Annotated in this window: 93 protein-coding genes, 4 pseudogenes, 3 CRISPR repeat arrays and 1 riboswitch (1 of these 101 running past the window's edge); of the genes and pseudogenes, 17 read left to right on the top strand and 80 right to left on the bottom strand. The window is 50.0% G+C overall.

Annotated features, from left to right (window positions below; translation table 11 throughout):
- From M3650_RS24090 to M3650_RS24080, 3 genes are all read left to right on the top strand, one after another.
- On the top strand, nucleotides 1-563 hold the final stretch of the coding sequence (locus tag M3650_RS24090; RefSeq protein ID WP_251578500.1) for a hypothetical protein. 631 nt of this gene lie to the left of the window's left edge; only the last 563 of its 1,194 coding nucleotides appear in the window; its start codon lies beyond the left edge, outside the window; the stop codon is at nucleotides 561-563.
- Nucleotides 564-819: 256 nt separating this feature from the next.
- Nucleotides 820-2,880 carry a methyl-accepting chemotaxis protein gene (locus M3650_RS24085; protein ID WP_251578498.1) on the top strand — a complete coding sequence of 687 codons (2,061 nt, stop codon included), beginning with the start codon at nucleotides 820-822 and terminating at the stop codon, nucleotides 2,878-2,880.
- A 1,260-nt stretch (nucleotides 2,881-4,140) separates the two neighbouring features.
- Nucleotides 4,141-4,824, top strand: coding sequence for a hypothetical protein (locus M3650_RS24080; protein WP_251578496.1), 684 nt, complete (start codon nucleotides 4,141-4,143; stop codon nucleotides 4,822-4,824).
- A 423-nt stretch (nucleotides 4,825-5,247) separates the two neighbouring features.
- Here M3650_RS24080 and M3650_RS24075 read toward each other — a convergent pair whose 3' ends face one another.
- From M3650_RS24075 to M3650_RS24045, 7 genes are all read right to left on the bottom strand, one after another.
- The gene (locus tag M3650_RS24075) at nucleotides 5,248-5,643 is read right to left on the bottom strand and encodes a DUF3221 domain-containing protein (RefSeq protein ID WP_251578494.1); all 396 of its coding nucleotides are present in this window, start codon (nucleotides 5,641-5,643) and stop codon (nucleotides 5,248-5,250) included.
- 201 nt (nucleotides 5,644-5,844) lie between these two features.
- Nucleotides 5,845-6,408: a TetR/AcrR family transcriptional regulator gene (locus tag M3650_RS24070; protein ID WP_251578532.1), complete on the bottom strand. Its 564-nt coding sequence runs from the start codon at nucleotides 6,406-6,408 to the stop codon at nucleotides 5,845-5,847.
- Between the two features lie 125 nt (nucleotides 6,409-6,533).
- Nucleotides 6,534-8,219 carry a long-chain fatty acid--CoA ligase gene (locus M3650_RS24065; protein WP_251578530.1) on the bottom strand — a complete coding sequence of 562 codons (1,686 nt, stop codon included), beginning with the start codon at nucleotides 8,217-8,219 and terminating at the stop codon, nucleotides 6,534-6,536.
- Nucleotides 8,220-8,288: 69 nt separating this feature from the next.
- The gene (locus M3650_RS24060) at nucleotides 8,289-9,068 is read right to left on the bottom strand and encodes an enoyl-CoA hydratase/isomerase family protein (protein WP_251578491.1); all 780 of its coding nucleotides are present in this window, start codon (nucleotides 9,066-9,068) and stop codon (nucleotides 8,289-8,291) included.
- Between the two features lie 123 nt (nucleotides 9,069-9,191).
- Nucleotides 9,192-10,277 (bottom strand): phosphotransferase family protein, encoded by a 1,086-nt coding sequence (locus M3650_RS24055; RefSeq protein ID WP_251578489.1) that lies wholly within the window; start codon nucleotides 10,275-10,277, stop codon nucleotides 9,192-9,194.
- 77 nt (nucleotides 10,278-10,354) lie between these two features.
- Nucleotides 10,355-11,131, bottom strand: a complete 777-nt coding sequence (locus tag M3650_RS24050; protein WP_251578487.1) for an SDR family oxidoreductase — start codon at nucleotides 11,129-11,131, stop codon at nucleotides 10,355-10,357.
- A gap of 43 nt (nucleotides 11,132-11,174) precedes the next feature.
- Nucleotides 11,175-12,401 carry an acyl-CoA dehydrogenase family protein gene (locus M3650_RS24045; protein ID WP_251578485.1) on the bottom strand — a complete coding sequence of 409 codons (1,227 nt, stop codon included), beginning with the start codon at nucleotides 12,399-12,401 and terminating at the stop codon, nucleotides 11,175-11,177.
- Between the two features lie 515 nt (nucleotides 12,402-12,916).
- On the opposite strand from M3650_RS24045, the gene M3650_RS24040 reads away from it, so the two are divergent.
- Nucleotides 12,917-13,999: a hypothetical protein gene (locus tag M3650_RS24040; protein ID WP_251578483.1), complete on the top strand. Its 1,083-nt coding sequence runs from the start codon at nucleotides 12,917-12,919 to the stop codon at nucleotides 13,997-13,999.
- Nucleotides 14,000-14,390: 391 nt separating this feature from the next.
- Nucleotides 14,391-15,290: a CRISPR direct-repeat array (repeat unit 30 nt; unit sequence GTTTCAATTCCTCATAGGTACGTTACAAAC).
- A gap of 192 nt (nucleotides 15,291-15,482) precedes the next feature.
- On the opposite strand, the pseudogene cas2 (M3650_RS24035) reads toward M3650_RS24040, so the two are convergent.
- The 20 genes and pseudogenes from cas2 (M3650_RS24035) to M3650_RS23940 all read right to left on the bottom strand — a co-directional run.
- Nucleotides 15,483-15,692, bottom strand: a pseudogene (cas2, locus tag M3650_RS24035) (CRISPR-associated endonuclease Cas2); the annotation flags it as partial.
- A 142-nt stretch (nucleotides 15,693-15,834) separates the two neighbouring features.
- A complete protein-coding gene (cas6, locus tag M3650_RS24030; RefSeq protein ID WP_251578481.1) occupies nucleotides 15,835-16,584 on the bottom strand; it encodes a CRISPR-associated endoribonuclease Cas6 in 750 nt (249 codons plus the stop codon).
- Complete coding sequence (locus M3650_RS24025; RefSeq protein ID WP_251578479.1) at nucleotides 16,569-17,609, bottom strand: IS630 family transposase; 1,041 nt, start codon at nucleotides 17,607-17,609, stop codon at nucleotides 16,569-16,571. The genes cas6 (M3650_RS24030) and M3650_RS24025 overlap by 16 nt, the downstream gene beginning before the upstream one ends.
- Before the next feature lie 570 nt (nucleotides 17,610-18,179).
- The gene (locus M3650_RS24020; protein WP_251578476.1) at nucleotides 18,180-20,510 is read right to left on the bottom strand and encodes a hypothetical protein; all 2,331 of its coding nucleotides are present in this window, start codon (nucleotides 20,508-20,510) and stop codon (nucleotides 18,180-18,182) included.
- Nucleotides 20,511-20,515: 5 nt separating this feature from the next.
- Nucleotides 20,516-20,953, bottom strand: a complete 438-nt coding sequence (locus M3650_RS24015) for a hypothetical protein (RefSeq protein WP_251578474.1) — start codon at nucleotides 20,951-20,953, stop codon at nucleotides 20,516-20,518.
- Nucleotides 20,934-22,361 carry an RAMP superfamily CRISPR-associated protein gene (locus M3650_RS24010; protein WP_251578472.1) on the bottom strand — a complete coding sequence of 476 codons (1,428 nt, stop codon included), beginning with the start codon at nucleotides 22,359-22,361 and terminating at the stop codon, nucleotides 20,934-20,936. Before M3650_RS24010 ends, M3650_RS24015 begins: the two co-directional genes overlap by 20 nt.
- Nucleotides 22,358-24,004 carry a hypothetical protein gene (locus M3650_RS24005; protein ID WP_251578470.1) on the bottom strand — a complete coding sequence of 549 codons (1,647 nt, stop codon included), beginning with the start codon at nucleotides 24,002-24,004 and terminating at the stop codon, nucleotides 22,358-22,360. The genes M3650_RS24010 and M3650_RS24005 overlap by 4 nt, the downstream gene beginning before the upstream one ends.
- A complete protein-coding gene (locus tag M3650_RS24000; protein WP_251578468.1) occupies nucleotides 23,991-24,794 on the bottom strand; it encodes an RAMP superfamily CRISPR-associated protein in 804 nt (267 codons plus the stop codon). Before M3650_RS24000 ends, M3650_RS24005 begins: the two co-directional genes overlap by 14 nt.
- A complete protein-coding gene (locus tag M3650_RS23995) occupies nucleotides 24,778-26,340 on the bottom strand; it encodes a Cas10/Cmr2 second palm domain-containing protein (protein WP_251578466.1) in 1,563 nt (520 codons plus the stop codon). The genes M3650_RS24000 and M3650_RS23995 overlap by 17 nt, the downstream gene beginning before the upstream one ends.
- 33 nt (nucleotides 26,341-26,373) lie before the next feature.
- Nucleotides 26,374-27,357 carry a DUF6602 domain-containing protein gene (locus tag M3650_RS23990; RefSeq protein WP_251578464.1) on the bottom strand — a complete coding sequence of 328 codons (984 nt, stop codon included), beginning with the start codon at nucleotides 27,355-27,357 and terminating at the stop codon, nucleotides 26,374-26,376.
- Between the two features lie 298 nt (nucleotides 27,358-27,655).
- Nucleotides 27,656-29,417: a CRISPR direct-repeat array (repeat unit 30 nt; unit sequence GTTTCAATTCCTCATAGGTACGTTACAAAC).
- A 167-nt stretch (nucleotides 29,418-29,584) separates the two neighbouring features.
- On the bottom strand, nucleotides 29,585-29,839 hold the full coding sequence (gene cas2 / locus M3650_RS23985; protein WP_251578528.1) for a CRISPR-associated endonuclease Cas2: 255 nt from the start codon (nucleotides 29,837-29,839) through the stop codon (nucleotides 29,585-29,587).
- 31 nt (nucleotides 29,840-29,870) lie between these two features.
- Nucleotides 29,871-30,863, bottom strand: a complete 993-nt coding sequence (cas1b, locus tag M3650_RS23980; protein ID WP_251578462.1) for a type I-B CRISPR-associated endonuclease Cas1b — start codon at nucleotides 30,861-30,863, stop codon at nucleotides 29,871-29,873.
- Between the two features lie 39 nt (nucleotides 30,864-30,902).
- Nucleotides 30,903-31,424, bottom strand: coding sequence for a CRISPR-associated protein Cas4 (cas4, locus tag M3650_RS23975; RefSeq protein WP_251578459.1), 522 nt, complete (start codon nucleotides 31,422-31,424; stop codon nucleotides 30,903-30,905).
- Between the two features lie 24 nt (nucleotides 31,425-31,448).
- Nucleotides 31,449-33,935: a CRISPR-associated helicase Cas3' gene (cas3, locus tag M3650_RS23970; RefSeq protein WP_251578457.1), complete on the bottom strand. Its 2,487-nt coding sequence runs from the start codon at nucleotides 33,933-33,935 to the stop codon at nucleotides 31,449-31,451.
- 19 nt (nucleotides 33,936-33,954) lie between these two features.
- Entirely contained in the window at nucleotides 33,955-34,716 is a 762-nt protein-coding gene (gene cas5, locus M3650_RS23965) for a CRISPR-associated protein Cas5 (protein ID WP_251578455.1), read from the bottom strand.
- A 3-nt stretch (nucleotides 34,717-34,719) separates the two neighbouring features.
- On the bottom strand, nucleotides 34,720-35,796 hold the full coding sequence (locus tag M3650_RS23960) for a CRISPR-associated protein (RefSeq protein WP_251578453.1): 1,077 nt from the start codon (nucleotides 35,794-35,796) through the stop codon (nucleotides 34,720-34,722).
- Nucleotides 35,797-35,830: 34 nt separating this feature from the next.
- On the bottom strand, nucleotides 35,831-37,918 hold the full coding sequence (locus M3650_RS23955) for a TM1802 family CRISPR-associated protein (RefSeq protein ID WP_251578451.1): 2,088 nt from the start codon (nucleotides 37,916-37,918) through the stop codon (nucleotides 35,831-35,833).
- Nucleotides 37,915-38,679 (bottom strand): CRISPR-associated endoribonuclease Cas6, encoded by a 765-nt coding sequence (cas6, locus tag M3650_RS23950; RefSeq protein ID WP_251578449.1) that lies wholly within the window; start codon nucleotides 38,677-38,679, stop codon nucleotides 37,915-37,917. Before cas6 (M3650_RS23950) ends, M3650_RS23955 begins: the two co-directional genes overlap by 4 nt.
- 113 nt (nucleotides 38,680-38,792) lie before the next feature.
- Nucleotides 38,793-39,688: direct repeats of the CRISPR family, unit length 30 nt; unit sequence GTTTCAATTCCTCATAGGTACGTTACAAAC.
- A gap of 248 nt (nucleotides 39,689-39,936) precedes the next feature.
- Complete coding sequence (locus tag M3650_RS23945; protein ID WP_251578447.1) at nucleotides 39,937-40,851, bottom strand: aminoglycoside phosphotransferase family protein; 915 nt, start codon at nucleotides 40,849-40,851, stop codon at nucleotides 39,937-39,939.
- 526 nt (nucleotides 40,852-41,377) lie between these two features.
- Nucleotides 41,378-42,337: a hypothetical protein gene (locus tag M3650_RS23940; RefSeq protein WP_251578445.1), complete on the bottom strand. Its 960-nt coding sequence runs from the start codon at nucleotides 42,335-42,337 to the stop codon at nucleotides 41,378-41,380.
- A 692-nt stretch (nucleotides 42,338-43,029) separates the two neighbouring features.
- Here M3650_RS23940 and M3650_RS23935 point away from each other — a divergent pair.
- A pseudogene (locus tag M3650_RS23935) lies at nucleotides 43,030-43,274 on the top strand (GntR family transcriptional regulator); the annotation flags it as partial.
- A pseudogene (locus M3650_RS23930) lies at nucleotides 43,271-43,873 on the top strand (ATP-binding cassette domain-containing protein); the annotation flags it as partial. The pseudogenes M3650_RS23935 and M3650_RS23930, both read left to right, overlap by 4 nt.
- Here M3650_RS23930 and M3650_RS23925 read toward each other — a convergent pair.
- The 10 genes from M3650_RS23925 to M3650_RS23880 all read right to left on the bottom strand — a co-directional run bounded on the left by M3650_RS23925 (nucleotide 43,863) and on the right by M3650_RS23880 (nucleotide 53,737).
- A complete protein-coding gene (locus M3650_RS23925; RefSeq protein WP_251578443.1) occupies nucleotides 43,863-44,051 on the bottom strand; it encodes a hypothetical protein in 189 nt (62 codons plus the stop codon). The pseudogene M3650_RS23930 and the gene M3650_RS23925 overlap by 11 nt on opposite strands.
- Before the next feature lie 202 nt (nucleotides 44,052-44,253).
- Complete coding sequence (locus tag M3650_RS23920) at nucleotides 44,254-44,772, bottom strand: DUF3231 family protein (protein WP_251578441.1); 519 nt, start codon at nucleotides 44,770-44,772, stop codon at nucleotides 44,254-44,256.
- A 1,253-nt stretch (nucleotides 44,773-46,025) separates the two neighbouring features.
- Nucleotides 46,026-47,483: a PH domain-containing protein gene (locus M3650_RS23915; protein ID WP_251578440.1), complete on the bottom strand. Its 1,458-nt coding sequence runs from the start codon at nucleotides 47,481-47,483 to the stop codon at nucleotides 46,026-46,028.
- Nucleotides 47,476-47,955 carry a PH domain-containing protein gene (locus tag M3650_RS23910; protein ID WP_251578438.1) on the bottom strand — a complete coding sequence of 160 codons (480 nt, stop codon included), beginning with the start codon at nucleotides 47,953-47,955 and terminating at the stop codon, nucleotides 47,476-47,478. Before M3650_RS23910 ends, M3650_RS23915 begins: the two co-directional genes overlap by 8 nt.
- A 27-nt stretch (nucleotides 47,956-47,982) precedes the next feature.
- A complete protein-coding gene (locus tag M3650_RS23905) occupies nucleotides 47,983-49,053 on the bottom strand; it encodes a LolA family protein (protein WP_251578436.1) in 1,071 nt (356 codons plus the stop codon).
- On the bottom strand, nucleotides 49,050-49,853 hold the full coding sequence (locus M3650_RS23900; RefSeq protein WP_251578434.1) for a sensor histidine kinase: 804 nt from the start codon (nucleotides 49,851-49,853) through the stop codon (nucleotides 49,050-49,052). The genes M3650_RS23905 and M3650_RS23900 overlap by 4 nt, the downstream gene beginning before the upstream one ends.
- Nucleotides 49,854-50,528: a HAMP domain-containing protein gene (locus M3650_RS23895; RefSeq protein WP_251578432.1), complete on the bottom strand. Its 675-nt coding sequence runs from the start codon at nucleotides 50,526-50,528 to the stop codon at nucleotides 49,854-49,856. It lies immediately after the preceding gene.
- A complete protein-coding gene (locus tag M3650_RS23890) occupies nucleotides 50,525-51,229 on the bottom strand; it encodes a response regulator transcription factor (RefSeq protein ID WP_251578430.1) in 705 nt (234 codons plus the stop codon). The genes M3650_RS23895 and M3650_RS23890 overlap by 4 nt, the downstream gene beginning before the upstream one ends.
- 257 nt (nucleotides 51,230-51,486) lie before the next feature.
- Nucleotides 51,487-52,602 carry a D-alanine--D-alanine ligase gene (locus M3650_RS23885; protein WP_251578429.1) on the bottom strand — a complete coding sequence of 372 codons (1,116 nt, stop codon included), beginning with the start codon at nucleotides 52,600-52,602 and terminating at the stop codon, nucleotides 51,487-51,489.
- Nucleotides 52,603-52,741: 139 nt separating this feature from the next.
- The gene (locus tag M3650_RS23880; RefSeq protein ID WP_251578427.1) at nucleotides 52,742-53,737 is read right to left on the bottom strand and encodes an amidase domain-containing protein; all 996 of its coding nucleotides are present in this window, start codon (nucleotides 53,735-53,737) and stop codon (nucleotides 52,742-52,744) included.
- Between the two features lie 347 nt (nucleotides 53,738-54,084).
- Here M3650_RS23880 and acnA point away from each other — a divergent pair, with 347 nt between their 5' ends.
- Both acnA and M3650_RS23870 read left to right on the top strand, forming a co-directional pair.
- The gene (gene acnA / locus M3650_RS23875) at nucleotides 54,085-56,811 is read left to right on the top strand and encodes an aconitate hydratase AcnA (RefSeq protein ID WP_251578425.1); all 2,727 of its coding nucleotides are present in this window, start codon (nucleotides 54,085-54,087) and stop codon (nucleotides 56,809-56,811) included.
- Between the two features lie 251 nt (nucleotides 56,812-57,062).
- Nucleotides 57,063-58,472 (top strand): hypothetical protein, encoded by a 1,410-nt coding sequence (locus tag M3650_RS23870; protein ID WP_251578423.1) that lies wholly within the window; start codon nucleotides 57,063-57,065, stop codon nucleotides 58,470-58,472.
- Nucleotides 58,473-59,202: 730 nt separating this feature from the next.
- On the opposite strand, the gene M3650_RS23865 is transcribed toward M3650_RS23870, so the two are convergent.
- The 3 genes from M3650_RS23865 to M3650_RS23850 are packed head-to-tail and all read right to left on the bottom strand — an operon-like array spanning nucleotide 59,203 to nucleotide 63,200.
- Nucleotides 59,203-60,252, bottom strand: a complete 1,050-nt coding sequence (locus M3650_RS23865; protein ID WP_251578421.1) for a Gfo/Idh/MocA family protein — start codon at nucleotides 60,250-60,252, stop codon at nucleotides 59,203-59,205.
- Nucleotides 60,252-61,958: a TIM barrel protein gene (locus M3650_RS32345; RefSeq protein WP_311295125.1), complete on the bottom strand. Its 1,707-nt coding sequence runs from the start codon at nucleotides 61,956-61,958 to the stop codon at nucleotides 60,252-60,254. Before M3650_RS32345 ends, M3650_RS23865 begins: the two co-directional genes overlap by 1 nt.
- A 6-nt stretch (nucleotides 61,959-61,964) precedes the next feature.
- Nucleotides 61,965-63,200 carry an N-acetylglucosamine-6-phosphate deacetylase gene (locus tag M3650_RS23850; protein ID WP_251578418.1) on the bottom strand — a complete coding sequence of 412 codons (1,236 nt, stop codon included), beginning with the start codon at nucleotides 63,198-63,200 and terminating at the stop codon, nucleotides 61,965-61,967.
- 202 nt (nucleotides 63,201-63,402) lie between these two features.
- Here M3650_RS23850 and M3650_RS23845 point away from each other — a divergent pair, with 202 nt between their 5' ends.
- Both M3650_RS23845 and M3650_RS23840 read left to right on the top strand, forming a co-directional pair.
- Nucleotides 63,403-64,422 carry a Gfo/Idh/MocA family protein gene (locus M3650_RS23845; protein ID WP_251578416.1) on the top strand — a complete coding sequence of 340 codons (1,020 nt, stop codon included), beginning with the start codon at nucleotides 63,403-63,405 and terminating at the stop codon, nucleotides 64,420-64,422.
- Between the two features lie 80 nt (nucleotides 64,423-64,502).
- On the top strand, nucleotides 64,503-65,342 hold the full coding sequence (locus M3650_RS23840) for an AraC family transcriptional regulator (protein ID WP_251578414.1): 840 nt from the start codon (nucleotides 64,503-64,505) through the stop codon (nucleotides 65,340-65,342).
- A gap of 207 nt (nucleotides 65,343-65,549) precedes the next feature.
- On the opposite strand, the gene M3650_RS23835 is transcribed toward M3650_RS23840, so the two are convergent.
- The gene (locus tag M3650_RS23835; RefSeq protein ID WP_251578412.1) at nucleotides 65,550-66,248 is read right to left on the bottom strand and encodes an ArsR/SmtB family transcription factor; all 699 of its coding nucleotides are present in this window, start codon (nucleotides 66,246-66,248) and stop codon (nucleotides 65,550-65,552) included.
- A 112-nt stretch (nucleotides 66,249-66,360) separates the two neighbouring features.
- Here M3650_RS23835 and M3650_RS23830 point away from each other — a divergent pair, with 112 nt between their 5' ends.
- Nucleotides 66,361-66,993, top strand: coding sequence for a flavin reductase family protein (locus M3650_RS23830; protein ID WP_251578410.1), 633 nt, complete (start codon nucleotides 66,361-66,363; stop codon nucleotides 66,991-66,993).
- A gap of 243 nt (nucleotides 66,994-67,236) precedes the next feature.
- On the opposite strand, the gene thiC is transcribed toward M3650_RS23830, so the two are convergent.
- From thiC to M3650_RS23685, 29 genes are all read right to left on the bottom strand, one after another.
- Entirely contained in the window at nucleotides 67,237-69,036 is a 1,800-nt protein-coding gene (thiC, locus tag M3650_RS23825; protein WP_251578408.1) for a phosphomethylpyrimidine synthase ThiC, read from the bottom strand.
- A gap of 381 nt (nucleotides 69,037-69,417) precedes the next feature.
- Nucleotides 69,418-69,531: riboswitch (TPP riboswitch) on the bottom strand.
- 287 nt (nucleotides 69,532-69,818) lie between these two features.
- Nucleotides 69,819-70,655: a phenylacetic acid degradation operon negative regulatory protein PaaX gene (paaX, locus tag M3650_RS23820; protein ID WP_019421038.1), complete on the bottom strand. Its 837-nt coding sequence runs from the start codon at nucleotides 70,653-70,655 to the stop codon at nucleotides 69,819-69,821.
- A 160-nt stretch (nucleotides 70,656-70,815) separates the two neighbouring features.
- Nucleotides 70,816-71,247: a thioesterase family protein gene (locus M3650_RS23815; protein WP_251578406.1), complete on the bottom strand. Its 432-nt coding sequence runs from the start codon at nucleotides 71,245-71,247 to the stop codon at nucleotides 70,816-70,818.
- Nucleotides 71,248-71,314: 67 nt separating this feature from the next.
- Nucleotides 71,315-72,514, bottom strand: coding sequence for a thiolase family protein (locus tag M3650_RS23810; protein ID WP_251578403.1), 1,200 nt, complete (start codon nucleotides 72,512-72,514; stop codon nucleotides 71,315-71,317).
- Entirely contained in the window at nucleotides 72,492-73,262 is a 771-nt protein-coding gene (locus tag M3650_RS23805; RefSeq protein WP_251578401.1) for a 3-hydroxyacyl-CoA dehydrogenase family protein, read from the bottom strand. The genes M3650_RS23810 and M3650_RS23805 overlap by 23 nt, the downstream gene beginning before the upstream one ends.
- On the bottom strand, nucleotides 73,252-74,112 hold the full coding sequence (locus M3650_RS23800; RefSeq protein WP_251578399.1) for a 3-hydroxyacyl-CoA dehydrogenase NAD-binding domain-containing protein: 861 nt from the start codon (nucleotides 74,110-74,112) through the stop codon (nucleotides 73,252-73,254). The genes M3650_RS23805 and M3650_RS23800 overlap by 11 nt, the downstream gene beginning before the upstream one ends.
- A 3-nt stretch (nucleotides 74,113-74,115) precedes the next feature.
- Nucleotides 74,116-74,907 carry an enoyl-CoA hydratase-related protein gene (locus M3650_RS23795; RefSeq protein WP_019421033.1) on the bottom strand — a complete coding sequence of 264 codons (792 nt, stop codon included), beginning with the start codon at nucleotides 74,905-74,907 and terminating at the stop codon, nucleotides 74,116-74,118.
- A 12-nt stretch (nucleotides 74,908-74,919) separates the two neighbouring features.
- Entirely contained in the window at nucleotides 74,920-75,693 is a 774-nt protein-coding gene (locus M3650_RS23790; RefSeq protein ID WP_251578397.1) for an enoyl-CoA hydratase-related protein, read from the bottom strand.
- Entirely contained in the window at nucleotides 75,690-77,045 is a 1,356-nt protein-coding gene (locus tag M3650_RS23785; RefSeq protein WP_251578395.1) for a phenylacetate--CoA ligase family protein, read from the bottom strand. Before M3650_RS23785 ends, M3650_RS23790 begins: the two co-directional genes overlap by 4 nt.
- A 12-nt stretch (nucleotides 77,046-77,057) precedes the next feature.
- Entirely contained in the window at nucleotides 77,058-77,843 is a 786-nt protein-coding gene (locus M3650_RS23780) for an enoyl-CoA hydratase-related protein (RefSeq protein ID WP_251578524.1), read from the bottom strand.
- Between the two features lie 54 nt (nucleotides 77,844-77,897).
- The gene (locus M3650_RS23775) at nucleotides 77,898-78,296 is read right to left on the bottom strand and encodes a PaaI family thioesterase (RefSeq protein WP_251578393.1); all 399 of its coding nucleotides are present in this window, start codon (nucleotides 78,294-78,296) and stop codon (nucleotides 77,898-77,900) included.
- Complete coding sequence (locus tag M3650_RS23770) at nucleotides 78,293-78,595, bottom strand: EthD family reductase (RefSeq protein WP_019421028.1); 303 nt, start codon at nucleotides 78,593-78,595, stop codon at nucleotides 78,293-78,295. The genes M3650_RS23775 and M3650_RS23770 overlap by 4 nt, the downstream gene beginning before the upstream one ends.
- A 31-nt stretch (nucleotides 78,596-78,626) precedes the next feature.
- The gene (locus tag M3650_RS23765) at nucleotides 78,627-80,087 is read right to left on the bottom strand and encodes an NAD-dependent succinate-semialdehyde dehydrogenase (RefSeq protein ID WP_251578391.1); all 1,461 of its coding nucleotides are present in this window, start codon (nucleotides 80,085-80,087) and stop codon (nucleotides 78,627-78,629) included.
- Between the two features lie 41 nt (nucleotides 80,088-80,128).
- A complete protein-coding gene (gene paaD / locus M3650_RS23760; protein ID WP_233695895.1) occupies nucleotides 80,129-80,620 on the bottom strand; it encodes a 1,2-phenylacetyl-CoA epoxidase subunit PaaD in 492 nt (163 codons plus the stop codon).
- A gap of 15 nt (nucleotides 80,621-80,635) precedes the next feature.
- Nucleotides 80,636-81,469 (bottom strand): 1,2-phenylacetyl-CoA epoxidase subunit PaaC, encoded by an 834-nt coding sequence (paaC, locus tag M3650_RS23755; protein WP_251578389.1) that lies wholly within the window; start codon nucleotides 81,467-81,469, stop codon nucleotides 80,636-80,638.
- A gap of 1 nt (nucleotide 81,470) precedes the next feature.
- Nucleotides 81,471-81,812: a 1,2-phenylacetyl-CoA epoxidase subunit PaaB gene (gene paaB, locus M3650_RS23750; protein WP_019421024.1), complete on the bottom strand. Its 342-nt coding sequence runs from the start codon at nucleotides 81,810-81,812 to the stop codon at nucleotides 81,471-81,473.
- Complete coding sequence (paaA, locus tag M3650_RS23745; protein ID WP_019421023.1) at nucleotides 81,809-82,795, bottom strand: 1,2-phenylacetyl-CoA epoxidase subunit PaaA; 987 nt, start codon at nucleotides 82,793-82,795, stop codon at nucleotides 81,809-81,811. Before paaA ends, paaB begins: the two co-directional genes overlap by 4 nt.
- Nucleotides 82,788-84,230: a dihydrolipoyl dehydrogenase gene (gene lpdA / locus M3650_RS23740; RefSeq protein WP_251578388.1), complete on the bottom strand. Its 1,443-nt coding sequence runs from the start codon at nucleotides 84,228-84,230 to the stop codon at nucleotides 82,788-82,790. The genes paaA and lpdA overlap by 8 nt, the downstream gene beginning before the upstream one ends.
- Nucleotides 84,231-85,562 carry a dihydrolipoamide acetyltransferase family protein gene (locus tag M3650_RS23735; RefSeq protein ID WP_251578386.1) on the bottom strand — a complete coding sequence of 444 codons (1,332 nt, stop codon included), beginning with the start codon at nucleotides 85,560-85,562 and terminating at the stop codon, nucleotides 84,231-84,233.
- 25 nt (nucleotides 85,563-85,587) lie between these two features.
- The gene (locus M3650_RS23730) at nucleotides 85,588-86,571 is read right to left on the bottom strand and encodes an alpha-ketoacid dehydrogenase subunit beta (protein WP_251578384.1); all 984 of its coding nucleotides are present in this window, start codon (nucleotides 86,569-86,571) and stop codon (nucleotides 85,588-85,590) included.
- A complete protein-coding gene (pdhA, locus tag M3650_RS23725) occupies nucleotides 86,568-87,671 on the bottom strand; it encodes a pyruvate dehydrogenase (acetyl-transferring) E1 component subunit alpha (RefSeq protein ID WP_483311785.1) in 1,104 nt (367 codons plus the stop codon). The genes M3650_RS23730 and pdhA overlap by 4 nt, the downstream gene beginning before the upstream one ends.
- A gap of 75 nt (nucleotides 87,672-87,746) precedes the next feature.
- Nucleotides 87,747-88,535 carry an ABC transporter ATP-binding protein gene (locus M3650_RS23720; RefSeq protein WP_026011019.1) on the bottom strand — a complete coding sequence of 263 codons (789 nt, stop codon included), beginning with the start codon at nucleotides 88,533-88,535 and terminating at the stop codon, nucleotides 87,747-87,749.
- The gene (locus M3650_RS23715) at nucleotides 88,522-89,469 is read right to left on the bottom strand and encodes an ABC transporter permease (RefSeq protein ID WP_251578382.1); all 948 of its coding nucleotides are present in this window, start codon (nucleotides 89,467-89,469) and stop codon (nucleotides 88,522-88,524) included. The genes M3650_RS23720 and M3650_RS23715 overlap by 14 nt, the downstream gene beginning before the upstream one ends.
- A 41-nt stretch (nucleotides 89,470-89,510) precedes the next feature.
- Nucleotides 89,511-90,521: an ABC transporter substrate-binding protein gene (locus tag M3650_RS23710; RefSeq protein ID WP_251578379.1), complete on the bottom strand. Its 1,011-nt coding sequence runs from the start codon at nucleotides 90,519-90,521 to the stop codon at nucleotides 89,511-89,513.
- Between the two features lie 1,206 nt (nucleotides 90,522-91,727).
- The gene (locus M3650_RS23705) at nucleotides 91,728-92,777 is read right to left on the bottom strand and encodes a PTS sugar transporter subunit IIC (protein WP_251578377.1); all 1,050 of its coding nucleotides are present in this window, start codon (nucleotides 92,775-92,777) and stop codon (nucleotides 91,728-91,730) included.
- A gap of 191 nt (nucleotides 92,778-92,968) precedes the next feature.
- Nucleotides 92,969-94,246, bottom strand: a complete 1,278-nt coding sequence (locus M3650_RS23700) for a Gfo/Idh/MocA family protein (protein ID WP_251578375.1) — start codon at nucleotides 94,244-94,246, stop codon at nucleotides 92,969-92,971.
- A 36-nt stretch (nucleotides 94,247-94,282) separates the two neighbouring features.
- Nucleotides 94,283-95,782, bottom strand: a complete 1,500-nt coding sequence (locus tag M3650_RS23695; protein WP_251578373.1) for an extracellular solute-binding protein — start codon at nucleotides 95,780-95,782, stop codon at nucleotides 94,283-94,285.
- A gap of 99 nt (nucleotides 95,783-95,881) precedes the next feature.
- Nucleotides 95,882-96,763 (bottom strand): carbohydrate ABC transporter permease, encoded by an 882-nt coding sequence (locus tag M3650_RS23690; protein ID WP_251578371.1) that lies wholly within the window; start codon nucleotides 96,761-96,763, stop codon nucleotides 95,882-95,884.
- 24 nt (nucleotides 96,764-96,787) lie between these two features.
- Nucleotides 96,788-97,732, bottom strand: a complete 945-nt coding sequence (locus M3650_RS23685; protein ID WP_251578521.1) for an ABC transporter permease — start codon at nucleotides 97,730-97,732, stop codon at nucleotides 96,788-96,790.
- Nucleotides 97,733-98,230: 498 nt separating this feature from the next.
- On the opposite strand from M3650_RS23685, the gene M3650_RS23680 reads away from it, so the two are divergent.
- Nucleotides 98,231-100,552 carry a helix-turn-helix domain-containing protein gene (locus M3650_RS23680; protein WP_251578369.1) on the top strand — a complete coding sequence of 774 codons (2,322 nt, stop codon included), beginning with the start codon at nucleotides 98,231-98,233 and terminating at the stop codon, nucleotides 100,550-100,552.
- A gap of 92 nt (nucleotides 100,553-100,644) precedes the next feature.
- Here the strand turns inward: M3650_RS23680 and M3650_RS23675 are convergent, their stop codons facing one another.
- Entirely contained in the window at nucleotides 100,645-101,394 is a 750-nt protein-coding gene (locus M3650_RS23675; RefSeq protein WP_251578367.1) for an IclR family transcriptional regulator, read from the bottom strand.
- A gap of 345 nt (nucleotides 101,395-101,739) precedes the next feature.
- On the opposite strand from M3650_RS23675, the gene M3650_RS23670 reads away from it, so the two are divergent.
- The 4 genes from M3650_RS23670 (at nucleotide 101,740) to M3650_RS23655 (ending at nucleotide 106,832) form a co-directional block, all read left to right on the top strand.
- Nucleotides 101,740-102,762, top strand: a complete 1,023-nt coding sequence (locus tag M3650_RS23670) for an alpha/beta hydrolase (protein WP_251578365.1) — start codon at nucleotides 101,740-101,742, stop codon at nucleotides 102,760-102,762.
- Between the two features lie 256 nt (nucleotides 102,763-103,018).
- Nucleotides 103,019-104,482: a Fe-Mn family superoxide dismutase gene (locus M3650_RS23665; RefSeq protein WP_251578363.1), complete on the top strand. Its 1,464-nt coding sequence runs from the start codon at nucleotides 103,019-103,021 to the stop codon at nucleotides 104,480-104,482.
- Nucleotides 104,483-104,668: 186 nt separating this feature from the next.
- Nucleotides 104,669-105,505 carry a DNA adenine methylase gene (locus M3650_RS23660; protein ID WP_251578361.1) on the top strand — a complete coding sequence of 279 codons (837 nt, stop codon included), beginning with the start codon at nucleotides 104,669-104,671 and terminating at the stop codon, nucleotides 105,503-105,505.
- Between the two features lie 16 nt (nucleotides 105,506-105,521).
- Nucleotides 105,522-106,832: a type II restriction enzyme gene (locus M3650_RS23655; RefSeq protein ID WP_251578359.1), complete on the top strand. Its 1,311-nt coding sequence runs from the start codon at nucleotides 105,522-105,524 to the stop codon at nucleotides 106,830-106,832.
- Here M3650_RS23655 and M3650_RS23650 read toward each other — a convergent pair.
- The 8 genes and pseudogenes from M3650_RS23650 to M3650_RS23610 form a co-directional block, all read right to left on the bottom strand.
- On the bottom strand, nucleotides 106,829-107,653 hold the full coding sequence (locus M3650_RS23650; protein ID WP_251578357.1) for a PhzF family phenazine biosynthesis protein: 825 nt from the start codon (nucleotides 107,651-107,653) through the stop codon (nucleotides 106,829-106,831). The two genes, M3650_RS23655 and M3650_RS23650, sit on opposite strands and share 4 nt — an antisense overlap.
- Before the next feature lie 130 nt (nucleotides 107,654-107,783).
- Complete coding sequence (locus M3650_RS23645) at nucleotides 107,784-108,848, bottom strand: DUF7309 domain-containing protein (RefSeq protein WP_251578355.1); 1,065 nt, start codon at nucleotides 108,846-108,848, stop codon at nucleotides 107,784-107,786.
- A 93-nt stretch (nucleotides 108,849-108,941) separates the two neighbouring features.
- Nucleotides 108,942-109,532: a GTP cyclohydrolase I FolE gene (gene folE / locus M3650_RS23640; protein ID WP_251578353.1), complete on the bottom strand. Its 591-nt coding sequence runs from the start codon at nucleotides 109,530-109,532 to the stop codon at nucleotides 108,942-108,944.
- Nucleotides 109,533-109,583: 51 nt separating this feature from the next.
- Entirely contained in the window at nucleotides 109,584-109,796 is a 213-nt protein-coding gene (locus M3650_RS23635) for a YneF family protein (RefSeq protein WP_019421001.1), read from the bottom strand.
- A 151-nt stretch (nucleotides 109,797-109,947) separates the two neighbouring features.
- Nucleotides 109,948-111,672: a tRNA epoxyqueuosine(34) reductase QueG gene (gene queG / locus M3650_RS32090; protein ID WP_285848634.1), complete on the bottom strand. Its 1,725-nt coding sequence runs from the start codon at nucleotides 111,670-111,672 to the stop codon at nucleotides 109,948-109,950.
- A gap of 75 nt (nucleotides 111,673-111,747) precedes the next feature.
- Nucleotides 111,748-111,838 (bottom strand): annotated as a pseudogene (locus tag M3650_RS23620) (ribonuclease HI); the annotation flags it as partial.
- A gap of 81 nt (nucleotides 111,839-111,919) precedes the next feature.
- Nucleotides 111,920-112,489, bottom strand: coding sequence for a DUF402 domain-containing protein (locus tag M3650_RS23615; protein WP_251578351.1), 570 nt, complete (start codon nucleotides 112,487-112,489; stop codon nucleotides 111,920-111,922).
- A 136-nt stretch (nucleotides 112,490-112,625) separates the two neighbouring features.
- Nucleotides 112,626-113,063 (bottom strand): GNAT family N-acetyltransferase, encoded by a 438-nt coding sequence (locus M3650_RS23610; RefSeq protein ID WP_019420998.1) that lies wholly within the window; start codon nucleotides 113,061-113,063, stop codon nucleotides 112,626-112,628.
- 442 nt (nucleotides 113,064-113,505) lie between these two features.
- Here M3650_RS23610 and M3650_RS23605 point away from each other — a divergent pair, with 442 nt between their 5' ends.
- Entirely contained in the window at nucleotides 113,506-114,123 is a 618-nt protein-coding gene (locus M3650_RS23605) for a superoxide dismutase (protein WP_019420997.1), read from the top strand.
- Between the two features lie 190 nt (nucleotides 114,124-114,313).
- Here M3650_RS23605 and M3650_RS23600 read toward each other — a convergent pair whose 3' ends face one another.
- Nucleotides 114,314-114,946: a TVP38/TMEM64 family protein gene (locus M3650_RS23600; protein ID WP_251578349.1), complete on the bottom strand. Its 633-nt coding sequence runs from the start codon at nucleotides 114,944-114,946 to the stop codon at nucleotides 114,314-114,316.
- Nucleotides 114,947-115,343: the final 397 nt, after the last annotated feature.

Genomic DNA, 115,343 nt, shown 5'->3' with positions numbered 1-115,343 from the left:
GGCGGCTGATTCAATCCAAGTATCCCATGCGGGACATGTACACCGGATCGCTGATTGTGCAGACCGACATGATTTCTTACCAAGATAAGCTGTACGTCGTCTTCTGCACCCGGGGTGATGACGACCGCAGCGAGCTTCAAGTCATGGAAATCGACAAGCGCACCCGCGACACCCAAACGTATCCGCTTCATATGTACGGCAAAGAGCCGGATAATGCTTTCTTCTCGCTCAGCGCGAATAGCATCGGCATCCTGCAGGATACGTTGTATTATGTGGACGGGTACGGGACGATTTTCCCCTTCTCGCTTGAAACCAACACCGTGGGAACTGCCTATTCCCTATCCCGCTTCGAGCGGAAAGCCTACTTGAACGATGAGATGGGCTATGTGCGGGGACCGTTTTTCTATCTGTACCGTTTCGACGAAGACAAACGTACGCACAAAGTGGAAAAATATCAGCTAGCGAACGGTACGCTGGTCTCGGAGTTACTCATTCCTAACTTGAGAGACGTCATCTCGCCTGAAGTTTACCTGTATGATTTTCAAATGTTGGGTGATCTGTAAGTGGAAAGGCTGCCTCGGGGTCATAGACCTTGGGGCAGCTTTTTTGTGGAGCCGCAGCTTCATTATATCGGTTTAATTTACCAATAGATCAACAGACACTAATTTTTGTTTAATAGACATACGCCCCCGTAATTGTGCCATCGTCAACCCTTCACCTGCAATACCCAACCGAGAAAATAAAGGAGGAGATCACCCGCAACATATCGCTAATGGGTACACCAAAGATGCATACTAATCACAGCAGGAGTTGACAAACATGCCAACACGAAAAGGATGGAACATTCGCTTTGCCAACATGTCGCTGCAAATCAAGCTGCCACTGCTCATCAGCGCTTTAGCCGTAGTTATGTTAGTTGGAACCAGCTCTCTATTATATTGGTTCAGTTCCGACTTGCTCTTGAAGGAAAGCAAGAACAGCATGCAGCTCAATGCCGATCGTATTGGAGAAGGCTTATGGTCAGCAGTGCAGCTCGAAGAGCAATCGATTTATCTGGGCTCGATTCATCGAACGTTTGTCGATTTGCTGCAACTGCGTGCGAAGAATGAGTTGCCTGAGGCTGATTTTTTCTCGAATAACAATCCTCTCTTTGTAAAAGCCAATGAACTGTTGGCAAAAAGCAGCCAGGGCAGCAATGGAGTCGAAGCGTTTCAAATTATCGATGCCAACGGCCTCGTCATTGCAAGCTCGAATCAAGACGCCATTCAGCAAAGCCGTACAGACCGCGAATATTTCAAAGCGGCCATGGGCGGGAAAGCATTCATAAGCGATGCGATTATTTCTAAGACCACGGGCAATCAGGTCGTTGTATTCGCTCAACCCATTCAAGCGGAGGATGACGGTGTGAAGGGCGTCTATATTGCAACCGTCAACACCTCATTTTTTGTGAACCAGTTGCAAGATGCAGGCAGAGCTGACCAAGGAAGGATCTTTATTACGAGCCGGAACGGGACTGTCATTTACCATTCTGCAGATAAGAACATGGAGGGACAAAAAGCAGAAGCGGCCAGATTTGTCGGAGTGCTGAGCAGCGCCCCGACAGGGGACATATTGCGCGGCGACATCGATGATCCAGACAACTATATTCGTTACACGAAGATTCCCGGTGCCGATTGGGTTGTAGTCGTGCATGACAGCTACGAAAACATCAAGCGTCCGCTCAATCAATTGCTGCTGAGCATTAGCATCATTACCGTGGTGGCATTGCTGCTTTCCTTGGGAGCAGGTCTGTTGATCTCCCGCTCGATTACCAATCCGATTATAAGATTGACCGGGCTGTTCAAGAGATTGGCTGCAGGTGACCTGACGGTTGTGGCCGCTGGAAAATATGAGAGTGAATTCAAAGACCTGGCGGACAGCTTTACGATGATGGTCGATCAGAACAAACGCCTTATTGCCAACATGAACAACTCGATACGGCATTTGAATACCAGCACGAACGAACTGGATTCCGCTTCCAAGCAAACCACGCAATCCATTCACGAGACGTCCCTCACAACGATGGAAATTGCAAAAGCGATGGAATCGCAAGCCCAAGATACGGAGCATATCGTCAACAAGTTCAACGGGCTTGGCGAGAAGATCGTCTACATAAACGGGACGGCCATGTCTGTAAAGGAAAGATCCGAGCAGATTATCGAAGTGTTCCATACCGGGAATCAAGTGGTGGAGAACCTTATCCAGATCAACGACAAAAATGAAGCAGAGGTGGGCAAAATCTCTGCCATGACGCAGAAGCTCGAAGCAAGCTCCAAACAGATCGGCATGATTACGGAAGCTATCGCGAAGATTGCGAGCCAAACGAATTTGCTGGCGTTGAACGCTTCGATCGAAGCTGCGCGCGCCGGAGAGCACGGCAAAGGATTCGCCGTGGTCGCTGCAGAAATTCGCAAGCTGGCGGAATTGAGCGCTAAGCAATCCAACGACATTAATGCCATCATCGAGCAGAACTTGCATCTGGTCGATGAAACCAACCATAGTGTGCAGGAGCTGCAAGAAGTATCTGCCAAGCAGGACGATTATGTCGGCCAGACGCAGCAATCCTTCCAAGTTATTTTGGAGAACGTCATGGATATATCGGAGCAAATCAACGGCATGGCGCAAGAAATGGCCGATATGGAGCAGGATAAGGACGATGTCATGGAGTTGGCCCAGAACTTATCGGCTTCGGGCGAAGAAGTGTCGGCTTCCGTGCAGGAAGTGACAGCGACCATTCAGGTGCAATCGGCCATGGTTCAGCAACTTTCTGACATGATCGAGAAAATTGACAATCTGACCAAAGAGCTGAGAGAAGCAGCTTCGAAATTCAAAACCGAATGATAACGGGATACTCCTTGATAGGATTCGTGAATTATAAAGCATCCGCTATACCAAGGTATAATTTTTAGTTTCCAATCAGTCTCCCCTTCGGTCAGTAACCGCGATGCCAGCATTGTCCAGATGCGCTCTATGGTATGGTCGAACGGTTGATGAATATACGAAGGGGAGCGTCTTCAACTGCAAATATACATTTGAAAATTCCCTTTTTGCGCCTTTCGTCACGCTGGACTGCAAAAGCGCAGTTCATTTTCGCGTAATCGCACCAATACGGGTAGCCGGCTCGTTTTGAACTGAACATTTGCAGTTCGTATGCTCCATTCCACCCTTGTCCAAGTCGAAAAGCACAGTTTCGAATTAGTTGCACGTTCTTAAGGTCGACTAAATTGAACGAGTTGAGGGAGGAATGCCCCTTCTGAACGAGAGGGAGAGTAGAAGAAGTACTTCTAATTCTACAAAAGTGCACAAGGGACCGCGCTGCTGGCAAGGCTCCGCATAATAGCCGCGAAAAAAACGGTCGACTGCAAAGTCGATCCGAGATAGACCGCTCCCTTACTGGATAGGCGGTCTATTTCCATTTATTTTCGGAATTAAGCACAACTCTAACTCATTTTTCTTATTCACAAAGAAATATTCCAATAGAGGCATTATCACCCTAGTTCTCCTGACGCAGAATTTCAGGAAACCTGTATCTCTCAGCCTTTTGCTCGTTAAGGGATGTCACTTTTTCTTTCTCTTGATTGAACAAACAATCTCACAAATGCACAAAACGATTCCTAATAAAAAAAAGAAGGGAACAAAAAAATTGTCGAAGAAAGTTGGGTATGAAACAGTTAAGTCCCTCCCCCCCTCATATCCAATCCACATCATATAAGTTGAAAAAAACGCCGAAACCCTCTCCCAAGTGTAGAAAAAACCGCTAAAAGCAAATGAAATAATACCTAGTCTAAGAATCACCTAAATCACCTCCCAACTTCCGGCAAGCATACCGCAAGCAGTTCTTCGATGGGATCTAATACAACATGGGTTAATTCTAAAAAGGGGCTTCCAGTGATTTTAATACTAACGATTCGTTCACTAGAAATACCCTTTTTCTTTCTTCAATATGGTTATTATATTAAGTACTTCCTATACTGGCAATCCTATCATTATCTTAATCGCATTTTCATATAAAATCAATTAAAGGGATATTTTTCTTGTAAAATCAACCGTTGTTTGATATATTGACAGGGAAATACAATATTATTAATAGGAGGTATAATCATGAAGAAAAGAAGAATAATAACATCTCTATGCTTCGCCATCTTACTTACTGTTTCATCCGCTTCTTTGGCACTAGCTCAATCTACTATATCTCAATCTAACGTTTTAAATGCTTATGGGAAAAAATTTACAATATCCCATAAAGCAGACGGGAAACTCACTCAAAAAGAACTTCAAGCAATTGCGGAGCAAGCTACATCTGAGGAAATTAGAATTGAAAATGTTTACCATGCTCCTACTGAAAACAGAGAAACTTTCACCCCATCTGCTTGGTATGATGTTTCAGTCGACTGGAATGTTGTAAAAAATGTCACCCAAAGAGACACTCCTTTACAAGCTAGACAAATCACCTCCGTTGCAGCAGGTTCAACTAAAAAAGTCACTGATACTTTCAAACTCAGCTCAAACTTTAAAGTTTCCGGTTCTGCATCTGCAAAAGGCCTCTCTGCTGCCGTAGAAAGCTCTTTAACAAGTGATATTACTCGAACTATTGATACAGTTTATGAAGGTCCAAAAATAGGCTCTGGTTATGTTTCAATAATTTATTGGATTACACCGTTTGTTAATAGAGGTACATGGAAGGCAGAAGGAACAGGATGGCCTTCTGGTGACAGTTATGGACCATACGATGGAAGCTTTGAAGATGCCAATAAGTTTGTTGAATGGTCCCAACCAATAAAATAATTAAAAGAACAAAACGGCCTCCTTCACGATCGTAGCAGGGGGCCGTTCACGTTTTGCCTTTGAACCTAATTATCCCTTGCCAATGATGAAAGGGAGCGGAACAAAACAATGGTACTGCGTAGGAAATGGCCGATATGGAGCAGGATAGTCCTGAGCTTGATTAGCGTTAATGTCCTGCCGTGAGTAAGATACCATGCAGAACCATATGGGTTTGGAAGTGAACTGCTTTCCATTTTCAATCCCATCGTATATTTTTCAAGCAAGAAGGAATACATCCCCATCCATAAGTTTTCACTGGGAGTGTTTAAACAAAGCTCTTGACAGACCACCAAAAAAGACCACATTGGCGGCTTGCGCCTCTGTGGTCTCTTCATCTTCTTTTCATTGAAATAACTTAACTAAAACCCAGCATTTCTACATAGATTACTCTACAATTTTTTCAATAGTAGGCAAAATCGCAATTGGTGGAAGTGACTTAGTCATTGCTTTGAAATAGACATTCAATCTATCTCCTACTACATATGTTCCATCTTCTGGAATAGGGACAACTAATATTTTGCCTTGATCGACTAGCTCTCTCCAATCTCCTTGCACTGCTTCTTCTTTTGTGGGAGTATCTGCAACAGTCATATACTTGTCGCCAACGGACATGATATATCCAGTAAAGGGTGATTGTTCTTGTGTCTCGACAGAGGATATAGAAGTGCTCTTCGGTGAAGAATCAACTGAATGCGCATAAGCCGGTGTGAATCCTACTGTGAATCCTAAACCTAAAGTAAGAATGGTTGCTACAGCTACTACTTTCTTTTTTGTGATCATAGTCATGAACCTCCTTGTAATTTTTGGTTTCATTTCCTTATTTCTATTCTACAAGCAATAACTCCTTTAATTTTCCATATACTTCATAAACTTGTCACAAAATAATAAAAAGAGCACTTAGGAATAAGCTCCTATGTGCTCTTAAACAGATGGGTGTCAACGCCGAAAAGGATTATCCCTTCCCAATGGGAAAGGGACTGACTACTTATTCATCCCGTTGAGAAACATCTCGGTATAGATGGACGCAATCTCGGTATCGCTCACAGGGCCATCCGGTTTGAACCATGTATAACACCAGTTGCAAGCGCCGAGAACGCCGAACGTCATCATATCTGCCGGCAAATCATTGCGGAATTCTCCGCTCTCCATTCCCTGCTCGATAATCAATTGAAAGTTGAACCGGAACTGGTCCCGCTTCCCCTTAATTTCGCTCAGGTCATCGCCTGTAATATGGAGCAGTTCACGGAAAAAGATTCTTGCGCTTCCTCCCCGGACTCCAATTTGTTGAATCAACATGCAGATGACATCAGACAGCTTCTCTTTCCATGATTTGTCCGGCTGCTCGATAATGCGGCGCTGCTGCTCAAGGATATGGTCAATGTACTGCAGATGAATTTGCGTAAGCAGTTGTTCTTTGCTGGTAAAGTAATAGTAGAAGGTTCCTTTTGTCACGCCCAGCGTATCGACAATGTCCTGAATCGACGTTTCGCTGAATCCTTTCTTTTCAAAAAGCGCGATGCTGTGCTTGATGATTCTATCTTTCATGGACGGCTCCAAGCGGGATTCTCCTCCTCATGTCGAATGAACTGTTTCTATGTTATCTTGAAAAATGGAGACATGTAAAGGAAACAAATGGGACTAAGAAGCCAAACTTGCAAGCAACGTCCTCTTTACATGGAATTAGCGCCTTCTTTTTTCGCTTTATCCCACGCTTCCTCCTGCAATTTGCGCCATAAAATTTTACCGCTGCCGGTTATCGGAAGTGAAGCAACGAACTCAACAATGCGGGGATACTTGTAAGCTGCCATATGCTGCTGCGCCCAGCTTATAATATCGCCTGCTTCCACCGTACCGCGCTTGTCTTCATACAGGACGACGAAGGCTTTGATTTCCTCGCCCTTTCTCTCATCCGGCACACCGATGACACAAGCTTCTTGAATAGCCGGGTGCTTGTAAAGAATCGATTCCACCTCCGTTGGCCATACCTTGAAGCCAGAAGCGTTAATCATGCGCTTCACACGATCGACGATGAAGAAGTATCCTTCTTCGTCATATCGCCCGATATCCCCGGTACGGATAAACGGTTTACCGTCCACTTCTATGAAAGCTTTCTTTGTGTCCTCCGGATTATTCCAATACCCTTGAAATAATTGCGGTCCGTTGATAATAATTTCCCCTACTTCTTGAGGTCCTTTCTCTTCAAGCGTCACAGGGTCAATGATGCGGGAGTCCACGTCGAACGCCGGGATGCCGAGACATTGCAGCTTCGGCCGATCGATCGGATTGCAGTGCGTTTGCGCCATCGTTTCCGACAGACCGTATCCTTCTACAAACCGAATACCGGTTGCTTGGTGCAGCTTCTCGCCGACGGCTTCCGGCAGCCCCGCTCCACCTCCGTTAATGACCGTAAGCGAGCTGATGTCGTACTGATGCAAGCGTGGATTGGCCAAAAAATCAATGATCATCGTGCTGATCCCGGTCCAATGCGTACACCCGTAGCGTTCAATCAGCAGTGCTGCCGTATTTCGCTCCCACCGCGTCATAATTACCATGGTGGAACCGATATAGATAGGCACATGCATGCTGTGAATCATTCCGCTCACATGGAATAACGGAAGCGTCGCCAATCCCTTCGATTCAGGCGTCAGCGCGCCCCAGAATGCGGTTGATATCACATTGGCCTGCACCGACTTGTGGGTATGCATGCAGCCTTTCGGTTTGCCTGTCGTACCGGAAGTGTAAGGCAGAACCGCCAGATCACGCGCCTCCGTCTTCGGGAAAGGCCGCGGTTCGATTGCGGCCGCCATAGCTTCTGTCCATGGAATGACTTGCGAGGATGCCGCTTCGAGCCGCGGGGCCTTGCAGATGTCCGGCACTTCTGCGCCTGCGATCTTGCAGTAGTCAGAATAAGTAGCGAGAATAATGCGTTCCAGACAGCTGGACGCAAGCAGCGGTTCGATACGCGGATACAGCTCCTGACTGACCAGGCCGACTCTCACGCTGCCGTCTTCGATAAAAAAAGACAGCTCTTCCGTCAGATTCATCGGATTAATCGGCACGACGATGCCGCCAGACCGCAAAATCGCGTAATAGGAGATAATGAATTGAGGGCTATTCTGCATGTACAACAGCACACGATCGCCTTTCTGAACACCCAGATGGAGCAAATAAGCGGCCATGCGGTTTACTTCTTCCAGTAAAGTTCGATAGGAGAAAAAATTATCATAATAAATGATGGCTGTCTTATCTGGGTAGCGGCGGGCGGTAACTTCCAAATTGTCGCTCAGCGTCGTGTCCGGAACCGAAAGTGTAGCAGGCATTCGCGCAGGCCAATATGCAAAATAGGAACGTATCACCAAAAATTCGCCTCCTCATTCATACCAATCTCGAAATCTCTGGAACTGCCAACAGATAGAGCCGTTCTGCTAGCGGCCTTTAAATGACGGTTGCCGCTTTTCTGTAAACGCCTGCACCCCTTCCCGGTGGTCTTCGGTCGTAACCATCATCGCCTGTGCAGTCCGCTCCCGCTCAAGAATATGATCCAAGCTGGACGCTAATGACTGATCTGCGATTTTTTTGATCATGCCATATGCCTTGCTAGGCCCGTTCGCCAAGCGGGAGGCGTACTGCATGGCACCCGCTTCCAGTTCTTCAAGCGGATACAGCCGGTTGACGATGCCAATGCGGTGCGCATATTCCGCCTCAATCGGCTCTGCGCTGAATAACAGCTCTTTGGCCCGGTGTATTCCGATCAAATGCGGCAAGAAGAAGAGTCCTCCTCCATCGGAAATCAGCCCCACTTGAGCAAAGCTCATCGTAAATTTGCTGCCATTCGCCGCCAGAATCAAATCGCACGCCAGTGCCAAGTTAAAGCCCGCACCAGCCGCAAATCCATGCACAATCGCAATGACAGGCTTCTCTATTTCCTTGATGAATTGGATTAACTTATTGAGCTTCCCGATATGATCGTATACGTTCTCTGGGGTTGCATCGCCCATCGTCTTCACGTCGCCGCCCGCACTGAAGGAACGTCCCGCACCCGAAATGCAGATAACCCGAATGTCCGCGTCCGCTCTCGCCTCTTCTAACGCCTCGATTAATCCCAGAATCATCGGCGCACTGAACGCATTCAGCGCCTCCGGACGGTTTAATTTCAGTGACAGGACATGCCCATCCTTATGTGCCAGCAAATGTTCGTTACCCATATTCGTTCAAACCTCCCTCGTTTCATTTCTTTCGCAAGCAAACCTCGTATCTCTTAAAAGCGCCGTTTGGAATATGCATTCATCGCTTGCATCCTGCCCATCTATGTTGGACAACGCGTTTGCCTACCGCTCCCCGCGTTCCGCTTGCCGCAACGCGTGCGCAACCAACGCTTGCACGGTTTCATTGAAGCGGGCAAACCGTTCATCCTTCGTCTGTCCCTTTTTCCAACGGTAATAAATTTGCTGACAGATGACGGCAAGCTTGAAATAAGCAAACGTCACATAGTAATGAATGTCCGACACATCACGTCTGCTTCGTGCCGCATAAGCTTCCAGAAATTCATCCCGCGTCATAAATCCCGATCGAATCGTCAACGGAGCATGCCCCAAGCCGCGCAACAGCTCCGGCGGGTCATCCTCCTCGAACCAATAACTGAGCGCAGCACCGACATCGGCCATCGGATCTCCAATCGTCGCCATCTCCCAGTCGAACACGCCAGACATTTCACTTATATTGCTGCCGGAGAACATCACATTGTTCAGCTTATAATCATAGTGAATGACAGTCGGATCTTGTGAAGCCGGCAGTGAGTCGACAAGCCACTTTTTAAGCTGCTCCGCTTCCTGAATCTCCTCTGTCTTCGCCCGCTCATACCGTTCCACCCAGCCATGGACTTGCCGCCGCATAAAGCCGTCCGGTTGGCTGATCGCTGTCAGGTTCGTCTCTTGGTAAGGCACCTCATGCAGCTGCACGAGTGTTGTCACCATCGTCTCGGAAATTTTTCTCCCCAACTCGGGCGTGTATTCCACATGTGGCGGAAAGCTTCGATCCAAAATGACTCCGTGCCGCCTCTCCATAACGAAGAACGGACTGCCGATAACCGAGATGTCCTCGCAGTATAAATACGGACGGGGAGCGAGCGAAAAAAATGGATGCAGCCGGTCGAGGATTGTGTATTCGCGCTCCATGTCATGCGCTTTGGGCGCAACTGGACCGAAAGGAGGACGACGCACAACCGCCTGCCACTCTCCCATGCGAATTTGATAGGTTAAGTTGGAATGACCCGTCCCGAACTGTTCGACTTCCATCGAACCGCCAGACGGAATGTCCAGATGATCCCGCAAATACGTCTCAAGCGCAGAGAAATTCAGTTCTTCGCCCTTCCGAACGGGAATCGTGTCCTTCGGTAATGCATCTTGCTTGGACATCGTTTATGCAAGCCCCCTTATCGTATGATTACTTTCAAACCGTGGTCGAAGAAATGCCGCCGTTTTCCAATACGAAGCTACATTGCTGACATGCCTCCATCAACCGTCAGCACTGCGCCAGTCATGTAGTTGGAAGCGTCTGATGCCAGAAATACGGTGCTGCCCTTGAGATCGCTATCAGAGCCGAGTCGCCCCAGCGGAGTGAGGCCGAGAATTTGTTCGCTTCCATGATGAAGTATCTCCCGAGTCATCTTGGTCGGGAAAAAACCGGGCGCAATCGCATTAATGTTAATATTATGCTTGCCCCACTTGACCGCCAAATCTCTCGTAAACGCGATGACCGCTCCCTTGCTCGCGCTGTAGCCGACAGCGTCCAGCCACTTCGGATCGGTTCCGCTCAGACCAGCTATGGAAGCAATGTTGATAATCTTGCCGCCGTTCTGTTCGATCATGACCCGGCCAACCGCCTGCGACATTAAGAACGTTCCGGTCACGTTAATGTCCATTACTTTATTCCAGGCTTCCAGCGGCATATCGACCGCGGGCGCACCCCATGAGGCGCCGCTATTATTAACGAGAATGTCGATGCGCCCGAACGTTGCTGCCGTTTGTTCCACAACGCGCCGCACATCTTCAGGATTTCTTACGTCGCAAGCCATAGCCGCGCATGACACGCCCGTGTCCTGTTGAATCCGCGTTACGGTCTCCTCGCAAGTCTCCACATTCCGCGAGCACAGGACAAGATTGGCCCCTGCTTCGGCCAGCCCTTGGGCAATCTGTGCCCCGAGCCCGCGGCCGCCGCCAGTAACAATCGCGGTTCTGCCCGTCAAATCAAATAATTGTTTGGCGTTCATCCTCCGTACCCCCTTCATCTACCACGCCGATATACAGATCCATTTAGACCGTAACCGCTTTCATGTTTTCGTGTTTTCTCAGCTCAAGCTTGGCAATCGCAGCTTTGTGCACTTCATCCGGACCGTCCGCCAGACGCAGCGTTCTCGCATTGGCCCAATGCGCAGCAAGCGGGAAGTCTTCGCTGACACCGGCGGCGCCCAGCGCCTGAATGGCCCGATCCAGCACCTGCAATGCCATATTGGGCGCTACCACTTTAATCATGGCAATCTCCGCCTTAGCCGCCTTGTTCCCGACCGTATCCATCATATAAGCCGCTTTCAGCGTCAGCAGGCGCGCTTGTTCGATCTCGATGCGCGAAGCGGCAATCCAATCTTGAATTACGCCCTGCCGCGCAAGCTCCTTCCCGAATGCGGTACGCTGCAGAACGCGCTTGCACAGTTGCTCGAGTGCACGCTCCGCCGCACCGATCAGGCGCATGCAATGATGGATGCGCCCGGGTCCCAACCGTCCTTGCGCAATGGCAAATCCCTTGCCTGATTCCCATAGGATCGAATCGGCAGGCACATGCACTTCGTCATACTCAATCTCCGCATGACCGTGCGGCGCGTGATCATATCCGAACACTTGAAGCATGCGGTCAACCCGGACACCGGGTGTATCCATGGGCACCAAAATCATCGACTGCTGCTCGTAGAGCGGCGCGGCCGGGTCGGTCTTCCCCATCACGATCGCCACCTTGCAGCGCGGGTCGCCCGCACCCGAAGACCACCACTTGCGTCCGTTCACGACGTACTCATTCCCTTTACGCTCAATTGTCGCTTCGATATTCGTCGCATCCGATGACGCGACATCCGGTTCCGTCATCGAGAAGCACGAACGGATGTCCCCTTCAAGCAAAGGAATGAGCCATTTGTCCTTCTGCTCCTGAGTACCGTACCGAACGAGGACCTCCATGTTACCCGTATCTGGAGCTGCGCAGTTGAATACTTCGGGCGCAATGAGCGAACGGCCCATGATTTCGCACAACGGCGCGTATTCTAAATTGGTAAGACCCGCACCATATTCGCTGTCCGGCAAGAACAAATTCCAGAGTCCAGCTTGCTTGGCCTGCTGCTTCATCTGCTCCATAATTGGCGGAACCGTCCACCTGCTGCCGGCCTGATGCAACTGCTCTTCGTACGTCTTTTCATTCGGATATACCACTTCATTCATGAATTCCAGCAACGATGTCTGCAAGGACTGCACCTTCTTGGAGTAATCAAAATTCATACGAATTTCCTCCCTTCGTTCAACATACTGACCGGATAGTATGTTGACGTTATAATCACTATAGATTAGTTTTCCAAAATATTCAAGAGATTCCTTTCTCTAAATTGCGCTCCATTTCTCTGCACGTGACGCCCTTCTCGTCTGGACTGGTACCATGGGTGAACTGCTGGGAATAGGCGATGCGTGCGTATACGGAGGGGATTTATTTCGATAAACTGAACAGATTTAACGAGTCATGTAATTTTTTACTATTTTATGTATTCTCCATTTAATAACTGTATAAATGGTATATATTCCTGTAGCATTCGCAGTGTTGTTAACAAAATTATTCAAAAGTAGGAAGATACGAAACTATCTCCACCACACTGCAACACATGACGGTGTTCTCTTTGAAAGAAAACCCTAGCAAGTGTTCAGTATAGTGGAGGACCTTATTAATAAATCTCTAATCCGATTAATAAATATCACGGAAGGCATACTGCCATCCATATTAAATTTACATCATGGGGCATATTATGAAATTATCTAGAAAAGATCGAAAAATAAAAATAGCCTGCCTAGGCTTGATATTAATACTCTCTTTATCGATATATTTTATATATCAGAGTAAAGATACTTCATTAAACACGAAACAATTCAATGGGAAAATTGTATCTGAATCAGAAAAAAGAGTTTTAAAGGACCAACACCCGCTATTATCTAAATCAGAAAAGGTGGTTAGTAACTCAACAATGTATTCATATGCCCACAAATTCCAAATAGATAAAGAGTTAGAAAGGAAAATCAAATTACCTGGCGATGATTCTTATTCGTATTACAACAATTCTAATCAAAGCAATATAATTAAGGGCGAGTTTATTGTTGATACGAAATTGAATGGTGGAACTATAAAGTTAATATTCCTTCAAGGAAATAAAACTGCTTTAATTAAGTCACCTGAAGATAGTCAATGGTATTCTACAGTAACCATTCATTACAAAGAAAAATCTACAACCATAATACCATTAGAAATAATGTGGGATATTCAAAGCAATGAAGAACTAACAGTAATTCCTATTCATTCTGAAAAACATTATGACGGATCTTATTTAGCTGTCTCAAGATACGCAATCCTAAATTCCAACGAATTGGATAAAATAAATGCTGCTGCTGTCCATGATAATTTAGATATAAATCAGGAACTTCTTAATGATCCTAATATATCAGTTTTTCCTTTTCCAAAACTGTACGATAATAAAATGAACGAACTGACAATAAGAAACAAAAGTACTAACTTTATTGCAACGAATCCCCCTCAAAGAATGATACTTGATGCCATTTCATTTAACACAAAAATCGATATCATATTTATCGATCAAGATGGAAAAATAGAAAGGGTTATAGAAAATATAGACGTAATTAAAGGGTACAAAACGGAAATTGATTTTGAAGAATCTCTCTTGGAGGAAATAAATGCGCCTGAGAAAGAGTTTTACGTTTTAATTACGAATAACAGAAATCGAGAGATGATAGCTGATATGAATAGAATTAATGAACTGAATCAACCTTATCCAACTACATTTAGTTTAATTATTAAATTCTACAAATCAGTCAAATAGTATAAATATAGATTCCAAATATCACCTTTCATATATTTAAGGCCTTCACTTAAAAGTGAAGGCCTCAGCTTGTCGAGAAAGTTCTCGACAGCTATTTTCACCTAATATCTTGACTTTCCTCCTTAGAATATTCTTGCTGACTTCTTCGGTTAGGCTACTGTTTATCTTGGCAGATGCACCTGATGATACGGAAACACCACCCCTCATAGGTCCGTTCAATACTTTCGATAAACTGAACAGATTTAACGATGCAGAGTAGCATGTGGCAGATCTAAAAACGAGCGCCTCCCATTGAGAGAAGCGCTCGCCGTTTAAACGTATTCATTTCTTGCTGTTACCTTTCCTCTCGTGGGGAAGTTTCTCACGTATCCTACTACAGGAGGCCGGTAAGCTTGCCTGTCCTCATAGGTACGTTACAAACACCCAGAGGTACATGGACTTACCTGGGACTATTATAGGTTTCAATTCCTCATAGGTACGTTACAAACCTAACAACACGTTTCCCGAACTGGCCGCCGGAATCAAGTTTCAATTCCTCATAGGTACGTTACAAACTTTCAATGTACCGTCCTTGGAGAATGGTGTTTCGTAGTTTCAATTCCTCATAGGTACGTTACAAACTTCTGTCTTTCGTTCTCGGATCATCAGTACGACCAAGGTTTCAATTCCTCATAGGTACGTTACAAACTATCTCGAACAGCCACTTAAGCAGAACGCGGAGCGGTAGTTTCAATTCCTCATAGGTACGTTACAAACGCATACAGGCGCAGATGGATTCGTTGGTTGCGGGCAGTTTCAATTCCTCATAGGTATGTTACAAACCACCTAAATTCTTTTCAACCTCGATGGCTCTACTGATGTTTCAATTCCTCATAGGTACGTTACAAACTTGCGAATGCCATCGACATGCGAAGACATAATGACGGGTTTCAATTCCTCATAGGTACGTTACAAACTCCACAAACGCGACAATTTGCCCCGTGGCTACCGATTGATGTTTCAATTCCTCATAGGTACGTTACAAACTGCGATAGGAGGGGATTGGAATGAAGGTAGCTATCAAGTTTCAATTCCTCATAGGTACGTTACAAACGGGGTTGATGCAGTTTCTTTTTGGGATATGACATAGTTTCAATTCCTCATAGGTACGTTACAAACTCTAATTCAAGGGAGGTAGTATTAATGGCATACGCGCGTTTCAATTCCTCATAGGTACGTTACAAACACATAACCGTGCTATAAGGAAGAAGGACAAATATAGGTTTCAATTCCTCATAGGTACGTTACAAACCCGTAAAAAAGCTTTAATAACGGCGTTTTGAAAAAGTAACAATTAGAAACTTATGCCTATCCTAAACCTACTGTAACATATTTATCCTTGATACTACAGGCTATACAGCCAAAACGGTTGTCGTCGATCCCCCGGGGTTTTTGCACTATTGGGGGTCGACGACACATTTACAGAATAAAACTGATTTCGTTTTTTTTCAATGCCCATGATTTCACGATTAGTATATCGTTGAGTCCTCCACGTATAAATAATGATGGAGTCCTCCTCCTCATCCATAATTCTCTTTAATTCAGCCTTCAATTTTTTCAGGTTAGCCTCGGATATTTCTCCTTCAAAGACGGAATTTTGTACCCAATTTAAATACTTTCGGAATGTCTTTTCTAACTTTTCCCCACTTATCAAGCGTGAAGTAAATCTTCAGCGAATCGAGTTTATATTTTTTCCGGCTCATAGACAGGTTCAGTTGAAACTGAAACATATTTGTGTTGGCCTTCCGCTCTATAGTTCCTAGCTAGGCAGTAAATTGTAGCAAATTCACTTCCCCCTATAAATGACGAACAATTTCATATAGGCCGTGTCCGTTTGAATTTTTGCCTCCTAATCCAACATTATAAGTTAATTGAATTAGTTCTATGTCGCCTTCCAGCATAAAATCTCCCATCCACCCCCGTATCACCGTTGACTTGAAGTGCGTCGTTTTGGAACGCAACTGCTCTTTATGTAAAGGGGTTATGACTAACCTTTTCTTTTCAGATGCTTTGCCATATATCGCTTCATATTTTTTGAGAGCGTTCGCTTGAATAAGCGGACTAAACTCCTCTTCACGGGGGGAGTAGTAATATGTCTTCCTCTTATTATTGAGCATAAAAGTACTGTACATCGTTACGGGCGTAAGAAAACGGATGTGCATTTTTTCGCTGAGCGTTTCATGAATTTGTTCAATAGACTCTACTTGCACCCTATGTTTTCCTAATTGAAGGTTATCCTTGAGCATTAAAGTTGATACTAATTCTTGAACTAATTTTTTGTCATACGCTGAAAAGACCAACGAAACATGCGGCGTCAAAAACTCAAGAGTTTGAGAGGTTTTATCCATTCTGTATGGCCCATAAAGCTTGGTATAGGTGAACATACGAAATTGCCGTTTTCCTTTTTGGAAACCGGTGTTATGCAAAAAATCCCGGTAATCATTATCCTGGATACTATGATAGATAAGGCCATGAAGCCATTCTTGATGGTTAACAGGAACTGCTATATAAGATGAACTAATGATGCCAACTACATCCTGACGCAAAGACGATCAATGATATTCATAGGGTTTTTCATGATGTGTTCCATGAAGGTACAAACGTTCTGGCGAATCTCTGCCACGGTATGGTAGAAGACATTATTAATGACATCGGATTTCAGCCACTTCCAAAGCCCTTCGACGATATTGAGCTGTGGGCTGTAGGGCGGTAGAAAGACCAGTCGGAGTCTGCCATTCATTTCGGCCAGAAACTGTTCCAACAGTTTGGCGTGATGGATGCGCCCGTTGTCCAATATCAATACGATTTTCCCTGGAGGATAGGCATCGACGACTTTCTGAAGGAAGGCGAGGAAGGTTTCAGCCGTGTACTGCTCATCTTCCTGCCATACGATACGACCTGTCGCATAATCGAGCGTTGCGAGCAACTTCACGCCTCTATGCTTGCCCGTGGTCTTAATGATTCGTTGTTTTCCTTTTGCAAACCATGTGTATTGAAGGGCTTGATAATCTCGAATCATGCTTTCATCTTCAAACAAAATATGATCAATTTCGCCGTATTCATATTTTTTTAACCCTGGAAACGTGGTTTCGACAAACTCTTTTTGCTTCTCTTCGTCAGCCGCTGCCAGGGTATAGGTCGGCTTGGTGTAACTTAATCCCAGCCGATGCATCATCTTGGATACGCCTCGAATGGAGTAATCTCGTCCGAATTCACGGTGGATGTACAATCTGATGATCTCTAGTGTCCAGTTAAACTTAGCGGTGAACCCGACTTCGTGAGGCAATGAGTTGATAATCACTTGCTTCAATTGGGTCTGTTGTTCCTTCGTTAACCGCTCTGGCGCTCCGGTCGAGAATTTCATGTTCAAACCATCGAGTCCGTGCTTTCGATAAGTTCGAATATATTCCTTGACCGTATATTCCGATCTTCCGATCGAGGTTGCAATTTGGTTGTAGGGGTAACCAAGTAAGTAGAGTCGAACGGCTTGATACCGCTCAAACATCCGACGACCTTTTTCCTGCTTTAGGCATAGTTCCACTTCTTGTAATGCTTCCACGTTGGATTCCATAACACTTCACCCGCCGATTCGTTATTCTTTCTTATTCGACGTCGAGGGGATTAAAATCCTTTCCAGAAGAGATGGGAGTCTTTAGTTCAAATTATATAGTAGTCAAAATCTAAAAATACCGAAGATCCGTTAAATTTCATTTCCTCGTTCAAAATCCTGTGATAGCGCTACAAGCTACTTACTTCCATGCCCTGAATTTAATCCTCATAGGTACGTTACAAACAAGCTATCGGATTTCGGGCAGAGCAGTATTTACAGAGGAATTTAATCCTCATAGGTACGTTACAAACCGGAGGCCTATCGTTCCTTCTGTCTGAAGGTTCAAGAGAATTTAATCCTCATAGGTACGTTACAAACTCGTGAAAACCCTGCTGTTTATATCGTTTTTCTGAAATTAATATAAATCTTAATTGAAAAGTAACAACATCAATGTACCACACTTTTCCTTGATGTCATAGGTTTTGCGATAAAGTTCAATTGTCGTCGATCCCCCAGGATTTTTACGCTATTGGGGGTCGACGACAACTTAGACCCAAATCATATACACCCTTACTGCGGAACCTGTACCACTTACTTCTGGGACGTTTTTAAGCGCCACGACTTCGGATATCCTCCGCCTTTTCCGTTATTGCTATCCTTGGCTATCTCATCTGCTGCATTATCCCAATTGACATGTTTCGGGTTTTGCTTCGTGCCGGCCCCTCCGGTAATCATGCTCTCTTCCACTTTGCTAAGCACATAATTTTCGAAATGAACCTTATCAAAATAAGATATACTGCATGCTTCTTTCGTTCTGTTCATTACGTCAATAAACTGTTCAATATACGCCGATCGATTCTCTGATGTCTCAGTCGGATTCATGATCAACGCATCGAAGTTGGCATCTTTGCGTTCTAATCGAACTTGCTTGATATGAATTTGTACCTTGCCGAATCCATACGGCTTCGCTCCGCCAATAAGTTCATATGCCTTATCAGCGAGATCGCGATACTCTTCTGTGTATTGGCTGTATTTGCTTGCAGCAAGTACTTCTTTCCAGTCCAGGCTTAGCAGCAGCAATCCCAGTTCTGCTTCGGACAAGTTTCGGAAATCAATTTCCCCTGTGAGACGAACGTCATCACAAGATATGACTTGTCTAGTACTTACCATATTTTTGAGCTTTTCATTTTCACTTCGTGGCTCTATCGGTTCAGGCAACACGTGATAGTGTTTATATCCGTTTAATTTAATATTTTTATCTTCATAAGTAAGCTTCTCTTCTGACGTCTGCCGCAGATACATTCCGCTTGCCGTTGCAGAAGGAGTCATAAGCAATAAATACTCGACCTTTCGAAATTGAGCTTGACCTTGAATATCAAGCGGACTGAACCGAATTCTGGACTTATAGGCGATCGGGTAGTCATTATTCTGATCCTGTCCGTCTGGAATGAACCCAAATAAAGCATTGGCATAATCTATTTTTCTTTTATCCTGAACACCAATCAATTCGCCCAATGTTCTAAGATATGGAATTTTAAAATATGGAGTACGTCCAATGCTTTTCACTTCCCCCTTTTCACACTGGTAGAAAACGATTAACCCATCCTTAATATCCCCTTCTTTATTCTGTGACTTGGCGAATATTTCAGCTAACTTTTCATATTCATCAAAAATATTATAGAATGCCTTAACCGTGTCTTGTTTTCGTGTATCAGTTATGCGGAATTTATCTAAATTTTGATTATATGCATTGATAACGGATGGCGGCACTAGAATGGACTCAACATTCTCAACAGGACCTAGTACAAAATAATGGCTTCGCTTCGAGCTTGCATTCGATGAATTGAATAGATATCCTTTTTGTGTTAGTTCTTTCGAGTGGTTACAAGCCAACTTATCAATGCCGCCATTAGCGGATGCTTTAAAGTAAACCCTTCTTTGATAAGGAATAAAATTCGCATTTCTATGGTATTTAAAGCTCTCCCAATACATTAAATTTATTTCTACCTTTAATCCCCATCTGTCCACATATAACTGATAGAGATTTTCCAGTTTTTCATTTTCAGATTCATTCGTATTTTCAGGTCGAATCTTGATTAATTCAGATAATAACTTCTCTTTGACTTTAGAAAGACTACTACTTTGAACTTCACTCATTCTTCTATTTAAAGCAAAATCCCGAATGAAAGTATTGTCTATTTTTCGCTGAAGAGGTTTTAATGTTTCTTTTAATAGCTCCCGAAGCTTTTTTATCTCTCTTGTTTTCTGTTCGATTTCATCTTGCTTTTTATTAAAATTCTTAACTCTGTTATTCTTCCAGTTATATATGGTAGAGAATTGCTCCCCATGTACATTCATTTGCATTAAGCGATGTTCTTTAATGGAAAGAAAAAACTTATCTCCCAACTTGCTTGCAGGAGTCACATAAAATTTATTGTTTTTTTTCTTCAAAAATCCAACTTGAATCGTACGTTCAATTCCAATTTTACCATCCGGTGTCCCTAATAATCGTGTGTGATAATGATCCTTAAGCTTGTCTGTAAAATCACGGTACACCATCTCTGTACGATCAATAAATTCAGGATAACCGGCACTCAATATTTCAGCATTTGCCCGTATTTTGCCCCTGATCGTGCTGCCGCTTATAAAGAAATCGTCGCTGCTCCATTTTCCCCTTACTTCTATTGCCAGATCGGAATGGGGGCGTATCTCATATTCGATGCATCCGCTCAAGCCGGAGAGATCATTATGCTTGGGAAGATCGCCCCCTGACTCTGTACATTCATATGGGAATTCGCGATGCTCCGGTTCGGCAAAAGGAATAAAATCATATGGCAGCTTCACATAAGTCGTTTCTTGCTTCTTCTTTCCATATTGATTCCCGTTTCCCGTTCTATTCGGTTTTCCTCTATCCTTCCACACGCCGTTCACTCCTCCGTTAAACGGTACAACACCGTCTTGTCTACATATGCCAAATGACTATCCGTATCATGTTTCATATATTCGATCACTTCGACGGCCTTATAAACCTTTACTTCTTCCGCATTATCCCGTTTCTGATTCACGATCGATTGATCGAGTTTATACGAGCGAATAATTTTCCATTCATCTGATACGGCATGGTCATGCTCCAGCGGTTCGTACATCGCCAATTGTCGTTCTAGTTGGCTGATAAAGATTTCTTTGTCTTTATTAAAAAAATGCGCTTCAAGCAAGGCGTTCTCATCCATTGCTTCTTGTAACGCCTTCCTATGATCATGCTCTCTTCCAATCAGCACTTGACTCAGCAGATGGGCAATGACAAAATATTCTCCACCGTCAAGCTGGTTCGCCCATTCTTCCCGGTTAAACAACGTATGCGGCATCTTCGTTGCACCACCCTTTAAATGATTCATAGCATGCTTCGAGCCAGTTCCTGTTACGATCCGATAATTCGTTGGTCTCGATGCTCCATCGTTCCCCTCCGGCATCAACCTCTACCATGTTTGCCGCAAACTGTCCTAGTCCGATTACGGTTCTTCCTCCAATCGGCACGTCACCTGCTCCGATTCTACGTAACACGTAAATGAGAGGGAATATATAGGGACTAAGCTCGCCATCTGCTATGTCGTCAAGAGCGAGACTCAAGCGAATATTTGTTTCGCCCTGGATTTCTTGTTGGTGCTTCAAAGCCGAGCTATATGCGCCTCCGGTCAGTCGATCAATTTTGATGTAGACAGGACACGTTTCTGCTTTCGTTCCGTCTTTTTTGCTTGCTGTGTTGCGGTCGATTTCGACTAACCGTGTTTTTTCAAGAATGGCATCTGAAAATACAAGTCTGCCTCTCTGATCGATACTGCCAAACAATTCAGCACATTTATGTTCAACGAACTCGTCCAATTCCTGAGCATTCATCGCTTCTGCAGTTTTCATTCGTTTGAGTAAGAGACGGATCTCATTTTTGATTAATCCTTTCAAGCTCGTAGAAGGAATGTAGTATTTCCCCTGCTTGTACAGCAATCCCGTCATGTCCTTGCATGAAGGATCGTTAAGTTTGAAATTCTGGTAGACGCCATACGGAAAACATCCATTCATCGAGAAGGTTACGCTGGCAGAAGACTTTGGCTGAAATCGGTTCAAAGTCTTCCAGTCGACGGAGATTCCTTTTCCTTTATCCCTGTCATCAAATATGTATCGTTCCAGTTCCTCAATGCTATCTAGTCGAAACTCGCGTTTGCGGAGTTCTTTTATCTCAAAAGCCCCGAATCCGTTGCTTTTCTGTCCGCCAAGCCGGAGCTGTCGTGTATCCAATCCCTCGGCCCATGTCCCGATGATTTGCTCCAATTCGCTTGCAAGAAGTCCATCATTTTGCTTGCTCGAATCATCTAGATCGATAAGCTCTATAAGTTCATCACTTTCAATACGGAACGTAATTTCCGATCCTTCCGGAAAATGATACAGCGTATATTTATGTTTATCCTTAGCGGAACCGTATTGCGGATCGATCGCAGTTCCTTCTTTGACCACCTCATCTGAACAAACAACGATCCCATCACTTATATATAAGTTGCTTTCTTTAAAAGCCGATACTTGGTCGCCGCCCATACTCTTCAAAATAAGCTCTTCCGGAATCGCATTACGATTTAAATAATCCCGAAGGGCTCCCCCAATCGCATTTCCCAGTACAAGCGGTTGACCATGCGCATTTCTTACTAGTTCCCCCTGCTTGCTATCACCGAAATACGCCGGCGTTACTGCGCGAATCGTGAATTGATACGTTACTGCCCGATTCATTTGTCCTTCCTCCTTTGCTCAACATGCAGTCCCGTGTAGAGAAGTTCGGCTATGAATTGCTGCTCCGGGTAGCGGGCTTGAGAGAACAACAACGATCCCTTCTTGCCGTTCAACTTATTTTGGGCAAATCGGCTTAAGCTTCCTGAAGAAGTAGCGGCTGAGCAAATGAATGTGATTAACTCTTTAAAATGATGACCGGCGATCGAACATAAACGGTTATCTTTTTTATAGAAGCGATCCGTATTATCAGGAGGCAGAGAAGGTAACCCCCCATTTTTAAGCTGCTTGATTAACGGTTGCAGCGTCTCCTTCATCTGCTGCAGTTGGCTGCTGTTCAATTGATCAGAAACGACGGAACGTTCACCGCTCTGAGCGTCTTGCTCCTGTAATTTGCACGTCAGCAATTCCAGCCAACGCTGTTTCGCGGGCTCAAGCCCCGACAAAAGAATCGACATCACTTCTTCTTCCTGCGGATTTACTCTGCACTCTGACTCGGTATATTTGGCGCTATCTTCCCGATATTCCGCTATTGGCTGTATAGAGCGAACCGCCATTTGTTCCGGGTAGGAGAGATTCACAGCAAGCCATCCGTAACCATCCTGAACGCGATAGCCCACTGGCTTGCATTCTAGAGCTTGCTTCACTTGTTTCAACTCTTCTGATCCAAGTTCTGTATTCAGCTGATAGACCAGAACTGACCCTGCTTTCAAAGTCGTTTCTTTCGGGTATCTGGCTTTCCATGTCATGTTGTAACCTTCGGTCATGCCCACTTGAACATACTGCTTGATTAGCTTCACAGAAACGCCCGTTATACGGTGAATCTCACTTTCCGGCAAATAGTTGACAGGCTGTCCGAATTCATTCCGAAATACGCAATCCGAGAGACAGGTGATCGTGAGTTCGGATGATGATGTTGCGCTGTTTAACAACGCGTGTAATCCCAACTGTTCTGTTGCTTCTCTGTACCCAGTCACATGAATTCCGAGCGGTTGCATGCGGCATAATCCGTAACCTGAGCCCTTTGCGCCGCCCAAATACAAATTCATCGGCTGCTGCAATATAGGCTCGAGTACGCTTGACATTGATTCGTCATATCGAATGATCGTCCGGAATGTATGTCCAGGGGCGAGGGCCTGATAACGGAACAGATTTTCTCGTTCCTTCTCTCCCTTATTGCGGCTTGTATTATGATGAAGGCGATACTCTTTAACGGGATTCAGCCCTGTCAGTTCGCCATTTTGGACGGATATGAACCGAAATGCCAAAGCATCATGATTAGAGAGTTCACTGCCATCATGCAAGTTCGTCAGCGCAATCGTTCCGGCATTCCCGGAATGATCATACCGGCTTTCCGCTTTCGCTCGGCGATATTCGTGCTTGTTAATACGCAAGTGCTGCGGTGCCGGGATATACAAATTGCCGTCAACGCAAGGATAAGCGTTATAGCACTCCATTTGGGTCAGAATAGCGTTCTTGCAATCATCGAAGAGCCTTCTGCGAATGAGCTGCCCGATAATCGCTCCCCGGATGGTGGAGCCTGGAATATAATCTTTTGACGGCTCAATTTGATTTGCTTTATTTCCACCCGCTCCGATCTTTAGCGGCTCCAGATTTGTAATTTCTATCACGCTATACAATTGCATGCTGTTCACCCTCTTTACAACTGACCTTGCAGAAATCCGCATCCTTCCCATCAACGAGCAGCCTTGCCGTCACTTCGCCCCGCCCCCGGTGAATGCCGGCTCCTATCCGGCGAAATGAAGAGACAATCCGCTGTAAATCTGCCAAGAGATTTGATAAATCCTGTTGGTTGATTCGCTTCAGATAGTCCGCATCATAAGCATATGGTTCCATCGTGATGGATGAATAAAAGACTAGTCCTTGCTTGACCGTATGATACGTAGTAAGCATTCCCTCTTTTGCCGACCCGTTCTCTAGTTGAATTCCTGTCCGAATATGGGTTTGCGACTCGATGAGATCATGCGGTGTAATCCGATAATACCCTTCGTCCTCATCTTCGGCTTGCAGCGCGATGAATCGGCTGCGAATGCGTTCATCCAGTTCCAAATGGCCGAAACGCAATATGCCTGGCTGCTGACGACAATATACTTTCAAGAAATCAGGGTCACCTTGAGCGCACAATCCTTTTGCAAAAAGATCGATTTCTTCCTTGTTGATCCCAAACAAGACCACGATAGACTTAAAAAAGGACTTGGCACGCTCTCCCTTCTTATCGATTTGCTGATACTGCTTTAATAGCCAGAACGCTTGGCGTTTTAGCTGCCCTTTAAGAGACTTGGCATGGAAATAGACGAAGCCGTATCTATCCGTCAAAACTTTGGATTGTACGAGGTTACGCTCTTTCTCTCCACTGCTGAATATCGTTTCACTGCGCAGCCTCGCTTCGATTTTACAATCATGATTCGCGTACATGAATGGCCACCTCCCGATTCATATTGATGTAAGGCAAAGCATCGATTACATCATTGAGTAAGTAAGTGGATGATACGGTCTGGCCCTGCTGTTCACTCATTACGGCAAAGATATCGCACGGAAAATGTTTCTGCATAATTTCGACCAGATTCCGGTTGGCATCAGTCTTGTTCATATCTATAAATAACCGGTATGATTCCAATCCGGAGTAAACAACCTTCTTAACGCCTTCGAGCAATGAACTGCTTATTTTTGCATTTGCCTGAGCCGATTGGATATCCGCTACTGCATTGACGAATGCCTCATAGCTGAACACTCCATCTGCAACAGGCTGCTGTTGATCGATTCGAAGCGGCTTCATGTGGAAGCGCTCGACATCCCGACCATGCTTGACGTAATTTTCGTAAGTGTAAGAAGCAAGCACTTGTCCTTGAACGGTATCCCAATGGATGAATGACGCCCCGGACGAATTCCCCTTTACCCGATAGATCGCTTCCTTGGCTTGTTTACAGAGCAGCTCCGCGGTCTTCACCAGTTCAAAAAACGGATAATTATACTTGGCTATCGCCACACCTGCACAGGCACTCAGCTCAGCCTGTCCGTCATCCAAGACAATACGAAGGCGCGAGTCGTAATGCTCTTCACGCGACAGCGTACGAATATTATTCACGATAGCTGCCGCGATCTGGATCGCATGCTCTGCGTGAACGATCAGGCAAATATCATCGCCAGACAGTACGATCGGCGTGTATATGATGTCCTTCTCCACTAGCTTAAGCTCATTCAGTGCGCGAACAACTGCCGATTCATAGATTTCTTCGATTAATTCACTGAAATTTCCAAGTTCTTCAAAGGATGAAATTCGGCGTACCATATCCCCCATCTTGTTGCCGTCCAAGGCAATGACGCCAATATAACTTTTTCCTTCTTCATCTTTCTTGTACTCCTTCAGCTCTTCCGTGACCGGAATACCCGTCTTGGTTTCCAGCCTGCCGTACAGGAACTGTTTAGCTAATTGATATTCTCGCTTTAAGACTCCGTTATGTAATACGGGCAATCCCGTCGCATCAATTTCTTCTACGCCATAGCTCCAACGCTTGAATTTCATCTTGCGCTTATCCTTCCATTCGTTCGCTTTATCGCGCAGCTTCTGGCGTATCTCTTTTTCTTTCTTCTCTTGCGCTTCCCCTTGCTCCTCCAGTTCACTTTCGTCTACGATGCTCATATATAATTCCATATTAGGATAAGCGCGATATACCTCAGCCGAATATGTCTGTACAAATTGCTTTGCGTGTTCCTCGGTCGAAAATTTAATAATGCTGTTGCCTCCACCGGAATATACGAACTTGTACTGATTCGTATGATATTTCTCTAAGAATTTCGTTAGCGAAAAGATCGATGGAGAAGCAATCTCCTCGGACTTATCCTTGATATCTTCCGTAACTGCCTTTATCGCGAACGAATGATACAGATTTTCTTTCAGCTCATTGCGTTTAAAAATAAACTCCTGCTTCTGCGATACATCTATGTACACATATGCAGCCAATATATCCCCCTCGCTTCCTCAACTATGTCACAGTTATTTGCAATCAACCTCTTGTCTTTCTTTCTCGCGTACTTTCTCCTGTTCGCGCTCAATGATTTCATTGAATCTCTTCGCATAGGCAAAATGCGGGAACAGCATCGGATTATTAATGAGCATAAGCAGTTGGTTCAATTGCAGGTTAAGTGAAAGGAACGGGTTATCTTTGATATGTAAGTCCTGCAAGGTATTCGTTAAGTACAGGCGTTCATTTAACTTTAACTCTGGATATTCCTTCGAGAATCCATCCATTTTTTGTTTATCTAATAAATCTGACTCTCTTAAAGAAAGGTGTTCTATTTTGAGATTCTCATCTCCATCCTTTACCCCATTTAGCTTTCTTGCCCACCAAGCTAATGATTTATTTCCATTTTTTACAAATAATTTAAATATTGTCTCCTCATCTTGTTGCTTGTGGATAATAAAATCAAAATGTTCCCCTAGGCCATATTCCAAGTTATCGGAACCTGACTCTGACATATAGACTTTATTACTGGCCAAGATTTTAATTGGCCGTGTACCTTTCTGTGTTTGGTTCGTTAATCCAGAAACATAACCTGTAACCATGCGCGCGATACCTGAGCTTTTTGTTGTTAAATCATTTATACTTTTGCTCCAAGCTGTTAAACTTTTTGTTGGCAAATCCGAGCTTTTGCACTCTATCACGAGTGCTACCGCTTCAATAGGTATAAATTTCAACGTATTATATTGAAATACATAAGGCGTATACTGTTCGTCAAACACAGCAATATCCACTTCATTTGATACGTTACCGTCTGAGTCAATAATCATGACTCCTTGCGCCATCGAGTATTTTTGAGGAATGATGCTTCGAAATAACTTCATCCACATTTCCTCGCGAAAATTCCCGGTTATGCCACTGTGTTCAGAAGCAATATCCATTTCTTCAACCATCATTTTGTTCAGATAATTGTAGTTGTTGTGAATGCTCCAAAATACATTCTTTTTATTATTTGTCATTGCTGTATTTCTACCTCCCCGATTTCTAGCCAACATAAAAACACCTTGCCAGATAGTCGCAGTATTATGGTTCGCAAAGACTATCTCTTACATTTCAACTAGTGCTATTATATCATTTTAATCTCATATATTCCCAACACACGATTGAATTTGTCATATCCCGCCATTTTGTTTGATCAAAATAGAATAAGCTTATGCAAGATAAGGTCTTCTTATCGGCATAAGCTTATTTGGAGTCACTATTGATTTAGAATGGTTGATGTTCTTTTAAGGATTATTTCGTATAGTCATGAATATTTTTGAAATTTCTCATAGGTACATTACAAACTCTGAACCAGGGTACATAGGTACCCTGGTTTTTTGCAGTTTCAACTCCTCATAGGTACGTTACAAACAACTATAAAATAAGTGGAATCATTTGTGATGGAATGTTGTTTCAATTCCTCATAGGTACGTTACAAACGAGTCAAATGCAAAGAAACCTTACGCGGATGACAAGCCAGGTTTCAATTCCTGATAGGTACGTTACAAACGTCAAAGACTGGCGCTACAAGCGTGTTTCAATTCCTCATAGGTACGTTACAAACCGTGTCCGCAATCACCGACACGGCATCCCTTGACACGTTTCAATTCCTCATAGGTACGTTACAAACTTGGCGAAAAAGTACGGGGCGGCGGAAGAGGAGCGCTTCAATTCCTCATAGGTACGTTACAAACAGAACAGAATCGCTAAGAGACCGCTTGGGCGTCTTGTGGTTTCAATTCCTCATAGGTACGTTACAAACCTAAGGGGAGAGTGTAGAACAATGAACATGGAGTTGTTTCAATTCCTCATAGGTACGTTACAAACCGAAATCCCAAGGAAGAATACAGAGCCTGTGAAGAGAGTTTCAATTCCTCATAGGTACGTTACAAACATATTTCATCGCTAAATAACGAAATACCTCTAAATGTTTCAATTCCTCATAGGTACGTTACAAACTCAAAAACTTTGAGCAAGGTATGGCTAACGTTAGGGCTAGTTTCAATTCCTCATAGGTACGTTACAAACGGATGTATAGTTTCGGCTTACTGGCTCGGTCGTAGAAGGTTTCAATTCCTCATAGGTACGTTACAAACTGATTGCAAATATTCGGCGGTGTTCACGCTTCTTCGCAGTTTCAATTCCTCATAGGTACGTTACAAACTTGTCCATATTGTATGGGACTTCCCAACCCAAAGGGGAGTTTCAATTCCTCATAGGTACGTTACAAACGCAGATTGTGTCATTTCTGGCTGCACACGCATACCGAGTTTCAATTCCTCATAGGTACGTTACAAACTCGGCTTGAGTTGTTTTCGCTTCCTTGATCCTGACCTTGTTTCAATTCCTCATAGGTACGTTACAAACACGGGGAGATCATCGAGCAGGATATCGAAGACCCCGTTTCAATTCCTCATAGGTACGTTACAAACATCGAGTTGACTTTTCCGAGGACCCTCAAATTACGGAGTTTCAATTCCTCATAGGTACGTTACAAACGGCTGCGGAGACCCTGCCGAATGCGTGGTATACGAGGAGTTTCAATTCCTCATAGGTACGTTACAAACTACGGTAGCCTTATATCGATTGTTTGTGGTCGTGCCAAGTTTCAATTCCTCATAGGTACGTTACAAACCCTGCACCGCTCACACCTCCCATCTAAACGACATGGTTTCAATTCCTCATAGGTACGTTACAAACGCAACTCTCATATGTTCGATAGGGCACCGAATGGTGGGTTTCAATTCCTCATAGGTACGTTACAAACGATGAACTCCGGTTCCTCGGTGATTTCAAGCCGGGGGAGTTTCAATTCCTCATAGGTACGTTACAAACCTAAAATTATGCGAACAAACCTTTGACACGATGAGTAAGTTTCAATTCCTCATAGGTACGTTACAAACGAATTCCGTTACCTTCTCCCCATCATGGCGGGCATAGTTTCAATTCCTCATAGGTACGTTACAAACCCTCCTTCGCAAGCGTCGGGATTTCCACTTTAAGCCCGGTTTCAATTCCTCATAGGTACGTTACAAACCCGTAAAAAAGCTTTAATAACGGCGTTTTGAAAAAGTAACAATTAGAAACTTATGTCTATCCTAAACTTACTGTAACATATTTATCCTTGATACTACAGGCTTTATATCCAAAATGGTTGTCGTCGATCCCCCGGGGTTTTTGCGCTATTGGGGGTCGACGACACATTTATAGAATAAAACTGATTTCGTTTTTTTCAATACCCATGATTTCACGATTAGTATATCGTTGAGTCCTCCAAGTATAAATAATGATGGAGTCCTCCTCCTCATCCATAATTCTCTTTAATTCAGCCTTCAATTTTTTCAGGTTAACCTCGGATATTTCTCCTTCAAAGACGGAATTTTGTACCCAATTTAAATACTTCCGGCATGTCTTTAATGCCTTTGCCACCCTTTTCTCACCACAATCATATACTAGTATAACGAAACAATATAACCATTCCCCCTTTTATTCACCATAGTGCCTCATAAGGCTCATAATCCTTTTCGCTCATGACATGTTTTTGTATTTTATAAAGCTCCATACGGAGGAGTCGCCTATAGCTTACATCTTTATTCAATGCTCGATGTTTTATCGTCGTTTTCAATTTATTTTCCCATTCTGTAATGAAGATTTTACGTCCAGAGTCTGAGAGCAAAATGCCTCCTGTATCTTTGACAAAATGCGTTTTTGACAACTGTTTTTTGGCAATTAACGAGAAAATAAGTCTATCTACCAATATAGGCTTAAATATCTCCGCTACATCCAAGTTCAAAGTAAATCTCCTAAAGTTCGTTGTATGTAAATAGCCGATGCGAGGATCGAGGTGCGTATGATAAGTTTCGCTTAGTACTTGTGTGTAAAGAATTGAATTTCCAAAACTGATCAGAGCATTTAGTTCATTTCGGGGCGGACGTTTCGTACGCTGTTCAAAACGAAAATGAGGATGATCCAAAATGATATCGAAACCTTTATAATAAGTCTCACGGATATTTCCTTCATAGGCCATTAGTTCAGGAATCGTCTGCGCTTTAGTTAGCCCTGAACTTAAAGATTCGATCGTGTCTATAATTGAATGAAGCGGCTTTCCTCTTCCCCGATAATATTTAAGCACTCTAAGTATATTCTGCGCAGCACCTTTTACAAATAATGTGGCAATCTGAAACCTTTTGAGTTCATCCATATAGTATTCTGCTTGTTTAAGAATCATATAACCTGAATTTAAATGTTCACGAGGATAAAAGCTGCCTGTATAGTACCCATAGTAGTTAAAAAAATGTAATACAATTTCCTTCTGCGAACAGAACTCAAGCAATGATTTATTAAGCTCTACTTCGCCAAATATCATCAACTCCTGCGTGTCCTCCACAGGAATATATTTACGGCCTTCCTCTCCTTCGAAATAAAGCGTATTGTCCTTACGACGAATTTCACCGGATTGGAAAATATAAATAGTCTTCTTCACGATTATTCCTCCTCCCCAAAGCCACCGCATGCTTATCAGCTACGCCCAACAAAATTCCCGATATGCGCATTTTCCGCAAAATTTTATTTTTTCTGGCTGAGGCGGCTTTTCCCGAGCCATGATACGGCGTATGTTATGAACCGCTTCCTCTATCTTCTCTTCAGCCGCTTCGTCCAATACTACTGCTTCCCTTCGCCTTTCCTCGGGAAAGCGCAGTTCCCCTACCGCATCCACACCGGCTTGCTTTAAATTGTAAAGATAAAATAACACTTGCATTTTTGCGCTTTGAAGATATGAGGAAGTTTTCTTCACTTCGGCTACAACCAGTTGTCCTTTCACATTTGAAACCGTGTCCATTTTAATCGATCCCCAAGCGATTTCTTTCTTCTCCCGTGAATATACGTTTTCGTGCAGAAAACGCCCCCAGTCCATATTTTCATCGGACTGATCGGCTACGATTTGCCTCGACATCAACCAAACCTCACGCTGACAAATATAGTAGTACCATATCAGTGTGCCGGTAACGCCAGTTGTATCTATTCCTTTTACTTCAGATGCCATCTCACACGTTCACCTCGAATTGCGTTAATATATGAACGCCCCGCCCGTTTCGTCCATAAATCCAGTTTCCACATGATAATACTCCTCAATTTGATTGCGCGGTACCCAAAACCAATCACTAACAACGCCATTTCGATCTTGAAATGGAAAAGAACGATTTTTCAGAAACTTCTTCACACGAACTTGAACCATATACTGGCTCATCTGAGAAGTAAGTTGCTGCAGCACCGCTTTTTTCTCATATAAAGATGAGGGTTCTGTGGAATCTTGGAACGTGTTGGATTGAAAGAGTGCACACAATTGATCACCTGGCCATTCCCCCTGACGCACTCTCTCATATATATCCGCCAGATCCGTTGCCCGTTCGTCCCATTCAACGAACACATCCACGATTTCACCGTATTGTTGAATAAGCTCGAATTGTTCCAATACATCAAAATCCAAACCGATGATACCTTGATGCCACAAACGTTCCGATTCTTCGAAGGAAGCTTCATTCATGAGCAACGTATAGTACTGATCAACCAGTTCTGGATACATAGGTTCTTCAACTATATTCTCTAGTAGATTCCGTGTCCGATTCATATGATAGATATCATAAACGTACTGATTATCCTTTTCGAATTCTATAATATACACAGGGAACAGCTCGCCTTTTTTTCCCTCACGATTCACTCTGCCAGCAGCCTGTACTAATGAAGTTAATGGAGCTAAATCACGGAATCCGATATCAAAGTCCAAATCAACCCCTGCTTCGATCGTTTGCGTCGAAACCAAGATTACTGGTTTTCCTAAATCCAGTCTCTCTTTTACCGTTTGAATAACCTGTCGGCGCTGCATCGGCACAATGTTGGTAGATAAATAATATAGTTCGCTATCTTCCGGAATCCGCCCATCCTCTTGAGCCTTCTTCAAGGATCGAAACAAGTCAATGCTGCGCTTGATCGTGTTGACAACAATAACGGTCGACTGACCTTCGTTGCGGTACGACATAAATAGCTCGATAAACTGCTCATTATTTATCTTTTCTTCTAATAGCGGTACGAATTTTGTTCGCTTCATCTCTTTGAAGTATTCATCACAATTCGGGAGCAAAGAGACAGGCTCTATATAGCCTTCATTCATCATCCGATCTCCTAGCTGCAAAATCTTAGGCTGTGTCGCCGTCATCAGAATAAATCGGGTTCCGTAATATTCCCCCATTTTTCGCAATATCACACCGATAAGCGGCATATATCTCTCCGGCAGTGACTGTACTTCATCCAAAATCACAATGCTGCCTGCCAGCTTATTCACTTTTTTCAGCAAGCGATTATTTCCCGTCAAGAGGGATTGAAATAATTGCACGAAAGTCGTCAATATGACATCTGCTTCCCACGACTCGACCTCCAGCAATCGTTGCTCTACTGAAGCTTCCTCGCATCTGTCTGTTGAAGCTGACGCTGTCTCTGGAAATAAATTGGTCAAACGGTGATGGACCAAAAGCTTTCCATGTGGGTTTAAAACTTGTTCATAATCACTCGCAGTTTGCTCAATGATATTAACAAAAGGGATTGCTGTAATAATGCGAGGTGTATAGCCGTATACTTCACGCAACCGCTCCTGCAGCCTTAATGCGCATTGCAGTGAAGCCAGCGTCTTTCCAATACCTGTTGGTGCCGTAATTGCATAAATACACTCGTTCCGCAATTGTTGTTCACTCAGATGCTCAATGACAGATAGCATTTGTCTGCGAGCTCTTTCCCTTCGATCATTGATATCGATTTTCCGACGAGACGGATGCTTCTTCAGTAAATAGGCGGGAATTACATCGGAAGGGATGGCCGTTATCTGACTACGAAAAAGTGCCCCCGAATCTAGCTTGTCTGAATCGATCAAGACAGAGAAAAAGTAGAGGAGTGCGAAATACCAATACTCTTTACGAAGTCTTCCACCCGCAATAAATTCAGGCATACTTACAAAGAGTCGTTTTTCTTTCTGTAGCTGTTGAACAGCCGGACAGGAGTGAAAGAATTCGAAATCAACCCACTCATTCAAGTCAAGATCACGGTATACTTCAAGAGATTTCTCCATCAAATGGGATGATTGTTTGTGAAGTATCGCCCACATCATCTCTTCTTTGAACAAGCCTTTTAAAGTCAAATTTCCATGATGGAGACGTGTGCACAAATATGCAATAAAAGACCATGCGTGCTTGTCTGCCTGAGCCAAACCATCTGCCAACATGCGATGGGTAAAGGCATGGGTATAAAACGCCGAAATATGAGCATGGTTTTTCATTTTGGATTCGACTCCGTTAGTCAAATACAACTGAAATGCATCCGTATATTTACCTATATCATGCAGCAGACCTAGTAGACGTGAAATGGCCCTCACTTCGGAAATAGACAAATGCGGAAAACTCACCGTTGGTGGAACGGCGAGTTCGCAATATTTTGAAACGGTATGCAAATGAGTTGAAAGACGCTGTTTTTGATTCCGTTTCCGGTCAAAATGTGCTAAATATTCCATGGCGCCTCTCCTTTACATTTTATTGCATCCATATAATAGACGTGTTATCTTCCAATCTCACATATTCTCCAACATGGGCATGAATGGGATTTTCCAATAAATTTATAATCATACTCCCTTTGCCTCGAGTAGTAAGGCGGCGATCCATATCGAATTCCAATGGCAGATCTTCCTTAACCAGACGATATAACACAGCACCGTCATCTGGAACAGAAATCTCATTCATCAATCTAGCAGGGATAATCGAATCAATGTTTACCATAGCAGCCTCTCTTACTTCATTCCCTTCGAATATTCCGTCAAATTTCATCCACCCCAAATTCCATGCTGTTCCGAGTGCGAGCGAAATCCCTTGACTGTAATATGCTTGTGAAGAAGGAGATATGATGCTTTCTAGCTTCCCCATTATATTAGGGTCGCAATGATGAATCCATACACGATAATCTAGCATGCCGGTGCGAATATTTTGCGGCAGTACTAATTCTGTTGCTGTCTGACTGTGATTATCTTGAGAACCATTTACATCATTAAAGTTCTTGATCATTAACAAATTTAGTTTTTGTACCATCTTCTTAATCGGCGCTGCATTCGCTATAGCTATCTGGCATTGATCTAGATTAAACAACTCATAATAACTATCACGTTCATAGCCCAATAGGCCTGCCAACATACCAACAATTGTTGTACGCGGCGGAACCGAATAGGTTAATGCAGATGAATTGGAATAATATCTTCGAAAATGAGCCATCTTCCCTCGAATCCGCAAGCTGAGAACTTTCACCGTTTACTCCCCCTTGAGTGAAGCCACGGAAGCCCATAAGTCAATAGGAGTATATGCGGGTAGCCCTACTAAACTACGCGCATTTACAAATGGATGCAGCCATCCGACGACATGATCGATATACCCTTTGGCCTTTAAATCATCGATAACGTGGGAAAGTTCCGTGAAATCAACGGTTATATCGTTCAAGCTCCGAATCGGTCTTCTCTCATTTGCTTCTTCGGATGTCTTCGTCTGAACAAAGCGACGCCAATCCCCTAAGTAACCGTCGAATCCAGGAGAATACACTATCTCTAAATAACACATTGGCGTCTGCCCTTGTTTGCTATCCGTTTGATTGGTCATCATTCCTTGTATAATGCTCTTGCGGAAAATATCACGGTCTTCCTCGGTCATACCCGTTAATTGAGCGCTGAACTTGTTAATTGTGCCATAGTGGGCGACGAAAGCATAATGAACTTTATGCTTTTTACCAAACGTAGAATTATCGTCGTTCATGATAGACGTAATCGTGTTCGACTGGACCAATTCTACCGGATGCAAAGAGTATCCCCAGGTTAACTGTATCGGCCCCGTAAATGTACGACTCACGTTCTCAACTGCCATCGCACTACCGAACATACGAACATCAATTAAGGAATGCTTAATTGCTTCCGTAATAAATAAATTGTTAAAGTCCGAAATGCCTTGTTTCAACTTTTTATCACTTTTCAGCTTTTCAAATGCCTCTTTATAATTCTCCGTCCCTTCACCTGCTAATGCTGCCCAGACATTTCGAATCTCCGGATTTTCTTCAAACAAATGCCGCATCAAAGCCGGATCACTCAACCAGCGTTCACGAATGGCCTCGAACATTTTGTCGGCTGGAACTTTGCGTTCCGCCAATGTATCTACAAAAATGGAGTACCCTTTATTTTTTAACATATCGCGGCAGTCCCGTTTTCTCCGGGCATCGCTCACAAGTAATGTTGACGTTTCATAATCCATGCGCGGCTTATTTTCTTGATCAGGATCGCCATTGGGATTCGTTAATACCGCTTCAAACATAAATAGAAAATCACTGTTCTGTTGGATCTGCATATTTCATCTCTCCTCATTCTGAATTTTGTGATGTCTATCCATTAGCAAGTTCCTCAATATTACTTTCGTTGTCTGGCACCATGGAGGCTTTATTCATTCTGTTCCCGGCAGCATATCCATAACCGGACATAAGGTAGAATACATTGGCCTGTTCGCTTAGCGGCCAATTGTCTTTGATTTTCCCATAATTATCGTTATATCGATTAATCAATGTTTCTGTATATGTATTAAATACATCATACTGCCGAAACTTCTCATACACATCATGGCCTAAACGGATAATTTCGTATTGCTTCATGCCTTGAAAGTGTATTTTCTTCAATATCGGCTTGGTTTTATGACCTTTTCTGTACTGTTCCCTTGCTACTTTTTGCACCATTACACCTAAGTAAAATAACGCCCTTGCTTCTGATGTAAAGGCGTGTTTACCCAAATATTCCTCCATTTGATCGATCGTTGAAGAAGTCTCTACTGTTGTTTCTATTGCTGTTTTCTCTTCCAAGGACAGCATTAGCTCATCCGACATCTCCATATCCTCCTGTATATTGAAATTTCGATCTAACAATTGCAGATGTTGAAGGGTGTGCAGCAGCACTAAATAATTCATCACAATGGTCTTAATAAAGAAATCCTCTTGTCCACCGGTATACTGTACAAGATTCATGTTTTTATAGTTATCCATTCGGGCCTTTGCCAACTGTCGCATCCCTTTATCTAAAGCTTCGCAAGCATAGCCGTATATCATTTCAGTTCGAATTTGTTCTCCGGACAGTAAAGCTTTATAAAGCGACAATACGCGTCCAATATCGACTTGCCCCTTCTCCGTTTCACGAACTGGAATAATACGATATATGCTTCCAAGTGACATCCCCTGTAGATACGGTATGATCTGCTGGTTATAATGCTGAAAAAGCTTCATAATTCGAACCACTCTTACGGTTGGAACATCTTCAATTGTTTCAAGAATCGTGACCGAATTGCCATCCGTGCGATATACAATAAAATGAATCATATAGTAACTGGAGTTCATCCACGAAGCATCCGCTTCCACCTTGTCCAGCCACTCACTGGCTTCTTTGCTTTGAAATGCAATATCTATACCCTCTTTAATCGCACCAATTGATTGATAATCAAAGGTATCTAGCAAATGTTCAGGTAATATGAAGGCATTCTCGCCCGCAATTCTTCCCCGAAATTTAGCCTCAATTACTTTTTCGCCTGCAAGCAAGTTCTGATAACATATACCGCAAATTGCATATGAGTCATCATAACTATAGCCTTTACTGGTAAACCGTGCCGCATTGATTGTAGTCGTGGTAAATATTTTATTAATTCCCGAGCGGCTCAATTTTGTAGAATATGAACTTGATACGTCAGACTTGGACTTTTGGCAAAGATAACAAAGCCGCTCCAGATGTTCCTGATTAGCAGCTTCCGTATTTAGACCTGTATCATCAAGTCTATTTATTTGCTTGACAAGCTGAAGATAGTCTTCGTGCTTAGACAAGACGTGTTCTCCATCTTCGTCTCGAATTCTTGGAATAACGAGGACAAATCGGTTATTTTTATTTTCATTTTCCAGAAATAAATGAATGAAAGCTTCATTTTTATATTTGCTTCCATTGACAAGAACACATTTATCTTCGGCATAATAAGAGATAGATTCACATGAAAACGATGTGGGAAATTTGAATTTTTCTAGATGTAAATATCCTTGGCCTTTCTTGTTGCCTATTGAAATAAATGATGCAGATTGGAGAAGCTGTAGTTGCTGAGTAAGTCGTGATGAGGACAAACCATTTTGTTGCAAAGATATATATAGATCATTCCATACACTCGTGAGCAGATAATGAAAAGCATCAATTCCCCTGACCAAATACGTCTGCGCGGCAGCTGCACTATTATTTCCGAAATAATAGAAGCGCTTCATTACCTTTTCGTCAAATGGAAATGGCTCTTCCAGCAGTATGCAATCCTGAACAACATCGAATGTCAGGTAAACAGCATAGTATGCTTCGTTCGGCTTTTTTTTGAGTTTTAGCGGCTTTACCAGTGTATGCAGCACGTCTTGGCCTTTTCGTTCAATAGCTCCCAGCTGAGCTGTCAATTGTGGCAGATTCACTTATATCCCCCCGATAAATGACGAACAATTTCATAAAGGCCATGTCCATTAGAGTTCTTGCCTCCGAGACCAACATCATAAGTTAATCGGATGAGTTCCAAGTCACCCTCCAATATGAACTCCCCTGTCCAGCCCTTGATCACTGTAGATTTGAATCTTGATGTTCTTGGCTTGATTCGTTCCCGATGAAGGGGTGACAACAATATTGTCATATCGCTTGCCGGAACTTCACCGTATAAGGCTTCATATTTTTTGAGAGCGTTTGCTTTAATAAGCGGACTGAACTCTTCTTCCCATGGTGAGTAGAAATATGTTTTTTTCTTATCGTGAAGCAGAAATGTGCTGTACATCGTAACCGGTGTTAGAAAATGAATGACCATTTTTTCGCTTACGGTATCATGAATTTGTTCAACTGATCCCACTCTGACTAGACGGCTCCCCAAGCGGAGATCATCCCTTATCAATAATGATGATACTAGTTCCTGAACTAATTTCTTGTCATACGCTGAAAAGATGAATGAAACATGAGGCGGTGAAAATTCTAAAGTGTGAGAGTTTCTATCTAGTCTATGTGAACCATTAAGCTTGGAAAAGGTAAACATGCGAAATTGCCGTTTCCCCTGCTGGTAGCCCGTATTGTGGAGAAAATCCCGGTATCCGTCGTCTCGGATACTGTGATATATGAGTCCGTGAAGCCATTCTTGGTGATTGATAGGAACCGTGAGTTTTCCATCGAAGGTCAATGTAACTTTGATTCTCAAAGACTAATACCTCCTGACTGAACTAGTTCGATCATACTACTTCTCTACATGCATTTCCAATATTCTCTTATTATTGTCGAAATCTTGTTAGAAAACCTGGCGCAAGCTGCCAAGTTTCAATTCCTCATAGGTACGTTATAAACTCGGATTGTGTGCGCGACAATAACAGGTGGTTACTACGGTTTCAATTCCTCATAGGTACGTTACAAACGGTGGTGAAGTGATTTTAACATATTTTCGGGCTATAGTTTCAATTCCTCATAGGTACGTTACAAACTTTCAAGCTGTCTTTCATATCATCACCACCATTTGATGTTTCAATTCCTCATAGGTACGTTACAAACCTTATAGTGCTACCCATGTGTTTTATGTATCATGGCCTGTTTCAATTCCTCATAGGTACGTTACAAACTAGATTGGTCTGGCCGATATATATCCCCACATTCATCGTTTCAATTCCTCATAGGTACGTTACAAACGGAAGAGTTGAGAAGATATTTCTTCTTTTTAATGCCGTTTCAATTCCTCATAGGTACGTTACAAACATTAAGGGACGGAGGCGATATGGAAATGGGAACAACTCGTTTCAATTCCTCATAGGTACGTTACAAACTTCCGGCGTCCATCCTTCCGCAAGCGCGCGCCGGGTTTCAATTCCTCATAGGTACGTTACAAACGCTGAAAACATACCGTCACCACTTCCGCCGATCGGAGTTTCAATTCCTCATAGGTACGTTACAAACGAAGTGAATACATATTCTCAAGGGTTAAATACATAGGTTTCAATTCCTCATAGGTACGTTACAAACTTCGAATGAATTGATTTAGGGTGCGTTTTCTTGCCCTGTTAATTCCTCATAGGTACGTTACAAACGATGACCAAGTATCCTTTATCGTTGAGCTCTACAGTGGTTTCAATTCCTCATAGGTACGTTACAAACTGGCCTTACTTGGGAGGGACACGAGTTCTTAGATTCAGGTTTCAATTCCTCATAGGTACGTTACAAACCCGAAAAAAAGCTATGATAGCGGCGTTTTAGAAAAAGAAACAATGGGAAAGTCAAGGATGTTCAAAAACCACTTTAACATATTTACCCTTGATACTACAGGTTTTATAGTAAAAACGGACTGTCGTCGATATCCCGGGATTTTGGCGCTATTGGGGGTCGACGACAAAAACAGTCATATTTTTGCACCCAGACATAATCTCTATCCTAATTACCTGATATATACTCGAGGTACTCAAAGGGTATATGCTCATTCAGTGTAGTTTGGCAAATACCAGTTCGGCACATATGTTTGAAATTCATCATACCAATTCAAAACATTTCCGGCTCCTTCCAGCATAATATCAACTTCTTCTTGTCCAAATGGAATCGCCCAGTGAATTGCTGAAAGTTGGTTGCCGGCAATATATAAGGCCATTAATCTAAAGAATAAATCGGGCACCTCGTTATTAAAATATCCATTGATGCGGCCCGATGCGAATATTCCACTCATGCCTGCACACCAAGTAATACGATTGAATTCCTCCCATGGGTCACCATAGTCACACCTATTAAAATCAATGATACCCAGTTCACCAGACTTTGTAACAATCATATTTCCGACATGATAATCACCATGTTGAAAAGACTGGGGACGGTTTTCTAATAGATATCGATTTTGTTCAATATAGTTGATTATTTTATCTGCACCCTTTAAGTGAATGCCGCATGCTTTATAATTCGTTATGTATTTGTTTATTTTTCCATTATAATACTCTACCCAAGGCGATTGATTGTTCTCCGCAGGAATTTGATGCATTTTACTCAAAAACTCCCCTGCTTTAACACCAAGCCGATACTGCTCTTTAGCGCCTAGTGCAGGAATAACCTGTATCGCATCCTCTCCTTCGACCCAAGTGAATAAAGAGTATACGGACTGACCGTTATTGCAAATTCCAAAATCAATCGGCCGGGACATTAAAATATCCATATGATCAAGCTTTCTTACAGCTTCAAATTCCCGTTTCTTATTTTCATATTGGGATATGTCCGCCATTCTAAGCAACAATTCTCTGCCGTCTATAGCTTTAATATAATATTTCTTGTCTTTTGACCAACCTTTATGAACAGCCTCCACAATGTTCCATGTACAGGCATCCGGTATTTCGCTAAAGGTTTTATTCACCCTGCTATACCTCCCCTGCGTTTACATATTATTTTTTGTACAAACCGTACATCATCTTCGGGCTAATCAAATTTATGTTCATAGACCGTTAAATATAATATAGCATCCTTCCGTATAAAAAGGTTGGATAAGCCTTAATCCGGTATACTTCCCCATAGAGTTTTTCCAGGTTTATTATTCATAAAATGAAGACGTTTTGTTCCCATCAACTGTTTTGGCTACCTGGACATGCTTTGATTATCAATATTGGGGCGGGGACTGCGGCCTCTATACGTCCATCCTAATAAACGCGATACCTCAAGCGGGTACCTCTCCTGTCCTTGTTGATGATGTTGTTCTGGAAGTTAAGCGGTAATGTGAACGAATGTAATGTAGGCATAGGATGAGGCAGCTTGCAGTTCTCACAGAAGTGAATTTGAAACTCCACAACAAGCTGGCGTCTGTCTAACAGGCGTCAGCTTGTTACAGTGTATGTTGAGGGGAGAATTTTAATTTGTTATGCAAATACAAGAACAGGTCGTGCTGCTTAACGCGCTTTTACATCTTTCAAGTATGTCTCCGTTCTGTATTGTTGGTCCATTTTCAATATAGAAGCACCTTCAAAAATCAATGCTTTTGTCTGTTTACCCGTAGCATCCCAAACAGAGGATGCCCACAGATTATCTTTAAACGCAACATCGTTATGTTCATCTCCTCTGAAAAATAAATCATATAATGGAACAGTTAAAGTCCGGACGGCTCCCGGAGCATCGTTGGATAAAATGTAAGAAAATTGAACGTCTCCAGTAAAGTAGCTTTGGCTCTGTAATTTATAAACGGCAGGGGATGAATATACACTTGAAATCAAAGTCCCCTTTGACATTGGCGGCAATTTTGCAGATGCAGATGAGCTGATTACATAATTTATTGTTTTTGCATCAGATGTTCCGCTTTGATTTGAATTCGTATATTCATATGCGAGTTCACCCCCAACTTCTGCTCCTGTACCTAAAAATTCGGCTTTTGTTTTATAAGTAAATTTAGCGCCAGCTTTATGGCTATGGGTAATAGATTTCGTTAGAGTTGAAGCGTTCGATATGCCATGTTGAAAAGTATGAGAAACCGTTAATTCACCGGAAGAACTATTATTAATCGCATCATGCGTTAAAGTCTGGACCAATTTCTCCGGTCCTCTTTGAATGAGCTCCGATTTAACCGGATAATCCGGGACAGCACCTTTTTCTTCCACATTTATTAATTTCACATCAAGCACATCTACTCGGACACTAGGATGCAAACCGTTATGAATATAACGCACATAATTGGGAATTACTTTTCTGGCTGATTGTTCGATATTAACAACTTGTACCGCCTGATAGTTGGTCAATCTGATTTCGTTATTTACGTTCATTGCTTCCGTGTCAGCACTAACAATGTTTCCTGTCGGCATCAGAAATGCAGCACTTAACATCATGATTGCTGTTAGAAGTTTTATTTTGGCATTCATACACATTCATCTCCAAATCCTTATAAAGTTGAATTTCCTGCTGCAATAGTTGATTACATATGCCCGCCGCTTTTCTCATTCTGTTTTCCTCATTTCCCCCTCTCTCCTTATTAGATATTTTTAACTATCGTTACATTTTCAAGATAACATGTATTTGATTCTTGCATGAAATAAGGATTGTTATATTGTGTTTCGTTAATATGACAAAAACATTGAAAGTCATAATAAATTACAACTATACCTAATATTTGGATTATTTTAGCCGCGAACAGTCATTTTTAATGCCAAAATGAAGAGGGAGCTCAGAATGGTAAAAGGATCTGAAGATGAGCGAAAAGATAAATCTGAATCCCTCCAACCCCTCTATTCTGGATCATGACTTAGAGTTGGCCCCCATTTCATCCCCATTCACTTTTCCCCCGATTTTCCAGCGAATTTACGGGTTTAAGTTGAGGACCAATTTACAAAGATATCTATGGCTCTGCAATCCAGAGCGTGACGTACAGAATCTTCGTCCTCTCCAGTGCGGATGGCCGCAATGCGGCGGTGAACGCGCTGTCCGCTCCATCTCAGATCGTGACACAGTTCCAAGCATCCTAGGATGCGGCGCAAGACATTCCTATCTAACGGAAGCAGGCAGCAAGGGCTCCGGCAATATGCCGGGGCCCTTTTTTATCATGGGTAAATGCAGATATTACCAGATCAATTCAGCGACTGTGGCAAAGGGTGTGAATCTGCTAGCAGATGAAGGGATTCTATATAAGAAGAGAGGGATTGGCATGTTCGTGGCGGCGGGATCACGCGCCCTTTTGTTGGCGAAGCGCAAGGAGAAATTCTAAGAACAATATGTTGTCACGATGATCCGGGAGGAGAGAAACTGGGTATGACGACAGACCATTTAATCGATATGATTCGCAGAGGGGAGGGCACGCGATGAGCCATGTAGTAGAAGTGCGGGAGCTGACCAAAACGGAAATGTTAACGAGGTCCAGAATGTCAGCTTTGTGATGGATGAAGATAAAATATATGGGCTGCTGGGCAGAAATGGAGCCGGGAAGACAACGATAATGCATTTGATGACGGCACAGCTGTTCCCGACGAGCGGTTCCATCCGCTTGTTCGGGGAGGCTCCCTTTGAGAATAACTGGGTCCTCAGCCAAGTATGCTTATCAAGGAGAGCCAGAAGTACCCGGATACGTTCCGCATTAAGGATGTGCTGGTAGTTTTGGCTTTCTTCTTTCCTGAATAGGAATCGGAGCTGGCCGCAAGATTGATTGAGGATTTCCGGCTTCCGCCGCGTCGGATCGTGAAGAAGCTGTCCAGAGGAATGCTGTCGGCGCTTGGCATCGTCGTCGGCTTGGCGAGCCGCGCTCAGCTTACGCTGTTCGACGAGCCTTATCTGGGTCTGGATGCGGTCGCGAGAAGCATTTTCTATAATCGCTTACTCGAGGATTATACGAAGCCCCGCGTACGTTTGTGCTCTCGACCCACCTGATTGATGAAGTAAGCCGGATATTGGAGCATATTATCCTACTATGAGGGCTGGAAGGTGATGCTGGACTTCTTCCTCCGCTACTCCGCTTGGGAGCTGGTCTTGATGACGCTGCCTCTTACCTTGATTTACACCTTGATATCGTTCTTGTTCGAAGATCGACCATCTGACCTGCGATTTCTCCGCTTCTCTTTGCTCACGGCTGATTGTCTCTCTGATCATCGGGTGTTTGATCGCCATGGCGGGCGGTTAAGAACACAGTAAACCGCACTTCAATGCGTGCATGGAAGAATTCGCTTAAATGGGCGGAAGTCAGTTGATCGGCCGTATTTCCGGAGGAGAATAAAAGGGAAAAGTTGAATGAGTTTCCGGCCCCTGTTGTTCAGGGGCCTTTATTTTTATTTTGAGATTCTAACCTTTTTATCTATTTTTCAACTTGCTCCGGTCTTTTTACATGAAGCGGGGGTGGTACCAACCATCCCTTTTCTTTACTCATCTGAAGAATTTTCAAACCTAATGCCGCTTTCGTCATATGGTATTTGCCAAACAATGCACCGATGTCTTCCCGAATTGACTTCCCCATGATTTGGCTGCATGCTACCATGCTGGCCGCAGTGTCAGCTGCAATCAATGGTGTAAGTTCTTGATCAGCAAGTCTTGCGCCGGCGGGAATTTCTTCAAGTTTAGCTTCCGGCCTTTCAGGGGGATTCGGAATTGGAGCTAGTCCATTGTTAATCAAAATTTGATCGCATTCTTTGGCTTCCAGTTCCGCTTGATTAATCAAATCGTCTAATATGCTTTTTAAATCCTTATCCCCGGCGTGATAATGGTAAGCCCGGTAAACGGAAATGCAACCTTTTGCTTTCACTGAGAATGCCCATACATCAAACGCTTCCCCGTAGTGAAGGGGTTCATCTTTAGGGTTGCCGCTTAAAATACCCATTTTAACATCTCCTGTCATTAGTAGGTCAGTCAATATTAAGGTTGTCTAATGAGAGGTATTTATTCACTTAAATTTTTCCAATAAGGACCTTGATTGGATACTTTATTTGGCGTGTGTATCACCTGCGTTTGATGTATCGGTGCTTCTGAATGCCTGCGTGCAATAAAAAAAATCCTGCTACATTAAGCAGGATTAAGGCTGAAACATCAATTCCCAGTATGAAAGACGAAAGACCTGCTAACAGCATATGCATGTTTTTTTGATTTGTTACTGTGTTTCAACAACGCTCCTAACTTTAGAGGAAGATGGAGATGATAGCAATATATTAGCAATTTATTTATTTCCGTTCGATTTGTTTTAGTTGAATACAGACCTTTTTCTCTTTTCCATGCCCATTTACTTTTGCGCCTGCATCTTCTGCGACCGCTCGCACCGGAGCGTTTGACGAATCTGAAATCAATGAAATTATTGACGATTTGTACCGACAACCAACTATATGGCGGCTTATGATATTGGGGACGTTTTTCGGGGGCCTACGACGCGGAGAGCTTGTGGCGCCTGAGATTTCAGACTGTGACTTCGGGGACGATACTATTTTCATTGATGAAAACATCCCTATGAAAATTAAGCGTGAGCATCTGATTAAAATGTCCAAAACCCGCTCTCAATGTGTACAATCAAAATGTCAAAGTGGTATTTGGACGAGCTGCAGGCATACGTAAAGTTCTGGAAAAGGCAGATGTGGGATGCTGGGGGACAGATGGCAGGGTGGAGAGCGACAATTGCTTTTTCATAAAGATGACGGCATACCATACCATCCGAACATCCGAACACGCCAACTAATTGGTGGTGGCAGACATGACAACAAAGGCAGTAGCCGAACGCCTGGGACACTCGGACGAGCGCACCCTGATATCCACCTACAACCATGCGACAACAACAATGGAAGAACGGGCAGCCGCAGAATGTGATCGGTTCAACCGGTACAAACCAAGAACGAGAAGCAGAAGCAAGAGAGCTTATATCTTTGTTTCAATTCCTCATAGGTACGTTCAAAACCCAAAAAGCCTTGCCCTTAAAGCATTCGCCACATCACCATTGCTCTCCTCCCCACATTTAGTCGAAAATGAAAAATCTGAATTCGTTGGCAAATCTACTCCCAGCTCGACCAAGCTCCTTTTCTCTCTGAAAAATAAAGTGTCGTCGATCCCCCGCTCTTTTTACGCGATTGGAGATCGACGACACGTTACACTCTACCTTTTCTTTTTGCGGTACCAATGCCATACCTCTTGCAAATCCCGCTCTTCGAGAGAGGTGAGCGAATAAGAATCGCCGTTCAGCAGATGGGCCGTCAGGGACAGCAACTGTTTCCTTTCCTGAAAATACGTATGGCCCAGCTTCAGCGCGACGATCTGCGGACGCAGCACATAGCAGGTCTTCCGGGCGATAATCCGGTTCCGAACGATAAGCTGCCGGTCCTGCAGCCCCACCCCTTCGTCGCGAAAGCTCAAGTAGCCCGTCAGCAGCAGCACGGGAAGCAACAGCAGCACCCAATAGGCCAACGGCCCTTTGAACCAATACAGTCCCAGGAAGGCCAGCGCCAAGAAGAGCAACCGAAAGCGGAAATAGTACCACCAGGCCCGCCGGGGCGCGCAGTGCTGCACGGAGCCGATATCAAAGCCCGGAATGATCCGGGACAGAAGCTCCGGAATTTGGCGAACGGGAACATACGGATGCAGCATGAGCGCCTCCTTCTTATCTGCTGATAATACTCGGACTTCGATCTCAGCATAGCCCAGCGCCTGCCGGAGCAGGCCTTCCTTCACGACAATCGCCTGCACGCGCTCCGGCTTGAAGATATTCATTTTTTTCTCGAATAGTCCGTTCGTAATGAGGATGTCCCCATCCCGTTGCTCTGCCGTAAAACCATAATATTTGACGATGTATAGCACCGTCGATAAGAGCCACGATAGGAGCAGCGCCCCCGCAACTGTAATGAGGATGGACATTGGCCCGGACACGCTCGTCTCGTAAAATTGCAGCAGCTTATCGAACACGCTTCGCGGGATGATAAATTTCGCAATATCATTGGCAAACGAGATGATTCCGGCGAAGAACGCCAGCACAAGCCCGAAGTTCATCGTGCTGAGCGCTGCGACGAACAGCTGCCCCAGCGTCATGCGGACGGCATAGCCTGGAAGCGGAGCAGCACCGGCTTCCCGCGGCTCCCGAGCTTCCACTTCCGCGGCTCCAGCTTCGCCAGACGGCTCCGCTCCCTTGCCTTGCCGCATCAGCATGCTGCGCAGCTGGTCAGCCGCCTCCCGTGTCAACGCCGGCAGGACGCCGTCCGCCTCCGCGCTGCCGCCCGGCGTCTCAATCTTCAGCTGCGCCATGCCGAACAGGCGCTGCAGCAGCGGCTGCTCCACCCGCACCGAATGGATGCGGCTGAAGTAGATCGTCTTTTCGTCCCGCATGAATAACCCGTGGCGGATAATCAGCTTGTCCGCTTCCACACGATAGGTGAACCTGCGCCACTTGATTACGTCTGCCATGAGGAACAGAAACAGGACGCCGCCGCCTATAATTAGAATTCGATTGGGATTCTGCGCGCCTTTAAAGAGAAATATAAGCAGCACCGGCCATAGCTTCTTTGCCGTGTCCGCCAAAGAAAACAAAATAAACAACGGATGCAGGCGCGTATCCTTATTCATCGTCGTCCTCCACACGGGCGAGTACTGCAATACGTTGCTTCAGCGCTTCGGCAGCCGCCGCCTGCAGCCCCTCAATTTCGTGAGTCGTAGCCGCAGTTGCGATCGATATTTTGGCTAACCCGAATTTGCGCAGCACCGGTCCGCTTGCTTTTTCCACATGCTGCACGCGAGTCATGGGCACCAGGATGTGCTTGCGGAAGAAGATCCCCGATTGAATCTCCACTTCCTCTTCTCGCACTTCGTATTTGAAATAGCTGTAGGTCAGCACCGGCGAGATGAAAATGTACCATATAGACGTAATAAGAAATAGAACCAATGCAATCCGGGCCGGATACAACACCCACCCTTGATCGCGCGCAACGATAACATAGGCCACGACCATGGCGAAAAGAACAAAATGGGTAAGAAAAGCGCGAATCCGCGCTACCTTTACGTAATCGGGATGCAGCCTATGTGATAGTCTGTTATACATAAAAAGCGCTCCTTCACGACGGATGTATTATTGCTGCAGTTCGCCTGCAATGGATAGCACCTGCTCCTTTGCCATGCCATTTTGATCAGGATAAATGGTGTATCGCAGCCCGCCTTCGTCCCAAGTCACCGAACGCAGCGTATCTGAGTACGTTCCCGCCTTGCCGCGGACCTTCACTTTTTCACCGTAATAACTGTCGTCCTTATCGCCTTCGTCTTCAGGGGCAGGGAAAACACTCATCATGAAATATGGCTTGTCGTCTTTCCAATAATTCAGCGTAATCTCTGTTCGTCTCAACTCCCCCTGCATGTCGTAAAGCTCGATGCCGGCCAGCTTCCCTTCGGCCTGCTTCCATTGCAGGAACGATTGGCCCAGCGCCGCTTCCGCTTCCGGAAGCGAAACGTTCTTCATCGATTTCATATCGTCGAGCTCCCGTACTGTGACACCATCCGGAATCTCTAATGTAAACACATCGTCAGTGAATTCAGGAGATAGGTCCAACTTCGTGTACAAATTTTCTGATGTCACAGGCCCGCTCTCAAAGATGCTTTTCAATACCATCCATGATTTCGGATCAATCCACAGCTCCATGCGTTGAAACAGATCGCTCTTTTTCTTGGCAGTGGCCTTGAAATGAATCGTATTCCATTCTCCAACCTTTTCTTCCCCGAGCGTTTCAAATTCATGACTTTCCCGCAGCGACTCCAGCAGCGCCTTGACCTGCTCCCGCTGCGTCAGCGGCTGTGCCTGATCCTGCAGTTGCATGCGGTAAGCTTCTCCTTTCGTACGGTCCAATACGACAATCCGCTTGCCGTCGTTCACCGATACGGAGCTGTCATGATTAGTCGTCACCTCGACCCGCTTCCTGTCCGTATTCGCGTCAAGCCATTCCTTCATCTTGAATTCGTCTGTCCGCTTCCCGTTTTCATAGGTAACGCTTGTGCTCTCGGCATAATAAGAGATCTTGCCCTTCCCTTCCTCCAGCACCTTGTCGACGATTTGCTCGCCGGACAGCTGCAAGCCCAAGGTCCCTCCTTGGCACCCGCTTATTAATATGCTGCTGGCTAATAGTAAGCTCAGTCCGCTACGAATCATCATGATGGAACCTCCTTATTTACCTGAAAACGACATGCCACGAGAGTGCCGAATGGAGCCTCCGACCAGATCCGGACATTGCCGTCATGCTTCTCTACAATCATCTTCGCAATACTCAAGCCAAGACCAGAGCTTCCCGCATGAGCCTTCGTCCGCGAGGAATCCGCCTGATAGAACGGCGCAAATATCCGGTCCAGCTGGTCTTTCGCAATCGTTTCGCCTTGATTCTGCACGAGCATGAGCAGACTATCGCCACCCCATTCTTGAACCTCATCGGCTAACGTAGGGAATATCCAAGACGGGAGTGGATGGGACGGTGAATATGCCCCCAGCCAAATAGACTGTTTGCTCTCCGTATAACGGATCGCATTGCTCATAAGATTATCGACGAGCCGAATCAGTTGCTGCGCATTCATCAAGTAAGAACCCGTTACCTTGCACTCGGTTATAAGCCGGATGCCACGCTGCGCGCACAACTCTTCATATCCCGCAAAGAGCATGTCGAACATTTCGTCCCCATCCACTTCCACCCGTTCTTCCAGCTGTGCGGATGATTTCAACGCGGTATACATCGTCAAGTTGTCCAGCATCCGCTTCATGTGCTCGATCTTGTCGAACAAGACGGCGTAATATTCTCGCTTCTCTTCCTCAGATAACTCCTCCTCCTGCTGCAAAGCTTCCGCATAGGCATGGAGCGAGGTCAGCGGCGTCTTCAAATCATGGGACAGCGAGGCCACCATATACTCTCTTTCCCGCTGTTCTTCCGCGATATCTTGGCGCGCGCGTTCAATCTGGGCACGCATCTAATGGAAACGGGCGATGAGCTCGCCCATCTCATCCTTCGTCATGTTGACCGTATCCGGCACGGCTTCGCCCTTCGCGAACGCCGTCATTTGCCTCATTAGCCTTTGCATCGGGCGATTCAACTTGCGGTGAATGACGTACAACGCCGCTCCGTATAGGAGCAGAAAAAACAGTCCCCATCCGATGGCAACGAGCAACGTGCGATGTTGAAATGCCTCCAGCCACTGATCCCGGACTATCGTAATCTCATAGAAGCCAATCAGATCATCTTGGTGAAAAAAAGGTTTTTTGAGTGTATAGGCACGATGGGACTTACGCAATTCGTATAAATGCTCGTACAGAATCGAGGTATTCACCCGATATAGCTTCGGAGCAAGGTTGTCCGCCATCGAAGAATATACGGTGATGCCGTCCGCACGGTACAAGGTTATTTTCAGCGAGCTGCTCGCCGCGTTCTGCACGGCTTGGAACTTCTCTGCAGGCTGCACCCGGTACAGATCGCCTTCCTGCAGCAATAGCTCTATCTCCTGCAGACGTCCCGTCACCTCTACGTATTCCTTGAATTCTTGGCGCTCGTCATAGGCCTGAATGAGCTGAAAAAATACGAGACCGGCAACGACCGGCAGCAGCATGACGACGAGAAAAGACACCATCAGCCAATGCTTGATTTTCATGTCGCCAACTCGCCGATAAAGCGATACCCCGTCCCCCACACGGTCTGTATATATAGCGGGTCGCGAATGTCCTCGCCTAGCTTGGTGCGGAGACTTTTAACATGAACGGATACCGTGTTGTTGCCCTCGATGTTCACTTGATGCCACACATGCTCATACAATTCCTTCTTTGAAAAAGCCAGCTGCGGATTTTGGGCCAGCAGCTGCAGCAATGCCCATTCCTTCAACGTCAGCGCGAGCGGTTGATCGTGCAGCGTGACGAGCTGATTGTCTTCGTCAATAATGAGGCCGCCCTCGTATTTTTTGAAGCGAGGCTGAACCTCCTCACTCTCGTATCTCCGAAATCTTCGCAGGTGCGAGCTGATTCGCGCCGATAGCTCGGATAGGCTGAACGGCTTGGTGACGTAGTCATCTGCACCCAATTCCAGCCCTTTCACCTTGCTTTCGTCTTCATGGCGCGCGCTTATGATAAGAAGCGGCACATTGCTGCTCAGGCGAATATTTTTGCACAGGGTGAACCCGTCCATTTCCGGCAGCATCAAATCGACCATAACCAAGTCGAAGGAGCCGCTGTGAAAGTCCTCCCAACCTTCCAATCCTGTGGAGGACCACGTTACATTATAGCCTTGTCTCCGCAAATGATCCTGTACAATGCGGGCAATCTCTCTATCATCTTCAACAAGCAATAGGTGTGCCGACATATTCGTCCTCTCCTTGCTTTTCAGTATATCGCTCTATGGGAAAGCTTCGCCGAATTTAATACTTTCTTTATAAAACGGGTTTCTTCTATTATAAGGTGTTCATCTCGCCGAGTCGGCAGCCGCCTAACTGTAAATGTTCGCCATTGCCATGAAAAGTAATATTCCTCATCTATCATTCGATACTCTTCACCCCGCAGCACGAAAAAGGCGGCTGCCGCATAACGGCAACCACCCGGAATGATAACTTATAATGGCAATTACACACTCTCGTAATTCAACTGCTGCTTCACTTCAAAGCGTTCTAACGCGAGCTGGATCAGACGGTCGAGCAGTTCGCTATAGGCGATGCCCGTCTCTTTCCACATGAGCGGGTACATGCTGAATGGCGTGAAGCCTGGCATCGTGTTCACTTCATTAATGAAGATGTGCATATCCGAGCGGCGCACGAAGAAATCGACGCGGGACAAACCTGAGCCATCGATAGCGCGGTACGCCTGCACCGCCATGTTGCGCAGCCTATCAAGCATTTCCTCGTCAAGCGGAGCCGGAACGACAATTTGCGATTTGCCGTCAATGTACTTCGCCTTGTAATCGTAGAAATCGTTAGATGAGACGATTTCACCTGGCACAGATGCTTGAGCTTCGTCGTTCCCGAGTACGCTCACTTCCACTTCGCGCGCATCAACGAATTCCTCCACTACAATTTTGCGGTCATAACGGAGCGCCTCTTCAATTGCTTGAATCAGCTCGCCGTAATTGCGCGCTTTGGAGATGCCGACAGAAGAACCGAGATTAGCCGGCTTGACGAAGCACGGATAGCCGAGCTCATTCTCAATCTGTGCGATAATATCCGCTTGATTATGCTCCCAGCCAGCTCGGATGAAATGTACATATTTGCACTGCGGCAGCCCCGCATGGGCGAATACTTGCTTCATCACGGCTTTATCCATACCCACGGAAGATCCCAACACGCCAGCGCCGACATACGGCACATTCGCCATTTCGAACAGGCCCTGAATCGTGCCATCTTCGCCATTCGTACCATGAAGGAGCGGAAACATGACGTCCACTCCGCAGTTCGCTTCGCCTGCCGTACCGCACGCCCCATCCAAGCGGGCGAACAGTATCTCCATCGCATGCACGGTACGTCCTGCACAAGATTCGAGCGCAAGCTCGGCTTTATCATAAAATGGCGTGCTGCGAAGTTCGCCGACGCGCCATTCTCCCATTTTCGTAATATAGAAAGGAACGATCTCGTATTTCTCGTAATCTAGTGCCCCCATCACGGCGAATGCCGTCGAGAGCGATACTTCATGCTCCCCCGATTTGCCGCCGTACACCAAGCCGACGCGCAATTTCTGTTGTTGTCCCATAATTCCCTCCGTCAGCGCTTAGAGCGCCTGTTGTCCTCTCCCAAAGATCCGGGTCTAACGCTCCACAGGTCAAGGTGTATAGTTAGAAGCTGTTCAAAAAACCGCCCTTTTGAACATGCACTATTAGAACGCATTCTGACTAGAAAGCATCTGCAATATGAAAAAAGCGATATTGCGTCGCCTCCGTCCAGGCATAGGAGTCCTGATAATCCCAATAGCGATGGCGGCTGTTCGTCGTATGAGCATTTACGAGCGGCATGCCGCTCACATCAAATGCCGTCACGATCGAATTATGCTGGTAGTGGCCGTTGCCATCCCAGTCATAGGCGATAACATCCCCCAGCTGCAAATCGCTTGCATGGTTGACCGGTTCAGCCCTTAGACCGCTTGTGCTGTTCGTCAAATGCCGTTCCAAGCTGTCGGCGACCGCCCAACTGAAGCTCCAGGCCTCTTGTCCGTTCACCATGCCTCTATACCACCAGCCCGTTTCTCTTCTACCAGTATAGTTCATAGGCGCCCCCCCTGCAAAGAGACATTGGGAGACATAATTTGTGCAATCAACTTCAAATGAAAGAAAACGTGGATTCGCTTCATTCCACCACTGCTCAGCATATTCTACTGCCTTATCGCGACGGTAAGGCACAGCCCGGGCCGTCCGGACACCGCCTAGAACGTCACGGTTCAAAAATGGCGTGGAGCGAAATCCACGTTCCTCGTACTCGCGCGCCTCTCCATTGAGACGCTTGCCGCGCCGCTCGAGCGCTGGCGTCTCCACACGCCCGATAATCCAGCCGTCGCCATCCTTCATTAAAGTCACACGTTCCCTTTCAATCCGCTCATCAGAGAGCGACACGCCCTGCTGCTCACAAATGCGCTGAATGTGGAACTCGACGTCGACTGTCACTTCCCCGTCGCCTTCATGCGTCCGTATGAGCTTGGCTTTCGTCTCGCTCTTCGAAGGGGATGTGCCCCGCTCTTGATACCATGACTGGAGCCTTCTCGCCCGATCGCTCGCTTTAAGCACATAATCCATATCCGCAATAGGGGCCGAGACGGCATGTTGTCTGTCATCGACTTCGGTTCGATTGTGCTGATCTACATATAAATAGAGCGTATTTTTCCAATCCTGCCGCATAATACTGCCTCCTTGTCCGACACGCCGCGTAGCCTCACTTGCTGGACAGGCTGTCTTGAAGCAGCGGCATTTTGCTATCCATTGTATGCAGGAACTATCAAGCACATGTCGAACGTTTGCAATTAGAAGTTATATTAGCCACAAATGGGGCAATTTTTTGCAGGAATAGCTCTTTACGGCCTCACTGGAACACGATATACTGAAGGTGTGAAGAAATTATGGAATCGTGTTCCATCTAATGAAACAAAGACAGAAAGAGAAACAACCTACACTACTCTACAACCAGATGCAATCACGCAGTATATTACGGAAGCAAAACCTGCAAAACCAAGAAGGAGGTTTTTTCTATGGCAAGAACAGATGCATTTTCCGCTCAGCGCGAACTTAGCGTCGGCGGCAAGGCGTACCGTTATTTCAGCTTGGAAGCGTTGGAATCCCAAGGCTACCGTTCCGTCAATCAACTCCCTTTCTCCATTAAGGTGCTGCTTGAAGCGGCAGTTCGTCAATTCGACGGACGCGCGATTACGAAGGAACACGTCAATCAAATCGCCAACTGGGCGGATGGACGTGATGAGAATAAGGAAATTCCGTTCATTCCCGCACGCATCGTGCTGCAAGATTTCACCGGGGTTCCTGTCGTCGTGGATCTAGCCGCGATGCGCGATACCGTGAAGCAAGCAGGCGGAGATCCTAAACGGATCAATCCGCTCGTGCCGGTTGATCTCGTAATCGACCACTCCGTTATGGTCGATGCTTTCGGCACGAAGGATGCATTAGCATATAACATGAACGTCGAGTTCGAGCGCAATGAAGAGCGTTATCGCTTCCTGCGCTGGGCGCAAACGGCATTCGATAATTTCCGTGCCGTACCTCCGGCTACCGGGATCGTACACCAAGTTAACTTGGAATACCTGGCATCCGTTGCCGCAACAAAGGAAATCGACGGCGCTACCGAAGTATTCCCAGACTCTCTCGTCGGTACCGACTCTCATACGACGATGATTAACGGTCTTGGCGTTGTCGGCTGGGGCGTCGGCGGCATCGAGGCGGAAGCCGGAATGCTCGGACAACCGCTATACTTCGTCACGCCTGAAGTTATCGGCTTCAAATTGACGGGCAGCTTGGCAGAAGGCGCGACAGCGACCGACTTAGCGCTCACTGTAACGCAAATGCTGCGTAAAAAGGGCGTTGTCGGCAAATTCGTCGAATTCTTCGGCCCAGGACTTGGCAACATCAGCTTGGCGGACCGTGCAACCGTAGCGAATATGGCTCCGGAATACGGTGCAACGATCGGCTTCTTCCCTGTCGATCAAGAAACGTTGAACTACATGCGATTAACTGGTCGTTCTGATGAGCAAATCACGCTCGTTGAAGCCTACTATAAAGCGCAAGGCATGTTCCGTGAGACAGACACGCCGGATCCGGTCTTCTCTGACATCATCGAGTTGGACTTGAGCTCCATCGTACCGAGCTTGGCCGGTCCGAAGCGTCCGCAAGACCGCGTCGAGCTGACTGAAATGAAGAAAGCGTTCCTCGATATCGTACGCACGCCGATCGACAAAGGCGGCTATGGTCTGAGCGACGACAAAATTGAACAAAAAGTTCCGGTATCCCACCCGAACGGCGAAACGAGCCAATTGACAACCGGTGCGGTCGTCATCGCAGCGATTACGAGCTGCACGAACACGTCCAACCCTAGCGTCATGATCGGTGCCGGCTTGGTGGCGAAGAAGGCGGTCGAGCGCGGCTTGAAGAAGCCGGCTTACGTGAAGAGCAGCTTGACGCCGGGCTCGCTGGTCGTAACCGAATACTTGAAGAAAGCGGGCCTAATCGACCCTCTCGAAGCACTCGGCTTCCATGTTGCCGGATATGGCTGCGCGACATGTATCGGGAACTCCGGCCCACTGCCAGATGAAGTAGGCAAGGCAATTACCGAGCAGGATATGACGGTGGCGGCTGTATTGTCTGGTAACCGCAACTTCGAAGGCCGCGTGCATGCGCAAGTGAAGGCGAATTACCTCGCTTCTCCTCCGCTTGTCGTTGCCTATGCGCTTGCGGGCACAGTTAACATCGACTTGGCGAACGAGCCGATTGGCTTCGATCAGAACAATCAGCCTGTATACCTGAAGGACATCTGGCCTTCTTCCGAAGAAATTAAACAGGCGGTTGCCCAAGCGATTACACCAGCTATGTTCCGCGATAAATACGAAAACGTATTTACGCAAAATGAGCGTTGGAACAACATTCCGGTTCCGGAAGGTGAATTGTACGAATGGGATGCCAAATCGACATACATTCAAAATCCGCCGTTCTTCTCGAACCTCGGTTCCGAGCTGAACGACATTAAGGACATTAAGGCGGCACAGGTGCTGGCGCTGCTCGGCGACTCCGTAACGACCGACCATATTTCCCCTGCCGGCAACATCAAGGCAGATAGCCCTGCGGGTGAATATTTGATTGAACATGGCGTCAAGCGTCAAGACTTCAACTCTTACGGCTCCCGCCGCGGTAACCATGAAGTGATGATGCGCGGTACGTTCGCGAACATCCGTATCCGCAACCAGATCGCTCCAGGCACCGAGGGTGGCGTTACGAAATATTTGCCGCAGGATGAAGTGATGTCCATTTACGACGCATCGATGAAATATCAAGGGGACGACACGAACCTCATTGTCCTCGCAGGCAAAGAATACGGAACAGGCAGCTCCCGCGACTGGGCAGCGAAAGGAACATTCCTGCTTGGCGTGAAAGCCGTCATCGCGGAAAGCTTCGAGCGCATTCACCGTTCCAACTTGGTCGGCATGGGCGTGCTCCCGCTGCAATTCCAGGAAGGCCAAGGCTGGAAGATGCTCGGACTGACCGGAAGCGAAACGTTCGATATTCAAGGGCTGTCGAACGACATTCAACCCGGACAGACACTGCAAGTCATCGCGACGCGCGAAGACGGCACGACGTTCGAATTCCCTGCCACCGCCCGCCTCGACAGCATGGTAGACGTGGACTACTACCATAACGGCGGTATTCTGCAAACTGTTTTGCGCCAAATGATTGCACAGGAGAGCTCGCACGCGTAATACTAATGAAGCAGCCTTAATATAGGAATTGCGAAAGCACTCTCGGATTTTGGGTCCGAGGGTGCTTTTTTTAACGTGATTTAACGTGAAAAACGGTTGACATGTTATCGAACATGACAAGCCGTTGCTTACCCGCTTCCACTTCAAAAAAAACACTGCTGGCAGAACTTATCCCGCTTCCCAACGGATAGGCTCTTGCATAGGATAAAACACGAATCGCCAAGCCTTTAGCCCATTATGGAGGTGAAAAGATGAGTGTTGCTTTAATCGGAATCCATTGGGTGTACCTCCTGTTTATCGGACTCATCATCGGCTTTCTTGTCATGAGACGCGATACGACGCTGATTTGCATGGCCGGGATATTCATACTCGGATTGCTTGCAACCTCTTCCGTCAGTTCGGCTGTAAGCGGTATTTTTACAAGCTTTATTTACGCCATAAAAGAGTTGCTGGGCACGATACTCATCATATCTATTATCGTAGCCATGAGCAGGGTTCTGCTCGCTTCAGGCGTCAATGAGACGATGGTCTCCCCATTCACGAAGCTGATGCGCGGCCCGGCGATGACCTATTGGACGCTGGGCCTCCTCATGATGGTCATCAGCATCTTCTTCTGGCCGTCACCGGCAGTCGCCCTAATCGGGGCCGTTCTGCTGCCCGCAGCCATACGCGTAGGGCTGCCCCCGCTTGCGGTCGCGATGGCGATGAACCTGTTCGGCCACGGCATCGCGCTATCGGGTGACTTCGTCATCCAAGGCGCCCCGAAGCTGACCGCGGATGCAGCAGGCCTGCCGGTACAAAGCGTGCTGCAGGCGAGCGTGCCGCTCGTCGTCATCATGGGCGCGGTGACGACTGTCGCCGCCTTCTGGATGATGCGGCGCGATGTAAGCTCAGGCCGGCTTACGATGAATACCGGCCTGGCGGAGACCGACGAACGAAGCGGCTTCGATGTTGCACGCGTGCCGTTGCCTGGCTCGGCCAGGACGGTTCTCGCGTTCGTTATTCCGGTCTTATTTCTCCTCGACGTCATGATGCTGTTCCGCTTGAACCTGCAAGGCGGCGAAGCGACCGCTCTCATCGGTGGAACGGCCGCCGTCATTCTTATCCTCGTCGTGCTGCTCACCCACCGCAAGCAGGCGCTGGACATCACAACCTCGTATTTGGTCGACGGCTTCCTCTTCGGATTCAAAGTGTTCGGTCCGGTTATTCCGATTGCCGCCTTTTTCTACTTGGGCGACTCCGCCTTCTTCGAAATCTTCGCCAAAGCGCTGCCGGAGAGTTCGCTCGGCATCGTGAACGACCTCGGTCTGGCGTTAGCCCACAGCGTGCCGCTCCACCCAGCGGTGGGAGCGATAACGTTGACGGTCGTAGGCGCCATAACGGGGCTCGACGGCTCCGGCTTCTCCGGCATTTCGCTGGCCGGCTCCATCGCCGCGCTGTTCGGCACCGCCATTGGCGGCGGCACGGATACGCTGACCGCGTTGGGACAGGTAGCCGGAATATGGGTCGGCGGCGGCACGATCATTCCGTGGGCTCTCATACCAGCCGCCGCCATCTGCGGTGTCAGTCCATTCGAGCTGGCGCGCCGCAATCTCGTGCCCGTCGTCATCGGCCTTGCTGTTACGACATTGGTCGCGATGATTATTTTGCTTGCTGCATGACGCTTTCACGCCACAACTCTGGGACATCGATACCGCTAACAATGCGGCACCATAAGGACATAAAGAGCCGGGGAACATATCCCCGGCTCTGGAAATATCGCTTCGCCTGCATACCACATTGGTGTTTATGCCCACTGTTCCAATCACTCAGGAAACCATGGCAAAGGCAAGCGATAAATCTTCTTATCTGTTGCATTGTCCCACTCTCCCATTAATTCAGGAGGCGGGATAATCTTATTGTTTCTCATTTTACCAAGATGCGCCCGTAATTCACAAACTCTAGCCTACAGTCCGGCACGCAAATGCTTGACTCTATCTATCTTTATCTCATACATATGTCCATTCTCCCCTTGACTCAGTGAACGCAACAACAGGGAAAATAACAACGAGCGCCTGATTAAGTAACAGCGGTCTCTTCTAGCAAAGAGCTATCGAGGTACTGGAGCTTCTAGTCAAGCGCGAGTGTGAGTTCCCAAAAATGGGCTATTCGAGCATTCATGAGCTATTCGAGCACTCATAAATTTTTTTGTACCATTTGGAACCGTCCATCAATTGGCATCATCATCTTAATTAACCAACATCTTCTGATAGAAGGGGAGAATGGCGCTAAAGGGAGAACTGAGTAACTTATTTTTCTCCCATTTAACCACCATACTCTGGGGCTTCGAAGCATAGCATACTAATCGGCAGCGCCTGAATATGCCACGCCAAGCGAGCCCTCAGCAGGAGGTTATCCCAGGCGGACTTCCTTGCCGATGCGGGCCGATTCATAAATGGCCAGAATGAGCGCTACCGCCTTGCGTGCCTCTTCGCCCGACACCGCCGGTTCGCGGTCTTCGCGAATCGACTCGATGAGGTCACGGACAAGCAGCGTATGCCCGTCGGCGGACAGACTGCGCGGGTCGCTTCCCGGCGACTGCTTCGCTTCCGCGCCGAGCTGCGGCATATCCTCCTCGCTGCCCGGATAGGTCCAGGCCGCAATGCCGCCGTCGCCGAACGCGATGGTCCCCAAGTCTCCGTGCAGCTCGAAGCGCGTGTCCTGCGCCGGATTGACGCTCGTCGCCCCTTGGATGATGCCGAAGGCGCCGCTCTTGTATTTAACCGCGACGACCGCTGTGTCCTCCACCGGAATGTCGCGCACGAGCGGAGCGGCGTAGGCGAAGACAGACTCGATGTCGCCCATCATCCATTGGACGAGGTCGATGCCGTGAATGCCCTGATTCATCAGCGCCCCGCCGCCGTCGAGCTCCCATGTCGCGCGCCAGCCCGCACTCTTGTAATACTCGGGGGAGCGGAAATATTTCATATAGGCGTCGCCCAGCACCATCCGCCCAAGCTTGCCTGCGGCAATCGCCTCACGTGCCGCGATGGCGGCCGGCATCATGCGGCGCTGATAAACCGCCCCGAGCTTCACTCCATACTGTCTGCTGGCCGCAATAATGCGGTCGATTTTCTCCAACGTGACATCAATCGGCTTTTCGCAGAGAACATGCTTGCCTGCTTGGGCAGCGGCGATTGCCGCCTCTGCATGCAGGCCGCTCGGCAGACAGATGCTGACGACATCGATATCATCCCGCTTGAGCAGCTCATCCATGTCAGCCGCCGCCAGCGGGATGTCATATTTCTCAGCCGCGTTCCGGGCTTTGTCGATATCCACGTCACAGACGGCCGCTACCTCGGCCGCATCTCCGTTGTTGCGAATGCCATCGACATGCGAAGACATAATGACGCCCGCACCGATAATGCCGAAGCGAAGCTTCCGTTCGTTGGAATAAGTCATCATAACACCTCTTCTTCCATTTGAGTGATATGGACATTGCCTGCCGAATCTAACTCATCTATAGGGTTGGAGGATGAGAAGGCCTCCGCATCAGCGAACAGGATGCAGCATTCATGCGTGCGCAGCGCCGAGGCCGGGCACGCCGACGCAATCGGGCCGTACAGCGTTTGTTGCAGCGCCGCACGCTTGCGCAGCCCGGGAACGGCCCCGTACATATAGCGCGCTGACAGCAGGGCCGGAATGGTGAGCGTCAGCGCATGCGTCGGCACGTCGGCGAATGTGGCGAAGCAGCCGTCATTCACCTGCTGCCGGCGGCACGCCTCATCGAGCGCGACAGGCTTCACGAGCATCGGATCATGGAAGTCGGCAACCGGCGGATCGTTGAAGGCGAGATGCCCGTTCTCCCCGATGCCGAAGCAGACGATGTCGAGCGGCGCCTCACACAGCAGCTCGGCATAGCGCAGACATTCCGCTTCTATCAATGCGGTGTTCTCTGCTCCGATAAAGTGGACTCGGCCCGGCTGCACAATATCGAATAGCCTGTCACGCAGATATCGGCTGAAGCGCTGCGGCGCATCGGGGGCAAGCCCGATATATTCGTCCATATGGAACGCTGTCACCCGGCTCCAATCGATGCCGTCCGCCTCGGTCAAGGTGTGCAGCAGTTCATTCTGTGACGGGGCCGCTGCGAACACAATCCTTATCTCGCGCTGCTCGCTCAAGAGGCGGCGCATCTGGTCTGCGACCATGACGCCCGCAGCTCTGCCCATCTGCCCCCGCTCTTCGTAGACCTGCACTTGCAGAATATCCTGCCGCCGCGCATCCAACGGTGACTCATGGGTGCGCATGGCAATAGCGATCTGCTCCAGTCCTTGCAGGGACAGCTCCACTCCGTCTGCCGCTGTTCCGCCCTCTGGCACAACGTGCGGCTCCATCGTGAAATCCCCCTCATATCCGTCGCGCCGCAGCGCCTGCAGCTGCTGCACATAATCGACGTTACCTTGCCCGAGCGGAACGCACACGCCTTGCCCGTTAATATGGACGGCATCCTTCAGATGCACGTGGGCAAGCACGTCCCGCACATGCCCGTATCCGGCAGGGAACGCCTCTCTGCCGCCATAAGCTTCATTGCCCGGGTCCCACAGCACCTTCAGTCCCGCTGAATCGACCGCTCTGGCGTATGCAGCCACCTCGGCGGCGAACCCTCCGTTGCAGGCCGGCTCGTTCTCGAGCAGCAGCAGCATTCCTGCCTGTGCGGCACGTTCGGCAGCCCGCTTCAAATGCCGGACGATTTCATCAAAGTAATCTTCTGGATTGTCTTCCCGCCAGAACGAGAAGATGCGAATTCGGTTCGTGCCGAGCACCTTCGCTAGCCGGAACGCCTGATCCAATTTAGCAAAATGCGCTTCCACCCCCTCCTCCGCTTGCCCGAATGTATCACCCGCCGCAACCTGGCGGGATGGGCTCAGGGCACACTTAAATACAGGAGAAGCAAGGCAAGAAACCGTCAACCCTAAGCGGCTAATCTGCGCCGCAAGCTCCTCCAATTGCTCCAGCGGCACTTCCATCATGTTCTTCCCGTCCACCGTGCGCAGCTCGACGCGGGCAAATCCCTTGTTTGCGATCCAGGCCAGCGCTTCATCCATATGCGTCGACACTTCGTCCGTCAATATTCCGAGCCTTGGACGGAGATCAGCCAATTTCATCAATTCTCACTCCTCCTTCACAAGTCGTCCTGCCTTCCATACCCGATGAATCCGAATCGCTGCATCCTCATTCCAGCTCCATTCCACCGCATCAGCGGGAGCGCCCCGCTCAAGCCCATGCCGATGCGGGAGCCCCATCGCTATGGCAGGGTACAGGGAGGCTGCTCTCCACGCAGCTGCAGGCGATAATCCGCATGCCCGTATCATATGGGCAATGCCGTGCGGGAGCAGCTGTGCCGATCCCGCCAGCATACGCGGATCGGCAGCCAGCTGGAGCCGCCCTTCCGGCGTCAGCACGACATCGCCGCCGATGTGCGTCCGGTATGGACCCGGGGCCAGGCCGCACAGATAGACCGCGTCGCTGACCAGAACGAACCGCTCTGGCTTCGCGCGCTGGAACACCTTCAGGACGGAAGAGGGCAGATGGAACCCGTCCGCGATGACGCACGTCCATATGCGTTCGTCCGCCAGCTGCTCCCATATATAGTTCGGATGGCGCGGCAGCATGAGGTGCGCTCCGTTGCCGAGGTGCGTTGACATGCGGGCACCGGCTTGCGCGGCCTGTCGTATCTGCTCCGGCGATGCCGCCGTATGTCCGATCGACACCGTAACGCCGCTTGCCGCAGCAGCCGCGATGAATGCGGGCGCTTCCGCCCAATCCGGCGACAGAGTGACGAGACGGATGCGGCCGCCAGCCGCCTGCTGCCAACGTGCGAACTGCGTCATATCCGGCGGGCAAATATACTTTTTATCATGTGCCCCGCGCGCTCCGTCTTCTGGCGATAAATAAGGACCTTCCAAGTGAATGCCGGCGATACTAAGCGCCGTAAGCTCATCCTCCTCGCACGCTGCCGCAATCGTGGAGACTATCTGCGAGATGCTATCGTCCGCATTCGTAATGACCGTCGGATAATACGTCGTGACGCCATGCTGCCACAGCTTGCGCGTAGCTTCATGAACCTGCTCGACCGTTAGGGAGGCCTGATTGAAGTCAATGCCGAAGCAGCCGTTGATTTGCAGATCGACGAGCCCCGGAGCAATGAAGCTATGCTGTTGCCGTGATCCAGAACCGCAAGCGCCGTGCCATTCGACCGATGCGTCAGCGGAAGCCGACCCCATCGATTCGGCTGCCGCTGAAGAGGGGGAACGAACCTCTCGAACCTCTGCAACGCACCCATCATCACCTGTATCCCAACGTCTGAAGCTGCCGCCAAGCAGACAATATCCTTCGATTACAGTCACACAACCTCCCGCCTCTCTATGCAGATGAAGACTTGCCTCTATTCGAAAATATGCTTTTTCTTCCATGCTTAGTCTGATTATAGAAAGGCTTCCGCACTTCTACAACGGATCGAACGCAATACGCCAATATTGTGCGAAAGTGGACCGTACAATGCCAATATGAGGCAAGCAAAGAGGCACTGAACAAGGTAGGATGGTATTGATGGTATTGATGGTATTTAGTTGGATTGCGAGCTGGACGCCAGAAGAAGGAGAGATAAAAGAAATGAAAGATATGCTAAGCATCGGTATCGTCGGACTCGATACGTCACACGCTATCGCTTTTACGGAGCTGCTGAATGATAGCGGCCACCCCTACCACATATTGGGCGGGAAAGTAACAGCCGCTTATCCCGGCGGTTCCCCGAATTTGCCTATAAGCGCTTCCCGGGTAGATGGATATGCCACTCAACTGCAGGAGCGCTTCGAAATTCAGCTTGTGGAATCATTGGGGGAACTGGCCGGACAATGCGATGCCATGTTGTTGGAATCGGTAGATGGCAGCGTGCATGAGGCGCAGTTCGCCGCCGTTGCTGCCTGCGGCAAGCCTGTCTTTATCGACAAGCCGCTGGCGTTCACGACAGAGGAAGCGATCCGAATCGTCAAGCTGGCACAGCAATATAATGTGCCGTTGATGAGCTCCTCTGCCCTTCGATACGCCGAAGCGTTGACAGCTGCGCTGCAAGCGGCAGGCGCCGCGCAGTCGGCTTCCGTGCTGACTGGTCCGTCGCTTGCCGTCGTACAAGGCATCGATGCATACGGGCCGACCCCGCGCGAAGCGGGCTTTCCGGGCTGGTTCTGGTATGGCATACATACGGTGGAGATGGTATACGCCGCCATGGGAGCAGGTTGCGAACAGGTGGAGGCCATGCCTTCAGCAGAAGGAGAGCTGATTATCGGTCGCTGGCAAGATGGCCGGATCGCCACTATTAGGGGCAACCAACATGGCGGTGCATTTGGAGCAGTCCTTCACAGCGCGGCAGGCTCTGTGCATGTAGAAATCGCCTCTCATCCGAAGCCGTTCTATGCCAGCTTGCTAGAACAGATCGTGAATTTCTTCCATACGAAGCAATCACCGCTGCCTGTTGCGGAGACGGTGGAGATCATCGCCTTCGTGGAAGCGGTGAATGAAAGCCTGGCAAGCTGCAAGTCCGTTGCCCTGGGACATGCCGGTCTGTCATAACTGCCGCTCTTTCGTTTCCTCTGACCCGTCATTTCGGTTATGATGGAAGTATTAGGATTGCGCCAGAAGGAGGACTCGCATTGCCGCTTACCCCTACTCCGATACTTTCGTTGGACTACCGTACGACGAAGCCGATTCATTCGCTATTTCATACGCATTTTGGATATGAAGTATATATGTTTCACAGCGGACGCTGCGCTTATTTGTTGGGGCAAGAACAGCTGCAGCTCGTTCCCGGCGATATTATTATTATGAACGGAATGGCCAGACACGGCCCTATACCTGATAAGCGCGAGGCATACGTCCGCACGACGATGCTGTTCGATCCGTGTGAAGCAGAAGCATGGTGTAAGCCGCTGTGCGACTTTGATGTGCTGCAGCCCTTTCGCACTCTGCGGAACAAGCATCTGCGGCTGCAGGATGGGCAACGCGCGGAAGCCGAAGAGCTGCTCTTTCGTCTGCACCGCTTCTACGATGAAGAGGGCAGAGTCGCGGAGATTCGGCTCCGTGCTGCATTATTGGATTTATTTTTATTCCTGTACGAACAGTGCGAGTCCACATTCGGCACCGAGCCGCAGGACTCCTCCAAGCCCATCGTATGGGCCGAGCGGATCGTGGAGTATGTGGAGACCCATCTGCATGCGGACGTTCTGTCGCTCGATGACATGGAGGCCCGGCTGCACGCGAGCAAATATCACCTCATTAAGTCATTCAAGCAAGTAACAGGCTTGACCATCTTCGAATACGTGACAAGGCGGCGCATCAGTCAGGCGAAGATGCTCCTGCTGACCTTTCCCGACGAGACCGTGACCCATGTCGGACTTCAAGCCGGATTTAAAGATGCATCCCACTTCTCACGCACATTCAAGTCCCTTGTCGGCATGACTCCGAACGAATATCGCCGCAAGGAGCGAAAATAGAACAAGTACCTCACGTCCGTGTTTCAGCTCGTAGCGGAGTGGTGCATCCGCATCCTGAATTTCGAATGCCCGTCCAATGATGTACAGCGTTTGCGAATTCTTGCTCGTCTTATCAATCACCTGACAACTATGCTGAATGAGCGTTGCCGCACATTGAAAGAGCTCCAGATGAAAACGAGCATTCGCTACTCAAGGCATACGGCCTGATCAGAGCGGAATATCGAACAGAGCGGATATACGCTCCCTGCCTTCCTCCGTAATACGCACCGCACGGCTTGACGAATCATGCTCCAGCCAATTCAACTGCATCATGCGTTCAGCCAATGCCTGCCCCAGCGCCCCTGCCACATGATGCTTCCGTTCAGTCCAATCCAGGCAGCAGCGGCAAAAGGAACGTCTTTTTCTCCTCAATTCGCCCAATTCAAGTCCGAAATCGTTGAAAAATGCTTCCCCCGCATCTGTGACTGCAAACTCCATTCCGTTCTTGTATAGCAGTCCTCTTTCAGTTAGCGAATCCGCAATCGATACCCCCAACTCGCCTGCTACATGATCGTAGCACATGCGCGCATGACGAAGCTTCTCCATTTGCACAGATTGTCTTAGCGATGTAATCTGAACCGGTCCTGACAGGGAAAGCAGTTGTTCAATAATTTCCGCATCCGCAGATTTCTGAATTCGGTAATAGCGGTGGCGCCCGTGCTTCTCAGCGACGACAACACCAGACTCCATCATCTTGGCAAGATGAAAGCTGGCGGTCTGTGGCGTGATGCCCGCAGCCAGCGCCATCTCTCCTGCAGGATGGAAGCGGCCATCCAACAAATGCGTTAGCATGGCGGAACGGGAAGCATCACTGAGCAGCGATGCGATGACAGATACATTAACAGGCACATTGACAGGCACATTCATTCGTCTTACGACCTCCCACTGAAATGTATTTCATATTTCGATGATAGTTGAAATGTTGGCGGATTACAATGAACTTGAACGAGTGAGTACAACGATGTCGGGAGGATATAACATGAACTACACAGCACCAGAAAACAACGCGCTTTCCCCATCCATTCAGATTGAGCCGAAGATTTTGTATTTTGGCATGCCTGTCATTTTGGTGACGACTCTAAATGAAGATGGGACAACGAATATTAGCCCGCTTTCTTCTTCATGGGCGCTAGGGCACAACCTCGTTCTAGGAATGGGATTCGGAGGAAAATGTATAGAAAATGTGCAGCGCACGCCGCAGCTTGTCATTAATGTGCCCGACGCTTCCTTATGGAGGCAGGTGGAGAAGCTCGCCCCGCTGACAGGCAAACACCCTGTGCCAGATTATAAGGCTCAGTCCGGCTTCCGGTACGAACCGGACAAGTTCGCCGCCGCCGGGTTAACGCCTGTTCCTTCCGCTACTATATCGCCAGCGAGAATCGCAGAGTGCCCTCTCCAAATCGAATGCGAAGTGCGAAACGTGACGATCCCGGAATATGCTCCATTCTTCGCGATTGTCGAGACGCAGGCGATATCCATACACGCGCACCCCGGCATTATGGCCGGCGGCAACCACGTGGATCCGTCCAAATGGAATCCTCTCATTTATAACTTCCGCCATTACTTCGGGCTAAGCTCTGCACTCGGCCATACGTATCGGGCTGAAGTATAAGGAATAAGACGGCCTCAACAGCCGTCTTTTACTTACCCTTTTCATCTTATTTTTATTTTCTGTCTATCGCCTGTTCAGCATCTCCGTGGCGCACGATAGTCCCGTCCAGCCGCTGGATTGTCTGGGAATGCGCCCATCGCGGTGCTTCGCCGGCTAACTCTAAGCTTCCGCCAACCGAGATCTTCTACCCAACATTCGATTCGCTAATTCTAGGCTGCTTCCTCACCGCACCCTGCTTCTCCGCTAGCTTGGAACTTCTGCCGAACGCGTCCGATACTCTTCCGCTTTTTCCTTCAAGCCCGCTTCAATGGCCGCCTCATCCTCGAGTCCATGCTCACGCGCATACTCGCGAATATCCTGCGTAATGCGCATGCTGCAAAATTTCGGTCCGCACATGGAGCAAAAATGAGCCGATTTCGCCCCTTCCGCCGGAAGCGTCTCGTCGTGATATTCCATAGCCCGCTCCGGATCGAGCGACAGATTGAACTGGTCGCGCCAGCGGAACTCGAATCTCGCTTTGGACAGCGCATCATCACGCTTCTGCGCGCGCGGATGCCCCTTGGCCAGATCCGCGGCATGCGCCGCTATCTTATATGTGACGACACCTTCGCGCACATCGTTCTTATTCGGCAGCCCAAGGTGCTCCTTCGGCGTGACATAACAGAGCATCGACGTGCCGAACCAACCGATCATGGCCGCGCCGATAGCCGACGTAATATGATCATATCCCGGTGCAATATCCGTCGTTAGCGGTCCAAGCGTATAGAACGGTGCCTCTTTGCAAATTTCCATTTGAATGTCGACGTTCTCCTTAATCTTGTGCATCGGCACGTGGCCTGGCCCTTCAATCATCACCTGCACATCGTGCTTCCAGGCGATATTCGTCAGCTCGCCCAGCGTGCGCAGCTCGGCGAATTGCGCTTCATCGTTCGCATCGTATATACTGCCCGGCCGCAAGCCATCGCCCAAAGAGAACGACACATCGTACGCCTTCATAATTTCGCATATTTCCTCAAAGTGCGTGTACAAGAAATTCTCCTGATGATGTGCCAAGCACCAGGCCGCCATAATCGAGCCGCCACGGGAAACGATGCCGGTCATACGCTTGGCCGTCAGCGGAATATAACGCAGCAGCACGCCCGCATGAATCGTGAAGTAATCGACGCCCTGCTCCGCCTGCTCAATGAGCGTATCGCGATATATGTCCCATGACAGCTCCTCCGCTTGACCGCCCACCTTCTCCAACGCCTGATAAATCGGCACTGTTCCTACTGGCACCGGACTGTTGCGAATAATCCATTCCCGCGTCGTATGAATGTTTTTGCCGGTGGACAAATCCATTATCGTGTCGGCTCCCCAACGAATGGCCCACGTCATTTTCTCCACTTCCTCGTCAATGGAAGAAGCGACGGCGGAGTTGCCGATATTGGCGTTAATCTTCACGTGGAACTTACTGCCGATGAGCATCGGCTCGCATTCTGGATGATTGATGTTTGCGGGTAAAATCGCCCGCCCGCGCGCAATCTCATCCCGCACAAGTTCCGGCGACACGCCTTCGCGGATAGCGGCGAACTCCATCTCAGGGGTTATGATGCCGCGCCTTGCGTAATGCATTTGCGTCACGTTGCGGCCGGAGTGCGCCTGCAGCGGCTGACGTCCTGCCTGCGGGAAGATTTCGGCTCCTGCCACGTGAACTGCTTCAGGTGTCCGAAAGCCATTATCTTCCGGCTGCACATGTCGTCCGCTGTACGCATCGACATCGCCTCGTTCAAGCACCCAGGCATTGCGCAGCGGCGGCAAACCGCGGCGAATGTCTACCGAATACGCGGCGTCCGTGTACGGACCGCTCGTATCGTAGACGCGCAGCGGATCATGATGCTCTATACCGGTCGGCGTTTCTGTCGAAGCCAGCGTAATCTCCCGTTCCGGAACGAGCATATCGGGACGCGATCCTTGTGTGTACACTTTCCGGCTATTCGGAAACGGCGCGCATAACACGCGCGGCTCAGCTTGCGCTGAATGGGGATGTAACGTATGAGACATGACATGATTCCTCCTTGGAATGAACTGCTTACACCGTTCAAGCGCTGCCGGGAGTCCTTGCTAGTCATTTTCCAGCGGGCGTTAGTAGGCTGAGAAGCGGCTGGACAACAGCTTTGTCGTGGAGCCACGTCCCCTTGTCTGCAAATTGCAGCAGAATTGCATCCTGTCAGGTATAGTCGAAAAGCGTAAAAAGGAACCACGCATGAAGAGATTGCTTATGATGAAGGGATCAGCTCCTATACAAAGGGGCAGGTTGTACGTCATTAATAACATGAATTCCGTCATGCAGACGCAAAACAAGCCGGTCCCGAAAGGAACCGGCTTTCCTGTAGAATGAGTGTTGCGCAGGCAAGCTTTATATTAAAGCAAGCCTAAGCATCTCTGCTGTGCCGATTACTTCCCTACGCTGGTATAATCCAGATCAGGTGCAAAGGGTTTAAAGTCTTAATCGCGACCTTGTCTCAGCCCACGCTCAGGGCTCCCCTAGTAACGCTTATGTAAGTCATAATTGGCAATATTTCACTGCCACACCCTTACAATACAGGATTGCGTAAATTTTGGCAACGTATAATTCACTCCCCTGAGTAAAAGGGACTTTCGTAACAGCCTCTAAAACAGGCTTAATCCGATTGCCTGCCTCACAACGCAAGCTCACTTTAAAGCACGGAAGTAAGAGTTTACAAAAGCCCACGAAAAAGTGCACAGCACACCGCGCGCTTAAGCTTACTTCGATACCTTTCTCCTGTAACGGGGAGTTCCTCCGCCGAAGCCTACTTGCTGGATCAACCTGGCAGCGCATCGGGAGAGCATTCGTACACTTGTTCAAAGAAACGACTAGAACCCGGATGCAGCAAATCGTAGTAGTCCTGGAACAGTTGATCCGCTTCCTTGCCGAGCCAGACATCCGGCAGCAGCTCCTCAGGAAAATCGGGATCGATAAACAGGAACTTCCGGTACCTGTGGACCAGCTTGGTCTTCTCCACGAAGCAATAACCGTCCTGAACATCCTGCCCCTTCTCCGCCATGCTCAGCAATCTTTCATACCCCGGCATGTACTCGTTGATAAACTCCGCATAAGCGGCATTGATATCCTCGATGTTCCAGCATTTCTGCACCAACTGTCTGGGCGTGCTCCACGCGACATGGTCCGCTAGGAAAATTTCCACATGGTCGGTAATGTGGTGCGATTCCGAGATCTCCCTGACTTTGTCGGCAAGGTCGTTCGGGCTAATCCACGTGCTCGTCGTCAACATGCCGAAGCCGAGCCACGCCAGCTCTTTACGCAGCTGATCCCGCACGCCCCGCTGCTTTTCGGGAATGTTGTAGCTGGCAATGCACCACTTGCCGTTCCACTTGTCGGTCTCCTGCTTGTAAATGCGCGCAGCGGCCTCGTCCAGACGTCTCTTTCCGCGAGGAGACATCGAGTAATAGCTGCGGTTCCCTACTTTGCGCGATTCCAGCCACCCCTGGCGAAGCATGCGCGAGATGGCAGCCCGAACCGCCTGTTCGGTCAAGCCGAATTCCCCCATTAAACAGGTCAGGCTCCCGACCCAAATTTCACTGCCGTAATGCCGGACGTACTCGCCGTAAATGGTAAACAGCATGGATTGCGGCCTCACGTTCACCCACTCCTAGTTCGATTCATTCTATAATTGGCAAATGTTGCATCTTGTCAAATTGTATCACATAAGGCTGTGGAGTAAAACGCTTTGTGCCAGCGGTTTTGATAACCGAACGCCTTCAAGGCCGCACCTCTGTCGACCGTGACGCACTTGCTCACTAGCTGGTTTGATGTTTCCCCTGCTTCTCCTCCACTTTGCCCCGCAATTCCATGAAGCGCTGCGCCATTACCTTTTTATCAAAAATTGCTTGGGTAAACGACCCTTTCCCCACCAGATTGAATTCCGTCTCCGCTGTCACGTCGCAAATAACGCGCTTCGGCGCAACCTCGGCACAGACGGCGCGGAACATCACGACTTGCCCCACCAAGGCTGGACCGACGTGCTTGATGTCGAGGGCATACCCTGAGCCTTCTTCCCCCTCTTCCAGAAAAGGCACAATCATCTCGCGCCCCGCCTTCTCCATATAGTAGATCATCATGACCGTGGACATCACGTCGTGCACTACTTTTCCATCAAAAGCAGGACGCATGTCCGAAGTCACAGTCACGGCAAACGATATGGCGGCACCTGGATGCAAACCTGGCTTCATGTCTACTCCTCCTTATAGAGGTTGTTTAGAAGGCTCCTTTTTTAACACATACTTATAGGCGCCCCCGCTATACCCGCTCGATGATCGTGGCGATGCCTTGCCCTACGCCAATGCACATCGCGGCCAGCCCGTAGCGGGCATCTCTGCGTTCCATCTCGTACAGCAGGGTCGTCAGTATCCGGGCACCGCTGCAGCCGAGCGGATGGCCGAGCGCGATCGCCCCTCCGTTAACGTTCACCCGCTCGGGATCGATATTCAATTCGCGGACACTGGCAACGGCCTGTGCGGCAAACGCTTCATTGATTTCGAACAAGTCGATCTCCCCGATCGACAGTCCGGCCATCTTCAGCACCTTGCGTGCAGCCGGAACGGGGCCGATTCCCATTACGGCTGGATCAACACCCGCAGCCGCCGAAGCGACCACCCGCGCGCGCGGCCTCAGCCCGAGCGATCGGGCGGCCTCCTGCTCCATAATGAGCAGCGACGCGGCGCCGTCGTTAAGGCCGGATGAATTACCCGCCGTGACGGTCCCCCCTTGTTTGAAGGCCGGTTTCAGCTTCTGCAGCTGCTCCAGCGACGTCTCTGGGCGCGGGTGTTCATCCTGCTCGAACAACGAGACCTCGCCCTTGCGCCCGACGATTTCCACCGGAACGATTTCATCGGCAAATTTGCCTGCCGCATGGGCTCTGGCGTACTTCTGCTGACTGGCCAGCGCAAATTCGTCCTGCGCCTCCCTGCTGACACCGTACTGCTCCGCGACGTTTTCCGCCGTTTCACCCAAGCTGATCGGCGGGTAGACGGCTGCCAGCTTGTCGTTGGTCAGCCTCCACCCCAAGGTGGTGTCGTATATATGCTGATTGCCCCGTTGGAAAGCCGCTTCTGGCTTCATCATCACCAACGGGGCCCGCGTCATGCTCTCCGTTCCGCCGGCCACATAAGCGTGGCCGGCTCCCGCCATAATCGCATAGGCGCTCTGATTGACCGCCTCCATGCCGGAACCGCAGAGGCGGTTCACCGTTACACCGGGCACCTCCACCGGCAGCCCGGCCAACAGCACCGACATCCGGGCGACGTTGCGGCAATCCTCCCCCGCTTGGTTGGCGCAGCCGAAGATAACGCCGCTAATCTGCTCGGGATCTATCGGATTCCGCTCCATCAATCGGCGAATGACCACGGCGCCCAAGTCGTCGGCACGCACGTCTTTCAGCGCTCCCCCGTACCGGCCGATCGGCGTCCGCACAGCATCAATAATTACGGGCGTTCCCATATCGTTCCCCTCCATTATCGTAAGAATAGAAGCCTTGGCCGCTGCGGCGGCCGACCCGGCCCGCCAGCACCAGCTTGCGGAGCAGCGGAGCAGGCCGATAGCGTTCCTCCCCCAGATCGCGGTGCAGCCCGCGAATTACCGCCAGCACGTCATCCAGTCCGATGCGGTCGGCCCATTCGAGCGGTCCGTACGGATAGCTGGTTCCCAGCTTCATGGCGGTGTCGATATCCCCAGCGGTCGCAGTCCCTTCCATCAAGGCAAAGGCCGCTTCGTTCACGATTAAGGAAAGGATGCGAGGAAATACCAGCCCTACCTCGTCCTGAACGATTTCGACGTTTTTGCCGAGAGAACGGAACAAGACCTCGCTCTGGCGCAGCACATGATCTGCCGTCTGCAGAGCGGGCGCCACCTCGATGAGGTCCCGTTCGGCCAGCGGAGCAAGCGTGCCGAAGCCGCATACTCGCTCTGGCCGCTGGGTCCATGCGGCAATCTCGGTAGCCGTTATGGCAAGCGAGGTGGAAAAAATCGGAACCTCTGGGGCCAGCAGCCGTTCGAATTGCCGGATGTTGGCTTGTTTCTCCTCCAAATCATAATTGGTCGCTTCCACAGCACACCAAAACTGCTTTGGGGAGCCACTGTCCTCCGCTTCCGCCAAGGAGACGGCCAAATAGCCGCTTTGCTCCAGCAGCGCGCGCAGTTCCGCGTTCAAGGGGCTCCCGCCAGCCAACAACACCGCTTTAGTTGTCATATGGATAGAATCCCTCCCCTGTCTTTCTGCCTAAGCTCCCCGCCTGGACCATCCGCTGCTGGATGCGGCTCGGCTTGAAGCGGTTTTCGTGGAAAAAATGGGTGTAGACGGATTCCGTCGTAGCATAGTTGATATCGATTCCGATTAGATCCTGCAGTTCGAACGGACCCATCTTAAAGCCGCCAGCCTGCTTCATAATGCGGTCGATTTGCTCCACGTCGGCCGTCCGGTCGCCCAAGATGCGCAACGCCTCGTTATAGTAGGGGCGAGCCACGCGGTTCACGATGAAGCCGGGCGAATCTGCAGCCAGCACGGGCACCTTGCCGAGCTCCTTGGCGAACCGATAAGCGGCTGCCGTTGCCTCTCCTCCAGACCGGTGCCCACGGATCACTTCAACTAGAGGCATGACGGGCGCAGGGTTAAAAAAGTGAAAGCCAATGATGCGCTCGGGATGGGGCAAGCCCCCAGCAATCTCGGTAATCGAGAGGGATGACGTGTTGCTTAACAGCAGGACGTCGCTTCGGCACAAATCCGTCAAACGGGCAAAAATCGTCCGCTTTAGCTCCAACTTCTCAGGAACCGCCTCGATGACGATACTGCACGCGCCGAGCATAGTGATATCCTGAACAGGCTCGACGAGTTCGTACGTCTCCTGCTTCTGCTGTTCCGATATGTTCCCCTTCGCAACATCTTTGGTTAGTATGGAAGCGATATACGATTGCGCTTTATCCAGAACATCCTGCTTGATATCGTGCAAATAAACGCGGTGGCCCTGACGCGCACAGACGAGAGCAATGCCCGCTCCCATCGTGCCTGCGCCAACTACGCCAACTGGACAAGTAACAGTCATGAACTATACCCCCTTGAACTCGGGAGGCCGCTTCTCCAAAAAAGCTTGCATTCCTTCCCTGTGATCTTCCGTATTTCCTGCGATTTCCTGAGCGTACGCTTCATGCTCCAATGTCTGCGCCAGATTCATATCCAGCCCTTTGTACATCGTCCGCTTGATGAGCCCGATGGCGCGCGTCGGCAGCGCTGCCAGCTTAACCGCCAACCGCTCGGCTTCATCAGCGAACTGTTCCGCTGCGCATACGCGATTGGCCAGACCGATGCGATACGCTTCTTCCGCTGATACGCGGTCTCCGGTCATGGCCAGCTCCAACGCCTTGCCCAAGCCGACGAGACGAGGCAGAAAATAACAGCCGCCAGAGTCGGGAACGAGTCCGATGTTGACGAACGCATTCACAAAATATGCCTTCTCCGACACGATGCGAAGGTCGCAAGCCAGCGCGACGCTCACTCCCGCGCCTGCTGCCACGCCGTTGACAGCGGCGATGATCGGCTTTTCCGTGTTGCGGAGCTGCATAATCAGCGGATTGTAACGTTCACGCAGCACATCCCCATGGTTCGGCTCTGCGCCTTGTGCATCCGCGCCCTGCACGTCGCCCAAGTCCTGTCCTGCGTTGAACGCCTTGCCGGCCCCCGTAAGGACGATGCAGCGGATCTCCTCATCTTTTCCTGCTTTCTTCAGCGCAGCAGTCATCTCCGCAATCATCTGCCCGGTGAACGCATTGTACTTATCTGGCCGGTTCATCGTCATGCGGGCCACGCCGCCGGATACTTCGTACAGAATCGTCTCGTACATCGTTCTAACCTCCTACTTGCCTCTGAATTGGGGAGTTCGTTTTTCCAGAAAAGCCTTCATGCCTTCCTTCTGATCGTCGCTGGCGAACAGCAGATGGAAACAATGGCGCTCGTAATCCAGCCCTTCGGCCAGTGGATGGTCCTGCGCCTTGCGCACCGCCTGCTTAATCAAGCGGACGGAAAGCGGCGGCTGGGCGGCAATGCGCTGAGCCAGCTTCAACGCTTCCCGGAAGTACATTTCGACCGGCGCCACCTTGTTGATCAAGCCGCAGCGAAGCGCTTCTTCCGCTGTCATCGTGTCCCCGGTCAAGAGCAGCTCCATCGCCTTGCGCAAGCCTACCGCCTTGGTCAACCGCTGCGTCCCGCCAGCGCCGGGCATCACGCCCAGCTTAATCTCCGGCTGGCCGATTCGCGCCGTATCCGAAGCGACGACCAGATCGCAGCTCATCATCAGCTCGCAGCCGCCGCCGAGCACATACCCGCTCACTGCAGCGATGATCGGCTTCGTAATGCCATCGATGCGATCCCAGACGGCAAATTGCCGCTTCAGCAGCATCGAAATGGCCGACTCGTCGGCCATTTCCTTAATGTCGGCCCCGGCGGCAAAGGCTTGCTCGCTGCCGGTAAGCACAATCGCCTTGACGCTATCGTCTTGCTCCATCCGCTCCAACTCGGTGACGAGTTCAAGCATGAGCTCACGATTCAACGCATTGAGCACATGCGGACGGTTTAGAGTGAGAATCCCTACCTCACCTTCGGACGACAGATTGATATAACGGCTTGTCATCCCGCTTCCACTCCTTTACCTTCTTGGACGGCCGCTGTCTGGTTGCGATTGTCTACGATACGGACCGCTTTTCCCTCGCTGCGGGCGATAGTGTTCGGCTCGTTCACATGCAGCACGACTGAGACGCCGAGCGAGCATTTAATCGCCTTCCCCATCTCTTTTACCAGTTCGGCCACATCGCTGCTTTCCTGAATTCCGCCGATCCGGTTCTGGAATTCGGGCGTAATTTCACAATGAACTTCAAAGCGGTCAAGGGCGTTGTCGCGTTCAATGACCACTTGATAATGGGGAGCAAGCTGATTGAAGGTCAGCAGCACCGCTTCCAGCTCGGTCGGAAAGACGTTGACCCCGCGAATGATCAGCATGTCGTCCACTCTGCCTTTAATTCGCGACATCCGCATTGTCGTGCGGCCGCACTTGCAATTGCCGGGGTTGAGCGACGCAATGTCGCCCGTTCGGTAACGGATGACCGGAAATGCCTCTTTCGTCAGCGAAGTGAACACCAGCTCTCCTTCTTGCCCGAGCGGCAGCGCTTCGCCCGTCTCCCGGTCGATGACCTCCGCCAAAAAGTGATCTTCGGCGATATGCAAGCCGTCCTGCGCCTCACAGCATTCGATCGCGACGCCTGGGCCGAGCACTTCGCTCAAGCCATAGATGTCAAGCGCCTTGATGCCGAGCGCTTCCTCCAAATGGCCGCGCATTTCCTCCGACCATGGCTCCGCTCCGAAAATCCCATACTCTACGCTCGTCGCGCGTGTATTGATGCCTTGCTTCTTCATTTCTTCGACGAGGTTCAAGACATAAGACGGCGTGCCCGACAGTCCGCGCGGTTTGAAATCCTGGATGAGCGTAATTTGCCGGGGCGTATTCCCTCCGGACACGGGCACTGCCACCGCGCCCAGATGCTCAATGCCGTAGTGCAGGCCAAGTCCCCCCGTAAACAAACCATAGCCATAAGCGTTATGAAAGATGTCCCCGGGTCTGCCGCCCGCGCAGCAAATCGCGCGCGCGACAATTTCGGCCCAGGCTTCAATGTCCCGTTTCGTATAACCCACGACAACCGGCTTGCCTTTCGTACCGGATGATCCGTGTATCCGCACCAAGTCCTTCATCTCTGCCGCGAACAAACCGAACGGATAATGTTCGTGAAGATCGGGCTTCCGCATGAACGGCAGACGCCGGAGGTCCTCCAGAGAATGAATGTCCTCCGGTGCAAGGCCAGCACGATCCAACGCCGCACGATGAAAGGGCACATTGTCATACGCCCGCTTGATTGTACGCCGGAGTCTTTCCAATTGAAGCGCTTGCATCCGCTCACGCGGCATCGTTTCCATTTCGACATTGAATATCAAACGCTTTCCCTCCTACTCCCCACGGAAGACAGGCTTTCGCTTCTCCGCAAAAGCAGACAGGGCCTCCGTCCGATCCTTCGTTGGGATCATCAATTCATATGCCTGTGCCTCAAGCTCCAAGCCGGTATGCAGATCAACGCTGCCACCCCGATCAATCGCATATTTCGCCTGATAGACAGCAAGCGGCGCGTTAGCGATAATCTCGTCCGCCAATGCCAGCGCCATCTGACGCAGCCGTTCCGTATCCTCCGCCACCCCGCCCAGAAGCCCAAGCTGAAGCGCTTCCGGGGCGGTAATTTTGCGGGCGGTCAGAATCAGCTCTTTCGCTCTCGCCGGGCCGATGAGCCGCGGCAGCCGCTGCGTTCCGCCCGCACCGGGAATGATGCCCAGGCTCACCTCGGTGAGGCCCATGCGTGCATCCTGGACGGCATAGCGAAAGTCGCACGCAAGCGCCAGCTCAAAGCCGCCGCCGAAGGCATACCCGTTCACTGCCGCGATCGTCGGCTGAGGAAGCTGCTCCACGGCGGTGAACACGTTGCGGATCGCGCGCACGTTGCGACGCACCTGCTGGTCATTCAGCGTGCGCCGCTCCTTCAGATCGGCCCCCGCGCTGAACGCTCGGCCTGCTCCCGTGACGATGACGGTGCGAATGTGTTGCGGGTTCTGCCGGATTTCCTCAACAATCTCGCCCAGACGTACCAATGCCGCATAATTGAACGCGTTCAGTTCATCGGGCCGGTTCAGCGTAATGATCGCCACCTGGCCGTGTTGTTCCAGCTTGATTATTGATTGCTCCATAGGTTCCATATGCTCCATGCCCAATTGTCCTTCCGCTATCCGTATTGTCGCCGCTTACTCCCGCGCGTTCGGCCGAACGCGCGCATAAGTCCCTGAGGCAAACGCGACGAGCTTGCCGTCACAGGTAATTCGGGCGTCCGTCACAATTAGCTTGCCTCCGCGTTTCAACACCTTGGACTCCGCGACGAGCAGTTCCCCTGTTGCCGGGGACAAATAATTGATTTTGCTTTCCACGGTCACACACTGCTGCACCCCGTCTACCGGGGGTGCAGCAGCATGACCCATGGCGGCGTCAGCCAATGCGTTGGTGACGCCGCCATGAACGACGCCTTCGATACTGTTATGGAACTCGGGCCGAATTTTCAGCTGTAGAATGCAACCATCGTCATTCAGCTGCATGACTACTATCCCGAGTAGATCATTAAATCGGTTGCGATTAGGCGAACGGCTCACTCATGAACCTCCGCCATATGCATCGACACAACCTTGCCGGCAAATCCCATCAGATCCTTCCCCGATGCCCGGCCTTCTGCGGACGACAGCGCCGCCTTCAAGGCTTCCTTCGATTCAAAATACATCTCCGCAACCAGGTGCAGATCGCTTTCGCCTCCCGGCGAACCGTAGATTTTGCCCACTTCCATTTTCACAAGGCCGGGCATCTTGGCCGCGAGCGGCGCATGTGTGTTGAAATAATGTTGATCAAAAGCCTCCATATCTTCCGGCTTGCGATAAATAGCTATCAATTTGACCATTGTCATTTCCTCCCTCATAACTCGAAATATTTTAAATGCCGAACGAAACGAACTTCGTCTCCAAGAACGCTTCCAGCCCATGGCGGCCGCCCTCGCGTCCAATTCCGCTTTCTTTCCATCCGCCGAACGGCGCTTGGGTCTGGGTCGGGGAACCGTCGTTAATCCCGACGATGCCGTATTCCAGCTCTTCGGCCATCCGGAAGCAGCGGCTGTTATTCTGTGTATACACATATGCTGCCAATCCATATGTCGTATCGTTGGCCATGCCAATGACGGCGGCTTCGTCTGTAAACGGCATGATTGGCACGACCGGACCGAACGTTTCTTCGTTGGCAATATCCATCTCCTTGGTTACATCTGCGATAACGGTCGGTTCGCAGTAGAAGCCTTTGCCGTATTCGCCCTCGGTCAGCCGCTGGCCGCCGAACACGACCCGCCCGCCTTTGTCTTCGGCGTCCCGGATGTGGCGCAGCACCTTATCGAGCGCACGTTGGTTGATAAGCGGCCCGATTTCCGTATCCTTGCTGCGTCCGTCGCCTACCTTCGCCTTTTTCAGCCGCTCGATCAGCTTCCCGCTGAAGGCCTCCGCTACCGACTCGTGCACGTACAGGCGGTTCGTGCAGATGCACATCTGTCCGGAGTTGCGGAATTTGCTCTCGAATAATCCCGCGACGGCCGCGTCCAGATCCGCATCATCGAACACGATGAACGGCGCGTGCCCGCCCAATTCAAGGCTGACCCGCTGGACGTGCTTGGCCGCTCCCTCCATCAACAGCTTGCCGACGCGCGTTGAGCCGGTAAAGGCGATTTTGCGCACTTTGGGGTTGTCAGTCATTTCCTGCCCGACAGACTCCGGATTGCCGATAACCAGATTGGCGACTCCCTTCGGGAAGCCGGCTTGCTCAATCAATTCGAACAGCCGAATCGCGCTGAGCGGCGTGCTCTCCGCAGGCTTCAAGACGACGGTGCAGCCCGCTGCCAATGCTGGCGCAATCTTCCGGGCCACCATGTTGACCGGGAAATTCCACGGGGTGATGGCACCCACGACGCCGACAGGCTGACGGTTGACCATGATCCGCTTGTTAGGCACCGATGACGGGATCGTTTCGCCATATACGCGCTTCGCTTCTTCCGCATACCACATGAAGTTGTCGGCTGCCCCAAGCACCTCGCCCTTGGCTTCCCGCAGCGGCTTGCCCATTTCGGCCGAAATGATGCCCGCCAGCTCGTCGCGGTGGCTGCGAACCAACTCGTACAGATTGTACAGATATTTCGAGCGCTCGCGTGCGGTCAAGTGCGACCAGTCTTTGAATGCTTGATGCGCCGCTTCAATGGCGTTCTTGGCATCTCTCGCATCGCCGTAGCTGACGGTCCCTGCTTCCTCGCCCGTTGCCGGGTTGATGACGCGAAGCGTGCCGCCGCCCTCCGCCTGCACCCACTCTCCGTTGACGAACATCGACTTCACTTGCACTGTTTGTATGCTTTTTTCCATGATACCCTTCCCTCCCGATTATCCCTGGCGTACATAGACGCTTAGATTGATTTCAACGCTTCAAACGGATTTTTGCATTGCTTGCAATATAAGATGCTGCGGCAAGCCGCAGGCCCGAATAAATTGTCCAGCCGCGTGTAAGGGGAATCGCAGTAAGGACAGCGCACTTCCCAAGGATCGCCCGGCTGACATCCGCGCGGCGGCGGAACGATGCCGAATGAACGCAGCTTCTCCCTGCCTTCGTCGCTAATACGGTCGGATGTCCATGCAGGCTGCAGCACGAAGCTGACCTGCACCTCGCGCACGCCCGCGACCGGACGCAGCTTCTCGTTAATGCTGTTCTTCATGATGTCCAAGGCTGGACAGCCGACGAACGTAGGCAGCACTTCGACGGCAACGACGCCGTTCTCGGCGGTCGCCTTGTGGATCATCCCCATCTCGATCATGCTGATGACGGGAATCTCCGGATCTTTGACCTCCTGCAGCAGCTGCCAGATCAGCTCCTCCTGCAGCACCGGCGTATCATGCACCAATGGAACTCCCCCCCTTTACCAGCTGGCAGCCGGGTCCAGCCGGTATACCTCCGACAAGGTGCTGACGGCCTGTGCCAGATCGTCCGTATGCTGCCCTTCGCGCCCCTTCTGCACGGGAACGCCCCAATCCCCCGGCCAATCGATCCCATTCGACGCGAACATGTTCCGCGTCGCATTCATCCACCGCTGTGATATATCGTCCTCGCCCGCGATCAGACCGAAGCCAACGATTGACGCCGACGCTCTGCCGAGCAAGAACAACTCGCCGATGTCGCTCCATACCTGCTCCAATGCCGCATTCAATCTGGCACGCGCACCGTCCGTGCTGCTCGCCAGCCGCTTGAACCACATGTGCCAATACCGTACATGATAGTGATGCTCGCGCTGCATTTTCCCCGCAGCCTGCGCCAACGGAACATAAGTAGAATACGCCAATGCCTCCAGCCGGATCTGCTTGAAAACACCATACAGACTGTAGCGGGCAATCGCATACGCCCAGTCATAATGCGGCTGGTCCGCATAATCGCCCGTTCCGTTGGGACGCTCGATGAGAATCGCGTTGCGGAACGCATCCGGGCTCCTCATGTGCGCCAGATCATCCGCCTTGCCGGCTCCAAGTTCCTCCAGCATCTCGTACAGCATCGCCGCATGCCCCATCATGTCCTGTGACATCGACGAGAATGCGACATCCTCTTCGATGTGGGGGGCCAGCCCTAACCACTCCGCCCCCCGGTAGGCCAAAATATAATCGTCATCTGCCGCCTGAAACAACAATTCCTGCAAAGCCCGCACATATTCCGGGTTCCGCCTGGCCTCTTCAGCCGTCTCCACATATGAATGTTCGGACATGTCAGCCCCCTTTCTGCGTGAAAGCCGCTTTGCTCTCATACGCCTCTTTGTGACGGCGCCACTTGGCCTGCACATCGCCGTAGCCCTTAGTCTCGCGATAGCTCTTGTTGTCCAGACGCTCCAGGCTTGTGCGCTCTTCCGGGGTCAGTCCATGAATATCTTCACGGTTCACGACCCAAATATTGATGCAGGGCTCGCGGCGCATAAAGTTCTCCCGCGCCATCAGCAGCGCCGCCTCATGGTTGGGCGCCAGCAAGCTGAACTGGTGCACGAAGCCTGAAGCCGGATTTTTCTGGCTGAACACCTCGTAGACGGTAAACTGGTCCTCGTGTGCGCTGTTCATAACCTTCCTCCTGCCATATGTTCTGCGCGCGGTGCCGCCAACATCGCGTCACGCACCCATTTTGCCTCTTCGTATGACGTCTTCCGCAGCCGCAGCCGCTGCGCCGAGCACGGTCCGTTGCCCCGTACAATCTGCACGAACCGATCCCAATCGGGCTGCTGGTAATGCCAGACGCCCTCTGCTTCGTCATAACGGATCGTGTCATCCGGAAGAGTCAAGCCAAGGTGGTAAATACGATGCACATATTTATGGAAAAATACCTGCCGCAGCTCTTCATTCGTCTGCGATCGAATCTTGTAGCGCATGTTCAGAAGCTGATTGCTTGATACGGTGCCGCCTTCCGGCGGGCCGAAAAACATCAGCAAGGACGGCCACCAGCGGGTCACGGCGTCCTGCAGCATTTGCCGCTGTGCCGGAGTCCCTTCGGCCAGTTCCAGCACAATGCTCTCTCCGTGCTGGGCATGGAACTTCTCCTCCGCGCAGATGCGCTGGAGCGCGCGGGCATACGGCGCGTAGGACGTTTCCAGCGACATCGTCTGGGTGATGATCGCCGCTCCGTCCACGAGCCAGGCAATGACGCCGGCATCTGCCCACGTAGGAGCCTCCATATGGAAAACGTTGTGGAATTTCAACCTTCCCGAGAACAGATCCTGCAGCAGATCGTCGCGGTTTTTGCCAAGCGGCGCGAGCAGGTCCTCCACGACACGCAGCAGCAGCTGCCCGTGCCCCATTTCATCCTGCACCTTGGCCATAATCGCCAGCTTGCGGCGCAGGGTCGGCGCCTTTGGCACCCATTCCTTCTCGGGGAGCGCCCCCATAATTTCGCTCACGCCGTGCATCGATATGAGCTTGATTAACTGGTTGCGGTAATCGTCAGGCATCCAATCGTCAGCCTCAATTTTGTCACCCCGATCAATCCGCTCCAGAAATTTCGCCAATCGCTCGTTGTCCAGCGCTCTATCCGGGTCCGTTCGATTACTCATGCTCCAGCCTCCTTTCATTAACGATGTGTATGGCATGCCCCAAGGCGGCAGCAGCCGCTTCCAGCCAGCCTTCGCTAAGCGTCGGGTGCGGATGCACTGTAAGGGCCACGTCTTCCGCCTTGGCTGCCAATTCGAGCGCCAACGCGCCTTGGCTGATTAGGTTGGCGGCATCCGCCCCTACCGCATGCATTCCCAGCAACAGGTGGGAGTCTGCATCGACGACCACTTCGGCGAAGCCGTCCGTCTTCCCGGCAGCAAGCGCATATCCGTTGGCGCGGAACGGGAATCGCCCTGTCTTCACCTTCATCCCCTGCCGTTCGGCCTCCTCGCGTGTGAGCCCGACCCCGGCAATCTGGGGATCGGAGAAGATGACGTACGGAACATACGGCGAATCCACAGCGCTTGGCAGCCCGCCGATAACCTCTGCGGCGACCGTGCCCTGCTTCGCGGCGCGATGGGCCAGAGCGGGACCAGGCGTAATGTCGCCAATCGCAAAAATATGGCTCACATTGGTACGGCACTCCGCATCTACCTCCACATAGCCGCGTTCATCCACGGTGACTCCCGCCTGGCTTAGGCCGATCGCCTCCGTATTCGGAACGCGCCCGATCGTCACCAACACCTTGTCGCTGACGATGACTTCCTCCCCATGCTGCTGCGAGTCCACGTGCAGCTCGACGCGGTCGTCATGCGCGACGGCAGTCCGCACTGTCGCCGACGTCTTGATGGTCATGCCCAGCTTACGGGCGCGCCTCTTCACCTCCTCGACGAGGCTGACGTCTACGAGCGGTAGAATTCGTTCCTCTCGCTCGATGAGCGTAACCTTGCAGCCCAGCTTGGCGAATGCCATACCCAATTCAATGCCGATGTAGCCGCTGCCGACAATCGCCAGACTGCCGGGCAGTTGGACCTCATCCAACGCATCCGTCGAGGTCAGGATGCGCGGCTCACCCGCTTTCGCGAACGAAGGGATGTGCGGCCGCGAACCGGTTGCGACGATTGCCTGCCGGAACTTATAAGTTTCAAAGCCGGACTCCGATTCCACCCCGATGCGATCGGCAGACAGGAAGACGGCGCTGCCCTTCACGACCGTTACGCCGTTGGCGGCGCACAATTGCTCGACCCCGCCGCGCAGCCGGCGGACTATGCCGGATTTCCAATCCTGCCAGACTGTTAAATCGAAGGTGAGCGCATCCGCTTCCGTCCGAATTCCCATCTTGGCCGCTGATTTCGCGTCATAGAGCAGACCGGCTGCATGAATCAACGCTTTGGACGGAATGCATCCCGAGTTGAGGCAGACACCGCCTAGCTCCTCTTTTTCCACCAACACGACGGATTTCCCCAGCTGTCCCAGCCTAATGGCCGCTGAATAGCCGCCCGGTCCTCCGCCAATGACGACGACATCCGTTTCTACTGCAATTTCGCCGACTACCATCTATACCATCTCCGCCCATAGCAAGTCTGGATGCTCAAGCAGCCGCTTCATGCGATTGGTAAAACGGATCGCGTCCGCGCCGTCGATCAGTCGGTGGTCGAACGACAGCGCCATATTCATCATCAGCCGAATGACGCCTTCCCCGTTGCGCACGACCATGCGCGGCTCCATCTTGTGCAGCGCCAGAATGGCCGCTTCCGGATGGTTAATAATCGGGGTGGCCAGCAAGCTCCCGATCGGTCCGACGTTGCTAATCGTAAAGGTGCCGCCCGTAATCTGCTCAAGCCTCAGCTTTCCTTCCCGTGCCTGCAACGTCAAGCAGGCGATTTCTTCCGCCAATTGAAAGATCGTCTTCCGGTCGGCATGCCGGATAACGGGGACGAACAGGCCGTCTGGCGTATCGGTCGCAATTCCGATATGGTAGTAGCGCTTCAATACGATTTCCTTGCTCCCGTCGTCAAGCGAAGCATTAAAGGCCGGGAATTCCTTGAGGGCGATGACCAGCGCCTTGATAAAAAACGGCAAGTACGTCAATTTCACCTGCCGCTCGGCCGCAATTCCTTGCAGTCGTTCCCGCAGCGCTTGCAGCGCATCGGCTTCCAGCTCATCCACCTGCGTGACGTGGGGGATGATTGTCACTGCTTTGACCAGCCGTTCTGCAATTTTTAGGCGCACGCCCCGCAGCGGAATTCGCTCTTCGGCACAGAGCGGCGGCGCTTCGCCCTCGATCCGGGAGGCGGATACCGATTTCACTTGTGGCCGGGATAGCTGGAGCGCTTGTAGAGCGACGTCTCCGACAGAGCCGTCTTGACCCGCAACAGTTGCTCCAGATGCCACGAACGTCAATTCGTCCTCTTCCCGGGTGTCTATATAACGCTTCAGATCCTCTTCGGTTATGCGGCCGTCCGCTCCAGCAGCCGCCACCTGTTCAATGTCGATCTTGAGTTGCCGCGCGAGCTGGCGGACATAAGGCGCAGCCCGGGCCCGCCTTGGCGGGTCGACGGGAGCAATGCGTGGTTCAGCTGGCGATGGCGCAGCAGGCGGCGACGTAGCGGCAGCTTGCTCCGCTTCCCCTATCCCGCCGAGGGTCACCCTCCCTTCTTCGTCAAGGAGAAATAAGATATCGCCCACTTCGACCTTATCCCCTTCGGCAAACATCAGCTTACGAACCACTCCCCTTGCCGGAGCGGTCAATTCGGCGTTCACTTTATCCGTCAGCACCTCGACAATCGGCTGGTCGCAGTTGACCCGTTCGCCTTCCTTAATCAACCATTTGCCGATTTCCCCTTCGTGAATGCCTTCTCCCACATCAGGGAGCTTAAACTCCATCATTCGCGTTCTTCCTCCTCTACAACGGTCAGAACTGGATCGTATCTGCGATTCCATGCCTCACCCGCTCTACCGTCGGAACGTAGAAGTCTTCGAGCGAAAACTGCGGAACCGGCACGTCGAATCCGGTAATTCGCTTTACCGGAGCCCGTAGATACATGAGTGCCTCGTCATTGATTAGCGAGATAATTTCTGCGCCGACACCGGCCGTCTTGTGCGCTTCGTGGACAATGAGGGCGCGGCCCGTCTTCTTGACGGATTCGGCAATCGTGTCCCGATCCAGCGGATAAAGCGAGCGGAGGTCGAGCACTTCGCATGACCAGCCCTTCTCCTGCTCCATCTGCTGGGCGGCCGCGAGCGCCACACGCATCATGGCTCCCCACGAAATAATCGTCACATCGCTGCCTTCCTGAACGATGCTGGCTTTGCCCAATGGAACGCGGTACATCTCCTCCGGCACCTCCGCTTTGAATGCGCGGTAGATCTGGGCCGGCTCGAGGAAAATGACCGGGTCGGGATCCTCAATCGCGCTGATTAACAAGCCTTTAGCATCATAGGGATTGCTCGGCACGACCACCTTGAGCCCGGGCGTATGGACAAAAAACGCTTCAACGCTCTCCGAATGCAGCTCCGGACCGCGGATCCCCGCTCCGTAAGGCGTGCGTATGACCATGGGGACGTTGAACTGCCCCCGGGTTCGATAGCGCATCCGCGCCGCATGGGAAATAATTTGTTCAAAGCCGGGATAAATAAAGGCCAAAAATTGAATTTCGACTACAGGGACCAAGCCGTTCAGCGCAAACCCGATAGCCGAACCGATAATTCCGGCTTCAGCCAGCGGCGTATCGACAACCCGATCTTCGCCGTACTTGCCGAACAGTCCGTCGGTCGCCCGGAATACGCCGCCGTTGACGCCGATGTCTTCCCCCATCAGGATGACGCGCCCATCATCGGCCAGCTTCTGGTCCAGCGCTTCGGTTACCGCTTGCAATATCGTCATGCTGCGACTCATGGTTCACCTTCCCTTTCCGCGCACAGGCCGCTCTGTTCCCGCTGCTCGGCAACGGGCCAAGGCGTCTCGGCGCACACATGCTTGAACATGTCTGCGGGCTGGGACTTGGGATAGCTCTCCGCCTCGGCGACCGCATCCTCGATCAGGCCGGTGACCCGCTCCAGCAGTTGTTCCTCGTCCTTCTCGCTCCATAGCCCCCGCTTCTGAAGATACAGCTGCAGCCGCTGCACGGGATCGCGCTGTTCCCGCCATTCCGCGGCAAGCCGCGCCTGATCGCGGTATTTCCTCGGATCGTCGCTCGTCGTATGCGCCCCGTAGCGGAACGTAACCGCCTCGATCAGAGTCGGCCCGCCGCCGCTCAAGCCCCGCTCAATCGCTTCACGGACCGTCAGCCATACGGCAAATATATCGTTGCCATCTACCCGAACCCCTGCCATATCGTAAGCGGCCGCGCGCTGGGCAATCGTCCGGGAAGCGGATTGGGCGTGAAATGGCACGCTAATCGCATATCCGTTGTTCTGGCAGAAGAAGACGGTTGCCGCTTGGTATACTCCGGCAAAATTCAAGGCCTCATGGAAGTCGCCCTCTGAGGTCGCCCCCTCGCCAAAATAAGCGATGCTTGCCTGCTTCTCCCTCTTCAGCTTGGCGGCCCAGGACGTTCCTACGGCATGCGTCAGCTGGGTGGCAATCGGGACGCACGGCGGCATGATTTTCCGGCCTTCCGGACTGACGGAGCCTTCCATATGCCCCATCCAATACAGGAGGACACGGCTGAGCGACTGCCCATGCGTAATCGCGGCGGCGTGATCGCGGTAGCTGGGGAACAGCCAATCTTCAGGAGACAGCGCCATCGCGCTGCCCACTTGCGAAGCCTCCTGCCCTTCATATGGAGCATAGGTGCCCATCCTGCCTTGTCTTTGCAGGTTGACTGCCTTCCGATCGAACATCCGCACCAGCACCATGTTTTCGTACATTTTCACCATCAGAGCCTCGTCAATTTCCCCCTCGATTCCATGGCGAAGCTCCCCATCCGGCGTCAGCACCTGGTACGGCTCAAGCAGCCCGCGCGGCTTGTCATGCTTCATCGCCATTTCTTCCATTTCCTCGATAAGCGGGGTCAGCGAATGCCCCTGACTATGAATCATTCCCATCGCTCCTTTCAGCTTTCCGTTCATCTAACCCAAGAGTAAGCGGTCATCCGCTACACCTTTCAACAGTGCAAACTTCTTCAGCAAATCTTCAATAGTCAAATGCTTCTTCTCCTCTTCCGGCACATCCAGAATAATCTGGCCGGCGTCCATCATAATTAAGCGGTTGCCCAGTTCGATGGCCTGCTGCATGTTGTGGGTGACCATTAGCGTGGTAAACTTGGAGCGCTCCACCACTTCCCTGGTCAGCGCCGTAATCAGCTGCGCCCGCGCCGGATCAAGCGCTGCCGTATGTTCATCCAGCAGCAGTACTTTCGGCTGCGTGAACGTCGCCATCAGCAGGCTGAGCGCCTGCCGTTCGCCGCCGGACAGCAGGCCCGCCTTCGCCGTCAGCCGGTGTTCCAGCCCAAGATGAAGCGATGCCAAATATTCACGGAACAGCTCCTTGCGCTTCTTGTCCACGCCCCTGTGCAAGGTGCGCCTCCTATCGCGGGAGAACGCCACCGCCAAATTCTCTTCGATCGTCATCGTCGGCGCCGTTCCTGCCATCGGGTCTTGGAACACGCGCCCGATCTTCCGCGCACGCTCGTATTCGGACAGGCCGGTCACCATTTCGCCGTCGATTTCGATCGTTCCGCAGTCCGGCGCCATTCCCCCGGAGATGATGTTCATCAGCGTGGACTTGCCAGCTCCGTTGGAGCCGATGATCGTGACGAAGTCGCCGGGATGAAGTGTCAGATTGATCTCTTGCAGAGCTATTTTTTCGCTCGCCGTCCTACGGTTGAACACTTTGCGGATCCCGTTAAGTTTCAGCATGGCTCTCCCCCCTTGCTCCTTGTCCGGCCGCCGCAAGCGGCTCCTCCTTCGGCGTCCGCACCCGTCTGTCTTTCCACGTATCGATCATCCGTGACGACACGAGCGCAATCACCACAATAATGGCGGTCAGCAGCTTTAAATCATTCGGATTGAGCCCGATACGGAGCGCGAACATAATAATTAAGCGATAGACGATTGCGCCGCCGATAACGGCGAAGGTCGCCCGCCGAATCGAGGAATGACCAAAGATTGCTTCGCCCATAATGACTGAAGCCAATCCGATAATGATGATCCCGATTCCCATCGAGATGTCCGCAAACTCTTGATACTGCGCAATCAAGGCGCCTGACAACGCTACCAAACCGTTGGAGAGGCTCAGCCCGATAATCTTCATGTTGTCGGTGTTCGCGGAGAAGCTGCGGATCATCTTCGTATTGTCGCCGGTCGCACGGATGGCCAAGCCGATTTCCGTATCGAGAAACCAGTCGATTGCCCATTTGATTAATAGAACGGACACTCCAACGGCCGCCAGAATCGAGAGCGGTTGCAGACTGGAGAGGAAGGATGAGATTTCCGTAAACAACGTGTCCTCGCCCAATAGCGGCGTGTTGGCCTTCCCCATAATCCGCAAGTTGATCGAATACAAAGCAATCATCGAAATAATCCCGGACAGCAGCGTATTGATTTTGCCCTTCGTATGAAGCAGCCCGGTCACGCTGCCTGCCACGCATCCCGCCAGCAACGCGCCCAACGTCGCGAGCAGAGGGGAATATCCATTGGTAATCAGGACCGCCGCTACGGCTCCGCCGGTGGCAAAGCTGCCATCGACGGTCAAGTCGGGAAAATCTAAAATTCGAAACGTTAAGTAAACGCCCAGGGCCATCAACGCGTAAATGACCCCTGCTTCAACAGAACCCGTTAGCGCATACAGCACGATAGCATCCTCCTAAAAATGGAACGATTTATTGCTTCGATTTATTTTTCTATCAGGATTGCACCTTGCTTCATGTCCTCCGTCAACGTAATTCCTTGTTCCTCCGCTGCTTTGGGATTAATCATGAGATCGAGCTGTTCGGAGAAACGGACAGGGATTTGGGCTGGTGATGCGCCCTTCAGCACCTCTACTGCCATCTTGCCCGTTGTGTATCCCAAATCGTAGTACTGGAATCCCACTGATGCGAAAGCGCCCTGTCCGACGGATTCGCTACTCTCGCAGAACAACGGGATATCCTTGTCGTTCGCCACCGATACGACCGAGCTCAAAGCCGAAATCACGGTATTGTCCGAAGGCAGATAGATGATATCCGCACGGCCCACCAACGAATCGGCAGCCTGCTTCACTTCCGAGCTGTTCGTAACCGTTGCTTCAACGGTTTCCAGCCCTCCGCCTTGCAGCACCTGCTTGACGTTGGCGATGTTGACGACGGAATTCTGTTCCCCGGAGTTGTATATCACCCCTACTTTTTTAGCATCGGGGAAAAATCTCTTCATCGTTTCCATCGTCTTCTTAATCGCTTCCGGGTTCGTGTCCCGCGTGCCCGTCACATTCCCTCCTGGCTCTTCCAGACTCTTGACCAATTTTGATGCGATCGGATCGGTAACGGCCGTGAATAGGACCGGAATGTCTTTCGTCGCTTTTGCAGCCGCCAGCGCAGTTGGCGTGGCAATCGCCAGAATGAGATCGTTCTTGTCTCCGACGAGCTTCTGTGCAATGGTCATGTTGTTGTTCATGTCTCCCTGAGCATTGTGCATATCCACTTGCAAATTGTCGTTTTCTTTGTACCCGGCATCTTTCAGCGCCTGCAGAAAGCCCGTTCTCGCCGCATCCAGCGAAGGATGCTCCGCAAACTGCGCGATACCGATTTTGACTACTTTCTTCCCGTCGTTTTCGTCGTTTTGCTTGCCTGTTGCCGCAGGCTCGTTAGACCCGCATGCAGCCAACAGCAGCAAAGAACAGACGGCGAGAATAGAAAAAAGTTGTTTCATCCAAGCTCGCTCCTTTACCATTTAAATTGTAATTGTTTGCGCTTTCAAAGTAATTAATTAACAAAATCGTATCGGCGAGTTGTCTGAGTGGAAAGAAAATCTTGCAGTCATCTGTGCAGGAAGTTCCGCTTGCTCGAACTCAAATGATTGTCGGAATGAAGGCAGGATCGCTCTGGCTGATTCGTTCATTTGAACAATGGTTCATAATTGTATACGCTTTCTTTGCTGTGAAAGCTGTACCCTTTGCAGGTTGTAGACATGATGTGGGTAGGTTGCATAAAAGATTTGGAAATCGTGCAGATATCGTGATGGAGTGCGTAACACGGATTCGGTGTTGGTCATGAGGATGGTCAGTGAAATTATACTACGTTTTTTTGATAGTGCGTTATTTTAACGTTATAATATCACGGAGTCATAAACAGTGTCAATATTTAGACACATTTTAAATTTAAAATGTGATGAAAGTTATAGACATTAACTTCCACCCCGATCGTTTCACGGCATTTCGAGCTTTCACGCAAATGATTCTCTGCATATCAGTATTTCTACTTGGGCTTTTATACGATGTTACAACTTGACTTCCATCAGGTTCAACAATATGAAATCTGCCGTTATCTACTCTAATAACCCATCTTCCGTCTTCTTGTGTTAGAACATGGGCCTGTCAGACTGGAAGAGATGCATTGCATCCGAGCCTTTTCTTCATTCTCCCCTTCCTTCAGAAGGCGGCACACCAATGTTCGACTCTGGGTTCACTTCCATCAGGAGGCGTCACGCCCATGAACGACTCTATATTCACTGCAATCAGGATCGACCCATCAGGAAATAATATCATTCACGCATCGGCAGTACCCTAATCCCCGTCCCCCCTCCTGACAGTATGGGAGAGTGTTGCTAAAGGCCATTGTACGAAAGACTGTCAACCTGTTCTCGTTTGAAAGGAAGAGGTTGCTGCTGCTATTCTGAATAAAGGGGAGAGTGAAGCAAGGGATGGAACTGTCATACTTATCGCCGAGAGCATCACCTATCCCGATTTGTTATAAATTCCACATGACCGTACTACCAGACTCTTAAGTAGAGTAGTGATGACCGATTACAATAAAACGCCCCCGCGCAGCTTCTCTGCCGCACGGGGGCGTTCGCGTGACTGCGGCCGATACAGTCGTCGCCGGGCCACAAGCAATCTATCCTTTTTCCCTACTCTTGCTATACTGTGCCATTGCTGCTTCCTTGAGCCGACGGCACGCCCCTGACATCCAAAACGGTACGAATCGGGTAATTGCGGAATACGATGGATCCAAGCCATCCCGCAGCTGCTCCAGCAAGGGCACACAAGGCAGCCGCGATCGTCACCGGGAGCGGATCGTTGAAGCCGTACATGACCATCAAGCCGGCAATCGGCGTCGCTGTGCCTGTCGCGTTGTTGATCAGTCCGAATAGAGACACGACGACTCCTGCCGCGGCCCCGCCTATAAAGTTGGTTATATATACGGGGATCGGGTTGGCGGAAATGATATCCGCCTGCGTAAGCGGCTCAATCGCTACCGCTATCGTCGTTCGGCGGTCACCGAACTTCATCCGGTGAAAGAAGACAAGGTTCATGAAGGACGAGCCCATCACTGCCAGTGCCCCAATCGCCATCGGCAGCCCCGTCAAGCCGAGCATTGCCGTCAGCGCCATCGAGCTGAGCGGAGCCGTAGCGACAACCGTAATGACCCCTCCCAATATAACGCCCATCACTATCGGGTTGTCCGTTGCCGTGGCCGCAATAATGCTGCCGATATTCAATAGGGTCATATCAACGAGCGGACTTATCAGCACCGCAACTCCTCTTGCGAGCGGAGCCGCAATGACAATGCAGGCAATCAAATCGAGGCCGGCTGGCACCTTTTTCTCGAACCGCGTCACAATGAATGAGACAAGATAGCCTGCGATGAAGCCCGGCAGCAAGCCAAGTCCGGCGCACGCCACTCCCAGCATCATGGCATATACCGGAGATACGCCCATCGCAAGCGCGACAAGAGCCGCGGCAGCAACGCCGCCCATGCCGCCTGCAGCGACGCCCACATCTTTCAAAAATCCGATCTGCAGCATATCGCCGCCAACATAACTGTGAAACGCTTCGACGAGAAAGCTCGCCACGGCTGCACTGGCCAATGCCCCCATCGCTTTCATACCGTTCGGAGCCTTGAAACTGAACAAACTGAACAAGGATAATACAAGCAACAACAGTGCCGTTCCCTGAATAATCTGCATGAAATCTCTCCCCCGTTAGTTTTCAATTGGCCCATTTTTATTTTGCGCATAAGTTGAAAACGTTGCAATTCCATTGTATCAAGGCCCTTTCTTGTATTTCATCCGCTATATAATGGTATCCTAACATAGCAAAAGCAGACACGCATCCTATTGCTAGGGCGTGTCTGCTTAATTTTTATGCAAACAAACGATTATGCGGTCGGCTGCCCCGCAAGATCGTCATACATCGCTTGCAAATCGATCGCCTGCCCGCCGTTCAGGCGGGACTTCTCCGCTGCGAATGCCATCAGGTGGCTGCGCACGGAAACGGTTGCCGACGACAAGCCCTCATCCGCACTGTGTCCGAAGCTGCGCACTTCCTGGAGGAACGCACGCACGATGCCGGAGTCGCCGCCGCCATGTCCCGTCTCCGGCGTATGCACCTTAATCGTTCGCTCTTCCTTCGTTACGAAGTCATGAATGACGAAGCCGTCATCCTCCATATTGCCGCGGATGTCTCCCTTGGTGCCCATCACCTGTACGATGCGCGTGTTGTCGTGCGTGAAGCCGCACATGCTGAACATCGCCGTCGCCCCGCTCGCGAACTCCATATTGACGACCTGATGGTCGACGACGTTGTTATCGGTCTGATAGACGCATTTGCCGTAAGGACCTTCCCATAGCGCCTTCACAATACCTTCCTTCGTATAGTTATCCGTAATTTTGCGTGCCCAGCCTTTTCCTTCGCCCAAATAATAGCGCGGCGCGTGATATTGGCAGCTTGCCTCCGCCGGACACCCTTCGATGCAGCGCGCAGGCGCTCCTTCCGGCTTGTTGCCTTCATGGAAATGCATCAAGGAACCGAAGGAGTTGAGGCGCACACACGGTTCATGCATCAAGTAAGCCAGGATGTCCATATCATGGCACGATTTCTGCAAAATCATCGGGCTCGACTGATCGCTGTTGCGCCAGTTACCGCGGACGAAGCTGTGCGACATGTGCATGTTCCCGACGTTCTCATTGAGTTGGATGGAGATGATATCCCCAATCGCGCCACGATCGATCTCACGCTTCATTGCCGTCCAGAACGGTGTATACCGCAGCACATGGCATATCGTGAGCAGCCGGTTATGACGCTTGGCGGCTAGCTCCATCTCAACGCATTCCTTCGGCTCCGGCGACATTGGCTTCTCGAGCAGCACGTGGTAGCCAAGCTCGAGTGCGCGCAACGTCGGCTCATAGTGCATCCGGTCCTGTGTGCAGACGATAGCTGCATCAGCCAGCTTGTTCTCCCCAAGAATCAATTCCCACGAATCGTACTGCTGCGACTCCGGCAGCTCGAACGCTTCCGCAAAGCTGCGCCGCCGCTCTAAGTTCGGATCGGCCACGCCCACAATCTTGAACTCATGCATATTCTCCAATGCATAAGGGGCATATGCTCGAGCTCCCCGGTCCCCTGCTCCAATCACGATCGCTGTAACTTGTTGCATGTGTCCTCATCTCCCTATTGTAGGTGCTTCGATCGTCTACAGCTCTGATTGACGCTTCGCATAGTATTCGTTCATCTCATCTGTAATTTCCTTTAATTGCGGATCGTTGCGAAGCTGCTCAATCAGCTTATCATACGCTTCGATCGTTTCCTTCCCGATAATGACCTTCGTGCGCATGTCGTCAACCTTCTTCTGAATATCAGGGAAATACCGATTGAATTTCTCAGAGAACAGGCCGCGGTCCGGCTGCGGTACATCGACTTTCTTCCGCTCCGTTACAATGTCAACGTTGCGCTTGTAGAAATCATCCGGCATTCCGATAGCGCTAATCGCCATATCGTCGCTGACCAAGTGGAAGATTGAGGCCATGTTGCCATCCCCGACCATATCCTTCTTCGCTTGATCCGTCGGAATTTTATTTCCATTCTCTTCCTTGTAGTGTACGTCCTTCGCACCGTAGAAGGCAAGCGTATTTCCTTCCGGCCCGTATCCGTAATCCAGGAAGGAGAGAATCTTCTTCACCTTGTCTTCCGGCACTTTTTTCGGTATCAGAAATACACCGTAATATGGGACACCAGAAGGCGTATATTTCACTCCCGCTTTGTTCTCAATCGAAGCGAGCGGAATCAAGTCCGCATTCGGATCGGTCTTGCGGATGAATTCCGTATGAATCCACGCCTGATTCATCGAATACCCGACGCCCCCTGCCTTGCCGCTGCGAATTAAATCGGTCACTTGTGAAAATTTCATAATGGCGAAATCCGGAGGAAGCAATCCATCATCAAACAACTGTTTAATATAAAGCAAAGCTTCACGAGAAGCGTCTTCTGTAATTATAGGCACGAGCTTGCCGTCCTTCAGCTTCCAGTTGCCTTGCGTCTCATTGAATACGTTGTACAGAAAGCCCAATGAAGCAGGCGTCGTTGCATACGGCACCTCATCCGCCTGTCCGTTGCCGTTCGGATCCTTCGTCTTGAACGCCTTCAGTACTTCCCGGAATTCATCTACGTTCGCAGGCACTTGCAGCTGCAATTTATCAAGCCAGTCCTTACGGAACATCGGGAATATTCCTCCGCCGTATGCCGGGTAATAACGTGGAACGCCGTAATTTTTGCCGTTGATTTTGGAATCCCGCCACATCACCTCGAATTCCTCGCGGTTTAAGTTCGGATATTCCTTCAGCAGCTCTGTCAAATCCCAGAACACGCCTTGATCAATCATTTTGCGCAGCTGTGAATTGTCGAGCGTCTCGACGTAGGTCAAATCAGGCAAGTCCCCCGATGCGAGCATTACGTTAATTTTGTCCTCTGCCGTTGTCGGACTGAGCCATGTAATGTTCAGCTTCGTGTTCGTCCGCTTCTCGAATTCCTGCCAGAGCGAGTTGTCCGGACCGATAAACTCCGGCGCATAGTTAATTACCTGAGTTTTAATGTTGGTCACACCGCCGTTGTCGCTGGCGTTGTTGTTTCCGCATGCGGTCATCAGCAATGAGCCTGCCAGCGTGAGCAGAAACGTCGTTTTTAGCCATTTTTTCATAATAGCGACCTCCCTTTTATACTTAATTCCACTTGCACCTTCATGTATAGGTTAGACTGACGTCGAACCATCTTCCGGTAAGGGTACTGCTTTCAGGAGCTACTCCTTCAAGGAGCCAACCATGGCGCCTTTCGCAAAATGCTTCTGTAAAAACGGATATACAAGCATAATCGGAATCGTCGCAATGACAACGGCAGCCATTTTGAGCGTCTCGGTCGGCATTTGCCGATTGGCACGGAAGCTCTCGACCCCCGCTCCTCCGCCCATCGTCGACGGATCTACCAGCATATTTTGCAGCAGAACCTGCAGCGGCCATCTGTTCTGATCGTTGATGTACATCAAGGCATTGAAGTAGGTGTTCCAATAACCTACCGCAAAAAACAAACCGAAAGCGACAAGCGCAGGCAGCGACAACGGCAGCATGATGCGCCAGAAGACGCCGATTTCGTTACAGCCGTCAATTCGTCCAGCCTCCTCCAGACTGTCCGGTATGCTGTCGAAGAAGCCTTTCATTAGCAGGGCATACCAGCCGCTCGTCAAGCTGGGCAGGATTAACGACCAGATGCTGTCGATTAGACCTAAGTTGCGGACGATGAGATAAGCTGGCACCAAGCCTGGCTGGAACAGAAACGTCAGCAAGATAAGGAACATCATTGCACGCCGGAACCGAAGGCGCTTGCGCGACAACGCATAGGCAAGCCCTGCCGTCACGATTAGACTGAGCGCTGTTCCAACCGTAGCCAGAAATGTGCTGACCCCGAGCGCGCTGACGAACAACCCATTGGAGAGCAAGTATCGGTATGCGTCCAAGGTCCATTTTTCCGGAAACAGAATAAGCGGCTTGCTGTAATATTCCGTCGGGTCTGTAAAGGACAGAATAATCGTATAATAAATCGGAAATACGGTAGCCAAAGCAATCAGAATGAGCACCGTAATATTCGTAATGTTGAAGACGCGGTCGCGCCAGCCTTTGTCCGCCATTATCGTTCGTCTCCTCCCAGCTTGTTAATATAGTCCATCTTGACCGAATCTCTTGGCGATCTTGTTAGCAGATACGACGAGTATGACACCCACAATCGACTTGAATAGACCGATGGCGGTGCTATAACTGAACTCGCCTTGCTTAATTCCGATGCGGTACACATATGTGTCAAACACTTCTGCCACATTGGAAACCGCCGCGTTCATCATCAGATAGATTTGCTCGAAGCCCGTGTCCATAATGGCGCCGAGCCGCAGGATGAACAGGATGATAATGACGTTGCGCATGCCTGGCAGCGTAATGTGCCAGATGCGGCGCATGCGGCCTGCCCCGTCCATGACAGCCGCTTCATGCAGCTGCGGATCAATACCCGCGATGGCGGCAAGGAAAATAATCGTCCCCCACCCGATTTCCTTCCAAATCGATTGCGCAGTCAGCAGGCCCCAGAAATAATCCGGGTTGGTCAGCAGGTCGAACGTGTCTTTTCCCATACTGACGAGCGCTTTGTTCACCAGACCTTCCGATTGCGAGAACATAAGGAAGGTCAGACCTGAAATGAGCACCCACGACAGGAAGTGCGGGATGTAAATAAGCGACTGCACGGTCCGCTTCACGATGACATTGCGCACTTCATTTAACATGAGCGATAAAATAATCGGCGCCGGAAAAAAGAACACCAAATTCATCAAACTGATGCCAAGCGTATTGCGCAATAAGATGTAAAAGTCATCATGCGCGAAAAACCTTGCAAAATGCTCGAACCCTACCCAAGGACTGCCTAATACCCCGAAGTAAGGCGAATAATCCTGGAATGCGATGACCAGATTCGTAATCGGAATATATTTGAATATAATAAAAAACAAAATACCCGGCAGCGCCAGAAAGTATAAGTATTTATCGCGCCGGACGTCCTTCCATAATAGCGAATACCTGTCTTCTGGTTTGCTTTGCGGTCTGTCTGGTTCCATTGCTGCGCCAGGTCGTTCCATAGCTCTATCCTGTGGCAAGTTGCTTGTGGTCATATGCCATCCCTCTCTTCTGCTGCTTGTTTGTCCTCTGCGCCATTTCATTGCATGTTAATTTCATTGCATCCATGTCAGTAAATTGAATGTAAACGCTATCATCATTGCCTGCAATTTGAATTTTTTGCCGTATCGTTTAAGACTGCGCTGCAACAGAGTGAAATCATCCAGCTATACGCGCTGTTATGCGGTTTCCAGATAGATCTTGATCGCTGCGCACGCTACCTCCGGAACAACGATTTCCTCCGATTGCACTTTTTTGACCAAGCGAGATCCAAGCTTCCTTAGGTTTATAAACCTGCCTCTACACGCGGTTGCCCCTCTTCGAAAGGCTTCGATACAGGTGTTCTCACAACGATTTTACTTCACGATGAAAGCCTTTTCATTGCTAAAGGATTGTTTTACAATAGTAAAAAGCTCATAACGTCCAAGGATGTGTGATATGTGAAAGCAAGCTTGATCGACCGTCTACAATCCAAAGGAATGCTATATTGGCGAAGCCTCATGCTCGCCATTGTGCTGACCTGCGTCCCCATTGCCGTCATCTGTTCGGCTTTTTTGTATGCCGGCAATGCGCATCTCGTGAAGCAGTTTCACAACAAGCATCAGTTCGAGCTCAATGATGTGGCCAATCAAGTGGACAAGCAATTCTCCCAATTGGTTACGTTCGTATCGCATATGGCGGTGAAGCCCCAATTCCGCTCAACTATTGCCGACATGAACTTCGTCGATCGATTTGAGGAGACAGAGCAGATCTTGTCGACCTTGTCCGTGCTTGAAAATGCGGTGCCGCTCATCGAGCAAGTGTATTTGTATGTAAAAAAACAAAATAAATTGCTGCATCCGAGTCTCGGTGTCCGGCAGCTGGAGCAGCCGGAAGTCACCGGACAATGGTCCGGGCTGCTTGATCCGTCTCCCGATATGTATTGGACTTATGGCCTTGCCCGCCCTTTCGGTCAAGCAGGAACCAAGCATGCCATCGTCATGAAATTGCCTTACAACAGCAGCGCCGACGCCTACGGCGCGATCGTCATTTTTATTAACCCGGCAAAGCTGCACGTCTTCTCCCTTGCCGATCGGCAATCATTTATTTTGGACGGAAATGGCAATATCGCTGCCCGCTCCACTACTAACATAATGGATGAGAGACTGATGCAAGTGATTCGAAAGGAGTGGCCCCATGCCAACACTTCGCTTCAGGACGGGGATGTTGAGGTGAAGCTGGACGGAGAAACATATCTGGTCAAGACCGCTTCATTCAACACGCTCGGGGAAACGTGGGCTTACGTATCCGCGACCCCTCTGTCGGTCGTTACTTCTCCGACGCAGCCGTACACGCAATTAATGATACTGCTCTCTTGCATCGCACTGGCCGCGGCATTGTTCGTCAGTTGGTTCGCTTCGCGCCGCATTTACAATCCGATTCGCCGCGTCATGGAGATGGTCAGCTCTTGGCGCACGCCGGAGAGCGGCATTCGCAACGAATTGGATTATATTGAGCAGGAGTGGAAGGAGTACCATTTCGCCAATGAATCACTGCAGGAGCAGTGGAATTTAGCGATTCCTTCCATGCGTGAAGCTTACATTAATCAATTCGTGCAAGGACAAGCCATTACGTTGGAAGAAGCAGAAATTAAGGAGAAGCTTCGTTCTCTTGAACTGGACATCGAAGGCCGGCGCTTCGCAGCTGTCGTCGTCCAATTGCACAATGCGGAGGAAGCGCGTACGCCGATGTCTGATAAAGACGTGCATCTCCTGACCTACGCCTCGATCAATGTAGTGCAGGAGCTGTCCATGGAGGAGGCAGAGTGCGAGCATGTGCACGTCATGAACTTTTTGGACGGTTCCTTCGGGCTCGTCTTGTTTATGGCGAAGGAGGGTGGGCTTGAGGAGTCGCATCGTCGGATATTGTCCTTGGGCGACCGCCTGATGCGGGCGCTCCACCATACGCTGCGCGTCTATGTTACGATTGTGGCGAGTCGGGTCACGGATAGATGGATCGATCTCCCGCACGGTATGGAGCAAGCGCGGCGCGCCATCAGCTACCGGAACTTCGGGCTGAACAACCAACTGCTCGAAGCGGAGCACGTATTGGCGCACTCTCCTAATCCGATCGAGTCTCCTGTAGATTTGGAGCTTGGAATCATTCATGCACTGAATATGGGGCTTGAAGAGGAAGCAATGGAGAGTCTGGAGCGATTCGTTACCGCGTTGCAGGCAAGTGGCGGCGCAGAATGGATGGTTCACGAAGGCTTGATGAGGCTCATCGGCAGCATTCACCGTTCCCTGCTTCAGCTCGGGCACAACCCTTATGCCGTATTTGGCTTAAGCTGGCAGGAAGAATTGGGTGGACTGCGCGATACGAAAGCGTCGCTCAGCTGGTTCCGCACCAAAATCATTCAACCCTATATCGCCTCGATCAAACGCAGCTACAACGCGCCGATGAAGCACGTAGTGGAAGAACTGCTTGAGCGCATTGAACAGGACTATATGTGTGACCTTTCGCTGGACACGTGCGCAGCAGAGGCAGGAATTAGCACCTCTCAATTAAGCAGAGCCTTTAAACAGATGACAGGACAAAATTTCATCGATTATTTGACTGCGATCAAGATGAACAAATGCAAGGAACTGCTGCTGACCACCGATATGAAAATTAATGAAATTGCCGAATCGGCCGGATACCAGCCCCCATACTTCAACCGCTTGTTCAAGAAGCAGGAAGGGATGACACCGGGACAGTATCGGCAGCAGCACTCCCAGTCATAAGAGCAAACAAGGACACATGCCTGAATATGGCTGTGTCCTTGAGCTTGTCGAGAAACTCGAAAACAGGTGAAAAGGTAACAATTCTATCCTAGCTACATCACCGTGCGCAGCATCGTCTCCATTCGCCGTGCCGCCTCCATCAGCTGCGGCGCACAGGCACGCAGCGTCTCCATCGACATACGGCTCACTGGTCCAGATACGGACAGAGCGGCGGCAAGCTGATGACTGCGGTCGAATATCGGCACGGACACCGCCGCTGCACCCGGCTCCCGTTCTTCTACGCTAATCGCGTACCCTAAGCGGCGAACTTCCTCCAGCTGGCTCAAGTACGTCTCCCGATCCATGCTCGGTGGCCAGCCCGAATCCTGCAGCGCAGCATCACGCTCATACGGCTCGGCGAAGGCAAGCAGCACCTTGCTTGACGCTCCGACAAAGAGGGGCAGCTTGGCGCCTACTGGCGCGACCCGCCGAATCGCCTGATTGCTCTGTACGGCTTGAATGCGGATACGGTCTTTGCCGTCCCTTACATACAAACTCACCGTTTCGCCAATCTGATCACGCAGGTGCTCCATGTCAGGCAGCAACAGCTGTGCTGGGTCGTCTACCTGCGTCAAATTCGCGGCAAGCTCCCATATCCGGTAGCCCAGGCGATACTTGTCGCCATTGCGGATTACAAATCCCCGCTCTTCCAGCGTCGCCATCAGCCGATGGACCGTGCTCTTATTCAAGCCCACCTGCGATGCAATTTCCGTTAAGCTCAAATCGCGTTCATTTGCGAAGCACATCAATATATCAAGTGCGCGTTCCACCGCGCGAACAGTCAACTTCCCGCGTTCCTCCACGTGAATCTCCCTCTTTCGTTCCACAGAATGAAACTTTGTTACATCTAGTATAACGTCCTTTTCCTGCGTCGTAAAGAGACTACAATCAATTTGCCATCTCCGACTAACGTCCCTGATTTCGACATTTTTTACAATGATGTTTCAATGTTACGGCAACGTTACATTCACCTTACAAATCGAGCAGATTCGTTGACCCTAAGCGGCTTACCGCATACGATGGTAGTACAGCTTAAAACGTTTGCAAGGTCGAGCCCCTTTGGGGGACTTTAGTTCTATATTCATCAGATTTTGTCGAAAATCAACACAATCATCGTTGCCCAACACATCCTGGAGGAGGTCATGCATATGAACACACCTGTCGTAACATCTCCATCGCTTCACCCCGAATGGCTTGCTCCTTCCGGATCTGCTCCTGCTGTCGCCCGGCGCATTCGATTGAAGCATGTGGCGATCGCGCTCTCTTTGTCGACGGTGGTTGCCGCACTTCTTATTTTCCTGGCATTGCATGGCTTTATTGCATGGATGTTCGCCAATCCGCAGGTTCCTCCGCTCTTCTCGAACCCGATGGAGGCGAAGGGCATGCGTTATGAAACGGTTGCGTTCCCTGCCAGAGATGGTCATACCTTAGTAGACGGTTGGTACATCCCTTCCGATAAAACGTCCAAACGGACGATAATATTCAGCCATGGCTATGGAGCCAACCGGGAAGAATATTGGGTGCCGATGTATGACTTAGCGCAATTTGCGCATCGGCTTGATTATAATGTGGTCATGTTCGATTACGGATTTGCTTCCGAACAGCATAAGACGAAGGCGACCGGCGGCCGTCTCGAGAAGGAGCAATTGCTCGGTGCCGTACAGCTTGCCAAGGAACGCGGAGCGGAGCATATCGTCGTCTGGGGCTTCTCCATGGGGGCGGGTACCGCCCTGCAAGCATCGCTTCTCTCTCAAGATATCGATGCCATGATACTGGACAGCACGTTCCTGCTCGAACCGGATACGCTGTATCATAACTTAACGCAGTACATTTCACTGCCGAAGCATCCGTCACTCGATTTACTGCGGGCCTTCTTCCCCGCTCTGAACGGCACGAGCCTGCAGCAAATTCCGTACAATGAAGTGAAGGCGACTAACTACGCTATTCCGACCTTCTTCATTCACGGTACTGCGGACACAAAAGCGCCCTACGAAATATCGGAGCAGCTTTCCGCCCGCCAGTCGAATAAACTTTCGGAGTCATGGATTGTGCCGGATGTGCAGCATGAACTTATTTATCGCACACACCGCAAGGAATATTTGGGCAAAGCGGCCGCTTTTCTTAACACAGCCTATCATACCGATGAAGGATATATGATCGCAAAGCCGTAAGCCGCCAAGCTTACGGTTTTTTTGTGCTCTTTCTCATAGTCCAACCTCTGCCGCTAATACACTAGTAGAGGTTGTTTAAAAAGCCCTCTTTTGATCACGAAGTATCTCAAGATAGAATTCGGTATCAAATCTTTTTTGCGGAGAAAAACTCGCTTCGGAATCATACGCTTCGGGTTCTTGCAACCTTCTATGCGCTGAAAAGTGGTCTTTTTGAACACGCAATAGTAAGGAGCTTAGGACGGAAGGAGGGAGTGCATTGCTGCATGTTTACGGACCGCTGATGCCGATTCGCTTGCTAGAAGAAATCGTATTCTGGAAGAGACAGGAGAAGGAACATACCGAGGTGATTCGGGCCATCGTGCCCCAGCTAGAGGAAGTATATGTTCAACTGCTGCTGGAATGGGAGCAGGTCTTTGCCAAGACCGAAGCAACCGCAGCCGCATGGCTGGACAGCGTCGTGAATCATCCGCACGCAATGGATGCCTCGCTTCAGCACCAGCTTGAGCTGCTGCTGAAGGCATCTGTATATCAATCGGAGCAGTTCCTACAGCAGCTTGAGCAAGTGAAACGGCATAGCCATGCGGTGCAGAGCATCCCGCTTGCTCCGATTGTAATCGATCATATTGCAAGCGAGTCCCAATATTTCCTGAACGTCGTGCAGGAGCTTACGCAAGCACCGCTCACTTTGGTAAGTCATGGCGCATCTAATGCGGCAGAGGGCGTCGCCCAGCCAATGGCGCACATTCACGCGGCAATCGACAGGGGCAATGCTTCCCCATACCAAGTGAGCCCATCAACTAGCGGAATGCCGTGCTGGACTACATCGGCATTCGACGCCAAGGAGGAATTGTACGAATCCGTGAATACGTCACATCAGCAACCGGGCGTACGCGCCTATATCGGTAACTCGCGGGCTTGGCATCCCGGCGGAGGACGGCAAAATTCAACACCCGCAGGAGCGTTCAATGCTTCGTCTGTACGCAGCAATAGCGTCGAACCTATATACAGCTCCGCGTCCCGATCCGCGAACCAGCCACTCCCAGATTCCACATCGGCATCTAGCTACGAATCCTCGGAGCGAGCGGATGAAGCCTTTGTCCCTATCGGCGGACATCGTCTGCCTCCGCTGCCTTACGCCTACAATGCGCTCGAGCCTTATATCGATGAGACGACGATGCGCATTCACCATGACAAGCATCATCAGAGTTACGTGGATGGCTTGAACAAAGCCGAACTCGCGCTTGCCGAATCACGTCGTACCGGCAACTTCGATCTGATTAAATACTGGGAGAATGAACTCGCCTTTAACGGTGCCGGCCATTATTTGCACACGATCTTCTGGGACATTATGAATCCTCGCGGCGGCGGGCAACCTACAGGCGCTTTGCGTAAGCAGATTGAACATGATTTCGGAAGCGTCGACGCCTTTAAGCAGCAATTTTCCAAAGCGGCTGAGAAAGTGGAAGGCAGCGGATGGACCATCCTTGTCTGGAGTCCACGCAGCCGCAGGCTTGAAATCCTTCAGGCAGAGAAGCATCAAAATCTGTCCCAATGGGATGTTATTCCGCTGCTGCCGCTTGACGTGTGGGAGCATGCTTACTATTTGAAGCATCAAAATGAGCGCGCCAAATATATCGATGACTGGTGGCATATCGTCTATTGGCCAGCCGTAGCCGAACGCTTCAGCCAAGCCCGCAAGGTGAAGTGGACGCCTTATTGAAGATCCCCGTTTTCGTTGTTGCGCCTCTCCCCCTTCGTTCTGTACAATAGAAGACAAACGCGAACTCATGTGCGGCTTCCATTGCCTCACACGACTATCCGCAGTCTAAGCGGCTCCACCGCCGCTTTTTTCTTTTGTTTCGGTGCATACTAAAGAGTACATTACAATAGAAAGGGGTGAGGTGATTTGCTGAAACCGGTCGTAAAATGGGCAGGCGGCAAGCGCCAACTGCTCTCCGAAATCCACAGCCGCCTACCGCAAATAAATTGGAACCAAGCTTCGTATTTCGAACCGTTCATCGGCGGTGCGGCGCTCTTGTTCAACATCGCGCCTGAGCGGGCTGTTATTAACGACGTCAATCCGGAGCTCATCAACCTCTACCGTACGATAAAGCAGCAGCCTGATCAGCTTATTGAAGCGCTCCGCATCCATCGGAATGAAGAGAGCTATTACTATGAAGTGCGAGCATGGGATCGCGATGCGGAAGCTTATGAGCGACTATCTCCCGTTGAGCGGGCCGCGCGCCTGATTTTTTTAAATCGGACATGCTATAACGGTTTATATCGTGTCAATGCGTCGGGGCAGTTCAACGTCCCGTTCGGCAAATACAAGCAGCCGGATATCGTACAGGAAGAGACAATCCGGGATATATCCGCTTATTTTAACCGTACGGACATCCGCATTACAGAAGGGGACTTCAACGCAGCCGTCAACGGAGCTCAAGCCGGGGACTTCGTCTATTTCGATCCGCCCTATGACGTGCTGACGAAGACCGCCGCCTTTACTTCGTATGCCAAGGAAGGATTCGGCCGTGAGGAGCAGCTGCGCTTAGCCGAAGTGTTCCGGGATTTGAGTGATCGCGGAGTATATGTCATGCTGTCCAATCATGCGACAGACTTTATTTTGGAGCTGTATGCCGATTTTCATATCCATATCGTGCAAGCCCGGCGCAACATCAATTCCAAGGCAAGCGCGCGTGGCAACGTGGACGAGGTGCTGGTATTGAATTACGAACTTCACTGAAGGCGGGGAAACGGAAGTGACGACAAGCAGGCTAAGACAGAAGGACCTGATCTGGAACGAGCTGTTCGAGCAATATCGGATTTTGGAGCACATTGAAGCGCAGGGCTTCTTCACGATCACGAGCGAACAAATCAACGGACTGCGCCCCGGTGTGCAGGCACGCCTGCAGTGCAAATTCGACTCCTCCGGCGAGCTGTCGCCCTGCTTTGCCGATCATCAACTTGGCATCCTGCCGGTATCGAACGGCGTGTACATTATCGCTCCGTTTCCGATTTTTCATCCGCTTGATCCCATTGAGAACATTGCGGTAGAGAAAGCGTATCTTCGCTTTCCTGCCTTTCAGACGATTCAAGCCGACGGGACAAGCTCCACCAGTGAAGCGAACGCGCTTCATACCGCCCATATGACCGACATGCTGCATCGATTTCGCGGCATCGAAAGCTCCGAACCGCTGGAATTAACGTTCAGCGGGCGGATGCGATCACCGGAATTCTCTTTCTATGTAGGCTCGTATTTGGAACCGCTTCAGGTGGAACGCAGTCAACAGATGGAGATCGACGCCGGATTCGAGACGATGCGGGAAATTCTCATTTTGGAAGCGAAAAATAAAATTCCGCAGGACTTCTGCGTCCGTCAGCTCTACTACCCTTACCGGGCGCTTAACCAGCGGCCCCAGCTGACGAAGCCAGTCATTCCAATCTATTTTCTCTATTCGGACGGAATCTATTATTTGTTTGAATATCAGTTTATTGAACCACTCCGCTACGATTCCATCTCGCTTGTTCGCAGCTGCGCATACCGGATTGAGGGCGGGATGACGAAAGAGCGTATTTTGGCCATTGCCGCAGAAACGCCAGTGGAAGCTGAGCCGGATGCAGCCCCCTTCCCGCAAGCGAACTCGTTCGAACGCTTTATGAACGTCATGGAGCTGCTGACGGAGGAGGACTTGTTGAAGGCGGATATTCACCGGATATACCGGTTCGCTCCACGGCAGACCGACTACTACGTCAATGTCGGCGTCTATTACGGGCTGATCGAGACCTACCGCTCTACTGACGGCATGGCCGTCCGGCTGACCGCTGAAGGAAGAGACTTGATGCAGCTGCCGATGCAAGGTCGGCATGAAGCTATCGTTCGTAAGCTTTTCTCCAAGCCGGCCATCCGCGACATCCTGTTGCAATGCATGTACCGTGACGGTCAAATATCCGATGAGGAAGCGGTGCAACTAATGCGCCAACATGGCATTGAGCTACAGCCTTCGACCGAGCGGCGGCGGGCGCAGTCCATTATTGCATGGTATTCATGGATGAAGCATTTGATGGTCTAGTCTATCGTTAATTTCCCTTCCATCACAGTGACGGCCTGACCTGTCAGCAATGCCCGCTCCCCCTGCAACTCTACCTGCACCATGCCTCCGCGGGCAGAGCACTGTTCTCCGATGAACGAGGTCCGTCCCCATTTCTGCGCCCAATAAGGAGCCATCGTACAATGCGCGGATCCTGTTACCGGATCTTCATTTACACCGAGACTTGGAAAGAAGCAGCGGGAGACAAAGTCCGCCCCATCCATTCGTCCCGGAGCGGAAGGAGCGGTCACGAGTACGCCAATCACTTCCTCATCGCAGCGCAGGAGCTTCTCCCAATCCGGCTTTAATTCGCGCACCGTCTGCTCCGAGTCTGCCTCGACCAGCAATTCGATGCGGCTGCGCGCCATCCCCAGTATGGAGCAGCCCAGCGCTTCTTCCAACCGTCCCTGCAGACCTTCATCACTGACCATCACGACAGATGACGCCGGAAAGTCGAGCGTGATTTGTCCATTCTCCCCATAGAGAGAGTAGAGCGTGCCGCTCATCGTCTCAAAAGCGATCCGTTCTCCCTCCGCTAGCCCCTGCTCACACAACACATGCGCGCTCGCCAGCGTAGCGTGCCCGCACAGGTCTACTTCCACCTGCGGCGTGAACCAGCGCAGGCGATAACGGGAGCGGTCTCCTTCTTCCAATGGGATGATGAACGCCGTTTCCGACAAATTCATCTCCATCGCGATCTGCTGCATCTGTTCGCTGTCCATCTCATGTTCCAGCAGACAAACCGCTGCGGGATTACCGTGAAACGGCTTATCCGTAAATGCATCCACAGTGAACAATTTCATATGTATCCCTCCTTAATTCCCTATCATACATGATCTCATAAAAAATAGGCACCTCCTGCCAATTATGACAAAGAGATGCCTAATATCTGCTTCATATCGTTAATGATAGCGGTCGCCTACCTATTCCGCATTACCCTTCCTGCTTGGTGAAATATTCGAACAAATCGCCACGCGCTTCTTCCAAGTAGACGAGACGCGGTTCGCGCTCAATGCGAATCTTCAAGCGCTGCGCCGTCTTCTCGAACAAGTCCACCCCATCGTTCGTGCGGATGATGAGCTTCTGCGGACGAGCTCCCTTCTCCTCGATGAGCTGTAAGAAATGCTCTAAGAACTCCTGCTCGAAATTGCTGTCATAGGCAACATGGAAACCGACCGCTGCTCGCGTCAGCCGATCCACCCACAGACAAAGACGCGGATAATATGGACGTTCGCCTTCTCCCTTAACCGCTACCGGCGCATAGAAAAATTCCGTCTCCCAGTGACCTTTCTTGTTCGGGAAGCGCCGCATGATATCGTTCAGACGGTCCTGATTCTCGAGCTCGACTTTCACCGGACGATTCAACACAAAGTCTGGATCGAGCCAACGGTCAATCCACTCGCCATTCTCCTGCGCGCGAACGAGCACCTGCCCTGAAGTCGGCGGCATCAGAAGCTCTTCATCCTTCTTTACCCGAGCCGCAAGATCTATAGCCTGCTCCAACGCAGTCGTCAAGAACCGAACCTGGTTCTCATCAAGCGTCCATGGAACAAGCCCCGGATCATACGCTCGGAACATTGGCCACGCGTTGCGGCCGCGGAAGCGGAATCCAAGTTCCTTAATTTGCGCCAGATCATGCTTCTCCAAATCCGTACGGTCCTCATACGTAGCCATCATGCAATTTTGACGGTGAAGCCAAGCATAACGCTCGTCGCGCTCCAACAGCATATCATTCAAGCTTTCCAAGCCTTCTCCGCCGCGGAACACGGTAAGGCCGAACAAAGTTTCACTTGCTCCCATAATACTGCAATAACCAACCTTGCCGTCCTCTGGGTTCAGCACGCCGAAGATGCAGTTATCGGACATCCAATTCCAGCTTCCTTGTTTCTTGAATGCCGTGGCTGCTTCATACAGCCTCGCCCAAGCGGCCTCCTGTTCCGTCATTTCCGTCCCCTGACCTGCATTTGCTTCCAATTGCTCTATGTTTGCCTGTGTCATGAGCTCTTGTCATTCCTCCTGTCTGAATTCAAAAAAACCCGTTCCATTGCCCGGAACGGGTTCCATTTGTTCTGTTAACCCACTTGCACCTAATTACTTAATTAGAGACAAAAATTCCGCGCGCTGTGCCGCGTCACTTCGGAAGCTGCCCCGCGCCGCCGATGTGACGGTTTTGCTGCCAGGCTTCTTCACTCCGCGTGCGCACATGCACAAATGCTCGCCTTCGACGACGACCATCACACCGTGAGGCTGCAACACCTCATCCATTATATCAGCAATTTGCGAGGTAATGCGTTCTTGTACCTGCAAACGCCGCGACACCGCTTCAACCAGGCGGGCCAACTTGCTTAAGCCGGCAATCTTACCGCTTGGAATGTAACCGATATGCACCTTGCCGAAGAAAGGCGCCATGTGATGCTCGCATTGGCTATAATACGTAATATCTTTTACGATGACAAGTTCTTCGTGCCGTTCGTCAAAAGTTACCCCTAGCACATCCCGAGGATCGACTTCGTAGCCCGCGAAGATCTCTTCATACATACGGGTCACACGCGCCGGAGTTTCTAGCAATCCTTCCCGCTCGACATCCTCTCCGACAAGCTTCAGAATTTCCTTCACGTGGTACTCGATCTGTTCGCGATTCGTACCAACCTTCATGTTAACATAATCTTTCAAGCCAGCCACGACCGTTCCTCCTTTCACCGTGCCGTGCGAGTCAAGTGCCGCACCGTACGATTACTTCTTTTTATTGTTGTTCTTCATCATTTGCTGTGCTTTCTGCATCTGTTTCGAATTCAAATTATACCCCATCTGCTTCGCCATCTTCTGCAGCATCTGAGGGTCGGACTGCATCTTCTCCATCTGTTTACGCAAATAAAATACACCGACGGCAAAGCCGATAATAACGCCCACGATAAGCATTACAATTCCTGTTATCCAATACCACATCTGCCCCTGGTCACCCCAACATCATCTAGTTTGAAAGCTGTACATTCATACGTAAAAAAGCACGATTTTGTGCAACTCTACCGCAATTATGATAGCATGTCCCTCTCCGTATGACAAATATCCCCTATTAAAATCGGTAAGACACGCAACTTCAATATGAAATGCCTTCCAATTGCAACAATATTTCTTTTTTGTTCATGCCTCCGCCGTAACCTACCAGTTGCCCATTCGCTCCGATAACACGGTGGCACGGCACAACGATAGAAATCGGATTGCGGTTGTTGGCTCCGCCTACGGCGCGAACAGCTTTCGGGTTGCCTATAGCTTCCGCAATTTGCTTATAGGATCGCGTCTCCCCATAAGGGATATCCATTAATGCCTGCCATACCTCTTTTTGAAAAGTTGTTCCTTGCAAATCAAGTGTCAGTTCGAACGTCTGCCGTTCTCCTGCGAAATACTCCTCCAACTGTCGGCACGTTTCCTGTAGACGCTCAGGGTGGCGCTGCAGTGCTACCTTGCCGTAATCGCGCGCCGCGCGCGCTTGCAGCGCCTCTGCCATCTCAAGTACGCCTCCAAACTCGATGGCGAACAATCCGGTCGCTGTCGCGGCAAGTGTCAATGGACCGACGGGCGAGTCCATTTCCTGCACGTATAGCGGTTCTACATGCGTGGCGAATTGTTGCTCCGCCTCTTGAATTGCCTGCTGCACGGTTTCATCCTCCTCGCGTTTCTGAGCTTGCTGTAAAGTCTGCCACGCCTCCGGGCCTCCAATCTGACCGAGCGCCCAAGCCGCGGTTGCCCGAATTTCCGGGCGTGTGTCGCTCACCAGCAGTGTCCGCAGGGCAGGCACGCCGCTCCGATCGCGGAAGTTGCCGAGCGCCACGATGGCATTGCGTTGAATCGGCTTTTTACCCCGCCAAGAAGCTGCACTTGTGCCGAACTGCTCCTTAAATTGCCGATTCGACAGCTCCAGCATCGGCACAAGCAAGGGCTTGGCCTGTTCAGGGTCTGGCTGCATTTCCTCATGGTGCGTCCAATTCATCCCCTTATTTTTCGGGCAGACGATCTGGCAGGTATCGCATCCATAAAGCCGATTGCCCATCTTCACCATCATTTCGTGGCTCAGCGTATCCTTCGATTGAGTCTGGAATGAAATGCAGAGCTGCGCATTCAGCTGTCCAGGCCCAACCAAGGCACTTGTCGGACACGCATCGAGACAGCGCGTGCAATCGCCGCAATCCTCCGTCACTGGGTGATCGGGGGGAAATGGAATGTTCGTAATCATCTCCCCCAAATAAATCCACGAGCCCCACTGTGGCGAAATGATCGAGCAATTCTTGCCGCTGAAGCCGATGCCAGCGCGCTCTGCCACCGCCCGGTCGCTTAGTTCGCCCGTATCCACCATGCTCTTCATTCGCAGCTCCGTATCCGCCACACGCTCACGGATGAAAGCCTCGAGCCGTTGCAGACGGTCCCGCAGCACATGATGGTAATCCATTCCCCATGCGGTGCGCGCGAACAAGCCTCGGTAAGCGCCGTGCTTCGACTTCGGGGCACCCTCCAGCTTCGACGGATAGGCGACTGCTATGGCTATAATGGAGCGCGCCTCTTCAAGCAACAATTCAGGCCGTGTCCGCTTCTCCAAGTCAGGCTCCTCAAAGCCCGAGGCATAGCCTTGATCCACTGAATGCTGAAGCCGCGCCTTCAGTTCGATGAACGGGTCTGCCGTCGTAAAGCCTACTTGATCAATGCCGAGTGAAGGCGCCGCTTCGATAATTTCCTGCTTCAACTGGTGCCATCTGAATGATTGTGCCGCATACGGCTGCCTGTCGGCCGACTTCGCTTGCGCATCTTGTGACTTCATCGATTCGAGCATCCCGTTCACCTCCTTATTGCTAGCATTCCCACAACATTGTTCATTCGTTACTCGTCATATACACATCGCTACCCAGTGACCGCCGTAAAACAGAACGGCCCTAACTCCCGGGACCCGGATTCCCTGAGCAGGCGCCGTTCGTGTAAATTTCCAGTTCTTTCGCCATTGTGCTTCCACTCTGACAGCACGGTTCAGCCATACCGAGAAAGTCAAACACACGCATATTCATACCATCTGCATCATTGTCTTACTGGTTATCTTCATCGCTTGTGGCTGTCACAGCCCGCTTCCAATCTTCATAATACGAGCATACCGATTCCTCATGAAAGGGAGCCGTGCCGTGCCGTATACGGTTCAGAAGACATTCCAATCCCGCGCTTACTTTACGTTCCACCAGCTCGGGGTAATGGTAAATGTAGCGATTCTGTTCGTATTCATCTTGGTCGACGATGTGCACCTGTCCGTCCGTCATGCGAATGACATCCAAGTCGTAATCAATATAGGTGAACGTCTGCCCACATCGGTACGGCGGAGAAGCAATATTGCAATAATACCGTACTCCTGTATCTTCAATTAACGCGACGACATTGAACCACTGCTTCGGGATAAAAAATGTAACAGCTGGAATTCTGCTTACCCACTGCTTGCCGTCAGACTCTTGAATCGGAGTTTGGCAGTTAATCAGCACATGCATATCTTCCTTCACATGATCCGGGTGCCGCTTAGAAGAGGGCACAAGCCAGTTCTCCAGCCACATACGGTGCAGGTGACCATCGTGTTTGAAACTTTTCACAAGCGCTTTCTCATAATGATCCATGCTTATTCCTCGGCTTTTGCGTTCTTTTTAACTTTATTAATAGAAAAGCATATCTTCTCCCCGATTGCAACGGTTGAAAAGATATGCCTTAAGATACAATCATTGGTTGTCTATTTCTGTGGATGCAACAGCCATTTTAACCGGCTACAATCCGAAGCTGCTGCAAAGAGCGCAAGACATCTTTAGCTCCATACCCTAATGCCTCGAACCAAGGCAACACGACTTCCGTATGCTCATCAGCGGCAATCATAATGTTCTTGACGCGGCGTTGCTGGAACTTCTGCTCCAATCCCGCTACCAGCGCTTTGCCTACCCCTTGATTTCGGTAATCCGGTTGGACGGCAAGGCGGTAATAGTACCCGTTATTGCGATCAATGGTACCGATAGCCAGTCCGACAATGGCCTGCTCTCCGTTACTCTGTTCCTGCTCGGCGACGAGCACAAGCTCACCATCCAAGGATAACTGACGCGCGAATGCTTCCAACGTCTTTTCACAACATTCCTCTGACAACGATGCCATCAATAACTGGGTAGCCGGAAGATAATCCGACAAACGAAAGGATCGAACGTTCATGTCTTACTCTCCCTCATCCTGAGCTTGGTTTCTGTTCGGTTGTCTCTGTCTCACACCTGTCTACGCCTGGTCACATCAATCTCTATGTCATTATTATTGTATAGTACATTTACAAATACGACAAAAAACGCGAAATTCCTCCTTTATCACTCAATTTCCACAAAAAACACAGAACAATCTCCTTTTCTCTCTTGTAAACGCTTTATATAAAGCGTTTACATCCCTTATGCGATCCAAAGGTTTAATTTTATGGTAAATGTGGAATTTTAGTTAAAGCTGTTTCGTTCTTGTTATCAGGTTTGAATGGATGAAATTGGGGGTAATGATATAAAGTCGGAAGAAAAATGAATAACAGACTTTTGCAACATTTATGTTGATTTATTCCGCAGCTTCATGTTTAATTAGAAGGAGAACACTTACATATTATTGGGAGGTATGAATGATGGCACATCAATTACCACCGCTTCCATATGCAAACAATGCATTGGAACCACACATTGACGAAACGACGATGATGATTCACCACGATCGTCACCACAATACGTACGTAACGAACTTGAATGCAGCATTGGAGTCCGCTCCTGAACTGCAAGGTAAGGACGTACACGAACTGGTTGCCAACTTGGACAGTGTTCCTGAAAGCATCCGCACAGCTGTTCGCAACAACGGCGGCGGACATGCGAATCACTCCTTGTTCTGGGAAACAATCGGCCCGAACGCAGGTGGACAGCCTTCCGGCAAGCTGGCAGAAGCGATCGAGCAAGAGCTCGGCGGCCTCGACAAGTTCAAAGAAGACTTCGCCAAAGCAGCTACAACTCGCTTTGGCAGCGGCTGGGCGTTCTTAGCAGTTGACAGCAATGGCAAATTGTCCGTATTCAGCATGGCGAACCAAGACAATCCATTGATGGAAGGCAAGACTGCTGTCCTCGGTTTGGACGTATGGGAGCATGCTTACTACTTGAAATATCAGAACAAGCGCCCTGACTACATTGCTGCGTTCTGGAACGTAGTAAATTGGTCTGCAGTTGAGAAGCGTTACGAAGAAGCATTGAACAAGTAATTGTTGAATCGGTTTCTTCACAATAAGAAACTCTTACTAATGAAAGAGTGCTACATTGGCACTCTTACTAATGAAAGAGTGCTACATTGGCACTCTTTCTTTTATTGCATATGGAGGTTTCACCGGTTTGTACGTCAATCCTCCGGGCTCCCCTAGCTCATTGGTACAACCGGTTTGATTGACACGGAGCTTACACCTTCCGAGCGCGCATCGCGAGGCGGTGCACCGCATACACGCCTGCCAAGTATACAGCATAGATAAGCAGCACCATTGGCACCCGAGTCCAATCCCCAAGCAACTGCTCTCCTACAAAGGCGAACACCAGCATGACAGGCAACTTGCCTAGCGCCGTAGCTACAAGGAAGGAAATGAACGGCACGGACATCAGCGCTGCATAAATGTTGATAGCCGCGGCAGGCAGTATCGGAATGGTGCGGGCAATCAGAACAGTCATCACTGGGTTCTTCTCCATCATTCCGTTCAACTTCTGAAGCGGAGCAATGCGCTCCATATATCGTCTACCTCGTTCCGCACAGCCGTACCGCGCAGCGAGGAACATGACAGCCGCCCCTAACGTCGAAGCAGCCATATTCAACAATCCTCCCGTCCATAGGCCATACGTCGCTCCAATCATTCCTCCGACAATACCGAATGGTATGACAGGGAATAACGAAATGAGCGCAGCCGCCAGAAACATTTCCAGCATCATAGTTACATCCCCGGCTGACTGCACCCCCGCTACCCATGCCAGAACCTCTTCCCGGTAATTGAAAACTCCGGCTGCTACCAATAAATACATCGCCACGGTTATCCATTTCCCCATGTTCTCACCCCTTTTCAGCATCCCGAAATTAGCCTTCTTTGGCATCTTCAATATCTGTATCTCTCCGGCATAGCGGTATCTGCGACACTTTTCTTACACTGACCTACTATAGTCCAGCTAGTGCAATCTTAATACAACCCTGCTTTTTCCGGCAAACGCATTCCATTGTACGCTCAAACATACTCCTCCTACACCCTGCCTTATTGTCGCATTCTCATACGTTAAATTGTTGTAGCTCCCATCCGTTTTTTCCTCCGATAATTATGTTCGAATCCTTAACCGCTCCGACCCGACTATATTTTGAATAAACATCTTAGCAATACTCTCCCACTCATTCAGGATGCTACATCTGATTTCTCATCGAATTCTGTGGATTACTTTAAGGGCCATACCTTAT

The sequence above is a fragment of the Paenibacillus sp. MER TA 81-3 genome (assembly GCF_023713585.1).
In the GTDB taxonomy this organism is placed as follows: Bacteria; Bacillota; Bacilli; order Paenibacillales; family Paenibacillaceae; genus Paenibacillus_B; species Paenibacillus_B profundus.
The sequence above is the reverse complement of the archived record's forward strand: the minus strand, read 5'-3'. Positions and strand labels throughout refer to the sequence as shown.

Bases quoted from the DNA above. Each gene is read 5' to 3' on its own strand.
- M3650_RS24085 (WP_251578498.1), top strand. From the start codon at position 820: ATGCCAACACGAAAAGGATGGAACATTCGCTTTGCCAACATGTCGCTG.
- M3650_RS24080 (WP_251578496.1), top strand. From the start codon at position 4,141: ATGAAGAAAAGAAGAATAATAACATCTCTATGCTTCGCCATCTTACTT.
- M3650_RS24075 (WP_251578494.1), bottom strand. From the start codon at position 5,643: ATGATCACAAAAAAGAAAGTAGTAGCTGTAGCAACCATTCTTACTTTA.
- M3650_RS24070 (WP_251578532.1), bottom strand. From the start codon at position 6,408: ATGAAAGATAGAATCATCAAGCACAGCATCGCGCTTTTTGAAAAGAAA.
- M3650_RS24060 (WP_251578491.1), bottom strand. From the start codon at position 9,068: ATGGGTAACGAACATTTGCTGGCACATAAGGATGGGCATGTCCTGTCA.
- M3650_RS24055 (WP_251578489.1), bottom strand. From the start codon at position 10,277: ATGTCCAAGCAAGATGCATTACCGAAGGACACGATTCCCGTTCGGAAG.
- M3650_RS24050 (WP_251578487.1), bottom strand. From the start codon at position 11,131: ATGAACGCCAAACAATTATTTGATTTGACGGGCAGAACCGCGATTGTT.
- M3650_RS24045 (WP_251578485.1), bottom strand. From the start codon at position 12,401: ATGAATTTTGATTACTCCAAGAAGGTGCAGTCCTTGCAGACATCGTTG.
- M3650_RS24040 (WP_251578483.1), top strand. From the start codon at position 12,917: ATGAAATTATCTAGAAAAGATCGAAAAATAAAAATAGCCTGCCTAGGC.
- M3650_RS24025 (WP_251578479.1), bottom strand. From the start codon at position 17,609: ATGGAATCCAACGTGGAAGCATTACAAGAAGTGGAACTATGCCTAAAG.
- M3650_RS24015 (WP_251578474.1), bottom strand. From the start codon at position 20,953: ATGCCGCATACGTTGTTTAACCGGGAAGAATGGGCGAACCAGCTTGAC.
- M3650_RS24010 (WP_251578472.1), bottom strand. From the start codon at position 22,361: ATGAATCGGGCAGTAACGTATCAATTCACGATTCGCGCAGTAACGCCG.
- M3650_RS24005 (WP_251578470.1), bottom strand. From the start codon at position 24,004: ATGCAATTGTATAGCGTGATAGAAATTACAAATCTGGAGCCGCTAAAG.
- M3650_RS24000 (WP_251578468.1), bottom strand. From the start codon at position 24,794: ATGTACGCGAATCATGATTGTAAAATCGAAGCGAGGCTGCGCAGTGAA.
- M3650_RS23990 (WP_251578464.1), bottom strand. From the start codon at position 27,357: ATGACAAATAATAAAAAGAATGTATTTTGGAGCATTCACAACAACTAC.
- cas4 (WP_251578459.1), bottom strand. From the start codon at position 31,424: ATGGCATCTGAAGTAAAAGGAATAGATACAACTGGCGTTACCGGCACA.
- cas3 (WP_251578457.1), bottom strand. From the start codon at position 33,935: ATGGAATATTTAGCACATTTTGACCGGAAACGGAATCAAAAACAGCGT.
- M3650_RS23960 (WP_251578453.1), bottom strand. From the start codon at position 35,796: ATGCAGATCCAACAGAACAGTGATTTTCTATTTATGTTTGAAGCGGTA.
- M3650_RS23940 (WP_251578445.1), bottom strand. From the start codon at position 42,337: ATGAATGCCAAAATAAAACTTCTAACAGCAATCATGATGTTAAGTGCT.
- M3650_RS23925 (WP_251578443.1), bottom strand. From the start codon at position 44,051: ATGATCAGAGAGACAATCAGCCGTGAGCAAAGAGAAGCGGAGAAATCG.
- M3650_RS23920 (WP_251578441.1), bottom strand. From the start codon at position 44,772: ATGGGTATTTTAAGCGGCAACCCTAAAGATGAACCCCTTCACTACGGG.
- M3650_RS23915 (WP_251578440.1), bottom strand. From the start codon at position 47,483: ATGAATAAGGATACGCGCCTGCATCCGTTGTTTATTTTGTTTTCTTTG.
- M3650_RS23910 (WP_251578438.1), bottom strand. From the start codon at position 47,955: ATGTATAACAGACTATCACATAGGCTGCATCCCGATTACGTAAAGGTA.
- M3650_RS23905 (WP_251578436.1), bottom strand. From the start codon at position 49,053: ATGATGATTCGTAGCGGACTGAGCTTACTATTAGCCAGCAGCATATTA.
- M3650_RS23900 (WP_251578434.1), bottom strand. From the start codon at position 49,853: ATGCGTGCCCAGATTGAACGCGCGCGCCAAGATATCGCGGAAGAACAG.
- M3650_RS23895 (WP_251578432.1), bottom strand. From the start codon at position 50,528: ATGAAAATCAAGCATTGGCTGATGGTGTCTTTTCTCGTCGTCATGCTG.
- M3650_RS23890 (WP_251578430.1), bottom strand. From the start codon at position 51,229: ATGTCGGCACACCTATTGCTTGTTGAAGATGATAGAGAGATTGCCCGC.
- M3650_RS23885 (WP_251578429.1), bottom strand. From the start codon at position 52,602: ATGGGACAACAACAGAAATTGCGCGTCGGCTTGGTGTACGGCGGCAAA.
- M3650_RS23880 (WP_251578427.1), bottom strand. From the start codon at position 53,737: ATGCGGCAGGATTGGAAAAATACGCTCTATTTATATGTAGATCAGCAC.
- acnA (WP_251578425.1), top strand. From the start codon at position 54,085: ATGGCAAGAACAGATGCATTTTCCGCTCAGCGCGAACTTAGCGTCGGC.
- M3650_RS23870 (WP_251578423.1), top strand. From the start codon at position 57,063: ATGAGTGTTGCTTTAATCGGAATCCATTGGGTGTACCTCCTGTTTATC.
- M3650_RS23865 (WP_251578421.1), bottom strand. From the start codon at position 60,252: ATGACTTATTCCAACGAACGGAAGCTTCGCTTCGGCATTATCGGTGCG.
- M3650_RS32345 (WP_311295125.1), bottom strand. From the start codon at position 61,958: ATGAAATTGGCTGATCTCCGTCCAAGGCTCGGAATATTGACGGACGAA.
- M3650_RS23845 (WP_251578416.1), top strand. From the start codon at position 63,403: ATGGTATTGATGGTATTTAGTTGGATTGCGAGCTGGACGCCAGAAGAA.
- M3650_RS23835 (WP_251578412.1), bottom strand. From the start codon at position 66,248: ATGAATGTGCCTGTCAATGTGCCTGTTAATGTATCTGTCATCGCATCG.
- M3650_RS23830 (WP_251578410.1), top strand. From the start codon at position 66,361: ATGAACTACACAGCACCAGAAAACAACGCGCTTTCCCCATCCATTCAG.
- thiC (WP_251578408.1), bottom strand. From the start codon at position 69,036: ATGTCTCATACGTTACATCCCCATTCAGCGCAAGCTGAGCCGCGCGTG.
- M3650_RS23815 (WP_251578406.1), bottom strand. From the start codon at position 71,247: ATGAAGCCAGGTTTGCATCCAGGTGCCGCCATATCGTTTGCCGTGACT.
- M3650_RS23810 (WP_251578403.1), bottom strand. From the start codon at position 72,514: ATGGGAACGCCCGTAATTATTGATGCTGTGCGGACGCCGATCGGCCGG.
- M3650_RS23805 (WP_251578401.1), bottom strand. From the start codon at position 73,262: ATGACAACTAAAGCGGTGTTGTTGGCTGGCGGGAGCCCCTTGAACGCG.
- M3650_RS23800 (WP_251578399.1), bottom strand. From the start codon at position 74,112: ATGACTGTTACTTGTCCAGTTGGCGTAGTTGGCGCAGGCACGATGGGA.
- M3650_RS23795 (WP_019421033.1), bottom strand. From the start codon at position 74,907: ATGTACGAGACGATTCTGTACGAAGTATCCGGCGGCGTGGCCCGCATG.
- M3650_RS23790 (WP_251578397.1), bottom strand. From the start codon at position 75,693: ATGACAAGCCGTTATATCAATCTGTCGTCCGAAGGTGAGGTAGGGATT.
- M3650_RS23780 (WP_251578524.1), bottom strand. From the start codon at position 77,843: ATGGAGCAATCAATAATCAAGCTGGAACAACACGGCCAGGTGGCGATC.
- M3650_RS23770 (WP_019421028.1), bottom strand. From the start codon at position 78,595: ATGGTCAAATTGATAGCTATTTATCGCAAGCCGGAAGATATGGAGGCT.
- M3650_RS23765 (WP_251578391.1), bottom strand. From the start codon at position 80,087: ATGGAAAAAAGCATACAAACAGTGCAAGTGAAGTCGATGTTCGTCAAC.
- paaC (WP_251578389.1), bottom strand. From the start codon at position 81,469: ATGTCCGAACATTCATATGTGGAGACGGCTGAAGAGGCCAGGCGGAAC.
- paaB (WP_019421024.1), bottom strand. From the start codon at position 81,812: ATGAACAGCGCACACGAGGACCAGTTTACCGTCTACGAGGTGTTCAGC.
- paaA (WP_019421023.1), bottom strand. From the start codon at position 82,795: ATGAGTAATCGAACGGACCCGGATAGAGCGCTGGACAACGAGCGATTG.
- lpdA (WP_251578388.1), bottom strand. From the start codon at position 84,230: ATGGTAGTCGGCGAAATTGCAGTAGAAACGGATGTCGTCGTCATTGGC.
- M3650_RS23735 (WP_251578386.1), bottom strand. From the start codon at position 85,562: ATGATGGAGTTTAAGCTCCCTGATGTGGGAGAAGGCATTCACGAAGGG.
- M3650_RS23730 (WP_251578384.1), bottom strand. From the start codon at position 86,571: ATGAGTCGCAGCATGACGATATTGCAAGCGGTAACCGAAGCGCTGGAC.
- pdhA (WP_483311785.1), bottom strand. From the start codon at position 87,671: ATGGAAGAAATGGCGATGAAGCATGACAAGCCGCGCGGGCTGCTTGAG.
- M3650_RS23720 (WP_026011019.1), bottom strand. From the start codon at position 88,535: ATGCTGAAACTTAACGGGATCCGCAAAGTGTTCAACCGTAGGACGGCG.
- M3650_RS23710 (WP_251578379.1), bottom strand. From the start codon at position 90,521: ATGAAACAACTTTTTTCTATTCTCGCCGTCTGTTCTTTGCTGCTGTTG.
- M3650_RS23705 (WP_251578377.1), bottom strand. From the start codon at position 92,777: ATGCAGATTATTCAGGGAACGGCACTGTTGTTGCTTGTATTATCCTTG.
- M3650_RS23700 (WP_251578375.1), bottom strand. From the start codon at position 94,246: ATGCAACAAGTTACAGCGATCGTGATTGGAGCAGGGGACCGGGGAGCT.
- M3650_RS23695 (WP_251578373.1), bottom strand. From the start codon at position 95,782: ATGAAAAAATGGCTAAAAACGACGTTTCTGCTCACGCTGGCAGGCTCA.
- M3650_RS23690 (WP_251578371.1), bottom strand. From the start codon at position 96,763: ATGGCGGACAAAGGCTGGCGCGACCGCGTCTTCAACATTACGAATATT.
- M3650_RS23685 (WP_251578521.1), bottom strand. From the start codon at position 97,732: ATGGAACCAGACAGACCGCAAAGCAAACCAGAAGACAGGTATTCGCTA.
- M3650_RS23670 (WP_251578365.1), top strand. From the start codon at position 101,740: ATGAACACACCTGTCGTAACATCTCCATCGCTTCACCCCGAATGGCTT.
- M3650_RS23650 (WP_251578357.1), bottom strand. From the start codon at position 107,653: ATGAAATTGTTCACTGTGGATGCATTTACGGATAAGCCGTTTCACGGT.
- M3650_RS23645 (WP_251578355.1), bottom strand. From the start codon at position 108,848: ATGACACAGGCAAACATAGAGCAATTGGAAGCAAATGCAGGTCAGGGG.
- M3650_RS23635 (WP_019421001.1), bottom strand. From the start codon at position 109,796: ATGTGGTATTGGATAACAGGAATTGTAATGCTTATCGTGGGCGTTATT.
- queG (WP_285848634.1), bottom strand. From the start codon at position 111,672: ATGCTCGAATCGATGAAGTCACAAGATGCGCAAGCGAAGTCGGCCGAC.
- M3650_RS23615 (WP_251578351.1), bottom strand. From the start codon at position 112,489: ATGGATCATTATGAGAAAGCGCTTGTGAAAAGTTTCAAACACGATGGT.
- M3650_RS23610 (WP_019420998.1), bottom strand. From the start codon at position 113,063: ATGAACGTTCGATCCTTTCGTTTGTCGGATTATCTTCCGGCTACCCAG.
- M3650_RS23605 (WP_019420997.1), top strand. From the start codon at position 113,506: ATGGCACATCAATTACCACCGCTTCCATATGCAAACAATGCATTGGAA.
- M3650_RS23600 (WP_251578349.1), bottom strand. From the start codon at position 114,946: ATGGGGAAATGGATAACCGTGGCGATGTATTTATTGGTAGCAGCCGGA.